Origin of the sequence: Ruminococcus flavefaciens (genome assembly GCF_900143025.1) — a bacterium.
In the GTDB taxonomy this organism is placed as follows: domain Bacteria; phylum Bacillota; class Clostridia; order Oscillospirales; family Ruminococcaceae; genus Ruminococcus; species Ruminococcus flavefaciens_I.
Map to the genome: position 1 here is coordinate 1 of NZ_FRCT01000015.1, position 84,542 is coordinate 84,542.

Consider the following 84,542-nt stretch of genomic DNA (forward strand, 5'->3'; position numbering starts at 1 on the left):
AAAGCCTTGCTGCCTAAATAAGTGAAATCAGATTTGATGTTGATATCCTTGAATTCAGCCTTTCCACAGTTACTGAAAGCGAAATCGCCAATGCTTGTGATACCCTCAGGGATATATCCACTTGTCATAGATGAACACTCATCAAAAGCATGATTGCCGATCTCTGTAACTGTTTTTGGAATAGTTATAGTTTCAACACCATTGAAGTGATAAAACGCATAATCAGAAATTCTTTTACCGTCAAGGATAGTGATCTTTTTAAGAGACTTAGGAATATATCTGTAGCTTCCATTTGAATTATAGAAAACGTAATAGCTTTCGCCGTTGCCGCTTAAGAAGTAGTTATTTAATTCACTTTTTACTTTAGGATTGTCAGAAGATTCTGCACTGAATCCAGCGAAAGGAAGAGTGAGATCAACGAGAGATTTACAACCGCTGAAAACAAAGCTTCCGATACCGTCGGCACCGCCCTTGATAACAGCAGATTCGAGTGCAGAACAATCACTGAATGCATATTCGCCGAGTTTTTTAACGGTTTCAGGAATTTCGATAGATGTTATTCCTGTAAGTCCTGCGAAAGCATATGAGCCTATTTCTGTGATAGTATCGGGAATAGGCACATCATCTAATAAAGAGCAGTTATAGAAAGCATAATTTCCGATAGTGGTGATCGACTTAGGTAATATAAGCTTTCCGTCAGGAGTTTTATCATTTTCGCTGTAGCTTAATTTTGGAAGAGAAGAACAGTTTTTGAAAGCATTATTACCTATGCGCTTGATTGTATCAGGCATAATTATTGAGGTCATGTTTGTACAGTCATTGAATACGTTATTGCCTATACTTGTAATGATATTTGTTTTTCTTTCTTCCTCATTTTCAGTATCACAGTCGTTTTGAATAATAACATTTTTTATAGTTGATGGTTTACGGAAAGGTGAGGAACCGAAATCATACATATCACCATGTCCGCAGATGTAAAGATATCCGTTAGGATAAAGTAAGTAAGAGATGTTATCACCGAGTGAGCCTGTCTCTGCGATGATCTGATCCTTATCAGAGGAAAGTGCAGGGAGTGTCTGTGTTACCATTACCTTTTTTGTGGTAACAGCCTTTGTAACAGGAGCACCTGTTACAGACTTTGTATCACCATGGGAATAACCTTTGACTTTTCCGTCGTCATCAACTTTTACATTTTCCTCAAATGTCTTATCCTGTGAAGTATTCTTTACTGTAATTGTGCCTGATTCCAAAACATTTCCTTCATAAGTAATGGTATATGAATATGTTCCGGGCAGGCAGTAGAATGTTGCGCCGTATCCGTCGATAGTAGCTTCCTTATCGTCAAGCTTGACTACAGCAGGGATATATCCGCCGTCAGCCGTGCTTGTGACCATAAATGTAGTTCTGTATCTGTTATAATCGCACTTTCCAAAACCAAAGCCGTTATCTATAGAGGCGTAGAAATTAAGGAATGGAAGAGGAACGGTTACTGTTATGATATTTTTTTCTTGTGCTTTTCGCAGTATTGTTGCTTTCATGTTGCACTCTACGATAAAATCAACAGTACCGTTAAGACATAATTTGCAGGCATGGTAAGAATCGCCGCCTCCGGATGTAATGATTACTTTATCATCAGGTTCTTCGGCGCGTTTTGCAAATTGATCGAAAATTTCTCCGATGTCACCTTCGACAGTTATCTTGACACCTGCCTTGAAATCAAAGCCAACTGAACCTATGTGCTTATTAAAGAGTACAAGCTTTGGATATAATTCAAGACCTGCATATATTTCGCCGCAGACCTTCATATCCGCTGTCATGTTTTTTTCTTGGAAAAGCTCTGTTCTGTTTTTGAATTTACCGTCTTTGATCTCAAAACCGATTATATTTTCCCATTTTACGGTTATCTCGATATTACCGCTTATTTCTACAAAGAAACGTGGTTCGATATCAATAAGTATACCTGGTACAGAGGTCGGTAATACCAGACTTGCAATTGTAGCTCCCAAAGATAATGCTTTATCATTATGCATTGAGAAAAATGCAGAACCTGAGAAGCCGAGGGTAAATTTAAGAGCGGGAGTTATTTTTAAGAGATATTCGATGTTTACAGTACTTAAACTGATATAGAAGTTAAGACTGCCCTCTATAGTAAGTGTGCCTGAAACTTCTTTATTACCTTCAAAGTTACCGTGTTTTTCAATTACGCCATCGTGAGGATCCTTTGTTTGGGGATCAAGAAGGGATTTCAGATTAAAAGTCTTTTTCTTGCTGATCTCATATTCTACAGCCTCATACTCCGGCATTTCATATGTAAAGTCAAAAGAACCATCATCGTTAATAACAACGTTGCCGTTTTCATCAATATTCGGGAATGAAATGCCTTCATCAGCACAGGACGCATCTATCTGTGCCTTGCTCATGTCAGCATTAGTCTCTATCTTTACGAAATCAAACATTTCGTCGATCTCATCATTACCCGATACGGTTACGGTATCACCGTTGGTTTTGATATCCTCTACTTTTACGGCGATAATGTTTTCTTCGTCAGGCTGGATGAAGAAAAGTTCACCTTCCTGAAGTGAAGAAACTGTTTCGTCTGCGTTGTCGAATACGAAAACATTGTTGTCGTAGTCAGCAGAAACGAGAGTATTCTGCTCTTCAGAGCTTTCTGCCTGTACAGTATCCTCGTTGAGGACAAGGAAGTTAGTTGTTTCATCTTCATCAAGATTAACTACTTGTTCCTGATCGAATGCTGTTATGTCAGTTGCAATGATCTCCTGAACATCTTTTGTGAATCTGTTTACTGCATAATCTTCTCCCACCGGGCGGTTAAGCTTATCGAACAGCTGAGCTTTTACGATATAATACTGCGGAAGCTTTGAGGTGTCAGCCTTGATCTCGCTGTTGACAAGCTTACCAGCCCCAACAGAAGTTTCAACGCTGAAGGCGTTTTCGTTGGTCTCATCGTTTATGAATGAAACAACGATCTTTGCTTCCGTTGGCTGTGTAGATGCGACACGTACAATACCTGTTTCACTGTCGAATTCCAGAGATGTTATCTGGAACTGAGAAACGTCATAGTCTTGTTTGAGTGGATTTTGTACGTTCTTTTTTTCAGCTTCCTTGTTGAGAAAGTTACCCAGCGAGTTAGTAGCTTTGATGTCAAACTCGTTTGAAAAAGGCTTGTCTTTCTCGTTAGCTGCATTTGCTTCACGACCGGCACTTTCAGATGCCTGATTTGGCATAACTGCTGTAGTACACATAACTGCACTCAGCAATCCTGCTATTAGTCGGTTTCTAAGCATTTTTTATCATTCCTCCTTGATGCATATAATTGGTACAATATACCAATTATATATTATATGCAAAAATATACAATTTGTCAATGAAATTTTTAGCAATTTCAGTTCTGACTAACCATAAATTGCGATTGGTTGAACAACAGATTTCTGTATGTAAATCGGCAAATGCTTAATATCCCGAAAACAGACTTGTTCTTTATTGTACATGGTATATAGAAAACAATATAGCTCGTTCGGGGAAAGGCGATTTTGAATGTCTTTTCAAATAAAAAGATGCAGTTTTCTTACAGTGATCCTCAAAACCACTTTGAAGATGCAGTGATTTTGGATTTTGAATGCTGTGATAATTGACATTTTGACAATTTTGATATATAATATATAAAATATGTTTTTACGCAAACAACATGATATGGGGGGAGCGCATTGAAAAAATATTTGGGGCAGATAATATTTAATGTGATCGTTGCTGTGATAGCGGTATTGCTTTTCGGCTGTACGGATCTGCTTGATAATGCAGTATTGTCGATAATAGCGATCATTGCCACGGTCGCACTTTTGTCATGGGGTAATTATTATTTTATCAAGGCGGCAAGCCTCGGAAGAAAGGCATTTCAGCGAGCGTACATAATTGATGAGCACACCTTTGAGTCTTTGAATCAGCCCGAGGATTATATTGCTGTAATGAAGGACCTGAAGGATTATGCTCCATGCAGGCATGACGCTTCCAAACTTGTTGAGCAGTGGGAGGTATTTCAGAAGAAATCCGCTACTCTTGAAACTATCAGCGGCGGAGCAGGTGTCTATGAGCTTGTAAATCAGGATATCCAGTCGGTAATGCTCAGCAATATGCTGCTTTTTATGAAAAGGACGGCTATAATACAGTCTGCATCCCGCAATGGTGAGTTAAATATCCATAAGGATTACCTGAGAATGTTAACAGGAAGAAATGAAAAGATACTCAACGATTATACCAATCTTCTTATCGAGGTCTCGCAGCTTACAGACAGCGAAAGAAAGAATACCGAGATAAAATCGTTAAGTCTTATAATAGAGTCTATACATGATTATAAGAAAGAAATGGAAAGTGAGGATATATAATGAATAAAAGCAAATCACCCGTTATAATCGCAGTTATCGGCGCACTTGTAACAATGATACTCATAATAGTAGTAATAAACAGCAATTCATCTAAGAAAGAAGGCAAAAAGTCATCTGTTTCGCAGAAGGAGGCGTCCCAGAGCCTTGAGGACTGCCTTAAAAATATCAAGGTAGTGAATGCCGAAAAGGTCAAGGGAACTGTTGATTACTCCGATAAGGGCGCAGCAAATCTGCCGAATATAGATACAAAATATCCTCTTACAGTTAAGGGTACTGGTGATGTTGACATAGAGATATTCTCAACATCTGAAAAGGCAGGAAAGAACAACAACGGCTGGCTCAATGAGACAGCTGAGGAGTTCAACAAACAGGGTCAGCGTCTTTCAAACGGCAAGACGGTCTCAATAAGCGTAAGAAGCATACCTTCAGGAGCTTCCTGCGATTATATCACAAATAACGTATATATCCCACAGGCTTATACGCCTTCAAACGAGCTTTTCGGTGAGCTTGCTTCCGAAAACGGTGCAAAGCTCAAGCTTGAAGCAGAGTCGCTGGTATCAAACGTTGCGGGAATTGCAATATCACGTTCTGCTGCATCTGCTCTTAACTCAAAAGCCGGCGCTGTTAACTTTGAAACTATAGTTGATGCAGTTGTAAGCGGCGATCTTCAGATGGGTTATACCTATCCTTATACATCTGCAACAGGACTCAACTTCCTTGTGAATGCGCTCCAGCACTTTGACAGCAGCGATATGCTCAGCAGCAATGCTATCGGAAAGTTCCAGCAGCTCCAGAAGGGAATACCTTTTGTATGCTATACTACCGATCAGATGGTAAACGCTATGCAGAGCGGAACACTTCAGGCAGGCGTTGTTGAATACCAGGCTTATACAAACAGTGCTGTATTAAAGGGCGGCTATGATTTTATTCCATTTGGCTATAAGCACAGCAATCCGCTTTACAGCGTAGGTGATCTTTCGGCAGATCAGCAGGAGGCACTTTCTGTATTCCTCAGATATGCTCTCAGCGACGGTCCGCAGGCTCATGCAAGAGAGTACGGATTTGATCCCGATAATTCATTCAGCTACAATACCACAAAGCTCAGCGGAGCAAATATAATCAGCGCACAGCGCCTCTGGAAGGAAGAAAAGGACTCGGGCACACCTACAGTTGCTCTCTTTATTGCCGATGTTTCGGGAAGTATGGGCGGCGATCCTCTTGCGAGACTGAAAGAATCCCTCCTTGAAGCTTCTAAGAACATAAAGCCTGACAACTATGTCGGACTTCTTTCATACAGCGATAATGTAACATTAGAGCTTCCGATATCACAGTTCACTCTCGAACAGCAGTCTTACTTTGCAGGCGCAGTAGAGAGAATGAGAACAGGCGGAAATACCGCAACATATGATGCTCTGCTGGTAGGCGTTGATCTTATAAATAAGTACAAGGAGACTGTTCCTGATGCAAAGGCAATGATATTCCTTCTCAGTGACGGACAGTGCAACGAGGGAATTGACTACAAACCGGCGGCAGATATAGTTGATTTCTATGGCATACCGATCTATACTATCGGATATAACGAAGATATCGACTCGCTGAAGGATCTTTCCTCAATAAATGAAGCTGTATACATAGATGCAGACAGCGACGACGTTGTTTACGAGCTTGCAGCTCTCTTCAACGCACAGATGTAAAAAACAGACAGCCTGACATTTCGTCAGGCTGTTTTTATGTGATATGAAAAATTTTGTTTAATTATGAATTGTAAGCGGGGATTATTTGTAGGGAACACGGTCCTCGCGTTCCTCAATAGTTTTTGAAATTTTCAAAGCCGACAGATAAACTGTCGGCTTTTGTGTTAGGTGATTACCACGTTATAGTGGAATGACTGTGAATGTAGAATTCCTCCTGACTCGGCTGCCAGCCCTTTTCCTTAGGCGGGAACAGCTTGTCGAACTCCTCCACAGCTTTTTCATCGTCACACGGTTTATCAACATCGCTTGGGTGATAGAACCATTTGCGTCCGTCGAGAGCATCTTCCTTTAGCACTCTCACCAGCAGAGCGGCAGGGAACACATCTCCTTCAAAGCAGACATTGTACTTTTTGCAGCTTTTGTAGCCGCTGGATACATAATTATCGGGATTTCCGAAGTTTATAACGGTATCGTATCCCATTTTCTCTGCTATTCTGAATGTATGTGCAAGAAGTGCCTTACCGAAGCCTCTGCGCTGATACTCGGGGAGTACACAGAGCGGACCCATAGTAACTACGGGCTTAACATTGCCCTGTTCGTCTGTGAGCGTTGCCTTGCAGTACATAACACTTGCCGCAACTTTTCCGTCAACCTCGATAACGTAGTCGAGCTCGGGGATAAAGTCTGCATGGTCTCTCATTATGTGTATGAAATAATGCTCAAAGCAGCCCGGTTTGCTTAAATTCCAGAATGCTTCCCGTGCGAGATTTTCGACCTCGCGGTAGTCGTCTTTAGTTTCCTTGCGAATGATGTAGTCAAATTTATTCATTTTTTATTCCTCCTGAATTAGCTGACAAGACACGGGAGGTTTGTGTGAGATAGTAAATTCGCAAACCGCCCGTTTACGCTGCTATCTCAGTTCTGTTATTATTTTTCAAACAACTTCTCCTTAAAAATATATTATGAAATACAGAGAATGTATTTCTGATTGCATTATACTGCAAAAAGCATCATATGTCAATACTTTACGGTACTTTTTATCTGAAATCCCTGCAAACGTATTTTCCCTTGTATTCGTATACAGTGCAGCGTTTAAGTATGAGTTCGCTGTAATTATTGAACATATATCTTTCGGTATTTATGATACGACCGTCGGGGAGCTTTACCTTATAGGAATAATAGTGTGATCTGTCGCCTATTTTGCGTACAGTATCATAATCAATAAGTTCGGCATTTTTATGGCATATGCCCTTTGTGATGATAATATGGCATCTTATCTTATAGATTACCCAGAGAATAAAAACTGCTACAGCTATAAGTGCGAAAGCGATTACATACGGTGAAAGTGTCAGTATATTCAATTCTCTGAGAAACTGACTGTATGGGACATGGCGTTTCAGGCACAGGAAAAAGGCTATGATAAAATAAAATGCAATAAATATCAGCATGACCACAACAGCGGTCAATAAGCTGTCACCATGGGAGCTCCAGTCGGGCTTTCTTTTTTTTGACTGTTTTTTCATATTATTTCAGAGCTTCAATAAGCTCGGGCAGCTCGCTGAATTTTGCAAGCTTCGGGACAGTCTGCTTTATTTTTCCAAAACCGTAAGCGGCATGGATAAAGTCGATGCCTGCCTGCATGGTAGCGTCATAATCACCCTGTATATCGCCAATATACCAAGCCTTGTCAAGCTTGTTCCGCTTTACTATGAGTGCAATATTATCGCCTTTGCTTTTGAGATTATTGCCGTAGCACTCGATATCGTCAAAGTATTTTCCAAAGCCGTAATGCTCAAGAAATGTCTCGATATAGCCTGTCTGGCAATTGCTGACGATGTAGAGATGATACTTTTCTTTAAGGCGTATGAAGGTCTTTTCAAGGTCGGGGTAGAGGACTCCTCCATGCTTCAATAGGTACTTGTTTTCGTTCTCGCAGCACTTGTCAAGGAGCTCCATGCGTTCTTTCTTTGAGAGAGTACCGAAAAGCTTGTCTGCTATCTTATCCATAGTAAGTCCCATTACTCCCATAACGTTCTCTTTTGTAATGTCATGGAGCTTGTATTCGGTTTTGCGGACCACCTCTGTCCACGAAGCGGCAACGTTTTCCGAGGAGTCCCAGAGAGTGCCGTCCATATCAAATATCAATCCTTTTTTCATTTTTCTTCCACCATTCTGCTGTATATTTCATCGAGCTGTGCTCTGTCGGGCTTTACATCATCAAGTATTGTTATCCTGCCTGTTCTGACAGTACGTGCTTTCTCCCATATATCCGCGAACATATCTTTATTAATGCCGTAAGACTCAGGATTTATGTCCAGTTTATAAGTGCGGAAGAAATCGAGCATTCCCTGAGGACTCTGTCCCTGAAAAATACAGGCAGGTATGCTACCGAGAGCAACTGCAAGTCCGTGGGATATTTTTACATCGGGGTAATACTCCTCGATGGCATGGGCAAAAAGGTGCTCACTTCCGCTGCACGGACGGGAAGAGCCTGCTATTTCCATTGCAAGTCCGCCCATAACAAGGGCTCTTGAAAGGATACGTATGAATACACGGCTTTTCATGTCCTTTTCGTCGCAGTGATATACCGAGTCATAGCTCATACGGCTGAGGGCGTAAGCAAAGTCGTCAACGCGGGAATTTGTTTTTGCCGCGGATAGCTTCCAGTCGAAAAGAGCGGTATGCTTGGCTATAGTATCACCGATACCTGAAAGAGTCTGCCCCTCGGGAGCGTTTATTATCATATTCGTATCGACTATTATAGCAGTCGGTATCTTGCAGGCAAAGGTCTTTCTTGCCTTACCGTAGGTCTCAAGAACGGAGAATGGCGAAGCGAGTGAATCGTTGCTGAGAGAGGTGGGCATACATATATATACAGCCTTGCTGATATGAGCGGCGTATTTTGCGGTATCAAGGACTCTTCCGCCGCCGATGCCGATAATTACCTTTACATCTTCAACGCAGACCTTTTTGGCTATGGAAACAGCTTCGTCAAAGCTTGCACTTTTCATTGCGACTATCTCGGCATTGCCGAAATCATGGCTTATATCCGTTATCTTCTCCTTGTATATGCCGATGAGGAATTCCTCGGAGATGATGATAGTTTTTTGTCCGATTATCTCGGGAATGTATCTCTTTACTATCTCATCTGAGTGAAAAAATGCGTCTTCCTCAACTGCAAGGCATATGGGAAGGTTAAATCGTGTGTGCTGGTTCATATGATTACCCCCTAAAAATAATGTTACAAATATTGTACCACATTATCAGATAATATGCAATGAAAAAGCTTTACGAAACAGTAAATAAAAAATTTCTGAAAAATTTTTCAAAAAACCCTTGACATCTTACTGTTAATATGATATTATCATATTAGAAATAACAGAGAAGGTGATAAAAATTAAAGGCATAAGGTCATAATTAAACAAAGGTTAACAAATTATACTTGACTCACATATGGGGAACGAGGTATAATTGAGTTATAATATTTTTCATAGGAGGTCATGAGATAATGAAAAAGTTTTTGGTCGTAGTTGATATGCAGAAGGACTTTATTGACGGAGCTCTCGGCTCAAGGGAGGCTTGTGCAATAGTTCCTGCTGCTGTAAAAAAGATAGAAGGCTTTGAAGGTGAGATATTTGCAACCTTTGATACTCATTTTGATGATTATATGGATACGGCAGAGGGAAAAAAGCTCCCTGTACCGCACTGCATAAAGGGTACTGAGGGCTGGCAGCTCAACAAGGATATCTCGGCTGCATTGAAGAGCAAGGGCTTTACTCCTGTGGAGAAGTATACATTCGGTTCTGTTAAGCTCCCCGAGCTTATAAGAAAGGCAGCAGGCAGCGAGGAGTTCAGCATTGAGCTTATCGGTCTCTGCACGGATATATGCGTTGTGAGCAATGCTCTCCTGCTTAAAGCAAGCTTTCCCGAAGTGCCTATGGCTGTGGACGAAAAGTGCTGTGCAGGCGTAACTCCCGAAAAGCACAACGCTGCAATAGAAACAATGAAAAGCTGTCAGATAGACATATTATAATTCTGAAAGGAGATAGCTATGAAACTCGAACCTATCGTTATTTCACTTCTTGATACAGACCTTTACAAATTCAATATGGATCAGGTCATTTTCCACAAGCATACCGACCTCTGCGGACAGTATTTCTTCAAGTGCCGCAATAAGGACGTTGTTTTCACACCCGAAATGGTGCAGGAGATAAATGAGCAGATAGACCACCTCTGTACACTTACTTTCAAAAAGGAGGAGCTTGATTATCTTCGTTCCATACGCTTTATCAAGGACGATTATGTGGAATTCCTCAGATTATGGAGACCTATCCGCGATTACGTAACAGCTGAGCTGAAGGACGGAGAGCTTGTTATTGAAGTAAACGGTCCGCTTTTCTCGGCTATGCAGTTTGAGATATATCTCCTTGAAATTGTCAATGAAGTCTACTTCCGTATGAAGTTTGACTACGAGAAGCTGAAAAAGTCTGCCGAGGAGCGTCTTGACGCTAAGATAAAGGCAATGAACGACGGTACTTATACATTCAAGTTCGCTGAATTCGGCTGCCGCAGAAGACTTTCACGCGAATGGGAGGACGTTGTTGTAAAGAGATTTGTTACCGAGACAAAGAACTGTGTAGGTACTTCAAATGTTTACCTTGCAATGAAGTATAATGTAACTCCTATCGGTACTTATGCACACGAATTCGTGCAGATGTATCAGGGAATCGACTCTATACCGCTTGCTTATACAAACCACTATGCAATGAAGGACTGGTATGACGAGTACGACGGCGATAACGGAACTGCTCTTACGGATACTGTTACAACTGACCTGTTCCTGCTGGATTTCAACCGTTCTATGGTCAATAACTATACAGGTGTGCGTCACGACAGCGGTGATCCTTATGAGTGGGGCGAAAAAATAATAGCTCACTATAAAAAGTACGGAGTTGACCCGAAAACAAAGCTCCTTCTTTTCAGCGACAGCCTTGATTTTGACAGAGCTCAGAAGCTTTATGACTATTTCTGCGACAAGACAAAGGTATCCTTCGGTATCGGTACTTTCTGCTCGAATGATACTGAGGAAAAGGCTCTGAATATCGTTATCAAGCTCCAGTACGTAAACGGCAGACCCGTTGCAAAGCTGTCTGACGATATCGGAAAGGCTATGTGCAGAGATGAGGAGTATCTCGGCTATCTGAAACGCTCTGTTGAGTTCAGATTGAAAAGGGAAGCCAAGAACTGATATAGTATATTAAGCCATAGTGCTGCCGATTTTCGGAAGTGCTGTGGCTTTTCCTTTGAAGTGCTTCTCTATAAAGGGGCTGAAAAATGACAAAATTCAACGGATAACCATTGATTATCAGAAAAATAATTTTTAAATTCGGCTTTATGACTAATACCACATATCTGAAATTGTACAGTTTTACAGGATAACATTGTTGTTTTATTCATACAGATATGTTATACTATATAATATAAAAAAATTGACAACAAGGAGATGCGAAATGGATACTCTTTTTTCTGTTATCATACCTGCTCATAATGAGGAAAAATATATAGGAAAGTGCCTGCGTTCAATAAAACGTGCGGCAAAGGAAATAAAAGAAAAGGTGCAGATAGTAGTTGTCGCTAATCGCTGTACCGACAGGACTGCCGCTGTTGCCGAGCATTACGGCGCTATGGTCGTCGAGAACGAGGACAGGTGCATCAGCAGTATAAGAAATGCAGGAGTTAAGGCTTCCTGCGGTAAAATTATCGTTACTATAGATGCTGACAGTATTATGACTAAGGGCACTTTTGCGGAGATAAAGAAGCTTCTTTTCTCGGGTAAGTATATCGGCGGAGGAGCAATGCCCAAGTTTGACCGTATGTCTCTCGGTATCGCGGTTTCTACTGCCTATGTTGCTTTAAATCTTATACCTGTTATGATAAAAAGCGGAGGTATGCTTTCGGGAACTATGTTCTGGTGCAGGCGAAGGGACTTCGATAAGATAGGCGGATTTGATGAGAGTCTGGTTAGTCTGGAGGATATGGACTTTGCAAGGAGGCTGAAGGCTCTCGGAAAGAAATGCGGAAAGAAATACGGTACGCTGAGAAAGTCCCGTGTTATTACTTCAAGCCGTAAATTCGATGAATTCGGTGACTGGTACCTGCTGAAGGACCGCAAGCTTACAAAGGCTATTTTTACAGGCAGGGATAGAAAGGCTGCCGATAAGTTCTATTACGATGTAAGATAAGCGGGATATTCATTGAAAAGCATGAACTATTGAGCCGCAATTATTGCTATTTCCACGCTTTTATGGTATAATGAATGTAAAACATTCATTATACATGATTTAAAGCCCTTGCAGATACGCAAATCAAAGATTTGCTCCCTGCAATCGGGCAATTATACCATAACGCTTCGCTTTTATGGTATAATGAATGTAAAACATTCATTATACATGATTTAAAGCCCTTGCAGATACGCAAATCAAAGATTTGCTCCCTGCAATCGGGCAATTATATCATAACGCTTCGCTTTTATGGTATAATGAATGAAAACATTCATTATACATGATTGGAGAGTTTAATGTTTACTAATAATTATAAAATGGCTGATAAGGTCATAGAAGTGAACTCCATATACGAAAAGGTTCACCATTATTGCAGGGAATACCTGACGGACGAGCCTGCTGATTTTTCGGTGACTATAGCTCAGGAGGATATTGCTTTTGAAAAGCGTAAGTCCGATTCGGAATATGCTTTTGAGGGCTTGCCGCTGCCTGACTTTACCGAGGATATGCTGGAGGAAACGGCTGTTTACCGCAAAATAGCCGAGAAAATGCCTGAATATGATACCTTCGTATTTCACGGTTCTGTGATAGCAGTTGACGGGCAGGGATTTCTGTTCACTGCAAAATCGGGAACAGGCAAGTCTACTCATACAAGGCTTTGGCGTGAATATTTCGGCGAAAGAGCGGTAATGGTCAATGACGATAAGCCCATGCTCAGGATAACAGACAGGGGAGTTACCGCATATGGTACGCCGTACAACGGAAAGCACGGTCTCGGCTGCAATATATCGGTGCCGCTGAAGGCTGTGTGCATACTTACGCGCGGAGAGAAAAACAGTATCGTCCGTATTGGAAAGTCAGAGGCTTATGCGATGCTGCTTCAGCAGGTATACCGTCCTCAGGATCCGCTGAAAATGGCGAAAACCATTAAACTTGTGGACAGACTGGCTGAGAATACGGAGCTTTACAGGCTCGCCTGCAATATGGATATCGAAGCGGCACAGGTCGCATATAACGGAATGAAAGGTTGATTGTTATGAAGCTTAATAACTCATTTATCACTCACGACGACGGAGATCAGAAACTCCTTGTATCTACAGGTGCAAGCGAGTTTTCGGGACTTGTCCGCAGCAATGAAACAGCAGGCTTTATCATAGGCTGCCTCGAAAATGAGACTACAGAGGCTGAGATAATTGAGAAAATGCAGCAGAAATACGACGGTCCTAAGGAAGCTATGGAGCGTGATGTAAAGAAAATAATCGGGCAGCTCAGAAAAATCGGAGCTTTAGATGAATAAGTCTACTTTCGAGGAACAGCTTGAAAAAAACGGTAAGCTGATCTATACAAATAAAGGGGACAGTATGATGCCGCTTATCAAGCAGGACAGGGATCTGGTTGTGATCGAGCCTGTCAGCGGAAGGCTGAAAAAGTACGACGTCCCTCTTTATAAGCGTGACAGCGGACAGTACGTTCTTCATCGTATACTAAAGGTAAGAGATGAGGATTATGTCATATGCGGCGATAATCGCTGCGTAAAGGAGTACGGTATCACAGACAGGCATATTATAGGTGTCCTGACGGGGATAGTGCGCAAGGGGAAAGATGTCTCGGTGAAAAGCCTGAAATACAGGCTGTATGTTCATCTGTGGTGCGATCTTTTTCCTGTCCGTGCTTTTATTATCCGTGCAGTTCATAAACTTCAGAAAATGAAAAGGAAGAAAGGGAATTTATAAGTCATGGATTATTTATGTACCGTCAGTCTGCAAGATAAACGATATGGGAATATGCTCCATGAAGAGTAATGCAGTAAAATGGCTTTATGCAGTCACAGGAAGGAAAAAATGGGGCATACTCTGGCTGATGATAGTCAATGCGCTTCACGGTGCAAGCGGTGTTCTGTATGCGCTTCTGCTGCGCAATATCGTTGACAGCGCAGTTGACGGCAACAGGAAGGGCTTCGTTTACTATGTTGTAATGGTAATACTTCTGGTGCTTGCGCAGGTGGCTATGCGTGCGTTGATACGCTGGCTGGAGGAGCTTTCCCGTTCTTCCCTTGAAAATCTGTTCAAGCAGCGGCTGCTCAACAATATCCTCACAAAGGATTTCGGGACAGTAAGTGCGGTGCACTCAGGTGAGTGGCTCAATCGTCTGACAAATGACACGGTAGTAGTTGCACAGAACAGCGTGGATATTCTTCCCGGACTTGCGGGAATGACCGTGAAAATGGTAAGTGCAATGGCAATGATGATATATCTCGATCATCGCTTTGCAATGGTGCTGCTGCCTGTGGGAATAGTTCTGTTTTTTGCTACATACGGCTTCAGAAAGGTGCTGAAAAGACTGCACAAGAGCATACAGGAGCGTGACGGCAGGCTGCGTGTATTTTTGCAGGAACGCCTTGGCAGTATGATGATGATACGTTCATTTGCAGCCGAAAAGCAGACCGAGGAAGAAGCTCTCGAAAAAATGTCAGAGCATAAAAAGTCACGCATGAAGCGTACACGTTTTGCTAATCTCTGTAATATCGGCTTTCAGACAGGTATGCAGGGAATGTATGTAGGCGGCGTTATCTATTGCGGATACGGTATACTCACAGGTGCTATAAGCTACGGAACGCTTACTGCAATAACTCAGCTCATTTCGCAGATACAGTCGCCGTTTGCAAATATTACAGGCTATCTGCCGAAGTTTTACGCTATGACGGCAAGTGCCGAGAGACTTATGGAAATAGAGGATTTCGATAACGACAGCAGCGTTACGGCTATGGATATAGCCGAGACCCTTGACTATTACCGCGGCAGCTTCAAGGCTCTGGGGCTTGATAATGCAAGGTTTGCTTATTATCCTTCGGGCGAAAGCGTTCGTAAGCTTAGCAAGGATACCATGCCTGTAGTTCTGGACAATATCAGCGTTGAAATAGGAAAAGGACAGTATGTGGCGTTTACGGGACACAGCGGCTGTGGAAAATCTACGGTTTTGAAGCTGCTCATGTGCATTTACAAGCTTGACAGCGGACGGCGTTACATAACCGATAAAAACGGAAATACCGAGGAACTGTCGGCTAAGTTCCACAGACTTTTTGCATATGTTCCACAGGGAAATCAGCTTATGAGCGGCACTATCCGCGACGTGGTGTGCTTTGCTGATAAGAGCGGTCGCAATGACGATGAGCGCATAGGCAATGCGCTGAAAATAGCCTGTGCAGACGGATTTGTCAGCGAGCTCGATGAGGGTGCTGATACACTTCTCGGTGAGCGCGGAACAGGTCTCTCGGAGGGACAGATGCAGCGTATCGCCATTGCAAGGGCTGTATATTCGGAATGTCCTGTACTGCTTCTTGATGAGGCTACAAGTGCTCTTGATGAAGCGACTGAGCGGAGAGTGCTGGAAAATCTGAAAAATATGACCGATAAGACTGTAGTTATAGTCACTCATCGACCTGCTGCTCTTGAAATATGTGACAGGATACTGCAATTTACCGAAAAGGGCGTGATAGAAAATGGAAAAGAGTGAATTCAGAAAAAATGCCGAGGACATGATATACCTTACAGCTTGTGCTATAAACGGTATTACTCCGAAGCAGGAGCGGATAAACACTCTTGATATGCCCAAGCTCTTTGAGGTTTGTCAGAACCATATCCTCACTGCCTGTACAGCCTACGCTCTGGAGTCGGTCGGCATCAAGGGCAATGACTTTTCACAGGCAAAGGAGAAGGCTATCCGCAAGAATATTCTTCTCGACGCTGAACGCGCAAAGGTACTGCGCAGGCTTGAAGATGAAAAGATATGGTATATGCCGCTGAAGGGCGCTATCATGAAGGACTGGTATCCTAAGCTTGGTATGCGGCAGATGTCGGATAATGATATACTCTGCGACGGTGAAAAACGGGCGGATATAAAGGCGCTCATGCTCGATATGGGCTTTACCTGCGAGCACTACGGCGAAAATAATGATGATGCTTATTTCAAGCCCCCTGTGTGTAATTTCGAGATGCATAACGAGCTTTTTACAGGCGGTCATATAGGTAAGCTTCACAGCTATTATGACGATGTGAAAAGCAGACTTATTAAGGATAAGAATAACGGATACGGCTATCATTTCAGTGATGAGGACTTTTATATCTACATAACTGCCCATGAATACAAGCATTTTACGAGCTGCGGTACAGGTGTGCGCTCGCTTTTGGATACATACATTTTCATGCGCAGATTTAAGGACTCGCTTGATCTCGATTATATCGCTAAAGAGCTTGAAAGGCTGGATATTGCTGACTTTGAGCGTGATAACCGTGAGCTTGCGATGAAGGTGTTCTCATTGAAGCCGCTCACAGATGCGGAAAAGCAGCTTCTTGACTATTATATCCTGTCGGGCGTTTATGGTACGCTGGACAATAGAGTAAAAAACGATATGAAATATCGTGTCAATGGTTCTAAGCTGGGATATCTGAGGTACAGGCTTTTTCCGCCTGCGGATTATGTCAGAGCATCTGTTCCGTGGGCAAAAAAGAGCAGACTGCTTCTGCCTGCGGCGTATGTATACAGGTTTTTCCGCGGTGCTTCCGTTAACAGAAAAGGCGTTAAAAAACAGCTGAAGCAGATAGGAAAAAAGTAATAGGATCAGCTGAAAAAATACATATAAATATGAGCGTTCTCTGTATCAACAGGGGGCGCTTTTTCTTGTTTATGGCTTAAACAGGCAGTTTGCAGCTTATAGCTTTTTTCTATAAAAAACAATAAGTGTTTCGTATTGGACAAAAACCTATCGGTATGGTATGATTAGTTCATCAAAGAAATACTGGAGTGAGAAAATATGAAAAATTACAGACATATCTTAAATTCGGAGCGAATGCGATGTTGCATTTGAAACGGTAAATAATCAATAATTCGGAAAATATTTTTAAGGTATGAAAGGTGATAAATATGAATAATAAATATAAAGTGATCGCTGCAATTGCAGCTCTCTCATTACTTACAGGCTGCGGTGCATTCAATAACAACAGCAGCAGTTCAGAAACAACTACAGAGGCTAAGACAGAAGCAACTACAGCAGCTGAGGAAACAAAAGACTGCTGCAAGGACAAGGAAGAGGACTGCTGCAAGGATAACATTGCTGACTGCTGCGGAGACAGCGCAGAAGCAACTCTCGGAAAGCCCGAGAAAACAGATCTGAACATAGGCTACCTCAATTCGACTGCTCATTTGCTCGCATTCGTTGCACAGGAGGAGGGCTACTTCAAGGAGGAGGGACTTAAAGTTACTCTTACACAGTTCTCCAGTGCTGCCGAGCTTGTAAACGGTATCGAGTCCGATAAGCTTGATGTTGCTTTCATCGGCTCTGTTTCCACACTTACTTTCCTCAGCCAGGGACATGATATCTCGGTTATCGGCGGAGCAATGACAAACGGTCACGGCTATGTTATAAAGTCTGAATTCGCGGACAAGGACGAGCAGGGCGTTGAGATACTCAAGGGCAGAAACGTTGCTTCCGTAAAGAACAGCGTTCAGGACGCAGAGCTTCAGATACTTCTGAAGGACGCAGGCATTGAGATAGGCGAAGGCAAGGACAAGGTGAATATCGTTTACTTTGACAGCCAGAAGGACGCTTATGCAGCTCTTCTCAACAAGAATATAGATGCAGCTTCTGCATATTCTCCTTACACTTCACTTGCCAAGTCTCAGGGATATAAGGTAGTTTACTACTGCGCACATGAAAAGGCACTGGAAAATCAGCCATGCTGCCGTCAGGTCGCTAAGACAGCTGCTGTAAACAGTAATCCGAATACATTTACTGCTCTTGAAAGAGCATTTATCAAGGCTTACCACTTTACACAGACCGATCACAAGAAAACTATCAAGGACGTTAAGAAATACATCGACATAGAGGAAGATTTCATAGATACAGAGGTATACGGCGGATTTAGCGTTTCAAGCCCCGATCCTGATAAGCAGGGTACACTTACTCTCAAGGATACTATCGTAGAGCTTGGCTACACTGAGGACTTCGATATTGAGCCACACTATAACACAGACATCTACAAGAAGGCTCTCGAAAGCATCTTAGCTGAAAATACCGATGATATCTACACATCATTAAAGGAGCATTTTGATGACTACGAATAAGATAGAGATCAAAGATCTCACGGTAAATTACATAGAGAACAAGCGAAGCTTCAACGCACTCCATGACGTTTCCTTCGGCGTTGGCAGGGGAGAGTTCGTCAGCGTTATCGGTGCAAGCGGCTGCGGAAAGTCTACACTTTTAAGTGTGCTTGAGGGACTTTATACTCCAGCAGGCGGCTCGGTACAGATCGACGGCAAGGAGCTTCACGGCACAGGTACAGAACGCGGAGTAGTGTTTCAGCACTACTCGCTGTTCCCGTGGATGACTACAAGAAAGAACATAGAGTTCGGTATAAAGCAGTCCCGTCACGATGTAAAGCGCAGTGAACGCGCTAAGATCGCAGACGAGTTCCTTACAAAGGTTGGACTTACAGGCTTCGGCAGCAAGTATCCTTCACAGCTTTCAGGCGGTATGCAGCAGCGTGCAGCTATCGCAAGAGCACTTGCTATGAATACGGAGATACTTCTCATGGACGAGCCTTTCAGCGCTATCGACGCTAAGAACCGCGTTATATTGCAGGAGCTTCTTCTCAAGCTCTGGGAGGGCGACGGCAGCGAGGAGCGCAAGACCGTAGTTTTCGTAACTCACGACATTGACGAGGCTATACTTCTTTCCGATAAGATAGTAGTTCTCACAGCTCACCCAGGTACAGTAAATGAAGTTGTAAATGTACCATTTGAGCGTCCACGCAGACGCGAGGACTTAGTAAAGACCGATGAATACGGCAAGTTCAGAAACAGGCTGCTTTCACTGCTCTACAGCGATATTGCAGAGCGTATCGGCGGAGATGAGGTGGTATTATGACAGCAAAAAAACGCTATCTCCGCGTAACACATCTGCTTTTCATAGTTCTGCTGCTAATACAGCTTCTTCCCGATAAATCAACAAAGGAAGTTTTCACAAGCTCGCTTATAACCTTTGCTGTCGGACTTGAAGTTGTTGTTCTTGCGGCTTCGGCATTTATCAAAAAAGAAGAAGGACTTGCACTTCTCCTTGATATAACCGGTTTTGTATACGTAGTTCTTGCAGTATGGTCACTTGCTACGGCAAAGTACAATGTACTGAATGATCTGCTTTTCCCTGCACCCGGAAAGGTCATACATCAGTTCGCTGAGGACAGATCGGCTATACTTACAAATATAGTAAGCTCACTTGGAACTACTATTAAGGGCTTCGTTCTTGCATCTGCTGTTGCTATACCTCTGGGACTTTTCATTGGCTGGAGCGCAAGAATAGGCGGAGCTGCAACTTATATCACTAAGTTTTTCAGCTCGATACCGCCGATAGTTTACATACCTTACGGTATCGCACTTCTTCCTACATTTAAATCAGTATCAGTATTTGTTATCTTCCTTGCAACCTTCTGGCCTGTATTTGCAGGTACAATGAGCGGTGTTCTCGGCGTAGACAAGAAGATAATCGACTCGGCAAAGGTGCTGAATGTAAGCAAGCACGAGATGCTGTTCAGAGTAATACTTCCAGCGTCCTTGCAGCAGATATTCTTAGGCTGCAATCAGGGACTCAGCGTTTCCTTCATACTCCTTACATCTGCTGAGATGATAGGTGCTCGTGACGGAATGGGCTATTACGTAAAATATTACTCCGACTTCGGTGACTATACACGTGCTATCACAGGACTCCTCGTTATCGGTTTTGTTGTTATAGGTGTTACTTTCCTGTTCAATAAGCTCCAGAACCGACTTTTAAGGTGGAAACGATGAGCGCAGAGCCTGCGCCCCCTTACCATGTTGGCACCCGTAAACTCGCTCACTCTTATCAATGCTGATAATCGTACATCGTTTACAGAACATTTTACACGTGCGGATAATATCCGCCCCTACAGCGCAGAGCCTGCGCCCCTTTAAGGTGGAAAGAATGAAAAAATATAAGATGATAAAGCCAGAGAGCGATGATTGTTCGTTCTTTGGCTTTTTTATTTTAGAACTAAGAACTAAGAGCTAAGAACTAAGTGTAGGGGGCGATATCCCGTTGCCCGTCAAACAAAATTATATATACGCACGGGTGGCGAAACGCCTGCCCCTAAAATCTTAGCTCTTAGATCTTAGATCTTAATTCTGGATCAACAAAATCTATAAAACCTATCTGAATTATATAATAATTCTATAACTATTGCTGAATATAGTCTAAACCTATTGACAATGTAGGCGAACCGTGTTATAATACATACAGTTCCGATAGGAATACAGAGATTTGATGAAAAGGAGTGCTGAACATGAGAAACAATATTATGTGTTGTATGCAGTGTTGTTGTATGAATAATTATATTGATGACCGTATTCTGCATACTTGTGCTCAGCGATGTTGCGATTTCTCCAGTCTTTAAGCGAGTATAAATGTTATGCGCAGATGCGGTATGCATTCTGCGCATTTTTTATGGAGGAAACTATGATAGACGAAAGAGAAAGCGTTACCGCTAAGATATGCGCCTTTGTGAGAGCATGGCATTCAAACACGGCGCGGCAGAAGATATATGACGATTATCTTGCCTACGATATGCTTGGCAAGGAGGAATATGACAGTATTTATGAGCTTATAAGCAGCGGCCTGGACGGTTCACAGCTGTTCTCACGTGAGGACACCGAGCAGATAATAAGCGAGTATTTCGCTCCCATTCCGCTTTCGAGGATACACTTCAATGAGAGCAGGCTTGCGGACTTCGCAAAGAAAAACGGCAGAGTACAGTATGTCATCTGCGGAGCAGGCTCGGATACATTTTCATTCCGCAATGATAATGAGGATATCGAGATATTCGAGATAGATCACCCCGATACTCAGCGCTATAAGCTTGAAAAAATACAGAAGCTTGAATGGAATATTCGTCCTAATGTACATTTCGTTTCAGTTGACTTTGAACGTGAGCGAATGTGCGACAAGCTTCTTGCAGCAGGCTTTGACCCGACTAAAAAGACTTTTTTCAGCATACTCGGAGTTACGTATTATCTTACACTTGATGTATTTACCGATACGCTGAAGCAAATGGCGGAGCTTTCGGCTCTCGGCAGTGCGTTGGTTTTTGACTATCCAATAAAAACAGGGGAGTTCCCGAGGAGAGTTGAAAAGCTCGAAAACATAACAGAAGAACTGGGAGAGGTAATGCGAGGCGGATATGATTACAGTGAAGTATCAAGGGCACTGTACTCTCTTGGCTTCCAGATAGATACGTATATGCCGCCTGAAAAGGTGCAGAAGGAGTATTTCGACGGCAGACAGGACGGGTTGAAGGCATTTGAAAATGTGAGCCTTATCTCTGCTGCCTACACCGCAGGATATGATTACGAATAATCGAATATCTGTAGGGGAGCCCGCCCTCGGGCTCACGTTATTATAACAAATAAACCTCGGGAGGGCGAGGGCGACCTCCCCTACAAGATTAAAAAGGAGAATTATTATGAGCAATTTTAAAAATACAGAAACAGCACTTATACACGGAGGTATCTCCATTGACGAGCGCACAGGCGCAGTAAATATCCCGATATACCAGACCTCTACATACAAGCAGGACGGTCTCGGAAAAATGCGCGGATATGAGTATTCACGCACAGGCAATCCCACCCGTGAGGCTCTCGAAGCTCTTATTGCGGAGCTTGAAGGCGGAGTTGCAGGCTTTGCATTCGGTTCGGGAATGGCTGCGCTTACAGCTACTCTCAGCCTGCTTCACAGCGGTGACAGAGTGCTTATTTCCAGTAACGTTTACGGCGGCACGTTCCGCCTTTTAAGCAAGGTTTTCGACCACTTCGACATCACATACACTATCGCGGATACTACAGACCTTTCAGTTTATGAGAGCCAGATAAGCTCAGATGTAAAGGCTGTTATTATCGAGAGCCCTGCAAATCCGCTTATGACAGTTACCGATATAAAGGCAATTGCAGATGTATCCCATAAGCATGGTCTCCTCGTTATCGTGGACAATACCTTTATGACACCTTATTTGCAGAAGCCACTTTCTCTCGGAGCTGATATAGTCGTTCACAGTGCTACTAAGTACCTCGGCGGTCACAGCGACGTTGTTTCGGGACTTGTTGTTGTAAGCACTAAGGAGCTTGCGGAAAAGATAGCATTTATCCAGAATTCCACAGGCGGAGTTCTCGGACCTTTTGACTCATTCCTGCTTATCCGCGGCATCAAGACTCTTGCAGTACGTATGGACAGACACGTTGAGAATGCGGAAAAGGCTGCAAAATTCCTTGCAGAGCATAAGGCTGTGAAGAATGTTTACTACCCAGGACTTGAAAGCAGTCAGGGCTATGATATCAACCGCAGACAGGCTAAGAACGGCGGTGCCATGATATCCTTTGAGCTCCATGAGAACTACGATATAAACACATTCTTCGAGAGCCTTCAGCTTGTATCCCTTGCCGAGAGCCTCGGCGGTGTGGAGTCTCTCGTATGCCACCCCGCATCAATGACTCATGCTTCGATACCTGCGGACATACGCAAGAAAGTCGGTATCACAGACGGACTTATCCGTCTTTCCATAGGTATCGAAAATATTGAAGATATTTTAGCGGATATCCAGCAGGCTATTGCAAAATCCGAGAGAAAGTGAGATAATATATATGAGATACTATGATTCAATGCAGTCGCTCATTGGTGATACTCCTCTTGTCAGGCTCGGAAATATCGTCAGTTCTGATGGAGTCAATGTCTTTGCAAAGCTTGAACTGTACAACCCTTCGGGAAGCGTAAAGGACAGAACAGGACTTTACATGATTAACGATGCGGAGAAAAAGGGACTTCTTAAAAAGGGCGGCACTATCGTTGAAGCTACCGCAGGCAATACAGGTCTTGGCATAGCTTTTGCGGCTCTGAACCGCGGCTACAGGATAATATTTGTAGTTCCTACGAAATTTTCAGCCGAGAAGCAGTCTCTCCTCCGCGCACTTGGTGCAGAGGTTATAAATACTCCCCGTGAAAAGGGTATGCTGGGAGCAGTTGCAAAGGCAGAGGAGATAAAGGCACAGATACCGGGTTCTATTTCGCTGGAGCAGTTCAAAAACCAGAGCAATCCTCTTGCACACTACGAGACTACAGGTCGTGAGATATTTGAAGCTCTCGACGGAAAGATCGACTACGTTGTGGCAGGTGCAGGAAGCGGCGGTACTTATACCGGTATACTCCGCTATATCAAAGAGCGCGTCCCCTCTGCAAAGGGCGTACTTGCAGACCCTGTGGGCTCAACTATGGGCGGCGGTGAACATTCCGACTATAACATTGAGGGCATAGGAAATGACTTCATTGCAGAGACTATGGATATGTCCCTTGTGGACAGTGTTATCAAAGTAAACGATGAAGAAGCATTTAAAACAGCAAGATCACTTGCTAAAACAGAAGGCGTTATCGCAGGCTCTTCCTCGGGAGCAGCTATGGCGGCAGTCCTGAAGCTCATACAAAGCGGAGCAAAGGGCAATATCGTAACTGTTTTCCCCGATCGCGGCGACCGCTATTTCAGTACAGGCTTATATGATTAGTCTTTAGGGACTGATGATATCCGCCCGTAAAAAGAATGGAGAATTATTATGACTTTACAGCAGCTTAAATACATACTTGCAATATCGGCAACAGGCTCTATGAACAAGGCAGCTGAGCAGCTTTATGTTTCACAGCCCTCACTGACTTCATCGGTGCAGGAGCTTGAAAAGGAGATAGGCATTAAAATCTTCAACCGCAGCGGCAGAGGCGTTACTCTTACCAATGACGGTGCAGAGTTCATACAGTATGCCCGTCAGGTAGTTGGACAGTTCGATATTCTTGCGGAGAAGTATATCAGCAGGGGCAATGTAAAAAAGAAGTTCGGAGTGTCGACACAGCACTATTCCTTTGCTGTAAAAGCATTCGTGGAAATGGTAAAGGAGTTCGATACATCCGAGTACGAGTTTGCTGTCCGCGAGACTAAAACTGCTGAGATAATAAGCGACGTTGCAACTATGAGAAGTGAGATAGGCATTATCTATCTCAATGACTTCAACCGCAAGTCGCTGACAAAGCTGCTTCATTCAAACGGTCTGGAATTTCATACACTGACTAAGTGCAATCCGTTTGTGTACCTCTGGAATGGTCACCCGCTTGCAAATGAGGAGAAAATAACCTTCGAGCAGCTTGCGGACTATCCATGTCTTTCTTTTGAGCAGGGCGATAATAGTACCTTCTATCTTGCCGAGGAGATTCTCAGCACTGCGGAATATCAGCGTACTATCAAGGCAAATGACCGCGCCACAATGCTCAATCTGATGATCGGTCTCAATGGTTATACCCTTTGCTCGGGAATTATCTGCGAGGAGCTCAACGGTTCGGATTATATCGCAGTACCCTTTGAGGACGACTCCGATGAGATAATGGAGATAGGCTATATCACGCTGAAAAACGTGATACTCAGCGAAATGGCGGAAATATATATTGATGAGCTGAAGGCGTATCTGAATATCGGTTAATGGCTATAATTGCAGGCTATAACCATGCATAGATGTATTGTATTGGACAGATGATGAGAACGGGTGTATAATTAATTCATACTAAAATGATAGGAGAACTGCTATGAAAGAGATAATATGGCTTGGACGAGGCGGACAGGGCGCATTTACTGCCGCTAAGCTCCTCGGAGCAGCCTATACCATAGATGATGATGAAAAATATGGTCTTGCTTTTCCTTCATTCGGACCCGAAAGAAGAGGAGCTCCCGTAAGAGCGTTCACAAAGCTCGATACAAAGCCTGTTGTGGACAGAAGTCAGACAGAAAAGGCAGACTATATCGTTATCCTTGATGATACGCTTTACAGTCCTCAGCTTCTTGAGCTTCTGAAGGGTGAGGGAAATGTCATTGTAAATTCAAAAAATGATATCAGCGGAGTACTCACATTTGACGGTGAAAAAATAGCTTCGGAGTTCAGACTTCCTACGGTCAATACGGTCATGTTCGGACTTCTTGTGGGACTTTCGGAGGTCGTGACTGCTGACAATGCTATTGAAGCAATTAAAGGATATATGCCGCAGAAAATACAGGAGCGCAATATAAACGCACTTCTGAGAGCAGTGCAGGAGGTGGCGAAGTGAGACCGTATATCAGAGAGAAAAAGAGCTTCACCTTTGATGAAGTCCCGGAGAATACATCTTTTGAAGCAGGCTATCTCACAACCGTCAACAGCGGCTGGAGAAGTATAAGACCTGTTATAAACAGCGCGAAATGCGTGGGCTGCGAGCAGTGTTATCTTTACTGTCCCGACGGCGTTATATCAATAGATAACGGAAAAGCAGTCATCGACTATGACTTCTGTAAGGGCTGCGGTATATGTGCGAAAATATGCAGGATAGGAGCAATTGAAATGGAGGCGGAGCGCAAATGAGCAAAAAGTTTTTATCAGGCAACGAGGCATTTGCCGAGGGCATACGCCTTGCCTGTCCGCAGGTAATTTCGGCTTATCCTATAACTCCACAGACTATCGTTGTTGAGCGTCTTTCGGAAATGGTTGAGGACGGCAGTCTTAAAGCTGAATATGTACACGTTGAGTCTGAACATTCCGCTCTATCATGTGCAATAGGCGCAAGTGCCGCAGGTGCGCGAGCTTTCACAGCTACGTCATCGCAGGGACTCCTTTATATGGCGGAATGTCTTTATTATGCGGCAGGCGGACGTTTCCCGATAGTTATGATGAACGCTGACCGCTCCACAGCTCTTCCGTGGAATATATACGGAGATCAGCGCGACAGCCTTTCACAGCTGGACAGTGGCTGGATACAGGCTTATGCCGAAAATGCTCAGGAGGCTCTCGACCTTGCGCTTATGAGCTATAAAATAGCTGAGAACAAGGCAGTTTCCACGCCTTTTATGGCTAATCTGGACGGCTTCGTGCTCACTCATACATATGAGACAGTTGATATCCCCGAAAGGGAGCAGGCAGACAGATTTCTGCCGCCATATGAGACAGATAACCGCATAGACCTTGATAACCCGAAGAATATGGCGTTCTCGGCAGGTCCTGATACAAATTATATCTTCAAGTATAAGGAGCATGAGGGCGTTCTTGCGGCTCGTAAGGTAATAGCTGAGACTGAAAAGGAATTTGCTGAGATATTCGGCAGAAAATACAGCGGACTTACCGAGAATTACCGCACAGAAGATGCTGATTATATAATAGTAACTCTCGGAAGTATAGCAGGACTTTGCCGCGAAACTGCGGATAAGCTCCGTGAAAAGGGCGTGAAGGCAGGAGTAGTCCGCATACGCTACATGAGACCTTTCCCGAATGAGGAAATAGCAGAGGCTTTGAGCAATGCAAAGGCTTATGCAGTGCTTGAAAAGGATATAAGCTTCGGCAATGAGGGAACAGTTTTCACAAACGTGAATTCTGCACTGAAAAAGGCAGGAGTCAGCGTGAAAGGCTACAACTTTATCGGCGGTCTCGGCGGAAGGAATATTTCCGCAGCCGATATCGAAAAAATCTATAAAGACATCGAAAATGGTACTGAAAGTGTTAATTTTATCGGAATAGGAGGCGAGGACAATGGCAAATAAGGTCGCAGACAGCATTTCTCGTGAAGAATTTTTCTACGGACACAAAGCCTGTGCAGGCTGCGGCGGAAGTCTTGCAGTAAGAGCTGCACTGAAGGTCCTCGGACCTAATGCAGTATCAGTACTTCCAGCAGGATGTATGTCGGCTGTCGGATTTAACTTCCCACAGCTTTGCTTTTCAAATAATTCTATAATCTCAACATTTGCAGGCACAGCATCAATGCTTACGGGAGTTGAGGCAGGTCTCCGCGCAAGAGGCTATAAAGACTTCACAGCAGTTGGCTTTGCAGGCGACGGAGGTACGGCAGATATCGGTATACAGGCTCTTTCGGGCGCTATTGACCGTAACGACAATATCATTTACATATGCTACGATAACGAAGCCTACATGAATACGGGCATACAGAAAAGCGGCCTTACACCATTTGGTGCAAAGACTACAACTACTCCCGCAGGTGCGAATATACACGGAAATATCCGCCCAAAGAAGAATATGTTCGAGATAGCTGCTGCACATGACATACCTTATGCAGCTACAGCAAGCGTGGGAAATCTTCCTGATTTTATCGCAAAGGTCAAGAAGGCTTCACAGATACAGGGTACAAAGTATATCCACGTTATCGCACCATGTCCTACAGGCTGGGGAGTTGCTCCCGATGAGACAGTGGAGATCGCAAAGGAAGTGGTTGAAAGCGGACTCTGGTATCTTGCAGAGTACGAAAACGGCGAATTCAAGCTTAATTATAAGCCCAAGGAGTTTTCAAGCGTTGAGGCATATCTGAAAAAGCAGGGACGCTTCAAGCATCTTACCGATGAGGATATACAGATCATAACCGCTTCACGCGACAAGAAGTGGGAGTACATAAACAAGAATTTTGCAGTTTGACCAATGTTATAGGAAAAGCTTATAGCTAATCATAGTCCTTTGGTATTGGACAAATGCGGAAATGCGTTGTATAATTAAAACATACCAAACAGATATGAAAAGTCAGAAAAATTTAAATGGAGGATAAATATTATGAGCAGAGATATAAACAACAAATTCTGGAACGAAGAGCTTGAGACTCTTCCTCGTGAGGAACTTCAGAAGAGACAGCTTGAGGACTTAAAGGAGATCGTAAAGTTCGCATACGACCATGCTCCTTACTACAAGCGTTCATTCGATGAGGCAGGCGTTAAGCCAGAGGATATCAAGACATTAAAGGATATCGAGAAGTTCCCGTTCATCAATAAGAAAACTCAGCGTGACACACAGGGCGTTGGTTCATTCCTCGGAGAGCTTGCAGCAGTACCGGAGGAGGACGTAGTATTCATTTCTACTTCATCAGGTTCAACAGGTGTTCCTACAATGAGCCCGTTCACAAAGAAGGACTTTGATGAGTTCCAGGATACAGAGAGCCGCTGGTTCTGGCAGATAGGAATGAGACCAAATGACCGTTACGTTCACGCTCTTAACTTCTCACTCTATGTAGGCGGTCCTGACGTAATCGGTGCGCAGAATCTTGGTGCTTTATGTATCTGGGGCGGTACTCTTCCAAGTGAGAGACTTCTCTTTATCCTTAAAACATATCAGCCGACTATTATCTGGACTTCTCCTTCATATGCTTGGCAGCTCGGTGAAAAGGCTTTAAAGGCAGGCTATGACCCGAAGAAGGACTTCAACATCAAGAAGATCATCGTTGCAGGTGAGCTTGGTGGCTCTATCGACGCTACAAGAAAGGCTATCGAGGACATCTGGGGTGCTGAGGTATTTGACTTCTACGGTCTGTCTGATATATTCGGTGCCTGCGCTGCACAGTGCGAATACCACGACGGACTTCACATTGCTGAGAACCATATCCTTGTTGAAACAGTTGATATCCACACAGGTGAGGTCCTCGAACCCGGTCAGACTGGTGAGCTTGTATTCACAACTCTCCGTAAGCACGCAAGACCTCTTATCAGATTCAAGACAGGCGATATCGGACGTATCGACACTACAAAGTGCAAATGCGGACGTACACACGGTAGAATTAGTATCCTCGGAAGAAAGGACGATATGTTCATCGTTTCAGCTGTTAACGTATTCCCAAGCGATATCGAAGCTGTTATCCGTGAGCAGAGCGACCTGACAGGTGAGTACCTTATCCGTATCTTTGAGAGAGACTTCACAAGCAAATATGCTGTTGAGGTAGAAAAGGCATCAGGCGTTGCCAAGGACGATGCAACAGTTGCAGCAGAAGTAAGTGCAGCACTTAAAGCACGTATAGGCGTTAAGCCTGACAAGGTAATAGTTCACCCGGACGGCGGACTTAATACACGTTCAGAGCATAAGTCAAGACGTGTAATTGACGAGAGAAATATTGACTATAATATTTGATTGTGATATAATTTTTAATATGTTTATGTAATTCGGAATTCGGAATTAGGAATTCGGAATTTAGGAGTTGGCTTTGCCAACGGATTGAAATTTATTCAAATTCGTCCGCCGTAAGGCGGACTCCATTAATTTCCAATTCAACATTCTGAATTCCTAATTTTTGAAATAGGAGGATTTTTATGCCAGAATTATCCAATCGTACAGCGACATTTACCGATTCCGTCATCAGACGTATGACGAGAATTTCCAATAAATACGGCGCTATAAATCTTTCTCAGGGCTTTCCTGATTTTGAGCCCCCAAGAGAGATACTTGACCGCCTTGCACAGGTAACTAATGAGGACTTCCACCAGTATTCCATAACATGGGGAGCTCAGAACTTCCGCGAGGCTCTTGCCGAGAAGCAGTCACGTCTTATGGGACGCAATATCGACCCTAACGGTGAGATAGTCGTTACCTGCGGAAGTACCGAAGCTATGATGGCAGCAATGATGTCCGTCACAAATCCGGGCGACAAAGTCATTGTTTTTTCGCCGTTTTATGAGAATTACGGTGCAGATACAATACTTTCGGGTGCAGAGCCTATTTACGTTCCGCTGATACCGCCCGAGTTCAGTTTTGATGCAAATGTACTTGAAGAAGCCTTCAAGCAGCACCCGAAGGCTCTTATTCTCTGTAATCCTTCCAATCCCTGCGGTAAGGTGTTCACACTTGAGGAATTGCAGATAATTGCTGATCTTGCAAAGAAATACGATACTTTTGTTATAACAGACGAGGTCTATGAGCATATCGTTTATGCTCCGTATAAGCACGTTTATTTTGCAAGCCTTCCCGATATGTGGGAGAGGACTATCTCATGCTCGTCACTGTCCAAGACCTATTCTATCACAGGCTGGAGACTTGGCTACGTTATAGCTCCGCCGCATATCATTGATACCGTGAAAAAGGTGCATGATTTCCTTACAGTAGGTGCGGCTGCACCGTTGCAGGAGGCTGCCGTTACGGGACTTCGTTTCGGTGATGACTATTACAAGTGGTTACAGGACAAGTATACCGAAAAGCGTGATCTTTTCCTGAAAGGACTTGACGAAATCGGGATACAGCATACGATACCGCAGGGAGCTTATTATATACTCCTTGATATTTCCGAATTTGGCTACAAGAGTGACCTTGTATTCTGTGAAAAATTAGCAGAGTATGTGGGGGTTGGTGCAGTTCCCGGATCAAGCTTCTTCAAGGAGCCTGAGAACCGCTACATACGTTTCCACTATGCGAAAAAGAATGAGACTCTTGAAAACGCTCTTGATCGTCTTGGCGATATAAGAAAGAAAATGCCTAAGGAGTGAGAATATGAAAACTATCGCAAGCTTTAAAGTTGACCATGACAAGCTTGAAAAGGGAATGTATATCTCCCGTATCGACGGCGATGCAGTAACCTATGATATACGAATGAAAAAGCCAAATGGCGGCGACTATCTCAATAACGGTGCTCTCCATACATTCGAGCATCTATTTGCTACCTATGCACGTAACAGCGAGTATACCGACAGTGTTATCTATGTGGGACCTATGGGCTGCCGTACAGGATTTTATCTGATACTTCGTGATAATGTGAGCAGCGAAAATGCAATAAAGCTTGTACAGGACAGCTTCCGTTTCGTTGCTGAGTTCAGCGGAAAGATACCTGGCTCGGAGCGTAAGGAGTGCGGAAACTATCTTGAACATGACCTCGACGGCGCAAAGGCAGTTGCAGAGGATATGCTTAAAGTGCTTGATGGTTATACAGCAGAAAAACTGAAATACTGAGCTTTCAAAGCTATAAATGCAAAACAGCCGCAGACCTGAGATCTGAGGCTGTTCTGTTTATATATACTTGAGAGGGTTTCAAGGGAAGCATCATACTCCGAAGAGGAGCTTGTCGTATGTTGGGAATGGGTAGTAGTCCTCAGCTGTAACTGTTTCTGCCTTGTCAGCAGCACTGCGGAGCTTATCCATAGCCGGGAGCATTGTATCACGAACGAATTCGGAAGCAGGTATTATCTTGCTTATGCCCTTGAGCTTTGTAACAGCAGCTTCAAGCTTTGTAGTTGCTGCGTCCATTTCGTCTATAAGCTCTGAAAGCTCTGTAACAAGCTTTGTCTCGTACTTGCAGGCTGCCTTTGATACGCTCTTCTTGACTGCGACAGCAGAAGCAGTATCAGCGGCGAATTTAGCAACAGCAGGGATTATCTCCTTGCGTGCCATGTCTACCATTGTAACAGCTTCGATGTTGACTGTCTTGATGTAGTTTTCAAGCATGATATCGCAGCGTGAGTAGATCTCAGCCTCGGTAAATACGCCGTGAGATGTAAGCATTTCTACGTTCTTCTTGTCGCAGATGTGAGGCATAGCGTCAGCAGTGGTTTTATAGTTGCAAAGACCGCGCTTCTCAGCCTCCTTTATCCATGCGTCATCGTAGCCGTTTCCGTTGAAGATGATGCGCTTGTGCTCCTTGATCGTTTTCTTGATAAGATCGTGGAGTGCCTTGTTGAAGTCCTTAGCCTTTTCAAGCTTGTCTGCAAACTGCTTCAGTTCCTCTGCAACAGCAGCGTTGAGGTGAATGTTAGCGCATGAAATACTGTTGGAAGAACCAAGCATACGGAACTCGAATTTATTACCTGTAAATGCGAATGGGGAAGTTCTGTTACGGTCAGTGGAATCCTTACTGAACTTAGGCAGAACATCAACGCCAAGCTGCATTTTTTCTTTCTTTGTGCCGCCGTATGGCTTATCAGCCTCGATAGCGTCGAGAACAGCTGTAAGCTCGTCGCCGAGGAAGATAGAGATAACAGCAGGTGGAGCTTCGTTAGCACCAAGTCTGTGATCGTTGCCGGCGGTAGCAACTGAAAGTCTGAGAAGATCCTGATAATCGTCAACAGCCTTGATAACAGCTGCAAGGAAGAGCAGGAACTGTGCGTTCTCAGCAGGTGTCTCACCGGGTGAGAGGAGGTTCTCGCCCTGGTCTGTTGAGATAGACCAGTTATTGTGCTTACCGGAGCCGTTTACTCCTGCGAATGGCTTCTCATGGAGGAGGCAAACAAGGTTATGGCGTAAAGCAACCTTCTGCATTACTTCCATTGTAAGCTGGTTGTGGTCAGCTGCAATATTTGTTGTATCGTAGATAGGAGCAAGCTCGTGCTGTGCAGGAGCAACTTCATTATGCTTGGTCTTAGCAAGGATACCAAGCTTCCAGAGCTCCTTGTCGAGGTCAGCCATGTACTCGGCAACTCTTGGCTTGATGGAGCCGAAGTAGTGGTCGTCCATTTCCTGACCCTTTGGAGGCATAGCACCGAAAAGGGTTCTGCCTGTCATTATAAGGTCTTTTCTCTTCTTCCACATATCGCGGTCAACGAGGAAGTATTCCTGCTCTGGACCAACTGATGTCTTGACGCTCTTAACTTTATCATTGCCGAAGAGCTTGAGGATACGCAGAGCCTGTTTATTGAGTGCTTCCATTGAACGCAGGAGAGGTACTTTCTTGTCGAGAGCTTCACCTGTGTATGAGCAGAATGCTGTAGGAATGTAAAGTGTACCGTCCTTGATGAAAGCATATGAAGTAGGATCCCATGCCGTATAGCCTCTTGCTTCAAATGTAGCACGGAGTCCACCCGAAGGGAATGATGAAGCGTCAGGCTCGCCCTTTACAAGCTCCTTGCCTGAGAACTCCATAATAACACGTCCGTCAGGAGCAGGGCTGATGAAGCTGTCGTGCTTCTCGGCTGTAACACCTGTCATTGGCTGGAACCAGTGTGTATAGTGAGTTGCACCTTTTTCGATTGCCCAGTCCTTCATAGCAGCAGCAACTGCATTTGCAACCGATATATCGAGAGGAGTTCCTCTGTCGATAGTTCTTTTCAGTGACTTGTACACCTTTTCTGAAAGTGTAGCCTTCATGATTCTGTCATCGAATACCATTGAGCCAAAGTAATCTGTTATCTTTTCCATAATTAATTCCTCCTTAGTCATTTTCGAGCGATGCTCTTATAAAATCCGCAAAAAGCTTATGCGGTTTATTTGGTCTTGATTTAAATTCGGGGTGGAACTGAACTCCCACGAACCACGGGTGATCGGGCAGTTCAACTATTTCAACGAGCTTTTCGTCAGGTGAAAGACCTGCAATATGAAGTCCGTTTGATGTGAGTACCTTTCGGAATGCATTATTGAATTCGTAGCGGTGGCGGTGGCGTTCGTATATAAGCTCGTCACCGTAGATGCTGCGGCATCTTGAATTCTCCGCAAGCTTGCATGGGTAAAGTCCTAATCTCATTGTGCCGCCTTTTTCGGATATATTTCTCTGCTCGTCCATAATGTCTATGACAGGGTAGGGAGTTTCTCCGAATTCGGCTGAATTTGCACCGCTTAGGTTGCATACATTTCTTGCATATTCGATGACCGACATCTGCATACCGAGGCATATACCGAAGAACGGTACTTTATTTTCACGGGCATAGCGGATAGTTTCTATCATGCCCTCGACTCCTCTGTGACCGAATCCGCCCGGGACTATCAGTCCGCTGCAATCTGCGAATATCTCTGCTGCATTTTCAGCAGTTACCTCCTCGGAGTCTATCCATTTTATCTCTACAGCCGCATCATTTACGATACCGCCGTGGCGGAGAGCCTCTGCGACTGAGAGGTAAGCGTCGTGGAGCTCTACATATTTTCCAACAAGTCCTATAGTTACATTTTTGTGTGCGCTTTCTGCGCGGCGTACCATTTCCGTCCACTCTGTCAGGTCGGGAGCGTTATCTGTAATTCCGAGATGACGGCATACCGAGTGAGCAAGGCCTTCAGTTTCAAGCCACAGCGGAACTTCATACAGTGACGGAGCCGTAAGGTTCTGGATAACGTCCTCTTTGCGGATATTGCAGAAAAGTGCTATCTTTTCAGCCATATCATCGGGGATACGCTTTTCGGTGCGGCATACGATGATATCAGGCTGTATACCTATTGAAAGAAGCTCCTTTGTAGAATGCTGGGTGGGCTTGGATTTAAGTTCCTCAGAGCCTGTGATATAAGGGACAAGGGTAACGTGTATATAGCATACATTCTCACGTCCTTGCTCGGTGCCAACCTGACGGATAGCTTCAAGGAAGGGAGTGGATTCGATGTCGCCTACAGTACCGCCTATCTCGGTTATTACCACATCAGCGTTTGCTTCGTTGGCTGCACTGTAAACTCTGTCCTTTATCTCATTTGTGATGTGAGGTATTACCTGCACAGTACCGCCGAGATAATCGCCGCGGCGTTCCTTTGTGATAACGTTCCAGTATATCTTTCCTGTAGTTACATTTGAGTGTACCGACAGATTTTCATCCACGAAACGCTCATAGTGACCGAGGTCAAGGTCGGTCTCGGCACCGTCATCGGTAACGAATACCTCGCCGTGCTGGAATGGGGACATAGTACCCGGGTCAACATTGATATAGGGATCGAATTTCTGGATAGTTACCTTGTAGCCTCTCTGCTTGAGAAGTCTGCCAAGAGAAGCGGCTGTTATGCCCTTGCCGAGTCCCGATACGACTCCGCCTGTTACAAAAATGAACTTTGACATTTACTTTTATGCTCCTTGAAATACATTTATGATAAAGGCGTTCTGCGAACATTCGGGAGATTTTTGGATTTGTGTGATAATGCACGCAGACGCCCTTGTCAGCTTATGCTTTTTCCCACTCCGCTGAATCGTGAAGTGCATTGTAGCCTTCTTCACCTGTACGGATCTTGATTACATTTTCGATGTCATAAATGAACATCTTACCGTCGCCGTAGTTTCCTGTGTAGAGAGCTGCCTTTGCTGCTGCAATTACCTTTTCTACAGGCACTGCACATACTGCAATTTCAGCCTTTACTTTGGGGAGAAGGTTCATTTCTACAGAAGCTCCACGGTAGTAGTTCTTCTGTCCGTTCTGCATACCGCAGCCAAGTACGTTGGTTACTGTGATGCCCTTTACGTCAATAGCTTCCATAGCCTCGATGAACTGCTGAAGCTTCTGCTGTTTGAATATTACTACGATGTTTGTGAGCTTTGTTGCGCCGTCAGGTGAAGGAACTGAGTAGTTCTCAATTTCAACTGCCTTATCAACAGGAACAGCAGGTGTTCCGGGAGTGCCGACTTTCTTTACGCTCTTAGCGTCGTCCTTTGTGTAGCCCTTCATGCCGATGTCTGAAAGTGCAGGAGCAAAGTCAGCATAAGAGGATACAAGACCGTGTTCTGTAATATCAAGACCGAGGATCTCCTCCTGCTCTGAAGCACGGAGACCGATAGTCTTTTTGATCAAGATGAATACCAATGCCATTGAGATAGCTGTGAAGGTTGCGATAGCAACGAAGCCTGTGAGCTGTCTGCCCAGGAGTCCGAAGCCGCCGCCGTAGAACAGACCTGCAAGCTGGTCGCCGTTCTGGTCTACCAGTGAATAACCGGGAACCTCAGGATTTGCAAAGAGACCAACTGCGATAGTGCCCCAGATACCGTTCATCATATGAACTGCTACTGCACCGACAGGATCGTCGATGTGGAGCTTGTAATCGAGGAACCATACGCCGAAGCATACGAGGAGTCCTGAAACGATACCTACTATAGTTGAACCGAGAGCGTCTGTTACATCACATGGAGCTGTGATACCAACAAGTCCTGCCAGTGAAGCGTTAAGACACATTGAAACATCGGGCTTGCCGTACTTAACCCATGTGAAGATCATACAAGTTACTGTTGCAATTGCAGGAGCGATAGTTGTTGTGAGGAATACTGAACCCAGCTGGTCGATAGATGTGCAAGCTGCGCCGTTGAATCCGTACCAGCCGAACCAGAGAATGAAACATCCGAGAGCACCGATTGTAAGGTTGTGACCGGGGATAGCGTTTACTTTAACTTCGCCGTCCTTAGTCTTGTGGAATTTGCCTATTCTTGGTCCGAGGATAGCTGCACCTACGAGAGCTGCGATACCGCCGACCATGTGGATATGTGCTGAACCGGCGAAATCGTGGAATCCCCACTGGCTGAGCCAGCCGCCGCCCCAGCCCCAGTGAGCTTCGATAGGATAAACGACTGCACTGATGATAGCTGAGTATACGCAATAAGAAAGGAACTTTGTACGTTCAGCCATTGCACCTGAAACGATAGTAGCTGTCGTTGCACAGAATACAAGGTTGAATACGAAGTTTGACCAGTCGAATGAGCCGTAGGAAGTGAATATATCAAATCCGGGAGCACCGATTATACCGACTAAGTCTTCACCGAAGAGAAGACCGAAGCCTATGAGAATGAAAACTACTGTACCGATACAGAAGTCCATTAAATTCTTCATGATGATATTGCCTGCATTCTTTGCACGGGTGAAGCCTGTCTCCACCATTGCGAAGCCTGCCTGCATAAAGAATACGAGAGCAGCACCAATAAGGAACCATACGCCAAAGACTACACCGTTGGTCTCGTCCATGGCTTGTTGTAAAATTGTCTGAGAGTCCATAAGAATACCTCCTAAGATAAGATACAGCATAAATATCAAAAGGGTGTACGATGCACTGAAAACTCAGTTCATCATACACCCCTTTGTGTATGGAATTAGTACTAATAACAAAAAAAGAGAGCTACAGACTTGATGTCCGCAGCTCCCTTGCTGTTTACAATGCCATTATAGCCTATGGATCACCATTTGTCAAGCACTTTTTTGAACTTTGTCTGATATTTATATTTTTTTGGTACTTTAAACGCAAAAAGCACTGCGCTTTTTACAAAAGTGACGGATTTTGCGAGATTTTCTGTATTTTTTTGAAAATGCTCTTGACAATGCTGGTTTAAAGTGCTAAGATAGTAATCAAGAACAAGGACGTTTCAGCAGGCTATCTGTCTGTTGAAACGTCTTTTTTATTATGCGATACGGTTCAATGGCGAGGCGTATCGGAAAGGCGTGACTTAAATGGACAATTTCAGAAGTGAAGCTCCATACGAGCAGCAGGGACTTTATGATCCCACATTTGAACATGATAACTGCGGCATAGGTGCGGTAGTTAATATCAAGGGCGAGCAGTCCAGATATGTTGTAGACAGTGCTCTTACTATCGTTGAAAAGCTTGAACACCGTGCAGGCAAGGACGCTGAGGGCAAGACCGGCGACGGTGTAGGCATACTTGTACAGATGCCATACAGCTTCTTTATAAGTGAGACCGCAAAACTTGGTTATGATATCGGCGACAATGGTGATTTCGGTGTGGGAATGTTTTTCTTCCCACAGAATGAAATGAAGCGCGGTCAGGCTATGAAGCTGTTCGAGCTCATTATCAAAAAGAACGGAATGGAGTTCATCTGCTGGCGTGATGTGCCTGTATCATCGGGTATACTCGGTCAGAAGGCACTTGACAGTATGCCTTATATCATGCAGGCTTTTGTAAAGCGTCCCGAGGAATGTTCAAAGGGGCTTGACTTTGACAGAAAGCTTTTTATTGCAAGACGTGAGTTTGAACATTCAAATGAAAATACATATGTATGTTCGCTTTCCAGCCGCACAATAGTATATAAGGGGATGTTCCTTGTTGACGAGCTCAGAAAGTTCTACACAGACTTGCAGAGCGAGGATTTCAAGTCTGCTATTGCTACTGTACATTCCCGTTTTTCAACAAATACAAATCCAAGCTGGCAGAAGGCTCACCCGAACCGCTTGATAGTACACAATGGTGAGATCAACACTATAACAGGAAATGCAGATAAGATGCTTGCACGCGAGGAGAGTATGAGCTGTGAGGCATTGAAAAAAGATATGTATAAGATACTTCCTGCTATAAATGTAAATGGTTCCGACTCCGCAAGACTTGACAATGCTCTTGAATTCATGGTAATGTCGGGTATGCCGCTGCCTCTTGCAGTAATGATAACAATTCCGGAGCCATGGAAGAACGACAGGACTATTTCAAAAGCCAAGTATGACCTTTATCAGTACTACGCTACAATGATGGAACCGTGGGACGGACCTGCGTCTATCATTTTCTCAGACGGTGAGGTCATGGGAGCAGTTCTTGACAGAAACGGTCTCCGTCCTTCGCGTTACTGCGTAACAAGTGACGGATTCCTGATACTTTCATCTGAAACAGGCTGTATTGATATAGCTCCCGAAAAGATCGTGAAAAAGGATCGTCTCCGTCCCGGAAAAATGCTTCTTGCTGATACAAAGCAGGGTCGTATTATCGAGGACGATGAAATAAAGTCCACATATGCAACACGCCAGCCCTACGGAGAGTGGCTGGACGCAAATCTTGTCCGTCTGCATGATCTGCATATACCGAACAAGGGAGTACAGACCTATTCAAAGGACGAGCTTGCAAAGCTGCAAAAGGCATTCGGTTATTCCTACGAGGATATCCGTACATCTATACTGCCAATGGCTGAAAAAGGCGCAGAGCCGATAGCTTCCATGGGAAGTGATATACCGCTCCCACCGCTTGACAAGCAGTCTCCAAGCCTTTTCAACTACTTCCGTCAGCTCTTTGCACAGGTTACAAATCCTCCGTTTGATGCTATCCGTGAGGAGATAGTTACGGATACAAGCGTATATATCGGCAAGGACGGTAATATCCTTGAGGAACGTCCTGAGAACTGCCACGTCCTCAAGATCGAAAATCCTATCCTTACAGAAACGGATATGCTCAAGATAAAGGCTCTTAATCAGAAGGGTCTGAAGATCGCAGTTATACCGATCACATATTATATAGGTACTTCACTGGAAAAGGCAGTTGAGCGTTTGTTCATAGAGGCTGACAAGGCTTACCGTGACGGTGCTTCTATACTTATTCTTTCTGACCGTGGTGTGGACGAGTTCCATTGTCCAATACCTTCACTGCTTGCAGTTGCAGCGCTTCAGCAGCATCTTGTTTCCACAAAGAAGCGTACAGCAGTTGCAATGATACTCGAAAGTGCAGAGCCGAGAGAAGTACATCATTTTGCAACACTTCTTGGTTACGGAGCTTGTGCTGTAAATCCTTATCTTGCACATGAAAGCATACGTTCACTTATTGAGGACGGCACACTTGACAAGGACTTCTACGCAGCAGAGGACGATTACAATTCAGCTATCCTTCACGGTATTGTCAAGATAGCTTCAAAAATGGGTATTTCTACTATCCAGTCCTATCAGGGCAGCAAGCTCTTTGAAGCCGTTGGCATTTCCCGTGAGCTTATAGACAGCTATTTTGCAGGAACTGTCAGCCGTATCGGCGGTATCGGTCTCAGTGATATAAGCAAGCGTACAGAGAAGCTCCACACAGCAGCATTTGACCCGCTGGGACTTACAGTAAACTCCAATATCGGCAGTGCAGGCAGCCATAAGCTCCGCAGCGGAAAGAGCGAGCATCTCTACACTCCTGAAACTATACATCTGCTCCAGCAGGCTGCATGGACAGGTAATTATGAGACCTTCAAGGCATATTCAGCTGCAATAACACGAGAGGACAACGAGCTTACGCTCCGCAGCCTCCTTGACTTTGATTTTGATGAAAACGGCGGCATACCGATAGACGAGGTCGAGTCCGTTGAAAGCATCTGCAAACGCTTCAAGACAGGCGCAATGTCCTACGGCTCTATTTCACAGGAAGCACACGAGTGCATGGCTATGGCAATGAACAGTATCGGAGGCAAGTCCAACAGCGGTGAGGGCGGTGAAAGCCCTGAACGTCTGAAATCAGACAAGTGCTCAGCAATCAAGCAGGTGGCTTCCGGACGATTTGGTGTTACATCGGAATATCTCGTTTCTGCACAGGAAATACAGATAAAAATGGCTCAGGGCGCAAAGCCGGGCGAGGGCGGACATCTTCCGTCAGGTAAGGTATATCCCTGGATCGCAAAAACACGTCACTCTACCGCAGGCGTGGGACTTATCTCACCTCCGCCTCACCATGATATATATTCTATCGAGGATCTTGCACAGCTTATCTATGACCTGAAGAATGCCAACGATAAGGCTCGTATATCAGTAAAGCTCGTATCGGAAGCAGGCGTTGGAACTGTTGCGGCAGGTGTTGCCAAGGCAGGCGCACAGGTAATACTCATTTCGGGCTATGACGGCGGTACAGGTGCAGCTCCGAAGAGCTCCATATATAATGCAGGACTTCCATGGGAGCTCGGTCTTGCAGAAGCACATCAGACGCTTATGCTCAATGGTCTCCGTTCAAGAGTTCGTATAGAAACAGACGGAAAGCTCATGACAGGTCGTGATGTACTTGTTGCAGCACTTTTAGGTGCTGAGGAATTCGGCTTTGCAACAGCTCCACTGGTAACAATGGGCTGCGTTATGATGAGAGTCTGCAATCTTGATACCTGTCCTATGGGTATCGCAACACAAAATCCTGAGCTCCGCAAGCGTTTCCGCGGCAAGCCCGAATACATTGTTAACTTCATGCATTTCATTGCACAGGAGCTCCGCGAGTATATGGCAAAGCTGGGTATTCGTACTGTTGATGAGCTTGTTAGACGCAGTGACCTGCTGAAACCAAAGGACAGCGCAGTAAATAGCAATATCGACTTTACAAATATACTGTCAGTAAGCCATTCTGATGAAAAGCAGCATTACGATCCCGCAGATATTTTTGATTTTGAGCTTGACAGCACTATAGACCGCCGTGTTATAATAAAGAAGCTGGGAAGCACACTGAAAAACGGTTCAACCAAGAGCATTTCAGTTGATGTGGTAAATACCGATCGTTCTGTGGGAACTCTTACAGGTGCAGAGATAACAAGGATACACGGTGAGAATGTTCTTGCTGATGATACATTCACTGTTAAGTGCACAGGCAGCGGCGGACAGTCCTTCGGTGCATTTATACCAAAGGGACTTACACTTGAGCTCTGCGGCGACAGCAATGACTATTTCGGCAAGGGACTTTCAGGCGGCAAGCTTGTACTTTATCCACCTAAGAATTCAGGCTTCAAGGCTGATGAGAATATCATCGTCGGAAATGTTGCACTTTATGGTGCTACTTCAGGAAAAGCATTTATCAACGGCGTTGCAGGTGAAAGATTCTGCGTAAGAAATTCGGGTGCAATAGCTGTATGTGAGGGCGTGGGCGACCACGGCTGTGAGTATATGACAGGCGGACGTGCTGTTATCCTCGGAGGTACAGGAAAGAATTTCGCCGCAGGTATGTCGGGCGGTATCGCTTATGTTCTCGATGAAAAGCATGACCTTTACACTCGTCTGAACAAGTCGCTTGTATCACTTGAAACAGTGACAGCAGATGAGGACATCACAGAGTTGAAAACTATCATATCCGAGCACGCAGAAGCTACAGGTTCGGAGAAGGCAAAGAAGATACTTGCTGAATTCGAGCATTATCTGCCATGCTTCAAGAAGATAATACCACATGATTATGCTAAGATACAGAGCACAGTAAAATCGCTTGTATTATCAGGTGTATCACGTGAAAAGGCTGAAATAGAAGCCTTTGAGCTTATAAGAAAGGAGGCGTGAGCCATGGGAAAAGCAACAGGATTTCTTGAATATACAAGAACCGAAACAACGGCTAAGGAGCCATTGGAGCGTATAAAGGATTTCAATGAGTTCCACGTACCGCTCTCAGATGAGAAGCGCAGAGAACAGGCTTCACGCTGTATGGACTGCGGAGTTCCTTTCTGTCAGAACGGAAAAATGCTCTGCGGAATGGTGTCGGGCTGCCCGCTGAACAATCTTATCCCCGAGTGGAACGACCTTATTTACCACGGTCAGAAGGAACAGGCACTTAGTCGTTTGCTGATGACCAATAACTTCCCCGAGTTCACATCAAGGGTATGTCCCGCACTTTGCGAAAAGGCTTGTATATGCGGAGTTTACGACAGTCCCGTTACTGTTAAGGAGAACGAGAACTCCATAATCGAATACGGATTTGAAAGCGGACTTATAAAGCCTCAGGCTCCCGCTGTCCGCAGCGGCAAGAGAGTAGCAGTTATCGGTTCAGGTCCTTCGGGACTTGCCGCTGCCGATACTCTCAATAAGCGCGGTCACAATGTTACGGTTTATGAGCGTTCTGACCGTGCAGGCGGACTTCTGATGTACGGTATCCCGAATATGAAGCTTGAAAAGCATATCATAGAGCGTCGTATTGAGCTTATGAAAGCCGAGGGCGTGGAGTTTGTCATAAACGCAAATGTTGGAGACAATGTTTCGGCAGATGAGATAATGAACGGCTTTGATGTTGTCGTACTTGCCTGCGGTTCATCAAATCCCCGTGATATAAAGGCTGAGGGCAGAGATGCAGAGGGGATATACTTCGCAGTTGACTTCCTTAAAGCTACTACAAAGAGTCTGCTTGACTCTGAGCTTTCGGACGGTAAGTACATTTCGGCTAAGGATAAAAATGTAGTTATCATCGGCGGAGGAGATACAGGAAATGACTGTGTCGGTACTTCTGTCCGTCACGGCTGCAAGTCTGTTACACAGCTTGAAATGATGCCTAAGCTCCCTGATGAAAGAGCTGAAAACAATCCGTTCCCTCAGTGGCCCCGTGTCTGCAAGACAGACTACGGTCAGGAGGAGGCTATAGCAGTATTCGGACATGATCCTCGTATCTACTGCACTACTGTCAAGGAATTCATAAAGGACGAGAAAGGCGCACTTTCGGCTATAAAGACTGTAAAGCTCGAATTTGTTACAGATCCTGCAAGCGGCAGAAGAGTGCCTAAGGAGATAGAAGGAAGCGAGGAGATACTCCCTTGTGAGCTCTGTCTTATCGCAGCAGGCTTCCTTGGCTGTCAGAGTTATGTTGCTCAGGCTTTCGGTGTTGAACTCGACCAGCGTACAAACGTAAAAACAGCTCAGAATTGTCATAATACAAATATTGAAAAGGTGTTCACCGCAGGAGATATGCATATCGGACAGTCTCTTGTAGTCCGTGCGATACGCGAGGGCAGGGATGCAGCAGCAGAGGTGGACGAATACCTTATGGGCTACACCAATCTGAAATAAAGGAGAACGATATGATCTATTCAGAAAACGAGATATTGCAGTATATCGAGGAAAACGACGTAAAGTTCGTAAAGCTGACCTTCTGCGACCTTAATGGCAGACTGAAAAATATATCAATACTTTCCTCAGAGCTTGCTGTTACTTTTGAGCGCGGAGTACGTGTCGCTGCGAAAAAGATATCAGGCTTTGAGGCTGCAAACGGCAAGGACCTGTTCCTTTTTCCCGATGCTCAGACAATGACCGTTCTGCCGTGGAGACCTCAGCAGGGAAGAGTTATCCGTATGTTCTGCTATATCCGTTACAAGGACGGCACTCCCTTTGAGGGAGACAGCCGCTATTTCCTGAAAAAAGCCATGAAGTCTGCCGTGAATTCAGGTTATTGTTTCCGTTTCGGAACCTCCTGTGAATTTACGCTTTTCCTCAAAGATGAAAAGGGAATACCGACCAAGATTCCACATGATTTTGCAGGCTACTGTGATATTGCTCCGGATGATAAGGGTGAGAATATCCGCCGTGATGTATGCCTTACTCTTGAACAGATGGGCATACAGCCTGTTTCCTCACGACATGAGAGCGGCTGCGGTCAGCATGAGATAGACTTTAATTCATCGTCTGCCCTTAAAGCTGCCGATACTTTTCTTAGTTTCAAATCTGCGGTAAAATCCGTTGCCGAGACTCACGGTGTACACGCAAGCTTCATGCCTAAGCCGCTGCGCAACGACTGCGGAAACGGTATGCATATAAGCTTTACTGTCTTTCCTGACAGCGATTTTCTGGAGGAACGCGTTTCCGAGTGCGGCGGAATGGTAAAGAGTGCGGCAGCAGGAATAATGGATCATATACGTGAATTTACATTATTTACCAATTCAACTGTCAATTCGTATGCAAGACTCGGAGAGTTTACAGCCCCGAGGGATATCATCTGGTCTGACGAAGAGGGTTCACAGCTTATAAGAATGTCTCCTGACAGCGATGATACAGCTGTTGAATTAAGAGTATCAGATTGTGTATGCAATCCATATCTTGTACTCGGTCTGATGATATATGCTGCTATGGAAGGCATGGCTTCGGGAGCTGTCCTTCCCGAGAAAAACAGCGGAACAGAAAGACTTCCCGAGGATCTTGAAAAAGCAGCAGAGCTTGCTGAGAATTCAGAGTTCCTGAAAAGATATATACCCGAGAGTATCCTGAATATCATCATCGGTAAGAGCCGTGAGGAATGGAAGGAGTATTCTTCAGCATACAACAAGGAAGCATATGAAGATAAGAAATTTTTCAGCTCGCTTTAATGGAGGTGCATTTTGGAAAAGATTCTTGTAGTTTCAAGTAATAAAAATGCTGCTGAAGCTCTTCTTGATTTTCTGCGTGAATCGTTCAAATGTACTCCGAAGGTCGTCGAATCGGCTTATCAGGCGAAAAATGTTCTTGAAGCTGATATGCTTACCGAGCTTGTTATGATAAATTCGCCGCTTATGGACGAATCGGGCGTTGAATTTGCCGAGTATGTTACCGAAAAGACATCGTCTAACTGTATACTGCTTATAAAGGCAGAGCTTGCCGACAAGATAAGCGAACGTGCGGAAAAAGCAGGGATTATCATTGTAGGGAAGCCATTCAGCAAAACAGTGCTGTATCAGATAGTAAGGACGGTAGATATAGCGGTAAACCGTTCGGCAGAGCTTTATCTCAGAAATGCCCGCCTTGAGGAAAAGATTAACGAGATACAGACCATAGATAAGGCGAAATTCATGCTTATGGAGTACAAGGGCATGACAGAAGGTGAGGCTCATGCATACATTGAGCAGTATGCTATGAACAAGCGAAAAAAGAAGAGCATTGCCGCTCTTGCCATAATCGACAAGCTCAGCGAGCAGTATCTGTAGAGGTGCAAAAAATGTTTGACACGATACACGAAGAATGCGGAGTTTTCGGCATTTTCGAGAACAGGACAGCAAATGTGGCTGCTTCTGTATATTTCGGACTTTATGCTCTCCAGCACAGAGGTCAGGAGAGCTGCGGCATAACTGTCTGCGATGACGGTATCTTCCGCCACAAGCGTGCGGACGGACTTGTTTCCGAGGTGTTCACCCGTGAGGAGCTTGACAAGCTTGGCAGCGGCAATATGGCAGTGGGACACGTTCGCTATTCCACTACAGGCGGTCATAACCACAACAATATACAGCCGCTGGTCATTCGGCATATCAAGGGCAATATGGCTCTTGTACACAACGGAAACCTTGTCAATGCCTCTGAGCTTCGCAGCTCATTTGAGATGTCGGGGGCTATATTCCACGGTACTTCCGATACGGAAGCTATCGCATATTCAATAGTACGTGAGAGACTTACCAGCAGCTCTACCGAGCAGGCTGTAGAATTGGCAATGCCGTTCATCAAGGGAGCTTACTCCTGTATACTTATGACGGCGACGAAGCTAATTGCTTTCCGTGACCCCAATGGCTTCCGTCCGCTTTGCATAGGAAAAACTCACGACGGTGCATATGTTGTTGCTTCGGAGTCATGTGCGCTTGAAACAGTGGGTGCTGAGTTCATACGTGACGTGGAGGCTGGAGAGATAGTTGTAATAGATAAGGAAGGACTGCGCTCCATAACCACTAACTGCGCTACCAAAAAGCATATATGCATATTTGAGTACATATACTTTGCCCGTCCCGATTCTGTTATTGAGGGAGTATCGGTACATCATGCAAGGCTGAAGGCAGGGGAGCTTCTTGCAAAGAATTGTCCTGTTGACGCTGATATCGTTATCGGAGTACCTGATTCGGGACTCGATGCGGCTCTCGGCTACGCTAATGCAAGCGGCATACCTTACGGTATCGGCTTCATAAAGAATAAATACATCGGGCGCAGTTTTATACAGCCCGATCAAAATCAGCGTGAGAACGCAGTCAAGATAAAGCTCAATGCAGTACGTGAGAGTGTAAGCGGAAAACGTGTCATAATGATAGACGATTCTATTGTACGCGGCACTACCAGCGCAAGGATAGTAAGACTTCTGCGAGATGCAGGGGCTAAGGAAGTCCATGTGCGCATATCATCTCCGCCGTTTGTTCACTCCTGCTATTTCGGTACCGACATAGACTCTGAGGAAAATCTCATTGCGGGGAAATGTCATTCTACGGAAGAGATAGCAAAATATATCGGTGCGGACAGTCTGGGTTATCTGCCTCTGGAGTGTCTCGGAGAGCTTGTGGATAACAGGTTCGGTTACTGTAACGGCTGCTTTACAGGCGATTATCCCGTTGACGTAACCGGAGCAGGTTACAAGAATAAATTCGATGAAAAAATACACAGGTGACGTTCATGGAACAGGTCACGTATAAATGGACAGACGCTGAAAACGAAGACTTCAGTCGCTTTTACCTCATAACAGAGGAATATTACGACAGCCTTGTAGGCGGAAAGCTTAACAGGAGCGGATTTGTTCCTTACAATCTGTCTGACAGCATACAGTATGTGCTGATAGCTTATATAAATGATAATGCTGCTGCCTGTGCAGGACTGAAAAGGTATTCGGACACTGACGCGGAGATAAAACGGGTCTGGGTAGATCCCAAATACCGCGGAAGGCATATAGCAACGGAAATGATGAATATATTAGAGGAAAGGGCAGCCCTTCTGGGCTTTGACAGAACAGTTCTTCAGACAAGAGAAATAATGACTGCTGCGGTCAGTCTGTATAAAGAGCGCGGATATTATCAAATTGAAAATTATCCGCCTTATGACAGTCTTGAAGGTGCTGTTTGCTTTGCAAAGGATCTTACACGATGATCCTTGATAACGGCTGTGCATCAATGGCGCTGTACGGTCAGAATATATCAATAATTCGAGCCTGAACGGCTAATGTCTTTTGGCTTACGGCTAAAGGCTGAACTGGAGGAATAGAAAATGTGTACGATAATGAGTTACTGCGGTGTCAGCGGCGGTACAGGAAAAGTAATGGAGGGACTGAAGGCAACAGTGTCACGCGGTCCTGACGATCAGAGGATAGTAAAGGTGCCTGACGGTATTCTCGGCTTTCAGAGACTTTCCATAATGGGACTTACTCCCGAGGGAATGCAGCCATTTGAGCTTGACGGAGATTTTGCAGTATGCAACGGTGAGCTGTACGGCTTCCGCAGTCTCAGGGATAAGCTTATCATAATGGGATATACTTTCAGAAGTGACAGTGATTGTGAGATACTTCTGCCCTTATACAGAGAATACGGTACTGATATGTTTGCAATGCTCGATGCTGAATTTGCCTGTGTGATATATGACAGCACCGAGAGAAAATTCATTGCTGCAAGAGATCCGATCGGTATACGTCCGCTGTATTATGGCAAGTCTGATGACGGAACAATGGCTTTTGCCAGCGAGCCGAAAAACCTTGTTAATATATGCAAAAAGATCATGCCGTTCCCTCCCGGACACTATTATAAGGACGGAGAGTTCCGCTGCTATTGCGATATCACAGCTGTAGACAGGGTGATACATGACGACATGGATACCGTATGCAAAAACATTCACGATAAGCTTGTTGCAGGTGTTGAGAAGCGTCTTGACGCTGATGCAAAGGTTGGATTTCTGCTGTCCGGCGGACTTGATTCGTCACTTGTATGCGCTATTGCTCAGAAAAAAAGCGATAAGCCTATAAAAACTTTTGCTATCGGTATGAACACAGACGCTATCGATCTTAAATACGCAAAGCAGGTCGCTGATTATATCGGCAGTGACCATACGGAGATCATAATAACAAAGGACGATGTTATTGCGGCTCTTGAAGATGTAATTCATCTTCTCGGCACATACGATATTACTACTATCCGCGCAAGTATGGGTATGTATCTCCTTTGCAAGGCTATCCACGAGCAGACAGATATCCGCGTACTTCTCACAGGTGAGATATCAGATGAGCTTTTCGGATATAAGTATACAGACTTTGCTCCATCTGCCGAAGCATTTCAGCAGGAGTCGGTAAAACGTGTACACGAGCTTCATATGTATGATGTGCTCCGTGCTGACCGTTGTATCTCGGTAAACTCTCTTGAAGCAAGAGTGCCGTTCGGTGATCTTGATTTTGTGAAATATGTAATGGCTATCGACCCCGAGATGAAGCTTAACAAGTACAACAAGGGAAAGTATTTGCTGCGTCATGCTTTTGAGGGCGACTATCTGCCGCATGATATCCTATATCGTGAGAAAGCTGCTTTCTCGGACGCTGTAGGACATTCTATGGTGGACTATCTTAAAGAATATGCCGAGAATTATTACTCAGACGAGGAATTTGAGCTTGACTGCACAAAATATACTCATTCCAAGCCGTTTACAAAGGAATCACTTCTGTACCGCGAGATATTTGAGAAGTATTATCCCGGAAACAGTGAAATGGTCGTTGATTTCTGGATGCCTAACAAGGAATGGGAGGGCTGTAATGTAAACGACCCATCTGCACGAGTTCTTTCAAACTACGGCGAGAGCGGAAAATAATACATATTCATTTACAGTACGAACAGCTCATTGTTTACGTATACTGAATACAAAGAGCCGTCCTGATAACGGGATAAAACCGTTATAAGGGCGGCTTTATGTGCTATAAAATGTAAGGAACGCAAAAGGAGAGACATAATACGAAAGAAACATAGGACGAAAAGTTCGCCTTTTGCTGTTTCCTTGCCTTATGAAACAGTACGATATAAAAACAGCGGCATCGGAGAGCATATTCGCTTTCCTTTGCCGCTGTTTGGGGTTTATTGCCACTTAGGATTTACATTGTCTTGTATGGAATCTGTAAGAACATCAAGATGAAGAGTAATATTGTTTGTCTGGGCAGACGAAAGAATTGTATCTGATATTTCGACCGAGGACATCAGTTCAATTTCTTTCTCATCTTTTTTTATCGGTACCTTTGACTTGAAATACTGTACATTGGTATTATTTGGGACCGTTTCCCATTTCTCGTTCCAGTTTTCCGCAAGATTTACCGTGACTACTGTGTTTTCTCCGCCGCTGTCTTTGAATAAAAGCTTATTATCTTCGATCACAGCACTGCAAATATCGGTAACGTCTTCAATCCCTGATACAATGCAGCCTGATGAATCATACCATGCGGGTACGAGCCGCACCCGCAGGTATTCTCCGTTGGGATTACTGATCTCGTTCACCGAAACTTCTTTTACAGCTACATGATTACCCGAAGTATTTGTGGTTACTGACCATTTTATTTCATTATCCTGAGTTTCAGCGGGATTGTTTTGATTTTCAGCAATTAGAATATCCTGTTTGGCAGGGCGGAATTGATTGACCTTCTCTGCACTTTTCAGTATGAACGCATAAACAATTAACGGAGTAAGAAACAATATGACAGCTCCCGCAGCCGCTGCTGCGATATGTTTTTTCCTTGACTTCATATCGTTTCCTCCTTATTTAATGATACTGTTCTTTGCCCATGCCTGTGATGTTAGGTAAGCATATTCCGTTTCACAGTTTGCAAAGCAGGCAGTCTTAACGATCTCAGTGCTTTCGACAGTAAGCACAACCGAGCCGTCATTTCTCGGCTCTTCATTACTTCCTTTCACCCTGTTTGAGCCTTTCCAGAAGTCATAATCAGTTATCGACCAGTCGGTTATCTCGGTTATCCTGTAAATACCTGTTTTCTTTGTGCATATATGCTGCGTTCCTGTGCGGATATCTGTGGGGAATGAATATGTACCTTCAGCGCTTAGATTATTTACTGTAACCTTATGATTTGTTTGATTATAAACGAATCTTCCGTCAGTTGAATCAGCGATAGAGAAAGTTTCATTCACATAATCATTGCAGTTCAGCGTTACATAGAATGTTTCCTGAAGCGAATTCATATCCGTATCTTCCAAATCAAATCTTTCGACCTTGAACATAAACATCTGCTCTGCATCGCCGTTCTCATGCATATACTTATCCATGAAAATCGTTTTCTCAATATCGAAATAATACTCATTTTGAGGCGGTGCTGAACTTGAACGCTGATTAGGAACGCTGATAACATATGTTACATGAGAACCGTCAAGTGAATCCACTGTTTTTAATTCTCCGTAAGCGCCGGCATTTTCAACTTCTATTCCGTTCTCTGTGATAGAGAAGCGTATAATTCTGCTGCTTTCGTTCACTTCATATCCCTGCGGTGCCTGGACTTCTTCAAGGTAATATGTACCCTGAGCAAGTGTATTATCGATTTTAGGAATTATACCGGTTCCCACGGCGGAAATAAGGTTTGAATAACCAGGCAGCGGAGTAGATTCCTTCTCATAGCCGCTGACCGTCATAACCTCTCTGTAAAGATTGAAACGAGCTCCCGGAAGCGGAATATCAGTACCGCTCTTTACTTTTTTGATATCAAACGTATAAGTCTTGTTATAAATGTCGATTATTGCTGTAAGGACACCGCTTTTCGGTTCAACATCATATTCAGCCCAGTCCCTTCTCTCAGAGGCATCTTCATCAGGATGAACACTGTCATCATCAGTGTCATTTGGATTATCCCAATTATCAAGTCTGTATTTTCCCGAACTGTCTTCTGTGATGCTGAAAGTGATCGGTCCGGTAATACCTATATGCTGCAGCGGTGCAACTGTCTGTTTCAGCAGATAGTTTCCCGTTTCAAAATTGTAAAGTACGGTGATATTGCCTGTCAGGTCGGATACGTACGTATTCATAAGCTTATAATATTTGTCACCGATCTTTATGCACGTCTTGTCCTGCGTTTCTGTACCCGAAACCTCCTTATAAAGCTGGAATGAACCGCCCTCAAGAGGTCTGTCGGCTGCACTTGTATTGTTCCATTCATGCAGATTTATTTCGATACCGCCCTTTCTGGCGTTTCTGATGGTATCGATACGTGCATTTTCCTCACCTAAGTCATCGTTGGTCTTATACATGACACCATCTGTATATGACACGGTGTACTCCTGCGGCAACAAATCAGGTTCAACACTGACATCGAGACGTGTGCCCTTGATTATCGAATCATTATCTTCCGTTATTTCATACGCAAAATATTTGCTTGCCGCCTTTACAGTGTCCTCAGGCGTATCAAAATGAACTGTTATCTCCGTATTAGGATAAACCAGATCATAAGTCAGATTTTCGATAGGGCTATCCGCTGTTTCACTGTTAAATATTCCGATTTTAACTGTGCCCGTCTGTGAATTGGTCCATACCTTTTTCACATGGAGCGTAAATGAATCTTTTCTGTCTGCTACGCCGATTTCAGTTTTCTTATCATTGGGATTATCGGATATCTTTTCCAGTCGGTGCAGAGAATCATAGCTTTTTACATAACCATTTTCATCTACAACGGGATTTTCCAGTTCAACTTCATAGACACCGTAATTGGAAAGGTGTTTGCTCTGTGGCATACTATCAAAGAAATACTGAACTGTTGTATTAGGGGATTGCAGACATCTCACTGTGTCGTTCAGCAGTGTATCGTCCAGATAAACAGCCGTATATATGTTGTCATGCGCTGTTGTGAAGTCTGCATCGCTCCATATCTTGTTAGCACGGACACCGAAGCCGCGGCAGTTGTTTACTGTCACAGAAGCGTCCATGCCTTTTTTTATCGTTCCGGCACTGTTTATTGCGGCAGTATGTTCCGTTCCGTCAATAAGGACCTTTTTATCAATATCATAAGAGCTGATAAGTGAGCCGTTCATGCTGTATGAAAGCTTTTTGTTCTTGTTAATATTGACTATGTGTACCTGATAATCAGTTTGAACAGTAGCGTCGTCATCAAAAGTGAACACTGCGTTGTCATCGGGGTAAACAAGCTCCATTATCTGATTCGGAATGAGATTGGCGGTTTCAGTATCATCATCGTATACTGCAAGTGTTATCTTGTCACCTGGGGACGCACTTTCTCCCCATATAGATTCATTTACAGTCAGTGTCTTATTATCAAGATCAGCAGATGCAGAAATGTTTGAACCTTTTTTTACATTTACTTCATAAGCTTCATACTGATCCGCATTGGAAAGAGCTGATTTTGATTCCTTATAATTGAACTGGAATGTTGTAGTTGCATTGTGTTCCGCTGTTTCGCTGCACTCATTAACATATTTGTAAATCAGATTATTTGATTTATACAGCGCAACAAGCTTCTGTTCGTTTGGATTTTCCTCATCATTCCATTCAAGATTGACAAACAGTTTGAAAATACCGCCTTCGTCATTGATCGCATAACCTCTCTCACAGTAATAGTCGAGGAGCTTATATCCGACAGGTATCTCATAATCACGCTCTATTACCATAAACTTTGTTCCGACAAGCAGACCTGGTACGTGAACAGTGTAGCCCGTAGGAATGTTGGAAATTGTGCCATAAGGCGATGTATGTGAGGTAAGCTTTACCCTGTCTTCCTCATCGAGCGATGAGACCTGAAAAGCGGTGATGCCATTAGGGTAAGCAGGGGAAGTATAACGTTCAAACTGCTGCTTTGCCGCATTCCATTTGCATACTTTATATTCGGGGTCAAGCACATTGTAGGCTCTCAGCGATGCAAGCTGAAGCTCCGAGCCAGTTCCGTTGGAAAGGTAAAGGCGATAATTGAATGTGGTCTTATCCTCCTTGGTCTCGTCAGCGGGATTGCTGAAGTGAAGCTCATTGTTCTTGACTTTGACCTTGCTTGAATAAAGCTTCTTGGTGATATTCAGCGCCTGTATGCTGTTCGGTGTGATCTCATTTTTCAGAGTTATTGCAGGAAGCTTTCCAACCTCTACGTCATCCATTACAAGATCCTTGATATTTCCCGAAGCAATTACGTCTTCTTCATGGAATTCGACTCCATGTGTTTTTCCCTCATCATCGGTATATTCCGATTCGGATTTTACATTATATATATCACGGTTTACCGCACACTCGATTATCTTATAATGCATAGCGTCATCGGGAAAGTTGATCTCGATAGGTTTTCCGGGCATTACAAAGAATACATTTTCGTATGTTTTATTTACGTTCGGCGGTTTATACTCTGCTGCATATTTAACGCTCTGGGTTAAATTCTGATACGAAACGCTCGGAGTATTCTCCTCAGACTTATCCGTCAGATAATACCAGTTCTGATCTTCCTCATCGTTTTTCTGATATCTTATCTGTATCGGAAATTGTACCGCATTGAGATCTGTCTGGTTGAGATCGCCTTCTTCGGTACTTGTAAACTTCTTTTCAAACTTAACACTTCCCGGTGTAACGGACGAGAGATTGAAACGCATATGGAGGTTAGAGGCACCTGCGCCACGCTCCATGTAGAATATCTTCATGTGATGTTCTGTGTAGTCCTTGAAGATCTTCTCATAATCGCCGTTTTTATCTTTGCCAAAGTATTTGTCAAGGTAGGCATTTAAAACATCCGTTGGCGGAGCAGCTCCGCCATTTTCTGCTTTATATCTGTTGGTGAAATTATTTTTAAATATATCAAGCAGCGTTGTTGTATTATATCTCTTTTCAGAATCTGAGGAATCTGATTTCTGAGTTTTTACTACACCTGTTTTGAAATTAACCTTACCTTCAACAGCCGAATGAATACCGCCGAGGTCAAGCACAAGCTCATCGTCAACGTAAAGCCAGAAATCATCGTCTCCTGTGAATTCATAGATAACATCGTGTCCCCATGCGTCAAGACCGCTCGGCGTCTGAACAAATTTTGCTTCAAGCTGCATACCAAAATAGTAATCCGGATTTGTAATTTTGTGAAGCTTTTCATATTTTCGAGGGTCATCATCAGACAACTGACCTGTTGTGATATTTATGTTATTGTCAGGCGAAGCGTTGAAACTGTACAGATTTACACCTGCATTTGTTCCGGTATCATATACTCCGGCGTTAATATTGTTATAGGGGAAAAACTGTCCGTGACGAAGCGTATTTTTAGAGCTTGAATCATGTGTGCCGAGTTCCCTATAAACCGTAAAATCATATCCTGTTTCGGTATGTTCAACGCCGTCTTTATCCTTATATGTGCGTGTATATGGTTTCTTGCTGCCATTTTCTCCGCCTTTTAGCGTTGCATAGTTCTGACAACTGTCATATTCAAAATATCCGCTTGAATGATGAATGCTCTGTATGAAAAGATTATTTACGGTTTCCATCTTGCTTTCTTCAAACAGTTCTGAAAATGACCTGTTGTTTATAGTTGCAATTGGATAACCTGTTTTGTCAGTATTTTCATTTTGGCTTTTCAAGTCTGATGATAACAGACCTGTTGTCGGTACAAATGCTTTACTGTTAGACCATTGCGGTGATGTAGTCACATTATGCAATAATAAATTCTGGTCGCTGTTGCTTTGAAAATTTATCATCTTCATGCTAATGCCATAGTCGTTATTATCCAGAGTAGCAACGGTATGCAGTTCATCCGCAGTATCATCTTGAGTTTTATTGATAACGGCAAAATAGTAATCGTCTGCATATGCCATATCTTTTGCTTCAATTTCAGAGGTGTTTTTATTGCGAACAGCCGCATAGCTGTAGTTATCGTAATCCCACGAAAGAATTGTCGTATAGTATTCGCCGTAATTCACAGCACCGGAACCTGTCACTTCATACAAGCGGTTCGGCAGAAGGAGACCAGGTTTTTTTACGCTTGTGATACTGCCGTCGAGCTGCGGATTCAGATAATATCCCGAGTATTGGTTCTGCAAGTCATAGTAACCTGTTTCCTTGCCGTTTTCGGTATATACGTTCAGTTTCCATAGCAGAGTGTTGACAGAATCACCCATCCACATCAGCTTATCGCCGTATGCATAACAGCGTTTTAAAGTGCCGTTATAGTCGAGAGCATAGAAATCATATCTTTCCTTTGATTCATTCCAGATACGGGTATAGATGATGACTTCCTGTCCGTCGCAGGCTCTTTCTCCGTCAGATACGCTGATTCTGTCTGCTGTGTAGGTTATTCTCTGATCTGCGTTAAGTATTGTTTTCTTTACGAACCATAAGTCCGTACCCGAAGCATCAAGGGTAAAGGCATTATTCTTAAAGCTTATATATTTATTGTTCGCCGTATCCAATAGCTGGATACGCTTTCTTGTATCACCGGTAGTCTGAGGTTCAACAGGTATGACCTTAAAAGCTGTTGCCTCATTTGCGTTATCTGTAAGAGAAAGTGAACTTCCGTCTGATTTGAGGTACTTGTTCGTGGCAGAGTCTTTCAGCTTGTACTTGTCAGCTTCTGTCCATTCAAACTTCCATTCGGAAATATCCACATTATCCGTAATGTAGAGAGTTTTTCTTGAATCTGAATTGTTTTCGACGCGGGTATCAACGCTGTACATCCTTGCAAAGAGGTTTTCTTCATCTGTCGCAAGACCATAGCCAATGGAGTTATTGTTGTTGTATGACATTAAGCCGTAGGTTTGATTGTTAAGTTGGTATGGGTCGTCGGGAAGAGTTACAGATGATTTGTATATTGCTTTTATTCTGCTATTTGTTGCATTATTATTATCCGTATAAAATCTGATGCCACTACCGCTTCCTGAATGTTGAAGCCATAAATTTTCATCTTTTTTCTTTATTAAGAAAGTTGAATTGTTTGATTCTGATATTTCAAATGAGGTTGTAGGCACTGCACCTTCGGCGACAACCTCTAATTCTATCAAATTACCACTCTTGTGTTTTATATACTTTTTTGATGAACCAACATTGGTGTAAATATAAGAATTACCGTTAATTTTTTCAAAATACCAAACTGATGCAGCGTTTAAGTCGGTAGTTTCTATAAAAGCATCGTTTTTGTTTATTGAGTTTGTTATGTATTTAGGTTCTTTATCGTAAGCAAGGTAAAAGGGTGTCGAAGCTGCAAATAATTCATCTACAGTAGATGCATATTGAGCATTTATAGCATAGTTTTCCGGTCCATCTACAATCTCATAAACCGAAAATCCCGTAGCATAAAAGCTGATCTTGCCTTCTTCAACAGTAAAATCAATTATCTGCTCTCTTGTGCCGTCATCATGGATATGCCATAATTCGATATTTTCACTGTCTGTGATAACAGGGTCGTTTATCTCAACAAGTATCGGATTTTCTCCACCTGGCTGATACTCATTTTCGCCGTCAGTGATAGTAATATCATAAGCGGCAATACCGTCATGTTCATCCGATACATCAACTGCCTCAGCCTCTGCACCCTCAGGCATCATTCCGTCAAGGGTTATGATCTGTTCTGCCTCTTTGCCGTTAGGATACAGTTCAATGCTCTGATAAGAGAGGTCTGTATCACTGATATCTGTTGTTGATGCAGCAGCCTGCGAAAGCGTCGTTTCATCCGCAAAAGTAAAAACAGGGGATATATTTGATGCTGTCAGAACAGCTGCAGAAATAAAGCTCACAATCCTTTTTGTGATTTTTTTTAGCATCTTGCTTTCAGCCCTTTCGTAAGACTTCTTCCAACTATTGATTAAAGTTGTTCTTCTGCACAGAAATAGCAGCAGATTCCGCCGGATTTACTGTAACCGCCTGTGCTTCAATGGAGATGTTATAGCTCTGATCGAACACTCCGAGGTAGTCCTTTTTTAAAACAGGGATCTCCAGCTGATGAAACAATTCCGCTGTTTCTTCCTGCGGTTTGACAACTCGCATTTCAGAGCTTTCACCGGTCTTTGTTCTATTTATGTAGTAAAAATAGAAGACCTGTTCTGTTGTGCCGTCGTTCAGTGTACGAATTCCCATATTTTCCATATAGTAATCATCATTGTTGCAGTCGCTTTTTAAACTTCGGTTTTCGATATCAACGCTATTAGGTTCCCAACTGAAAAGAGGGGATGTTGTATTGCCGTTTTTCATTTTTATAACATTGAGAATTGAATTGATCCTTCTGGTATTGTTATTAAAATCCGATTCATACTCGGGATATCTGCCGCTTCCGTCAAACCTGCCTAATGTCAGTGTCATTTTCAGACGGATATACAGATTATTCTGACCTTCATTCCTTGCATACGGATTTTTCGGTATCGTCATTCCTGGTTCAGAAGCCTTGGCTTTATTCTGACCGACATCGTCCCATTCAGGCTCTAAAAGTCTTACTGCCGCATTCTGCGCTATATACTTATTTGTAACTGCGTCTTCACTGTGAAAATATGAAAAGATACCTGCTAAAAGCAGAACATACACAATAAAAAAAAGTGCAGCCGCAGTAAGCATCTGCCGCTTATTGCCGTGAAACAACCGATTCACTTTCTGAATGATTCGCTCCACAGATATTCCACCTTTCATTCCTCTTTTTTCTTATAAAATATACCTGATATTATAAGCAGAACTGCAATTATTCCAAGCATAAATAATCCCTTGAAGGTATGCAGAGAACCGAATATCCTGCCGATATACGGTATTGCAAATACAGTTTTGCCTATATAGTTTTCTTTTGTAACAAGATCAGGGTCTTCGGTAATATTTGAATCACCTTTGGTAATTATCCCGTTATCCGTTATTTTCTCTGCCCTGTGTGTTACGAGCATATCATTGCTTACACGAAAAGATATCACATCTCCGGCTTTTATATCTTCATACTTGCTGTAAGTGTTTACAAAGCACACACTTCCAACGGGAAGAAGTTCGCGCATTGAACCTGATTTGACGTGATAAAGCCGTATACCGCATAAATATACTATTGCTAAAATAATACCGACAGTGATGATCACTGTTGATATGATTTCATAGAGTGTATTGAATATTTTTCTGATCTTCGTCATAATTATAACAAAACGCACCCAATTCCCCCCTAAGAATCAAGTGCGGATATATGCAGAAAAGCGCATACTATGCGGTTCTGCCATTATTCTTCATATTTATATCTAATACAGAAAATCTGTAATTATTCAATAAAAAGCAGGCTGTCATGGGGGATCATTCCTGCTGTTCAATTGTAGGTCCTATAAGTCCGACCAGTACGCCTCTTGCATCTTTGTACTCATACGTACAAGTCGACAGCAGAAGCAGTCTGTCGGTATCTTTAATGTCATCTTTATTCTTTGTTGCATAATCTGCTGCTGCAAACAGGTCATCAAGGTATTCCTCATGCTCCGATGTATCTGCAACCTGATAGATCATTGAATCATAGGGAACATTCAGATATGCGAAAAATGAGACTGTATGCACACCGTCATGAAGTGTAAGCTGTCCGACGGGATTTGACGCCATAAATTCGCTGTCCTTGAACAGTGCGATATCTGCAAACATTCTCTGCTGTGTCATATGATGAGCATAAACTATTGAGTTGAATCCGCTGAAATCAGATGCACAGCGATAGTCCAGAAAAGGGCAGCCAAGCTCATAGTTGTATTTCATATCAAATCCATTGTGCAGGTAGAAGTCGTTATCTTCTGCCTGGGCTATAGGGAAATCTATATGTGTATCGGGTATGGTTATCCAGCCCACAACACTGCTGTTTATCATTGCCGCATCTGCAAGCGGAGTAGTCTTTATCGTCTCCGCAGCCGTTATTACAGTTGTTTCAGCAGAAGAAACAGCGGTACTTGATACGGGTATGGTAACAGCAGGCTTTATCTGTGAGAAAAGCTGGTTCTGCTCAGTATCTGCCGAAGATATCTGCCTTTCAGGTCTGACGACTTCGTCATAATACCGCCATACGCAATAAGCACCTGCACAAACAAGAACTGTAAGCAGCGCATATAAAATACGGGTTTTCATTTCTTTTCACGTTTTTTTCTATCCTTGTGTATAAGCACAAGCAGAAATACTATCATTGCCGATATAACGCCTATGGATATCAGCCATATCTTGCCTTCCTTTGCAAGATATCCCGTGAACGGAGTATTGAAAATGCTTTTGGACACCGTTGTTGTTACCGTTTGCGAGCTTTCGTCCGTTGAAAGGGAAGACCCACCTGCTGTTGTGGAAACCGCTGTTGTTGTGGTAGTAATGTCGCTTGCATTAACAGTTGTAGAAGCGGGAGCTGTTGTTACTTCGTAACCGCTTATAGGTATAACAGATGCGAAAAATATCCACTTGAACTCTATTTCACCCTCTGCATATCCTGAACTGTTCGGACCTGTAAGAACGTGTGTGCCGTTGGCATCAACAAGCTTGTGTCCGTTATCCACATTCTGAATAACATCAATATCGTTCCATACGACTTCTGCGCGCAGCACATGGCTGTCTCCGGGGTTATATCTGCCTGTGTCGTAGTACGTCTGACTGAGGTCGATATTTCCTTTGCCGTTTACATCGCCCTTGTAGAATTCTTTGTTGTCAAGGTAAAAAGTACACTGACAGCCTTTTTCAAGGTCAATCTCGCCGTTTTTGAAAAGCGGCTCAACGTAGAAATATATGTTGTATGCCTCGTCGTCACGGAGATTCATAAGCTGGACCTCTTTTGAATAGGTCTCGCCGTATTTCATATTCTCCACATGGAAGAAATATTCTCCTGTAGCGGAGTTGACGGATCTGCCCTCAGAATCGAGAGCCGCCAGCCTCTCCGGAAGTCCTTTTACCGCGCCCTCGGGTAAAACAACCTCCGCAAAAGCTGTCATAATATTGACATGATTAAGAAGAAGGAGGCTGCTTACCAAAGAAGCAAATAATTTCTTTGCTCTCATTTAGCCAGCCTCCCTCCTTTAAGATATTTGAGATTATGTTACAAATGATTAGCTTAATGCTGTCCAACCAACTACATTGATTTCTGTAGCATCTGTTGTGTCATATGTTGGGGTGCTTGTTTTTGCACCTGTATTAACATTTGCAGGTGTTGATGCTCCATTCGTTGAAGCATTCCAAGGTGTAACAGGTGTTGTAAGTTCCTTGTTTGTTTCATCCTTAGTAACCTGAACAGACTCAAGGAATACATTAAGGTCGAAATCAAATGCATAATAAGCCTTCTGTGTTGTATTTTGATTAAGCATTACACTGTCAATCAAACGAGAAGTTGTGTCGCCTGATTCAAGGTCATTGTTGTAATAGAATGTTGTGAGAGCTCCTGAACCAATTGCTTTCCAAGTCTCTGTATCACCCTTTGTATTATCATCCTTATTCAAACCTGTAGTTCTTGCGTCAACATTAACAAGTGCAACATCAATAGCAATATCATCTGTAGTGTCATCCGTACCGCCATTATATGTTGCAGTCATTGTAGCCTTGCCGTCAGTTCCGGGAGTGTAAGCCCAATTCAGACCACTATTTTCAACCTTTGTCTCAGTAACAGTCAACAGCTTACAAGCAGGAGTAATATGGTCAACAAGATTTGACTGTGAATCGAGAGCTACAGTTATCTGACTTGTTGGAACAGTATTGTCAGAGGTGTTGGTATCAGTTGTAGCGTGCTTACCCGTCTGGAGCGCATAATAAGTACCATCACCATATCCTGAACCGGCAATATAATAGTATCCGCTGTATTCATATTTATCATCTGTTCCGGTGTCTATAATTCTTCTGAACAGATAAAGACCTGTTGTCTTTGGCTTGAATGTATCAGAATCGATAGCAACACCCTTGAAATAAGTTGATGATCCATCATAAGTTTGCGCAGTTACTTTATCAGCTGTGTTAGAAGCAACGACCTCAACATTAGTATTAGCAGGGACAGTCTTACTGATAAGAGCTGTACCATTGTAATAATTATCAAGCACAGTTTCCTGATTAGTAGTATATGAATACTCTGCACCACTGGGGGCATAGGCAAGGAAACCGCCTGACTGCATAGCCATTACTTCACTGTAAGCCTTTGTATTGGTTGAAGAAGCATTCTGTGCATCATCGGGGTTTTCATTTGATGTTTTGCTCAATGTTTTCAGATACTTTGAACCGTTATACTTAGTAAATCCGAGCTTTTTATAGTTTTCATCAGTAGCATCTATGATTGTGCCGATTGAATCAAGTGCAACGCCATTTGCGTCTTCCTTGATAACACGCATCTCGCCCTGCATCCACATTCTTACAAATGCATCAACATTACCGGTATTGGTAGCAGAAACATTCTTTTCAATTACCTGTCCCGGAACCCATTCCTCAGGCGGCTGGAAATCTTCGGCGATGCTTACATTATAAGCAGCACTTGCGCTCAGTCTGTTCGTTACTTCGTCCTTGCTGGTGAACCATGCAAAGGTGCTTCCTGCTGCTATAGCAGCAGCGATGCAAAGTGAAGCAATAAGGACTCTCTTTTCTTTAGATGTTTTTTTCTTCTTGGAAATGTCATTGCTCATATCCGATCCTCCTATTATTTAACCATTATTTTCAGATTCTGTAATAACAGTATTATTTACATTAGAATTGTTGTTTTTTGCTTTCAGATCAAAATAATACTTCATCATTTTGAAAAATACAAACAACAACACGATCAGCGGCAGGATAAAATACCACCTGAGCTGAACAAATCTTACTATTACCCCTAATTTGGGAACGTGAAACTTGACCTTTCCGATAACTCTGCTCTCATCAATAAGGAACGAATCTTCGGAATTGTTAGCGTCACCCTTTGTTTTGAAACAAGTAACGCCTGTACCCTGATAGTCGGTGATCTTTTCTGTAACTCGGTGTGTAAGATATGCGTCACTGCTGCTGGAAGGATTAAAAGTTATGATATCGCCGTTGTTTATATCCTTTGCGTCTGAAAGCTTAACAAAAACCATATCTCCGCTTGAAAATTCAGGCACCATTGAGTCTGTAAGTACAACATAGTACCTGAAACCGAACATTGATTTATTGGGGCTTCTGCTTGTTGCAAAGAAAATAGCGACAATTACAATAAAAGCAGACAGGCAGTATATAAAGATCTTTCGTGCAATTGAATAAACGCGAAAACCTTTTGTGATATCATTGCCCGGTACTTCTTTTGCTATCGTACCCACTTATAGCAATCCCTCCTTATTTTATAATAATACATTTATATTGGCATATAAAAAATTTTTATGCTCATATTATATCACTGAGTAAACTATTTGTAAATAGAATATTTGCACATAAGTAATTCAACTTTATAATTTTGTAGATTATTACAATAAATGCCCTGAATTTTTGGCAGTGAAAGCTAAAAAGTTTTTGCTTTGTTTAAGATTTATTCACAATTTACAAGTGTGTAATTATACCAATTGTAATATCAATGGTGAGTTGTACTTTTTGTGCTATCACGTTTGGGGTTCAGAATTAATACTAAGAGCAATGCGGATTGTCTGATTTTTTACTCAGATATTTTTGTTGAATCCGTTCAATATCGGTGATATAAATACAGAGCATTGTGAAAAGAAAAAGGTGACCTCAGCCTTTATATTTGAAAAATCCGCAGGGGAGACCTGCGGATTTCTTTTTATCGTCATATTCACGAAATATATCTTTCGCGCTTTATTGACTATATCAAGGTATGGATAGATCACTATATACGAATATACCGAAATATATCATATATTCATCTATGCGTTACGTTGGAATATACAAAATAAATCAACAATATAAAATACTATTGAAATATATATCGCTATTTGTTATAATGAAATCATAATTATATGTAATTACATATAACAAAAGCCGAATATTATCTGCACGAAAGGATGGTTATTATGCAAAAGCGAAAAAAGAATTTACTGGCATTGTCTCTGGCTTTTTTAATGGCAAATTTACCGCTTAGCACGGTATCAGCTGCTGAACAACAAGCAGCGGAAACTGCTTGTGGATCTGTGATTTTTGATGATGATGATCTTGTTCTGACAGATTCGGATATATTAATATATGACGGTCTGGGTACTGAGGATTCTCCTTTTAGTATGGCTGAAATACCGACTTTAGGTGCTAAAAAGGCAGCAATATGTATTAAGGTCAACTCTGATGCTGAAACCGTTTGTCTCAATTATAATATACAAACGCCGAAATGGTTATTCTGCGTCGGTGATTATGAACTGACTGTACCCGAAGATAAAATAATAGTATTTGATTTTGAAGTTCCGGAATATGAAGAAAATGATATCTGGGCTGAAATTTACTGGGATGACGATATAACAATACAAAAAGCAATACTTTATGATATAAATGTTCCTTCAACTCCTGCTAACAATGCGGATATAGATAATAACGGGTCAATTGATGAAAAAGACATTAAAAAAGTGCTTGCTACTTCAACAGATGACGCAGGTTTACCTTTGAGCAAAGGCGATGTGAATCTGGACTCGAAGATCGATATTCGTGATGCTTTTCATATTATTAATTATCATGATCATTTCACTGAATATCCTGATGTTAATGATCCAAGCTGGGATGCACATGATATGAATTCTGTTCATCTAGCAGAGAAATTCGGATATCAATTCGATCATACATATACTGCGTATGAGGTCGCAGTAGGCGAAAGAACACATTAAAGATACTATGGCTTAATTATTCTGTCTCAGTGCCGTCACTTCACGGGCGGTCCTTCTTTTATCTTGACAAATGTATCTTCATATGATATAATCTAAACAGAACATATATTCTAATTCCGCTGTGCTGGGAGGTGTTTTCATGTGTATGTCCCTGAGAATAGAACCTATGGAAATGGCCGAGGTCCTCATTAAGATAAGAAAAATATCCTTTGCACAGGAAATGTCGATAAAGCTTGGAAAGAGCCTATCCATGTCCGGAGACCTTTATCCAGCAGACATAGCACCTGTTCTTGCACTGAACAAATATGGGCAAATGACTATATTCCCTATGGCATGGGGATTTACACATCAAGCTACTCCCAAGCCTCTTGCAAACTGCCGCGTAGAGACTGCTGATAGTAAGCCATTGTGGCGGGATTCCTGGTACAGGAGAAGGTGTGTTATCCCTGCTTCATGGTACTATGAGTGGGGATATCCTGTATATGAAGAAGACAGTCGCAGTATGAGTGAGCACCGGAATACTAAAAAGATCAAGTTTGCCATACAGACAGAAGGCTCAGACATCACATATATCGCAGGACTATACCGTTATGAGGATCATGGTGGTATGCAAATGCCTATGTTTTCTATCCTCACCAGAGAAGCTGCAGGTATTGTAAGGGATATCCATAATCGTATGCCCATTATTCTTGGCAAAGAAGACGTGAAGGAATGGATACGCCCATAACGTTGGAACATTGCGACAGTGACGACTACAGCCTTGAATACGGAAATACACCTTCTGGTCTACTTGTATAGAACACTTTGAGTCATAAAAATGCTTCATTATACAAACAAAAACGTTCCTTATTGTAGGAAGTGACAATAATTATGAAATACTTGTAAATTATTGAACAAAATATTGCCTTTTTAGTATAAGTCATGTTAGAATTCATTTATAAACGAAGCTCGCATTTGAGCAAAGGAGGTTTTATAATGAAATTATGCAGACTTTTAGCGTCAGCACTTGCTGTTGCATTATCTGCAAGCTGTATAAGTATTCCGGTATCCTATGCTGAATCAACGGATAGTCCTGTTATCAGTGGAGCAGGAGAAAAGCAGGAATTTAATGGACATACCTACCAGCGATTTGATGCAACATCAGAAACAACATTTATGTGGCGTGAAGCAAATAAATTCTGTCAAGAGCAGGGTGGTCACCTTGTGACTATCACCTCGGCAGAAGAACAAACATTTATAGAATCACTTCTTAGCGACGGCAATATGGAGGTATACTGGATCGGAGCAACTGTTTATGACCTTGAATTCAAATGGGTTACCGGAGAGGAAACTTCGTATACTAACTGGGCAAAAGGTCAACCAGACAATGCATATGAAGGATATCATGTGGAAATACACCGAATTAGACTGCCGTCCGGTCCTGCATATTCCTGGGGAGACACAGATGACGACGGCGAATTTTTCGGACTTGATAAAACAGGCTTCATATGTGAATGGGATAGCAGTATAGATACAAGTACTTCATTGCTCGGTGAGGGAACTGAAAAGAATCCTTATCAGCTGGGTACACTTGAGGATTACAAAAAATTCGTAAATATAGTGAACAGCGGAGCAAATACTTCTGCCTGTGCTGTAATGACGGCTGATATTTCAGGAGTAACTGAAATGGTAGGTACTTTTGATCATGAGTATTTAGGTTCGGGAGACTGGAATGGCAATTCTTACAGCGGAATATTTGACGGCGCCGGGCATACTCTTGATGTAAAAATCGAAGGCAGCGGAGGCTATGAAGCACCATTCTGCAACGTAAATAACGCAACGATACGTAATCTAAAGGTGACAGGAACAATTACAGGCGGTATGCACTGTTCAGGAATGGTTGGTCTTATATGGGACAAATCTATCAATACTATTGAAAACAGTGTTGTTGCAGCAACAATTACAACAACAAGTTCCCATTGCGGCGGTATAGTTGGTCACGCCTATACATCTGACACAACGGTTAGCAATTGTCTGTTTTCCGGAGAGATAAAGGGGGCGACCAGTACTGCCTGTGGTATTTATGGATGGTGTCATTATAGCGGAACACATACAGTTAGCAATTGTCTTGAAAACGGTACATATACAGAGTGTTCAGGTATTGATCCGCTGGGACACGGTATAGGAGTTACAGTAAATATTATAAACAGCTACAAGTATACAGATGTTGGTGATACTGGAAGCGTTGTCGGAGAAATGACTCCCGATGAACTTGCTGCTGTTCTTGGCAGCGGCTGGAAAGTTGAAGATTCAAAGGTTGTGCCTATAGTGATTTATTCTACTTATCCGGCATATACGCTTGGTGATGTAAATGACGATGAAAAAATAGATGCTGTTGACGCATCTTCTGTTCTTACATATTATGCCAATATTTCCACTAATAAAGATGGTGAATTTAATGACGAACAGAAGCTTTCAGCAAATGTCAATAATGACGAAAAAATAGACGCGGTTGACGCTTCATGTATTCTTTCATATTATGCATATACATCTACCACCAAGGAAGATATTATATCGATTGAAGAGTATGTGAAAAAGAAATAATAATTATAACAGCGCCTCCACATGGAGGCGCTGTGTTCACTATTTGGCTATTTTACGTATTTACATTGCATAGGTGATATGGTATAATAGGTTACAAGAAACAAAAAAAGGAGCTATATATGGGACAGAAAGAGATTATTGACAGAGATACCTATAAGAAAATCAAGAAGATGAACCGAGAGGAGCTTACAAAGTTCATTCTTCGATATGGAGATCAGCTTCTCGGAGAACAAGGCAAAACCATTGATCTTCCAGCATTGGAAGCTGAATTGAGCAAAATCAAAGGTATCGGCGGTAAGCGCCTTGAGGAGATTATGGTCGTTATTGAGAAATTCTTAGAAGAATAAATGCATCAAAGACTTATTGGACGGCATAACGCCGTCCTTAAAATTATAATAGTATCTGGAGAACATCCGTGTGACTGCCGTGTGATTCCGTTGGAAAATATGTGATTTTTACGCATTTTTTAGTACAAATATCGAATTTACATCGTATTCGGAATATGAGAAAAACGCCTGAAAATCGGTATAAACCGATAATCAGGCGTTTTGTTATTTAGTGCGGGTGACAGGACTTGAACCTGCACACCTTGCGGCACAAGAACCTAATGGTAACGCAACGTCATTTGAACAGTTTATATATAAAGAAGCCATTTCGCTATAATAATTCGTTATTGATACTGGACTTAAAATATGGTATAATGAATAAAACTTACAAATTAATCCATTGAGAATGGTGAGTTCATAAATATACAAATTTTTATGAGAAAATGCATTAATTAAGTTGGAAGTGAAAAGATGGAAAACAGTAATAACTATAATGATAATGAAATGGAAGCACTTAAGATTTTGGCTATCATAGCAATAAACTATCAAAGGGAATGGGAAGAAATGCGGATGTATGATAAGGACGATTTAAAATCACAAAAGAAAATGGAAGATTTCTTTGATAATGTCCTGGTTAACGACTTGCCTTTATTATCATTACCATCTGATATGCTAATGTATCGTGCAAGACCAATTCACAGCAAAAACTATTCGGAGTTAGGCGTTGACTTGCGTATTATTTGGGATGAAATGTATGACGTTATTCTATCGGAGGATGATAAAAAAGAATTTGAAAATATGAGTAAAGATGATTCTTTTCATTTAGCTTCTGAAGACATTTATCTTATTAAGCAATTGGGAATTAAGGAATACACAGCCGAGCAACTCGAGCATATTTCTTCTGTACAAAAGAAATATAGTCTTCCTGGTGTTTATGGATTCGATAGTAATGGCAGTGGTGTTCCACCAATTCAGTATAGAAAAGAAGGACGGCTTAACACAGCTTCAGATGCATATCTTTACCTTGCATTAAGCAAAGAAACTGCTCTTCATGAAATGCGCCCCTCTATTGGTCAACAGTACAGTCTAGCAACGTATAAAACTAATAAAGTAATTAAAATAGTTGATTTATCAGGTGAAAATGTTGAATCCATGGAGGCATGGGCAGCACTGTTAAAGTTACCAGTTAATAAAATTAGCGAGCCGAATGCAGAAGACGATAAGAATTTCTATCATATTACTCAGTATATGGCACATATGATGCAAAAACACGGTTTTGATGGTATAAAATATAAGAGTGCAATGAAAAAAGATGGATATAATGTTTTATTATTTGACGATAGTGATGTAACATTTGTTTCGTCTGATATAATAATCATCAATGATATAAGTGTTGATTATTCATCCTTTTTACCATTCAAAAGCGAATAATGTGATATTAATAATCGCTTGACTAAGATTATTTATGATGCTATACTATATTTAAAAGGTATATTGTTTTTATGGAAAGGGTATTTGATAGAGGGGGCGATTTAATGATGCTGTTAGATAGGGTTGTAGAGATTACAACTGAATATATCGAGACAATGCCGAAGACACTGCGCAAGAAATACGGGCAGTTTTTCACAAGTAAAGAAACGGCTGTGTTCATGGCAGGTCTTTTTAATATTTCGGAAGACAGAACAGATATTTCTGTTCTTGATCCCGGTGCAGGCTCAGGAATTCTCTCTGTTGCTCTTTTGGAGAGGATAGATGCTCTTCCAGTAAAGAAAGTTAATCTTGTCTGCTATGAAAATGATGATAAAATCATTCCGATACTGAAAGATAACCTCGAATATGCCAAGAATAATGTTTCTTTTCAGTTGACCTATGAGGTCAGGAATGAAAACTATATCCTGGATAACGAGATTGACTATAACAATATGCTCGGTGCAAAGACTGATCCTTACAAATATGATATTATTATAGGCAATCCGCCTTACAAAAAAATACCAAAGGATGCAGTTGAAGCTCATTCTATGCCTGATATATGCTATGGCGCACCTAATCTGTACTTTTTGTTCACGGAGATGGCATTGTTCAATCTCAAAAATGATTCAGAAATGGTATTTATCATTCCTCGTTCCTGGACTTCAGGAGCCTACTTCAATGCTTTCAGACAAAAGCTGTTTAGTGAGAGCGTTATCGAACATATTCATCTGTTTGTCAGCAGAGATAAGGTTTTTGAGAACGAAAGTGTTTTACAGGAGACTATGATCGTAAAACTCCGAAAGACTATCCATAAACCCGCTTATATCACCATAACTTCCACAAACAGCAATAAGGATTTCTCTGAGATCACATCTTTCCAAGCCCCTTATGATATAGTCGTTTGTGGTAAGGATAAGTATGTTTATCTTGTCACGAATTCCGAGGAAGTTGAAACTCTTCGACAGCTTAATCAGTGGAACGATACTCTGCCATCGTTAGGACTAAAGATGAAAACAGGACTGACGGTTGACTTCAGAAATCGTGAAGCCCTCCGAAATACAGCGGAGGAGACTGCTGTTCCTCTATTCTATTCTCAGCACATACAATCCGGAAAGGTAATCTTTCCAATAGGTAAAGAACACGAGTATTTAGTCACTGAGCAGTCAGGACTATTGCAGAAAAATGCTAATTATCTGTTCGTAAAGCGTTTTACCGCAAAGGAAGAACATCGTAGATTACAGTGCGGTGTTTACCTTTCAAGAAAATATCCCGGTTATAAACAGATCAGCACACAGAATAAGATAAACTTTATAGACGGGCTGAAAGGACTGTCTGAGTGTGTTGTATATGGCTTATATGTGCTTTTCAACTCCACTATGTACGATAGCTATTATAGAATACTGAACGGCTCTACACAGGTGAATTCAACAGAAGTTAATTCTATGCCTGTTCCTCCCATGAGTACAATAGAGTCTATGGGGAAAGAGCTTATTGCCAAGAGAGATATGTCCGAAGAATCATGTGATATGATATTAAGGAGTTACTTATGAGTAAGATAGAAGAAGCAAGAGCATTTTTAAAGGAGCTGAATGTACCCAGTAAGCAGCAGGCTGACCTCTGTTGCTATGTCCTTCTCGCAATGGCAGATATAAAGGAAGATGACAACTGGGCAAAAGCAACGAATAAATGGATTCGTATTCATGATGTCCTGACCTTTACAAAAGACAGCTACAATGTCGCATATGCTGAAAACAGTCGAGAGACATTCCGTAAACAGGCTATGCACCATTTTCGTAATGCAGCTTTTATAGAAGATAACGGCAAAGCGACCAATAGTCCGAATTATCGTTATAGGCTGACCGAGGAAATGCTTGATCTTATCAGAAGCTACGGAACGAGTGCTTGGGCTGACAAAAAAGAAGAATTCTTAGCTGCCCATGAGAGCCTGATAAGTTTGTACGAATCGAAACGCAGTATGCTGAAAATGCCCGTAAACATCAATGGCAACAGCTTTACTTTCTCTCCCGGTAAACATAATGAGCTTCAAAAGGCTATTATTGAGGAGTTCGCCCCAAGATTTGCTCCGAACTCTGAATGCCTTTATATAGGTGATACTATAGAGAAAGACCTTGTAAAGAACGTAGACAAGCTGCGTGAGCTTGGATTTGAGATCACTTTGCATGATAAAATGCCTGATGTTGTATTATATCGCGCTGATAAGAATTGGATATACTTCGTAGAATCTGTCACCTCCGTCGGTCCGATGGATCCGAAACGTATAAAGGAAATCGAAGAAATGACCGCTAATGTAACGGCAGGAAAGATATATGTGACAGCGTTTCTCGATTTCAAGACATTCAAGCACTTTTCGGAAACACTCGCCTGGGAGACAGAAGTTTGGATAGCTGATATGCCTGATCATATGATACATCTTAATGGAGATAAGTTCCTCGGACCGAGGAAGTAAATCATTATAGGGGGAATGGATTTGAGTGCTATAAATCTCTACAAAATTGATAACGACAAATCTCGTGAGTTTTATAAGTCTTTAAATGAGAAAATGGAAGAGATTGAAACGATTGAATGTGACAAGTCAACATCAGAAGAATCACACATTTTTAGTTGTACTCTATACTTATCTATCCCTGATGAAGAGAAGTCTATAGCTTGGAATTGGCTGCTTCGAGAGTTTAATGCGGATTCAATAAAGACTGTATCATCTCCAAAGGCTGTCTTAGTTATTGAACATAATTATGGAATTATTTATGCAATAACATTTGGTCACGCCTTCTTCCTTGTTGATAAGTATTGTGATCGTGATTTTGGATTTGCATTTGGTAGAAAGCTTGAATATGAAGAAATAAAAACGACCACGTTAACAACACCTGGACTTCGCCGTAATAAGGTCGTTAATACATATATAAATTATAGCGAATTGGAATTTGAAAGCGGAGAGTCATTTGCCAAACTGAAAGCAAAAGAAATATTGCCAGATGGATTCAGCTTGTATAAGCCATCGCTTGAAATCGGAACATCTATTCGTTTTAATACAGAAAGTGATTCGTTAGATAGGATAATTGAATTAATCAGCCATGTGGAGGAAGCATTAAAGAATCCAGAAGATAAATGTAAAATTCCAGTGTTTAGTAAGATCACTGATAAAGATTATATTGCGAAGTTGGAGAAAATGCTTCGAGATCAAATACGGCAAGGACAAGCTGTAATTAATATCTCTGAACTTGATATTGTTGGCGTGACCGAAGTTTTCAACAACAACGATGGTACATTCATGTTGAAATATAAACGACATGAAAAAGAGATTTCTGTTTTAAACGCTGAATCAATCCGTGAATTCTGTGAAGAAAATAGTATCGATTATGAAAGTAATGTACTTGATATAAGGGTTGTTAGTTTCTACAACGGGGAACCTGTAGAAAACCGATTAGTACATGACATGATTGATTATATTATTGATGATGAACAGATTCTACTATCAAAGGGAATATGGTATAAATACAATGATGATTATCTTGAATACCTGAGAGACTCTCTTGCTGAAATTGAAACGGTATATGATAGGCAATTTGATTTTTCAGAATCAATTCATGATAGATATGTTGAAGATTTGTTTAATACCGAAAAACATGATCCGCAATATGCAGGATTAAATGATGAACAAATCAAAAAGATAATAAAGAATAAACACTATGCGGAGAGAGCATTTAATGAGTTGAGAAGTCGTGACGATGGATTTATTTGCTATGATCGTGCATTAAAAGAAGCTGGTAAAGAACGCATAGAAGTAATGGATTTGTATAAAGACGGTTTCATGTATGCAGTAAAAATAGGTAACTCATCCTCAAAACTGTGTTATGTAGTGGATCAGTCATTAACAGCTTTAAAGTTGTATAAGAAAGGGTTGCTTCCAGGTACTCCGTCTATCACTACAGCTGTAATTTGGCTTGTCTTAGAAACAAATACACATATTGAAGATGATAATGGCACCCCTGTGCTTGATAACTTAAAAATGCTAATGCTAAAAAACAGATTGGATCAATGGAAAAAAGCAGTACGACTTATGGGACTAAAACCTATTATACAGATCAATTACAGAAATTGAACGAGGTGATACTATGCCCCGAGGAAAAAACATAAATCTCTTCCTTATGGACGGAGATGCAAGCGGACGTATCAAATGCACACTTGCCAACTGGACAGGTGTTGCGTATAAGATCCCCCGCACTGAAATAGAAAAATGCAAGAACCGTGAAGATCTGAAATGGAGCGGAGTTTATTTCCTTTTTGGCGTATCCGATGACACCGGCGAGAACATCGCTTACATAGGACAGGCTGGCATCAGGAAGAACGGCGAGGGCATACTCTACCGCCTTATGGAGCATAAGCGAAATCCCGATAAGGACTATTGGACGGAGGCTGTAGTATTCACCACCTCCAACAACTCCTTCGGTCCGACTGAGATAAGCTATCTCGAAAACAAGTTCTGCAATCTTGCGATCGAAACCAACAGGTATATCGTCAAGAACGTAAACGATCCGTCTTCCGGACATATCACGGAGGAGAAAGAAAGTGAGCTTGAGGAGTTTGTTGACTACGCCAAGCTCATTATGGGAACGCTCGGTCATAAGATATTCGTTCCGCTGAATAAGACCGCTCCTGTTATCGAAGATACCTCAGATACTGCATCTGAGGAGATAGAGCTTTTCTTCACTCGCACTATCAAGAAACTCAACTTTACCGTCGAAGCATCTGCCAAGCAGACCACAGAAGGTTTTGTCGTTCTGAAAGGTAGCAAGATTGCTCCAAGCAGCGGTACAGATGATGCCATATCGCCTGGCAACCGCCAAAAGCGTGAAGAGTGTAAGATTATAGACAATATCTTACAGGAAGATGTGCTGTTCACCAGTCCTTCCAGTGCTGCTGAATTTGTTACGGGGAAAAGCTGTAACGGATGGGTGTCGTGGAAAACAAAGGACGGAAAGACGTTGCACGATTTAGAAGAACAAGAGTCATCGAAAGACTAATAATTGATTATAGTTAATATATATGCCCTCAGTGCTGCTGAGGGCAATTTTAATAATATATTATAGAGCAAATCTTCGATTTTTACATTGACATCAGACATAAAGTATGCTAAAATAGCATTAGTCAAACAAGAACGTTCATTCTATTCGTACGTAGTAAGCCTTCCGTCAGAAATGAAAATACAATATGAGAGTGAATAGACATAATAAGCATGACGATATGAGCACTCTTGAATTGAATACACCTATACAGAGCTATAAGAATACAAATGGTCAGGAAGTATACAAACAAACGAAGTATTTATAAAAGTCTTAGATTGTGGGGCTTTCATTATCGGCGGTAACAGTATCGGAGCAAGAACACTTGAATTGAGTTAGGAGTTTAGTGAGATTGCTTCCCAGTTGGATTATATAGCGAAAGATTGTTTATGTAAAGGAGCGAATGCTATGAATATTTTAGTTATAGGAAACGGATTTGACATAGCTCATGGATTGCCTACAAAATATGGCGATTTTCTAAATTATGTACAAGCCTTCTATAGAATGAAGAATTCAACAGAAGACTGCGATAGTCTGTATTATAAGTATTTTCAATCATTAAAGAATACGAGACCAGAAATCTATAATGAACTTGATAAGCTTATAACTGATAACTGTTGGCTTGATTATTTTACCCAAATATATAAAAGAAGAGAAACTGAAGGTAAAGATGGATGGATTGACTTTGAAAGTGAGATTTCTCTTGTTATACAAGCACTTGACTCGGCGAGACACGCTATAAATGAAGCACTAAAACATGATGACGAAAATGAACATTATTGTTTACAACAATGGCATTTAAACATTTTATGTCCTGTTGTTTTTAGGGATGGAATAATTAAAAATCATGAAGTGTTTACATTTACTGCATCAAATATTATAGCTATCAAAACCCTTTTTTTAAATTGTCTGAACAAGCTTATAAGATGTTTGGAAATATATCTATCTGATTACATATCAATTGATACTTGCTCACAATTGCAGGATATTGCAAACTTGGAAATACACTGCGTTTTATCATTTAATTATACTGATACTTATAAACAGATATACGATAAATCCACAGGTAGTATTAAATATGATTTCATACATGGTAAAGCGAATATAGCCAATGACGTAAATAGCTGCAATCTTGTGTTGGGAATTGACGAGTATTTGTCAGGAGAAGATAAAGACAAGGACAATGAGTTCATACAATTCAAAAAGTTCTTTCAAAGAATTTATAAAGGGACTGGTTGTCTTTATACCGATTGGGCAAGATTAATAAATGATAACAACATAAGATTTGCAAAGGCAAATCCGCCTATCAATAATGTGTATATTTATGGTCATTCTTTGGATATAACTGACGCTGATATACTAAGAAGACTTATATTATTAGACAACACAATAACTACGATTTTCTATCATAGTAAAGAATCAATGGGAGATCAGATTGCTAATTTAGTAAAAGTAATCGGCGAGGAAGAATTGATAAAACGTACTGATGGAAGGAATCGAAGCATTATATTTAAGCAATCGTCATCGGAAATATTATAAACACAATAGTGAACGATGCCTTTAGTTATATCTGAGGGCATCATTTTTTATTTGTTGTCTGAAGAACGAATTTTCGATTTCTATTGACATACGAACAAATGTGTGCTAAAATAACATTAACCAAGCAAGAACGTTCATTCTATACATACGTAGTAAGCCTTCCGCCAGAAAGGAAAACGCATGAAGAGAGTGAACAGACATCATAAGCAAGACGATACGAGCGTTCTTGAATTGGATACGCCGATACAGAACTATAAGGATACATATGGTCAGGAAGCCTACGAACAGGCGACATCGTTCTATAAGTCTGATGAATGGAAGAAGGTCGAGCGTGACCAACTGAATTCGGACAGACGATACTATGAGAACAGAAAGGCTTGCAGTCTTGAAGAATACAGCGAGTGGGAAAGTGCAGAAGCGCGAAAGCAGCGTTTTCAGGAACCTCCTGCTGTTGCTCTAAACGCTGAAAAGAGAGTCACAAACGGATTTGATGATCTTTTTGATGATCCGGTTCTCAGAGAGGCGATGGAAGCTCTCACAAAGAAGCAGTATAGAGCTCTCTACTGCTCCTTCAAAAGTGAACTTGATACATATGAAATAGCAGAAAGAATGGGTACAACTGTCCGAGCGGTGCAGGATCTGCGCCGACGAGCTTTGGACAAACTTCGCGATGAGTATATCTCACTCTATGAAGAGGCTAAAGCTTTCGGTTATCCGGGATTAGTCAGCTACAACTATAAACGGATATTGTCATTGTTTGAACAGTGTAAAATTATCTTTATGCAAAAAGAAGCGCCTGTAGAGACCGCTATCCGAACTGGTTCGTCCGATAAAGATCCGGCGGCGTAAACATCTCCCCACAGTACTGCTGTGGGGATTTTTCTTTTGGCAAATATTACTAAGTGAACGTGCGTTCTTGTTTCGCCAGTTGTGCGACTATACAAAGATTTACTTCCCGATTATTTGAATCTTCGTTTTTTCTGTTTCTCATCGGTATATATATGGAGGCTTTTTTCATTAACGCTCTGCTGAGACATCGGCAGGGCGTTTTTTTACAAGTTCAAATTATGATTGCTGTTGCAATCATGGAGGTGATAAAAATGTCTAAGGTTATCGGTACAAATAGTTTCCCCAGATAGTTATAAAAAGGAGATGGAGATTATAGGCAACAAATTAACGATCTACAACAGCGAGTACATAATGACAACTCCGCTGGAAAAGCAGGAATACATCATCTACAAAATGATGTATTCGGGGCTGTATATCCTTGCAGGAGCACCGAAGATAGGCAAGTCATGGTTAGCACTTGACTTGTGTATGTCGGTCGCAAACGGCGAGCAGTTCCTCAAGCACGATACTAATACAGGTCAGGTATTGTATCTCAGTCTCGAGGACAACCTCCTGCGCTTGCAGAACAGGATATACGAGCTCACAAACGAACCTTGTGAGAATCTCAATTTCGCAATAGAAGCGCGATCAATAGGCAACGGTCTTGAGGAAGAACTTGAAAAGAGTAAACAGGAGCTTCCGAATCTGAAAGTAATTGTTATCGATACACTTCAGAAAATCAGGTGCAACACTGATGTCAACTATGGTTCGGATTACAAAGAGCTTTCTGTACTGAAAGCTCTTGCAGACAAGCTGAAAGTTGCAATACTTGTCGTACATCATACGCGCAAGTGTTATGACAGCGATCCGTTTAATATGGTCTCAGGCTCGACAGGTATCATCGGCAGCGTCGACGGAATCATGGTCATGATAGAACAACGGCGCGGCAGCGGTAAAGCAAAGCTGCATTGCGCAGGTCGTGACATTGAACACCTTGAATTGAATTTGGAGTTTTCAAATCACAGGTGGAATGTAGTTGACGATGTTCCTGAGCGCAAGCCAGACCTTTTCTCTTTCGCGATACATGATCTCATGGTCGATGAGAAGCGCTTCACAGGTTCAGCAACAGAACTCTGCAAGCTGATGTACAAACGCTTCGTTCGTGAGTATGCTCCGAACTGGATGACGCGCAATCTCGTTCAGCATACCGAAGAACTTAAAGTGTACGGAGTGCAATTCAGTATGCGCAGAAGCCATGGCTCGCGCATACTGGAGCTCGTTTATGACCAGTCGGGTGACAGTAAAAACGGAAGTCTGCTGTGGGTAGAAATTGCTGACCATACCGGCACCCGAAGTCCAGAAAACGTCTATTTACCTTTGGTTGAGACGGGTGACGGTAAAACAGAGGGTGACGTTATATGTGGTTCAGGGTGACGGTATACACACGCACAAAAGCGCCCGTTTTTGCCGCCGACACCCAAATCGGGGAGTTATCCCATCTGCGGCAGTGAAAGCGGTTGTCGCGCAACGTCGAGCGAGTGTGGCGATACCACACAGATACTATCGGCGAAGGGAAAAGCAACGGTACCCGAAAAAATCGGCTCAGAAAAGCCGGCAAGCATAGCTACTGGCATTCCGCCTGCCGCCTTGCTTGTCGGGCAGAAGCCCGAACCCACTTCAATTGGCATAAAAAGGAGAAGGTAGATAACATGAGAAAGAAGAATACCACAATTGCGATACGCTGCACAGAGGAAGAAAGCAGGCGTATCCACGAACTGGCTGAGAGGCACGGCTTGAAGCTGAATGACTTCGTTATGCGGTGCACTCTTGGCAAGAAAATCGTTGTTGCACACGGCATCGATGAGATAGTTCGGCAGCAGAAAGCTATCGGGCGAAACCTCAATCAGATAGCTACACTTGCAAACATGGACAGGCTGACCGCTGTGAATTTTCAACCGCTCCTCGACGAGCACAGGAAGGTCACAGAGCTGATAGGTCAGCTGCTTCGGGAGGTGAAATAGTGGCGACGGTCACTGCGATAAGCACGAAAGGCGGTGGCGGTGGAAAGAAAAGTCTCGAGTACATCTGCCGCGATGACAAGACCAAGGGTAAGAAATACGTGACAGCTCTCAACTGTTCGCTGCCAACTGCCTATCAGGAATTCAAAAATACCCGTGAGATGTACGGTAAGACTGACGGAGTCAAATATTATCACTTCGTTCAGTCGCATCCGAGTGGCTACAATATTGCTCCCGAGCTTGCTCATAAGATTGCAGTCGAGTTTGCTGAGAAAGCATTCCCGGGACACGAAATTGTTGTGGCAACTCACACCGACGCAGACCATATACACTCGCACTTCATATTCAATGCAGTGAACGCCGAGACAGGTCTGAAGTACCACTCAAACAAGTTCACACTGCAAGACCTTCGGCATCTCAGCGATGAAATTTGTCAGAAGTACGGAGTGACAACTCTCAGCAATCCTGAGATACACAAGCAGAGCAATGGTATCACTAACGGAGAGTACCGTGTTGCAATGCGAGGTGAGAGCTGGAAAATGACTCTCTCCAATACCATTGACATGGTCATGAAAAGAGCAAAATCAAAGAAGCAATTCCGCTTTTATATGAAGCAGTGTGGCTACGATGTGAAATGGGAGGACAGCCGAAAGTACATCACATACACTTGTCCCAACGGCAGGAGATGCCGCGACAATAAGCTTCACGAAGCGAAATACAGGAAGGAGAACATGGAATATGAGTTCGAAATACGAAGAAGCGAAAGAAGCCTCCAAGCAGAATTTGGAGGAGACACAGGACATACCAACTATGGTCTGCGTCCAGGAACACAACTGGCTGGCGTTGATATCACAGCTGAAACTTCTGACAGATACGCTGTTCGATGTCAAGGCTCAGACAGACGAAACTATGACATACGCACAGATGGAACGGTACCTGCGAAATCAGCAGACGATATACGATCAGCTGCTGGAACAGGGAAAGGAGATACAGGAGCAGACGTCGCAGAACGTGACGGCAGAGGTGTCGAAGCTGGATCAGGCGGCGAAGGACCTCGTATCACAGGCTGGGAGGCTGAACGAGCAGACCTTATCGCAGCTGAAATGCTCCGAAGAGCAGAGCAGAAGTCACGGCTTCAGACTGCTCCGACTGGTGGTACTGATAGAAGTGCTGCACCTGATATCGTCGGTGGCATTGCTGCTCTGGCTTCGATGATCGAGGACGAACCTGTTGATGACGATACTGAGTATGCTCGAGGGCATGTTGACAGCAAAGCACTTGCTGAGGAACGAGAGCGCAAGGAAGCTCACGGAATACACATGGGGTGACTATTACTCAGGGATAAAACGTCCGTGAGTTATTTTTCAGAGCCCGACTACCGTAACGGTACTTGAAGTTCCGAAACAGGACTGCACTCTGTCCTACCTCAGGAGCGAGTTCCCGAAATGGGAATTCGGTATGGTGGGATGAAACATCCCGTCATGACGCTGGGGTGGTGAATCGCCACCTCGCCACCTGAGTCGGCGAATCGCAGGTTCAGCAAAGGGGTGACCCCAAACGGACATTCCTGATGTATGGAAACACGACAGCAGCTCACGGTGAACGCCGCGTTCACCGTACTGCACTCGCCCTGATTCGGGGCGAGTGTGAACAAAACGTTCAGTACCGACAGGCGTTGCTGAAACGGCAGCACCTTCAAATCATCCGTATCAGAAGGTATGAGCTGACAGAACGATTTGTTCGGTCAGGGGGGCTGGAGTAACGAAACGTGACGGCGTCTCTGTCAACAAAGGGTATCATCAAACGTGACAGCCTTTGTAATAAGGGTATTGTGAAAGCAGATACCCTTGTAGTGGTTGTGCTCGGTATCAACAGCCGACATTCAGTAGTTCTGGTGAATGGATTTCGACAGCGAGCTGTGGTATGATTGTTGGTCAGGAGGTGATCGAGGCGATGAAGTTGCAGGATCTGTATTACGGGAACGTCATACCTTGTCAGCACGATGTGAGAAAGGACTCCGACTATGCAAAGCGAAGTCTGGAGTTTTTCGAGATGTGTGACAGGCTTGAGAAACGTCTATCGGCTGACGATAGAAAGCTGCTGAACAACATAACGGATATGGAGGGAATGCTGTCCGAAACAATGGTAGCAGAGAGCTACATACAAGGCTTCCGCGACTGCGCTGAACTGATAACTGATGTGATGTTCGGCAGGAGCGAGAACCTGAAATAAAATCATAACAATCAAAATGGAAAGGGTACGGACAGAGCCGTACCCTTAGTCGTTTTCAAAAAGGAGAATGTTAAAATGAGCAATTCAAATCACATAGGAAACACAAGCGAGAGATATATAAGGAGCGTGATATATTGGGAAGAACTATTAAAGAACCGCAAATCAGAAACATCAATGTTAGATTTAATGGAGACACGCAGGACTTCGAATTGTTCATAAAATCGCTGCTCAGCGACTATCTCCATTCGGGTGATATAGACAAATGTCAACTGGCAGATGTTGTTGATAAGGTCGAAATATCGGAAACTAACGAGAAATCAGTAGACTTCTGAGTAGGTCTGTGGTATGGTGTGTCGTAGCACCAAACTAGGTGCTGCGACTGCCAAAATGAATGGAGGTATAAAAATGAAAGCATGGTTATATTACAGACTGTCCCGAGATGAGGACGCTGAGATGAACAGCCTTCAGAATCAGCGGCAGATACTCGTGGACTATGCAGAGCAGAACGGATACGATATAACAGGCGAGAGCTTCGACGACAACGTATCAGGTATGACATTTGAACGAAGGGGACTTCATCAGATAGAGCTCGCGGTGGAGGACGGAAAGGTCGATGTTCTGCTGGTCAAGGACTTGTCCCGACTCGGCAGGCACCGAACACGCACGGCGCTGTTCATTGACTACCTGCGTGAGAACAATGTTCGAGTATATTCCGTGACCGAAGGGATCGACTCCTCAAACGAGAATGACGATATGATAATCGGATTCAAGCAGCTCGTCAATGACTTCTACGCTAAGGATATAGGCAAGAAAGTCCGCACGGGAATTCGTCAGAAGCAGAAAACAGGAATGACCGTAAATCTGCCAATGGGTTACTATAAGGACAAAAATACAGGTGAGGTGCTTGTCGATGAAACGGCAGCAGCGATAGTCAGGGAGATATTCGAGAAATTCTTCGCAGGCTACGGACTCAGTACAATAGCGAAAGACTTCAACCGGCGAGGAATAAAATCTCCTGAATACTTCTCGCACAGAAAGGTCGGAGCACAAAGAACAGAGATATGCAAGAAATTTTTGTGGGTGCAAACAACGGTCAAACGTATAATCCAGAACGAAGCGTATACAGGAACTCTTGTCAATCACAAGACTGTGACGTCGAAAATCTATAAGACTGTGGACGTTATTCCGCCTGAAGAGCAGTACCGCCACGAAAACTTCATGCCTGCGATAATCGACCGTGAGACATTCGAGCAGGCACAGATATTGCTTGAAAGCAGGCTTAAAAATCATGCCCGGGCGAAGTTCGGAAGCGTTATCCATAGATACTGCGGAATGATAAAATGTGCCGAGTGCGGAGCGAGCCTCATAGCTAAGAAACGGACAGTAGCAGGGCACTCATGGGTAGAGTACACCTGCAACAGCAACCACCGCTACGGCAACGAATACTGCACCGCTCACACTATCCGAGAGCCTCAACTCGATGAGATAATACACACAGAGCTTGCAATGCTCCGTCAGGAGATACTGGATTCCAGTCAGAAGTACGATGAGATCGTAAAGGACTGGAACAAAAAGAAGCCTAAATACGATAAAATGATAAAAGAATATTCGCAAAAGATAGTTACTCTTAACGGGCAGATCGAGGGACTGATAATGGAGCGTATCGGTGACCGCGAACACGCCAAGGTCTACAACTCTATGATCGAAAAGCGAGAAGCTGAGATAGCGGAGCTGACACAGAAGATAGAGGACTGTAAGAAGTTCGACGAGCTCAGCAAGAAACGCCGTGACGAGCTGATGTCTACCGCGGAGCTTCTGGACGAGGTGCTGCTAGAGCCGTACATCAGCGATACCAACATCAGACTGCTCGTGCGGAAGATAAACGTCCACGAAAACGAAGACGGTAGCCTTGATGTGTCGTTGGAGTTCAACGGAGACTTCCATGATTCGAGCACAGTGTGCTTTGAGATAAATGATTAAAAAGCAATAGCCGCAGGGAGACCTGCGGCTTAATAAATATATACATAAAATGTGATTGCATTATTTGCATTTAATTCCTTCCAAGTAATCCTGATGTAGTTCATATTCATTATTCATGTAATCAGTATCATAAGGAGATTCAACAAAGTAACTTGGTTCCTTTAACTCCATATTAGGTAGGTCAGAATAAATTTTATTTGAATTAAACCGATTGATAATTTCAGGATAAAGCTCTAGTGGAGAATTCGTAATTAGTTCAGAGATATATTTTTTCGTTTTCTCTAAATAACCTGGTTCAATGGAATTGATATATGAAATGTAGCCTTTTATTACATCATTGTTATTATACTCGCCAGTTGCAATTGATCTATGAATCATAGCTCTAACTTTTCTTTTCAAATCTTTTGAGACTTTAATCTGATTATCATTTATCGTTATTCCTAGAATCTGTTTTCTGCACTTAGGCGTCATAAAACGTGTTTTTAAGTCGTTAACAATAAAGCCTTCATCTTTTATTATCTTACAAATGGTTTTATATGCTTTTTTTAAAGTGTCTCTATTATCTGACGAAAAAGCCATATCATCAGCATATCTTGTAAATACTATATCATGCTTTTGACAATAACCAGCTAATCTATAGTCCATTTTTCTACAAATAAGATTGGCCAAATGAGCGGATGTAACAGCTCCTTGCGGTAATGCTCCATGATGTGTACAAATATTAGTTAATAAAAAAGCAATTTGAGAATTATATCCTATGCTTAAAAAAAGATTATATACTGTTTTCTTCGTTATTGATGGATAAAAGTCTTTTAAGTCTAGTTTTAAAACATACAAGTTATACTTATGATTTTGGGCAGATATATAAAGCGGTGAGCCGAGATTACTTGAACGTTTAAATCCAAGAGAATACGGAGAGGTTTTGATTTTATATATAATGTTACATAAAATCCATTTTTGAACTTGCTTTAACGAGTATACAGGTGCATGTATAATACGTACTCCACCATTCTTTTTTGGAATTTCAAATGTTTTGTATTTGTTTTCTGTTTCAGATGAAAGCCAATAAATAAGCTTAGAATCAAGTCTGATGGCTTTAACTAAGTCTTCGAAAGAAACTAAACATGGCAAGCCTAATGAATCAAGTATTATTTTATTCTTGTTATCTATCATAAAACATCAGCACCACTTTCTTACACAAAAAATGTTTTATCGCGAAAGCAATGTTAAAGTTCACAGTCGTGGAGTTTTACATTGCTTTTGTGTAACTATGATAATGTTTGAAACTTAGGAAGACGAACCATCTTCCGTAGGAAGTCGGAGAAACTCTTTCTTCAACAGGCTAAGAAAGTAGTGCTGATTATTTTAAGCATTAATTATTTCTAACCTGATTCGATTAAGTATTTTATTTCGGTTAGCAATATCTGCTGTATTTAACATGGATTTTGCATATTTATATCCCTTATCAGATAGTTGATAATAGAATTTTTCTTCTTTTCTGTTTTTGCAAATTAAACCTTTACTAAAAAGGCGACGCAAGGAAGCTAAATATATCATATCAAAGTTTTTAGGCTCGAATTTTTTTAAATATATATTTTTTATATTATGTGCTAATTCTTTAGCTTCCAACTCAACGTAGAAATATAAAAGCAATAGAATAAAGAGTAATTGTCCGGATATAATATCGATATCTTTAATACTTTTATTTTTGTTAATGTAGATACCGTTGCGTTTATAAATACCAATTCTTTTTAAAAGATTATTTACGCTTTCGTTTAAATTACTTTCATTAAAATAAAGAATATTGCTTTTGTTGATCTTTTTAATATGCTGAACTGGACCTTGGTTTATAAAACTTCTAGCAGATTTATATTTTGTTTGTAAAAAAACAATTGATTTAGCGGCCGTGTTTATATTATTTGCAAAAGCACCTAATTCAGCAAAAGATCCAGGGCTTTCGCTTACGATAACAATATAGTCACTATTATCTGCAAGAAAATCTTCCAGTTCTAACAAATCATATTTTTTTCGATTAAGGAGTTCCATGAATAGATCTTCAGGATACAAAACATTGATTTTATCGACTTTGTCAAGTTTTAATCTTATTGTATCTCTATATGATTGTCGCCCTTTAGTACTAGCGCCTCCACAAAGGAATAAATCAAGATTAGATTTTGATATGTGCAAAAAAACGTCGTTATATATTCTTTCATACATATCTTCCATAATGTAACTCCTTTACAATATTAACAAGTTCCTGTTGCAATTTTATCATAAAATGTCGAATTTGTCAATAGTAATTGGAAACATTTTAACCATTATTGTTTATTTAGTGCTATATGTGTGTAGGCACACACAGTAACTACACCTTCCGCGTCCCATTACCTGGTACCAAGGTAGGAATAGAGAAGTGTAAAAGAAAAAAGCCCGAATAATCGAGCTTTATTGCTGGTGCGGATGACAGGACTTGAACCTGCACACCTCTCGGTATTAGAACCTAAATCTAACGTGTCTGCCAATTTCACCACATCCGCATATTCAATTTTGACTGTCGAATTGTACTGCCGACAGGAACAGTATTATAAAACCAATGACGTAGCGTGAACGAAATCTTGCGTGTCTGCCAATTTCACCACACCCGCATATTTAATTTTGACTGTCGAATTTTACTGCCGACAGTGGACAGTTTTATAAATCCAATGACGTAGCGCGAACGAAATCTGACGTGTCTGCTAATTTCGCCATACCCGCATATTTAATTTTTACTGCCGATTTTGACTGCCGACAGGAG

Annotated in this window: 67 protein-coding genes and 1 tRNA gene; 49 read left to right on the plus strand and 19 right to left on the minus strand. The window is 42.6% G+C overall.

Annotated features, from left to right (window positions below; translation table 11 throughout):
- The coding region (locus tag BUB28_RS13205) for a leucine-rich repeat domain-containing protein (protein WP_072952016.1) at window positions 1-3,305 on the minus strand (3,305 nt) is incomplete at its 3' end.
- Between the two features lie 420 nt (window positions 3,306-3,725).
- Here BUB28_RS13205 and BUB28_RS13210 point away from each other — a divergent pair.
- Complete coding sequence (locus BUB28_RS13210) at window positions 3,726-4,400, plus strand: hypothetical protein (protein ID WP_072952017.1); 675 nt, start codon at window positions 3,726-3,728, stop codon at window positions 4,398-4,400.
- The gene (locus BUB28_RS13215; RefSeq protein WP_072952018.1) at window positions 4,400-6,094 is read left to right on the plus strand and encodes a vWA domain-containing protein; all 1,695 of its coding nucleotides are present in this window, start codon (window positions 4,400-4,402) and stop codon (window positions 6,092-6,094) included. The genes BUB28_RS13210 and BUB28_RS13215 overlap by 1 nt, the downstream gene beginning before the upstream one ends.
- 172 nt (window positions 6,095-6,266) lie before the next feature.
- On the opposite strand, the gene BUB28_RS13220 is transcribed toward BUB28_RS13215, so the two are convergent.
- The 4 genes from BUB28_RS13220 to BUB28_RS13235 form a co-directional block, all read right to left on the minus strand.
- Window positions 6,267-6,923 carry a GNAT family N-acetyltransferase gene (locus BUB28_RS13220; RefSeq protein ID WP_072952019.1) on the minus strand — a complete coding sequence of 219 codons (657 nt, stop codon included), beginning with the start codon at window positions 6,921-6,923 and terminating at the stop codon, window positions 6,267-6,269.
- 208 nt (window positions 6,924-7,131) lie between these two features.
- The gene (locus BUB28_RS13225; RefSeq protein ID WP_072952020.1) at window positions 7,132-7,617 is read right to left on the minus strand and encodes a hypothetical protein; all 486 of its coding nucleotides are present in this window, start codon (window positions 7,615-7,617) and stop codon (window positions 7,132-7,134) included.
- 1 nt (window position 7,618) lies between these two features.
- Window positions 7,619-8,251 (minus strand): HAD family hydrolase, encoded by a 633-nt coding sequence (locus tag BUB28_RS13230; protein WP_072952021.1) that lies wholly within the window; start codon window positions 8,249-8,251, stop codon window positions 7,619-7,621.
- Window positions 8,248-9,312, minus strand: coding sequence for an iron-containing alcohol dehydrogenase family protein (locus tag BUB28_RS13235; RefSeq protein WP_072952022.1), 1,065 nt, complete (start codon window positions 9,310-9,312; stop codon window positions 8,248-8,250). The genes BUB28_RS13230 and BUB28_RS13235 overlap by 4 nt, the downstream gene beginning before the upstream one ends.
- A gap of 290 nt (window positions 9,313-9,602) precedes the next feature.
- On the opposite strand from BUB28_RS13235, the gene BUB28_RS13240 reads away from it, so the two are divergent.
- From BUB28_RS13240 to BUB28_RS13345, 22 genes are all read left to right on the plus strand, one after another.
- Window positions 9,603-10,127, plus strand: a complete 525-nt coding sequence (locus tag BUB28_RS13240) for a cysteine hydrolase family protein (protein ID WP_072952023.1) — start codon at window positions 9,603-9,605, stop codon at window positions 10,125-10,127.
- Between the two features lie 18 nt (window positions 10,128-10,145).
- The gene (gene pncB / locus BUB28_RS13245) at window positions 10,146-11,342 is read left to right on the plus strand and encodes a nicotinate phosphoribosyltransferase (RefSeq protein ID WP_072952024.1); all 1,197 of its coding nucleotides are present in this window, start codon (window positions 10,146-10,148) and stop codon (window positions 11,340-11,342) included.
- A gap of 262 nt (window positions 11,343-11,604) precedes the next feature.
- On the plus strand, window positions 11,605-12,336 hold the full coding sequence (locus tag BUB28_RS13250) for a glycosyltransferase (protein ID WP_072952025.1): 732 nt from the start codon (window positions 11,605-11,607) through the stop codon (window positions 12,334-12,336).
- A 335-nt stretch (window positions 12,337-12,671) separates the two neighbouring features.
- The gene (locus BUB28_RS13255; RefSeq protein WP_072952026.1) at window positions 12,672-13,406 is read left to right on the plus strand and encodes a hypothetical protein; all 735 of its coding nucleotides are present in this window, start codon (window positions 12,672-12,674) and stop codon (window positions 13,404-13,406) included.
- Between the two features lie 5 nt (window positions 13,407-13,411).
- Window positions 13,412-13,672 (plus strand): PqqD family protein, encoded by a 261-nt coding sequence (locus BUB28_RS13260; RefSeq protein WP_139277561.1) that lies wholly within the window; start codon window positions 13,412-13,414, stop codon window positions 13,670-13,672.
- On the plus strand, window positions 13,665-14,108 hold the full coding sequence (locus tag BUB28_RS13265; protein WP_072952028.1) for a S24/S26 family peptidase: 444 nt from the start codon (window positions 13,665-13,667) through the stop codon (window positions 14,106-14,108). Before BUB28_RS13260 ends, BUB28_RS13265 begins: the two co-directional genes overlap by 8 nt.
- A 58-nt stretch (window positions 14,109-14,166) precedes the next feature.
- Entirely contained in the window at window positions 14,167-15,888 is a 1,722-nt protein-coding gene (locus tag BUB28_RS13270) for an ABC transporter ATP-binding protein (RefSeq protein ID WP_072952029.1), read from the plus strand.
- Window positions 15,875-16,987 (plus strand): nucleotidyltransferase domain-containing protein, encoded by a 1,113-nt coding sequence (locus BUB28_RS13275; RefSeq protein WP_072952030.1) that lies wholly within the window; start codon window positions 15,875-15,877, stop codon window positions 16,985-16,987. The genes BUB28_RS13270 and BUB28_RS13275 overlap by 14 nt, the downstream gene beginning before the upstream one ends.
- Window positions 16,988-17,295: 308 nt before the next feature.
- Window positions 17,296-18,495: an ABC transporter substrate-binding protein gene (locus tag BUB28_RS13280; RefSeq protein ID WP_072952031.1), complete on the plus strand. Its 1,200-nt coding sequence runs from the start codon at window positions 17,296-17,298 to the stop codon at window positions 18,493-18,495.
- Window positions 18,482-19,300, plus strand: coding sequence for an ABC transporter ATP-binding protein (locus tag BUB28_RS13285; RefSeq protein WP_072952032.1), 819 nt, complete (start codon window positions 18,482-18,484; stop codon window positions 19,298-19,300). The genes BUB28_RS13280 and BUB28_RS13285 overlap by 14 nt, the downstream gene beginning before the upstream one ends.
- The gene (locus BUB28_RS13290; protein WP_072952033.1) at window positions 19,297-20,217 is read left to right on the plus strand and encodes an ABC transporter permease; all 921 of its coding nucleotides are present in this window, start codon (window positions 19,297-19,299) and stop codon (window positions 20,215-20,217) included. The genes BUB28_RS13285 and BUB28_RS13290 overlap by 4 nt, the downstream gene beginning before the upstream one ends.
- Window positions 20,218-20,902: 685 nt before the next feature.
- Window positions 20,903-21,799: a class I SAM-dependent methyltransferase gene (locus BUB28_RS13295; RefSeq protein ID WP_072952034.1), complete on the plus strand. Its 897-nt coding sequence runs from the start codon at window positions 20,903-20,905 to the stop codon at window positions 21,797-21,799.
- Between the two features lie 106 nt (window positions 21,800-21,905).
- Window positions 21,906-23,066, plus strand: coding sequence for a trans-sulfuration enzyme family protein (locus BUB28_RS13300; protein ID WP_072952035.1), 1,161 nt, complete (start codon window positions 21,906-21,908; stop codon window positions 23,064-23,066).
- Window positions 23,067-23,076: 10 nt separating this feature from the next.
- Complete coding sequence (locus BUB28_RS13305) at window positions 23,077-23,988, plus strand: PLP-dependent cysteine synthase family protein (protein WP_072952036.1); 912 nt, start codon at window positions 23,077-23,079, stop codon at window positions 23,986-23,988.
- A 48-nt stretch (window positions 23,989-24,036) separates the two neighbouring features.
- On the plus strand, window positions 24,037-24,948 hold the full coding sequence (locus tag BUB28_RS13310; protein WP_072952037.1) for a LysR family transcriptional regulator: 912 nt from the start codon (window positions 24,037-24,039) through the stop codon (window positions 24,946-24,948).
- A gap of 103 nt (window positions 24,949-25,051) precedes the next feature.
- Window positions 25,052-25,567 (plus strand): 2-oxoacid:acceptor oxidoreductase family protein, encoded by a 516-nt coding sequence (locus BUB28_RS13315; RefSeq protein WP_072952038.1) that lies wholly within the window; start codon window positions 25,052-25,054, stop codon window positions 25,565-25,567.
- Complete coding sequence (locus BUB28_RS13320) at window positions 25,564-25,857, plus strand: 4Fe-4S binding protein (RefSeq protein WP_072952039.1); 294 nt, start codon at window positions 25,564-25,566, stop codon at window positions 25,855-25,857. Before BUB28_RS13315 ends, BUB28_RS13320 begins: the two co-directional genes overlap by 4 nt.
- Window positions 25,854-27,026, plus strand: a complete 1,173-nt coding sequence (locus BUB28_RS13325; RefSeq protein WP_072952040.1) for a transketolase C-terminal domain-containing protein — start codon at window positions 25,854-25,856, stop codon at window positions 27,024-27,026. The genes BUB28_RS13320 and BUB28_RS13325 overlap by 4 nt, the downstream gene beginning before the upstream one ends.
- Window positions 27,016-27,909 (plus strand): thiamine pyrophosphate-dependent enzyme, encoded by an 894-nt coding sequence (locus BUB28_RS13330; RefSeq protein ID WP_072952041.1) that lies wholly within the window; start codon window positions 27,016-27,018, stop codon window positions 27,907-27,909. The genes BUB28_RS13325 and BUB28_RS13330 overlap by 11 nt, the downstream gene beginning before the upstream one ends.
- A 132-nt stretch (window positions 27,910-28,041) precedes the next feature.
- A complete protein-coding gene (locus BUB28_RS13335; RefSeq protein ID WP_072952042.1) occupies window positions 28,042-29,382 on the plus strand; it encodes a phenylacetate--CoA ligase family protein in 1,341 nt (446 codons plus the stop codon).
- A gap of 179 nt (window positions 29,383-29,561) precedes the next feature.
- Window positions 29,562-30,728 carry a pyridoxal phosphate-dependent aminotransferase gene (locus BUB28_RS13340; RefSeq protein WP_072952043.1) on the plus strand — a complete coding sequence of 389 codons (1,167 nt, stop codon included), beginning with the start codon at window positions 29,562-29,564 and terminating at the stop codon, window positions 30,726-30,728.
- Between the two features lie 4 nt (window positions 30,729-30,732).
- Window positions 30,733-31,188, plus strand: a complete 456-nt coding sequence (locus tag BUB28_RS13345; RefSeq protein WP_072952044.1) for an S-ribosylhomocysteine lyase — start codon at window positions 30,733-30,735, stop codon at window positions 31,186-31,188.
- Window positions 31,189-31,278: 90 nt separating this feature from the next.
- Here the strand turns inward: BUB28_RS13345 and BUB28_RS13350 are convergent, their stop codons facing one another.
- The 3 genes from BUB28_RS13350 to BUB28_RS13360 all read right to left on the minus strand — a co-directional run bounded on the left by BUB28_RS13350 (window position 31,279) and on the right by BUB28_RS13360 (window position 36,887).
- The gene (locus tag BUB28_RS13350; RefSeq protein ID WP_072952045.1) at window positions 31,279-33,366 is read right to left on the minus strand and encodes a glutamine synthetase III family protein; all 2,088 of its coding nucleotides are present in this window, start codon (window positions 33,364-33,366) and stop codon (window positions 31,279-31,281) included.
- A 13-nt stretch (window positions 33,367-33,379) separates the two neighbouring features.
- Window positions 33,380-34,975 carry a CTP synthase gene (locus BUB28_RS13355; protein WP_072952046.1) on the minus strand — a complete coding sequence of 532 codons (1,596 nt, stop codon included), beginning with the start codon at window positions 34,973-34,975 and terminating at the stop codon, window positions 33,380-33,382.
- A 103-nt stretch (window positions 34,976-35,078) separates the two neighbouring features.
- Window positions 35,079-36,887 (minus strand): ammonium transporter, encoded by a 1,809-nt coding sequence (locus tag BUB28_RS13360; RefSeq protein ID WP_072952047.1) that lies wholly within the window; start codon window positions 36,885-36,887, stop codon window positions 35,079-35,081.
- A 450-nt stretch (window positions 36,888-37,337) separates the two neighbouring features.
- Between BUB28_RS13360 and gltB the strand changes: the two genes are divergently transcribed.
- The 7 genes from gltB to asnB all read left to right on the plus strand — a co-directional run bounded on the left by gltB (window position 37,338) and on the right by asnB (window position 48,851).
- Window positions 37,338-41,873 carry a glutamate synthase large subunit gene (gene gltB, locus BUB28_RS13365; protein ID WP_072952048.1) on the plus strand — a complete coding sequence of 1,512 codons (4,536 nt, stop codon included), beginning with the start codon at window positions 37,338-37,340 and terminating at the stop codon, window positions 41,871-41,873.
- Window positions 41,874-41,876: 3 nt separating this feature from the next.
- On the plus strand, window positions 41,877-43,364 hold the full coding sequence (locus BUB28_RS13370; protein ID WP_072952049.1) for a glutamate synthase subunit beta: 1,488 nt from the start codon (window positions 41,877-41,879) through the stop codon (window positions 43,362-43,364).
- Window positions 43,365-43,375: 11 nt separating this feature from the next.
- Window positions 43,376-44,653 carry a glutamine synthetase family protein gene (locus BUB28_RS13375; protein WP_072952050.1) on the plus strand — a complete coding sequence of 426 codons (1,278 nt, stop codon included), beginning with the start codon at window positions 43,376-43,378 and terminating at the stop codon, window positions 44,651-44,653.
- A 12-nt stretch (window positions 44,654-44,665) separates the two neighbouring features.
- Entirely contained in the window at window positions 44,666-45,247 is a 582-nt protein-coding gene (locus BUB28_RS13380) for an ANTAR domain-containing response regulator (protein ID WP_072952051.1), read from the plus strand.
- An 11-nt stretch (window positions 45,248-45,258) separates the two neighbouring features.
- A complete protein-coding gene (gene purF / locus BUB28_RS13385) occupies window positions 45,259-46,680 on the plus strand; it encodes an amidophosphoribosyltransferase (protein WP_072952052.1) in 1,422 nt (473 codons plus the stop codon).
- Between the two features lie 5 nt (window positions 46,681-46,685).
- Window positions 46,686-47,153, plus strand: coding sequence for a GNAT family N-acetyltransferase (locus BUB28_RS13390; RefSeq protein WP_072952053.1), 468 nt, complete (start codon window positions 46,686-46,688; stop codon window positions 47,151-47,153).
- Between the two features lie 117 nt (window positions 47,154-47,270).
- Complete coding sequence (gene asnB / locus BUB28_RS13395; RefSeq protein ID WP_072952054.1) at window positions 47,271-48,851, plus strand: asparagine synthase B; 1,581 nt, start codon at window positions 47,271-47,273, stop codon at window positions 48,849-48,851.
- Between the two features lie 260 nt (window positions 48,852-49,111).
- Here asnB and BUB28_RS13400 read toward each other — a convergent pair whose 3' ends face one another.
- The 8 genes from BUB28_RS13400 to BUB28_RS13435 all read right to left on the minus strand — a co-directional run bounded on the left by BUB28_RS13400 (window position 49,112) and on the right by BUB28_RS13435 (window position 62,194).
- Window positions 49,112-49,771, minus strand: a complete 660-nt coding sequence (locus BUB28_RS13400) for a hypothetical protein (RefSeq protein WP_072952055.1) — start codon at window positions 49,769-49,771, stop codon at window positions 49,112-49,114.
- 12 nt (window positions 49,772-49,783) lie between these two features.
- Window positions 49,784-56,752: a SpaA isopeptide-forming pilin-related protein gene (locus tag BUB28_RS13405; protein ID WP_072952056.1), complete on the minus strand. Its 6,969-nt coding sequence runs from the start codon at window positions 56,750-56,752 to the stop codon at window positions 49,784-49,786.
- A gap of 34 nt (window positions 56,753-56,786) precedes the next feature.
- A complete protein-coding gene (locus tag BUB28_RS13410) occupies window positions 56,787-57,590 on the minus strand; it encodes a hypothetical protein (RefSeq protein WP_139277563.1) in 804 nt (267 codons plus the stop codon).
- Window positions 57,591-57,604: 14 nt separating this feature from the next.
- Entirely contained in the window at window positions 57,605-58,084 is a 480-nt protein-coding gene (locus BUB28_RS13415) for a signal peptidase I (RefSeq protein WP_072952079.1), read from the minus strand.
- Window positions 58,085-58,238: 154 nt separating this feature from the next.
- Window positions 58,239-59,042: a class B sortase gene (locus tag BUB28_RS13420; RefSeq protein ID WP_072952058.1), complete on the minus strand. Its 804-nt coding sequence runs from the start codon at window positions 59,040-59,042 to the stop codon at window positions 58,239-58,241.
- The gene (locus tag BUB28_RS13425; RefSeq protein WP_072952059.1) at window positions 59,039-59,950 is read right to left on the minus strand and encodes a hypothetical protein; all 912 of its coding nucleotides are present in this window, start codon (window positions 59,948-59,950) and stop codon (window positions 59,039-59,041) included. The genes BUB28_RS13420 and BUB28_RS13425 overlap by 4 nt, the downstream gene beginning before the upstream one ends.
- Before the next feature lie 48 nt (window positions 59,951-59,998).
- Window positions 59,999-61,549 carry a BsaA family SipW-dependent biofilm matrix protein gene (locus BUB28_RS13430; RefSeq protein ID WP_072952060.1) on the minus strand — a complete coding sequence of 517 codons (1,551 nt, stop codon included), beginning with the start codon at window positions 61,547-61,549 and terminating at the stop codon, window positions 59,999-60,001.
- A gap of 18 nt (window positions 61,550-61,567) precedes the next feature.
- Window positions 61,568-62,194, minus strand: a complete 627-nt coding sequence (locus BUB28_RS13435) for a signal peptidase I (protein WP_242939996.1) — start codon at window positions 62,192-62,194, stop codon at window positions 61,568-61,570.
- 705 nt (window positions 62,195-62,899) lie between these two features.
- Here BUB28_RS13435 and BUB28_RS16565 point away from each other — a divergent pair.
- The 18 genes from BUB28_RS16565 (at window position 62,900) to BUB28_RS13520 (ending at window position 81,751) form a co-directional block, all read left to right on the plus strand.
- A complete protein-coding gene (locus BUB28_RS16565) occupies window positions 62,900-63,694 on the plus strand; it encodes a GNAT family N-acetyltransferase (RefSeq protein WP_242939997.1) in 795 nt (264 codons plus the stop codon).
- Window positions 63,695-63,839: 145 nt separating this feature from the next.
- A complete protein-coding gene (locus tag BUB28_RS13445; protein ID WP_242939998.1) occupies window positions 63,840-64,421 on the plus strand; it encodes an SOS response-associated peptidase in 582 nt (193 codons plus the stop codon).
- Window positions 64,422-64,669: 248 nt separating this feature from the next.
- Window positions 64,670-66,277: a lectin-like protein gene (locus BUB28_RS13450; RefSeq protein ID WP_072952062.1), complete on the plus strand. Its 1,608-nt coding sequence runs from the start codon at window positions 64,670-64,672 to the stop codon at window positions 66,275-66,277.
- Between the two features lie 119 nt (window positions 66,278-66,396).
- Window positions 66,397-66,624, plus strand: a complete 228-nt coding sequence (locus BUB28_RS13455; protein WP_072952063.1) for a hypothetical protein — start codon at window positions 66,397-66,399, stop codon at window positions 66,622-66,624.
- A gap of 450 nt (window positions 66,625-67,074) precedes the next feature.
- A complete protein-coding gene (locus BUB28_RS13460) occupies window positions 67,075-68,034 on the plus strand; it encodes an RES family NAD+ phosphorylase (protein ID WP_072952064.1) in 960 nt (319 codons plus the stop codon).
- A gap of 104 nt (window positions 68,035-68,138) precedes the next feature.
- Window positions 68,139-69,623, plus strand: coding sequence for an Eco57I restriction-modification methylase domain-containing protein (locus tag BUB28_RS13465; RefSeq protein WP_072952065.1), 1,485 nt, complete (start codon window positions 68,139-68,141; stop codon window positions 69,621-69,623).
- On the plus strand, window positions 69,620-70,540 hold the full coding sequence (locus BUB28_RS13470; RefSeq protein ID WP_072952066.1) for a BsuBI/PstI family type II restriction endonuclease: 921 nt from the start codon (window positions 69,620-69,622) through the stop codon (window positions 70,538-70,540). Before BUB28_RS13465 ends, BUB28_RS13470 begins: the two co-directional genes overlap by 4 nt.
- A gap of 21 nt (window positions 70,541-70,561) precedes the next feature.
- Window positions 70,562-72,193: a DUF6119 family protein gene (locus tag BUB28_RS13475; RefSeq protein WP_072952067.1), complete on the plus strand. Its 1,632-nt coding sequence runs from the start codon at window positions 70,562-70,564 to the stop codon at window positions 72,191-72,193.
- A gap of 13 nt (window positions 72,194-72,206) precedes the next feature.
- Window positions 72,207-73,115: a GIY-YIG nuclease family protein gene (locus BUB28_RS13480; protein ID WP_072952068.1), complete on the plus strand. Its 909-nt coding sequence runs from the start codon at window positions 72,207-72,209 to the stop codon at window positions 73,113-73,115.
- A gap of 447 nt (window positions 73,116-73,562) precedes the next feature.
- Window positions 73,563-74,693: a bacteriophage abortive infection AbiH family protein gene (locus tag BUB28_RS13485; protein WP_072952069.1), complete on the plus strand. Its 1,131-nt coding sequence runs from the start codon at window positions 73,563-73,565 to the stop codon at window positions 74,691-74,693.
- Between the two features lie 180 nt (window positions 74,694-74,873).
- The gene (locus BUB28_RS13490) at window positions 74,874-75,542 is read left to right on the plus strand and encodes a sigma factor-like helix-turn-helix DNA-binding protein (RefSeq protein ID WP_072952070.1); all 669 of its coding nucleotides are present in this window, start codon (window positions 74,874-74,876) and stop codon (window positions 75,540-75,542) included.
- Window positions 75,543-75,845: 303 nt separating this feature from the next.
- Window positions 75,846-76,955: an AAA family ATPase gene (locus BUB28_RS13495; RefSeq protein WP_081373527.1), complete on the plus strand. Its 1,110-nt coding sequence runs from the start codon at window positions 75,846-75,848 to the stop codon at window positions 76,953-76,955.
- 275 nt (window positions 76,956-77,230) lie between these two features.
- Complete coding sequence (locus BUB28_RS13500; protein ID WP_072952072.1) at window positions 77,231-77,542, plus strand: plasmid mobilization protein; 312 nt, start codon at window positions 77,231-77,233, stop codon at window positions 77,540-77,542.
- Window positions 77,542-78,867: a relaxase/mobilization nuclease domain-containing protein gene (locus BUB28_RS13505; RefSeq protein ID WP_072952073.1), complete on the plus strand. Its 1,326-nt coding sequence runs from the start codon at window positions 77,542-77,544 to the stop codon at window positions 78,865-78,867. The genes BUB28_RS13500 and BUB28_RS13505 overlap by 1 nt, the downstream gene beginning before the upstream one ends.
- Before the next feature lie 440 nt (window positions 78,868-79,307).
- Window positions 79,308-79,466, plus strand: a complete 159-nt coding sequence (locus BUB28_RS17105) for a hypothetical protein (protein ID WP_175547858.1) — start codon at window positions 79,308-79,310, stop codon at window positions 79,464-79,466.
- A gap of 26 nt (window positions 79,467-79,492) precedes the next feature.
- A complete protein-coding gene (locus tag BUB28_RS13510) occupies window positions 79,493-79,771 on the plus strand; it encodes a DUF6809 family protein (protein ID WP_072952074.1) in 279 nt (92 codons plus the stop codon).
- Between the two features lie 209 nt (window positions 79,772-79,980).
- Window positions 79,981-80,103: a hypothetical protein gene (locus BUB28_RS17515; protein WP_278291297.1), complete on the plus strand. Its 123-nt coding sequence runs from the start codon at window positions 79,981-79,983 to the stop codon at window positions 80,101-80,103.
- A 73-nt stretch (window positions 80,104-80,176) separates the two neighbouring features.
- Window positions 80,177-81,751: a recombinase family protein gene (locus BUB28_RS13520; protein WP_072952076.1), complete on the plus strand. Its 1,575-nt coding sequence runs from the start codon at window positions 80,177-80,179 to the stop codon at window positions 81,749-81,751.
- A gap of 60 nt (window positions 81,752-81,811) precedes the next feature.
- Here the strand turns inward: BUB28_RS13520 and BUB28_RS13525 are convergent, their stop codons facing one another.
- The 3 genes from BUB28_RS13525 to BUB28_RS13535 all read right to left on the minus strand — a co-directional run bounded on the left by BUB28_RS13525 (window position 81,812) and on the right by BUB28_RS13535 (window position 84,285).
- Window positions 81,812-82,924, minus strand: a complete 1,113-nt coding sequence (locus tag BUB28_RS13525) for a retron St85 family RNA-directed DNA polymerase (protein ID WP_072952077.1) — start codon at window positions 82,922-82,924, stop codon at window positions 81,812-81,814.
- Window positions 82,925-83,116: 192 nt separating this feature from the next.
- Entirely contained in the window at window positions 83,117-83,977 is an 861-nt protein-coding gene (locus tag BUB28_RS13530; protein ID WP_072952078.1) for a retron St85 family effector protein, read from the minus strand.
- A 223-nt stretch (window positions 83,978-84,200) separates the two neighbouring features.
- A tRNA-Leu gene (locus BUB28_RS13535) sits at window positions 84,201-84,285 on the minus strand.
- Between the last annotated feature and the right edge of the window lie 257 nt (window positions 84,286-84,542).

Excerpts from the sequence above, each read along its gene's own strand:
- BUB28_RS13270 (WP_072952029.1), top strand. The coding sequence starts at position 14,167 with ATGAAGAGTAATGCAGTAAAATGGCTTTATGCAGTCACAGGAAGGAAA.
- BUB28_RS13460 (WP_072952064.1), top strand. The coding sequence starts at position 67,075 with ATGGAAAACAGTAATAACTATAATGATAATGAAATGGAAGCACTTAAG.
- pncB (WP_072952024.1), top strand. The coding sequence starts at position 10,146 with ATGAAACTCGAACCTATCGTTATTTCACTTCTTGATACAGACCTTTAC.
- BUB28_RS13215 (WP_072952018.1), top strand. The coding sequence starts at position 4,400 with ATGAATAAAAGCAAATCACCCGTTATAATCGCAGTTATCGGCGCACTT.
- BUB28_RS13285 (WP_072952032.1), top strand. The coding sequence starts at position 18,482 with ATGACTACGAATAAGATAGAGATCAAAGATCTCACGGTAAATTACATA.
- BUB28_RS13420 (WP_072952058.1), bottom strand. The coding sequence starts at position 59,042 with ATGAAAACCCGTATTTTATATGCGCTGCTTACAGTTCTTGTTTGTGCA.
- BUB28_RS13500 (WP_072952072.1), top strand. The coding sequence starts at position 77,231 with ATGAGAAAGAAGAATACCACAATTGCGATACGCTGCACAGAGGAAGAA.
- BUB28_RS13325 (WP_072952040.1), top strand. The coding sequence starts at position 25,854 with ATGAGCAAAAAGTTTTTATCAGGCAACGAGGCATTTGCCGAGGGCATA.
- BUB28_RS13400 (WP_072952055.1), bottom strand. The coding sequence starts at position 49,771 with ATGAAGTCAAGGAAAAAACATATCGCAGCAGCGGCTGCGGGAGCTGTC.
- BUB28_RS13260 (WP_139277561.1), top strand. The coding sequence starts at position 13,412 with ATGAAGCTTAATAACTCATTTATCACTCACGACGACGGAGATCAGAAA.
- asnB (WP_072952054.1), top strand. The coding sequence starts at position 47,271 with ATGTGTACGATAATGAGTTACTGCGGTGTCAGCGGCGGTACAGGAAAA.
- BUB28_RS16565 (WP_242939997.1), top strand. The coding sequence starts at position 62,900 with ATGCAAAAGCGAAAAAAGAATTTACTGGCATTGTCTCTGGCTTTTTTA.
- BUB28_RS13360 (WP_072952047.1), bottom strand. The coding sequence starts at position 36,887 with ATGGACTCTCAGACAATTTTACAACAAGCCATGGACGAGACCAACGGT.
- BUB28_RS13290 (WP_072952033.1), top strand. The coding sequence starts at position 19,297 with ATGACAGCAAAAAAACGCTATCTCCGCGTAACACATCTGCTTTTCATA.
- BUB28_RS13510 (WP_072952074.1), top strand. The coding sequence starts at position 79,493 with ATGAAGTTGCAGGATCTGTATTACGGGAACGTCATACCTTGTCAGCAC.
- BUB28_RS13480 (WP_072952068.1), top strand. The coding sequence starts at position 72,207 with ATGCCCCGAGGAAAAAACATAAATCTCTTCCTTATGGACGGAGATGCA.
- BUB28_RS13375 (WP_072952050.1), top strand. The coding sequence starts at position 43,376 with ATGATCTATTCAGAAAACGAGATATTGCAGTATATCGAGGAAAACGAC.
- BUB28_RS13525 (WP_072952077.1), bottom strand. The coding sequence starts at position 82,924 with ATGATAGATAACAAGAATAAAATAATACTTGATTCATTAGGCTTGCCA.
- BUB28_RS13355 (WP_072952046.1), bottom strand. The coding sequence starts at position 34,975 with ATGTCAAAGTTCATTTTTGTAACAGGCGGAGTCGTATCGGGACTCGGC.
- BUB28_RS13275 (WP_072952030.1), top strand. The coding sequence starts at position 15,875 with ATGGAAAAGAGTGAATTCAGAAAAAATGCCGAGGACATGATATACCTT.
- BUB28_RS13295 (WP_072952034.1), top strand. The coding sequence starts at position 20,903 with ATGATAGACGAAAGAGAAAGCGTTACCGCTAAGATATGCGCCTTTGTG.
- BUB28_RS13415 (WP_072952079.1), bottom strand. The coding sequence starts at position 58,084 with ATGACGAAGATCAGAAAAATATTCAATACACTCTATGAAATCATATCA.
- BUB28_RS13405 (WP_072952056.1), bottom strand. The coding sequence starts at position 56,752 with ATGCTAAAAAAAATCACAAAAAGGATTGTGAGCTTTATTTCTGCAGCT.
- BUB28_RS13345 (WP_072952044.1), top strand. The coding sequence starts at position 30,733 with ATGAAAACTATCGCAAGCTTTAAAGTTGACCATGACAAGCTTGAAAAG.
- BUB28_RS13335 (WP_072952042.1), top strand. The coding sequence starts at position 28,042 with ATGAGCAGAGATATAAACAACAAATTCTGGAACGAAGAGCTTGAGACT.
- BUB28_RS13255 (WP_072952026.1), top strand. The coding sequence starts at position 12,672 with ATGTTTACTAATAATTATAAAATGGCTGATAAGGTCATAGAAGTGAAC.
- gltB (WP_072952048.1), top strand. The coding sequence starts at position 37,338 with ATGGACAATTTCAGAAGTGAAGCTCCATACGAGCAGCAGGGACTTTAT.
- BUB28_RS13235 (WP_072952022.1), bottom strand. The coding sequence starts at position 9,312 with ATGAACCAGCACACACGATTTAACCTTCCCATATGCCTTGCAGTTGAG.
- BUB28_RS13370 (WP_072952049.1), top strand. The coding sequence starts at position 41,877 with ATGGGAAAAGCAACAGGATTTCTTGAATATACAAGAACCGAAACAACG.
- BUB28_RS13485 (WP_072952069.1), top strand. The coding sequence starts at position 73,563 with ATGAATATTTTAGTTATAGGAAACGGATTTGACATAGCTCATGGATTG.
- BUB28_RS13450 (WP_072952062.1), top strand. The coding sequence starts at position 64,670 with ATGAAATTATGCAGACTTTTAGCGTCAGCACTTGCTGTTGCATTATCT.
- BUB28_RS13530 (WP_072952078.1), bottom strand. The coding sequence starts at position 83,977 with ATGGAAGATATGTATGAAAGAATATATAACGACGTTTTTTTGCACATA.
- BUB28_RS13350 (WP_072952045.1), bottom strand. The coding sequence starts at position 33,366 with ATGGAAAAGATAACAGATTACTTTGGCTCAATGGTATTCGATGACAGA.
- BUB28_RS13340 (WP_072952043.1), top strand. The coding sequence starts at position 29,562 with ATGCCAGAATTATCCAATCGTACAGCGACATTTACCGATTCCGTCATC.
- BUB28_RS13330 (WP_072952041.1), top strand. The coding sequence starts at position 27,016 with ATGGCAAATAAGGTCGCAGACAGCATTTCTCGTGAAGAATTTTTCTAC.
- BUB28_RS13305 (WP_072952036.1), top strand. The coding sequence starts at position 23,077 with ATGAGATACTATGATTCAATGCAGTCGCTCATTGGTGATACTCCTCTT.
- BUB28_RS13425 (WP_072952059.1), bottom strand. The coding sequence starts at position 59,950 with ATGAGAGCAAAGAAATTATTTGCTTCTTTGGTAAGCAGCCTCCTTCTT.
- BUB28_RS13490 (WP_072952070.1), top strand. The coding sequence starts at position 74,874 with ATGAAGAGAGTGAACAGACATCATAAGCAAGACGATACGAGCGTTCTT.
- BUB28_RS13220 (WP_072952019.1), bottom strand. The coding sequence starts at position 6,923 with ATGAATAAATTTGACTACATCATTCGCAAGGAAACTAAAGACGACTAC.
- BUB28_RS13495 (WP_081373527.1), top strand. The coding sequence starts at position 75,846 with ATGGAGATTATAGGCAACAAATTAACGATCTACAACAGCGAGTACATA.
- purF (WP_072952052.1), top strand. The coding sequence starts at position 45,259 with ATGTTTGACACGATACACGAAGAATGCGGAGTTTTCGGCATTTTCGAG.
- BUB28_RS13310 (WP_072952037.1), top strand. The coding sequence starts at position 24,037 with ATGACTTTACAGCAGCTTAAATACATACTTGCAATATCGGCAACAGGC.
- BUB28_RS13465 (WP_072952065.1), top strand. The coding sequence starts at position 68,139 with ATGATGCTGTTAGATAGGGTTGTAGAGATTACAACTGAATATATCGAG.
- BUB28_RS13430 (WP_072952060.1), bottom strand. The coding sequence starts at position 61,549 with ATGAGCAATGACATTTCCAAGAAGAAAAAAACATCTAAAGAAAAGAGA.
- BUB28_RS13520 (WP_072952076.1), top strand. The coding sequence starts at position 80,177 with ATGAAAGCATGGTTATATTACAGACTGTCCCGAGATGAGGACGCTGAG.
- BUB28_RS13390 (WP_072952053.1), top strand. The coding sequence starts at position 46,686 with ATGGAACAGGTCACGTATAAATGGACAGACGCTGAAAACGAAGACTTC.
- BUB28_RS13315 (WP_072952038.1), top strand. The coding sequence starts at position 25,052 with ATGAAAGAGATAATATGGCTTGGACGAGGCGGACAGGGCGCATTTACT.
- BUB28_RS13445 (WP_242939998.1), top strand. The coding sequence starts at position 63,840 with ATGTCCCTGAGAATAGAACCTATGGAAATGGCCGAGGTCCTCATTAAG.
- BUB28_RS13280 (WP_072952031.1), top strand. The coding sequence starts at position 17,296 with ATGAATAATAAATATAAAGTGATCGCTGCAATTGCAGCTCTCTCATTA.
- BUB28_RS13250 (WP_072952025.1), top strand. The coding sequence starts at position 11,605 with ATGGATACTCTTTTTTCTGTTATCATACCTGCTCATAATGAGGAAAAA.
- BUB28_RS13455 (WP_072952063.1), top strand. The coding sequence starts at position 66,397 with ATGGGACAGAAAGAGATTATTGACAGAGATACCTATAAGAAAATCAAG.
- BUB28_RS13265 (WP_072952028.1), top strand. The coding sequence starts at position 13,665 with ATGAATAAGTCTACTTTCGAGGAACAGCTTGAAAAAAACGGTAAGCTG.
- BUB28_RS13300 (WP_072952035.1), top strand. The coding sequence starts at position 21,906 with ATGAGCAATTTTAAAAATACAGAAACAGCACTTATACACGGAGGTATC.
- BUB28_RS13225 (WP_072952020.1), bottom strand. The coding sequence starts at position 7,617 with ATGAAAAAACAGTCAAAAAAAAGAAAGCCCGACTGGAGCTCCCATGGT.
- BUB28_RS13240 (WP_072952023.1), top strand. The coding sequence starts at position 9,603 with ATGAAAAAGTTTTTGGTCGTAGTTGATATGCAGAAGGACTTTATTGAC.
- BUB28_RS13230 (WP_072952021.1), bottom strand. The coding sequence starts at position 8,251 with ATGAAAAAAGGATTGATATTTGATATGGACGGCACTCTCTGGGACTCC.
- BUB28_RS13470 (WP_072952066.1), top strand. The coding sequence starts at position 69,620 with ATGAGTAAGATAGAAGAAGCAAGAGCATTTTTAAAGGAGCTGAATGTA.